The sequence below is a fragment of the Streptomyces sp. NPDC059499 genome (genome assembly GCF_042749285.1).
Classification (GTDB): Bacteria; Actinomycetota; Actinomycetes; order Streptomycetales; family Streptomycetaceae; genus Streptomyces.
Genome location: NZ_JBHYTT010000020.1, coordinates 54872 through 154605 on the forward strand (window position 1 = coordinate 54872; position 99734 = coordinate 154605).

The 99734-nt window shown below is 70.5% G+C and carries 96 protein-coding genes and 1 pseudogene (1 of these 97 cut by a window edge); 33 read left to right on the plus strand and 64 right to left on the minus strand.

Annotated features, from left to right (window positions below):
- From ACFW9O_RS32355 to ACFW9O_RS32415, 13 genes are all read right to left on the minus strand, one after another.
- On the minus strand, positions 1–1594 hold the 5' portion of the coding sequence (locus ACFW9O_RS32355; protein WP_384614292.1) for an MFS transporter. Its footprint begins 59 nt before the window's first position; 1594 of the gene's 1653 nt are visible here — the first part of the coding sequence; the start codon lies at positions 1592–1594; its stop codon lies beyond the left edge, outside the window.
- Between the two features lie 204 nt (positions 1595–1798).
- The gene (locus ACFW9O_RS32360) at positions 1799–2467 is read right to left on the minus strand and encodes a lytic polysaccharide monooxygenase (protein ID WP_384614294.1); all 669 of its coding nucleotides are present in this window, start codon (positions 2465–2467) and stop codon (positions 1799–1801) included.
- Between the two features lie 116 nt (positions 2468–2583).
- Positions 2584–2739 carry a DUF6131 family protein gene (locus tag ACFW9O_RS32365; RefSeq protein WP_384614296.1) on the minus strand — a complete coding sequence of 52 codons (156 nt, stop codon included), beginning with the start codon at positions 2737–2739 and terminating at the stop codon, positions 2584–2586.
- 123 nt (positions 2740–2862) lie between these two features.
- Positions 2863–3141 (minus strand): gas vesicle protein K, encoded by a 279-nt coding sequence (locus ACFW9O_RS32370; protein ID WP_351177399.1) that lies wholly within the window; start codon positions 3139–3141, stop codon positions 2863–2865.
- The gene (locus ACFW9O_RS32375; RefSeq protein ID WP_384614297.1) at positions 3138–3365 is read right to left on the minus strand and encodes a gas vesicle protein; all 228 of its coding nucleotides are present in this window, start codon (positions 3363–3365) and stop codon (positions 3138–3140) included. The genes ACFW9O_RS32370 and ACFW9O_RS32375 overlap by 4 nt, the downstream gene beginning before the upstream one ends.
- Before the next feature lie 3 nt (positions 3366–3368).
- The gene (locus ACFW9O_RS32380; protein WP_384614299.1) at positions 3369–4205 is read right to left on the minus strand and encodes a GvpL/GvpF family gas vesicle protein; all 837 of its coding nucleotides are present in this window, start codon (positions 4203–4205) and stop codon (positions 3369–3371) included.
- A 27-nt stretch (positions 4206–4232) separates the two neighbouring features.
- Positions 4233–4568 (minus strand): gas vesicle protein, encoded by a 336-nt coding sequence (locus ACFW9O_RS32385; RefSeq protein ID WP_384614420.1) that lies wholly within the window; start codon positions 4566–4568, stop codon positions 4233–4235.
- Positions 4569–4578: 10 nt separating this feature from the next.
- A complete protein-coding gene (locus ACFW9O_RS32390; RefSeq protein WP_384614301.1) occupies positions 4579–5676 on the minus strand; it encodes an SRPBCC family protein in 1098 nt (365 codons plus the stop codon).
- Positions 5677–5682: 6 nt separating this feature from the next.
- On the minus strand, positions 5683–6720 hold the full coding sequence (locus ACFW9O_RS32395; protein ID WP_384614302.1) for a histone protein: 1038 nt from the start codon (positions 6718–6720) through the stop codon (positions 5683–5685).
- 7 nt (positions 6721–6727) lie between these two features.
- A complete protein-coding gene (locus tag ACFW9O_RS32400; protein ID WP_384614304.1) occupies positions 6728–6982 on the minus strand; it encodes a gas vesicle protein GvpG in 255 nt (84 codons plus the stop codon).
- A 1-nt stretch (position 6983) separates the two neighbouring features.
- Positions 6984–7733, minus strand: a complete 750-nt coding sequence (locus ACFW9O_RS32405) for a GvpL/GvpF family gas vesicle protein (RefSeq protein WP_384614421.1) — start codon at positions 7731–7733, stop codon at positions 6984–6986.
- Between the two features lie 2 nt (positions 7734–7735).
- On the minus strand, positions 7736–8191 hold the full coding sequence (gene gvpJ, locus ACFW9O_RS32410) for a gas vesicle protein GvpJ (protein ID WP_384614306.1): 456 nt from the start codon (positions 8189–8191) through the stop codon (positions 7736–7738).
- 33 nt (positions 8192–8224) lie between these two features.
- Positions 8225–8545 (minus strand): gas vesicle protein, encoded by a 321-nt coding sequence (locus ACFW9O_RS32415; protein ID WP_351177420.1) that lies wholly within the window; start codon positions 8543–8545, stop codon positions 8225–8227.
- Positions 8546–8674: 129 nt separating this feature from the next.
- On the opposite strand from ACFW9O_RS32415, the gene ACFW9O_RS32420 reads away from it, so the two are divergent.
- Both ACFW9O_RS32420 and ACFW9O_RS32425 read left to right on the plus strand, forming a co-directional pair.
- On the plus strand, positions 8675–9118 hold the full coding sequence (locus ACFW9O_RS32420; RefSeq protein WP_384614307.1) for a hypothetical protein: 444 nt from the start codon (positions 8675–8677) through the stop codon (positions 9116–9118).
- A 2-nt stretch (positions 9119–9120) separates the two neighbouring features.
- A complete protein-coding gene (locus ACFW9O_RS32425; protein WP_384614308.1) occupies positions 9121–10140 on the plus strand; it encodes a PHP domain-containing protein in 1020 nt (339 codons plus the stop codon).
- 8 nt (positions 10141–10148) lie between these two features.
- Here the strand turns inward: ACFW9O_RS32425 and ACFW9O_RS32430 are convergent, their stop codons facing one another.
- The gene (locus tag ACFW9O_RS32430) at positions 10149–11510 is read right to left on the minus strand and encodes a PP2C family protein-serine/threonine phosphatase (protein ID WP_384614310.1); all 1362 of its coding nucleotides are present in this window, start codon (positions 11508–11510) and stop codon (positions 10149–10151) included.
- Between the two features lie 159 nt (positions 11511–11669).
- Between ACFW9O_RS32430 and ACFW9O_RS32435 the strand changes: the two genes are divergently transcribed.
- From ACFW9O_RS32435 to ACFW9O_RS32450, 4 genes are all read left to right on the plus strand, one after another.
- Positions 11670–12632 carry an iron-containing redox enzyme family protein gene (locus ACFW9O_RS32435; protein ID WP_384614311.1) on the plus strand — a complete coding sequence of 321 codons (963 nt, stop codon included), beginning with the start codon at positions 11670–11672 and terminating at the stop codon, positions 12630–12632.
- 82 nt (positions 12633–12714) lie between these two features.
- Positions 12715–13401, plus strand: a complete 687-nt coding sequence (locus tag ACFW9O_RS32440) for a HemK2/MTQ2 family protein methyltransferase (protein WP_384614313.1) — start codon at positions 12715–12717, stop codon at positions 13399–13401.
- Positions 13385–13615, plus strand: a complete 231-nt coding sequence (locus ACFW9O_RS32445) for a CDGSH iron-sulfur domain-containing protein (protein ID WP_384614315.1) — start codon at positions 13385–13387, stop codon at positions 13613–13615. The genes ACFW9O_RS32440 and ACFW9O_RS32445 overlap by 17 nt, the downstream gene beginning before the upstream one ends.
- Before the next feature lie 198 nt (positions 13616–13813).
- A complete protein-coding gene (locus ACFW9O_RS32450) occupies positions 13814–14251 on the plus strand; it encodes an SRPBCC family protein (protein ID WP_384614317.1) in 438 nt (145 codons plus the stop codon).
- Positions 14252–14293: 42 nt separating this feature from the next.
- Here the strand turns inward: ACFW9O_RS32450 and ACFW9O_RS32455 are convergent, their stop codons facing one another.
- On the minus strand, positions 14294–15532 hold the full coding sequence (locus ACFW9O_RS32455) for an aromatic acid exporter family protein (protein ID WP_384614319.1): 1239 nt from the start codon (positions 15530–15532) through the stop codon (positions 14294–14296).
- 126 nt (positions 15533–15658) lie between these two features.
- On the opposite strand from ACFW9O_RS32455, the gene ACFW9O_RS32460 reads away from it, so the two are divergent.
- On the plus strand, positions 15659–15877 hold the full coding sequence (locus ACFW9O_RS32460) for a DUF6480 family protein (protein ID WP_351177442.1): 219 nt from the start codon (positions 15659–15661) through the stop codon (positions 15875–15877).
- On the plus strand, positions 15874–16515 hold the full coding sequence (locus ACFW9O_RS32465; protein ID WP_384614320.1) for an endonuclease: 642 nt from the start codon (positions 15874–15876) through the stop codon (positions 16513–16515). The genes ACFW9O_RS32460 and ACFW9O_RS32465 overlap by 4 nt, the downstream gene beginning before the upstream one ends.
- 21 nt (positions 16516–16536) lie before the next feature.
- Here the strand turns inward: ACFW9O_RS32465 and ACFW9O_RS32470 are convergent, their stop codons facing one another.
- The 7 genes from ACFW9O_RS32470 to ACFW9O_RS32500 form a co-directional block, all read right to left on the minus strand.
- Positions 16537–17286, minus strand: a complete 750-nt coding sequence (locus ACFW9O_RS32470; protein ID WP_384614321.1) for a hypothetical protein — start codon at positions 17284–17286, stop codon at positions 16537–16539.
- Between the two features lie 80 nt (positions 17287–17366).
- Positions 17367–17561 carry a hypothetical protein gene (locus ACFW9O_RS32475; protein WP_329204393.1) on the minus strand — a complete coding sequence of 65 codons (195 nt, stop codon included), beginning with the start codon at positions 17559–17561 and terminating at the stop codon, positions 17367–17369.
- Between the two features lie 137 nt (positions 17562–17698).
- Entirely contained in the window at positions 17699–18592 is an 894-nt protein-coding gene (locus ACFW9O_RS32480) for a phosphatidylinositol-specific phospholipase C/glycerophosphodiester phosphodiesterase family protein (RefSeq protein WP_384614323.1), read from the minus strand.
- Between the two features lie 234 nt (positions 18593–18826).
- Entirely contained in the window at positions 18827–19948 is a 1122-nt protein-coding gene (locus ACFW9O_RS32485; protein ID WP_351180147.1) for an acyl-CoA dehydrogenase family protein, read from the minus strand.
- Positions 19945–21132, minus strand: coding sequence for an acyl-CoA dehydrogenase family protein (locus ACFW9O_RS32490; RefSeq protein ID WP_384614325.1), 1188 nt, complete (start codon positions 21130–21132; stop codon positions 19945–19947). The genes ACFW9O_RS32485 and ACFW9O_RS32490 overlap by 4 nt, the downstream gene beginning before the upstream one ends.
- Complete coding sequence (locus tag ACFW9O_RS32495; protein ID WP_351180141.1) at positions 21129–22097, minus strand: NADPH:quinone oxidoreductase family protein; 969 nt, start codon at positions 22095–22097, stop codon at positions 21129–21131. The genes ACFW9O_RS32490 and ACFW9O_RS32495 overlap by 4 nt, the downstream gene beginning before the upstream one ends.
- Before the next feature lie 102 nt (positions 22098–22199).
- Positions 22200–22799 carry an XRE family transcriptional regulator gene (locus ACFW9O_RS32500; protein ID WP_351180138.1) on the minus strand — a complete coding sequence of 200 codons (600 nt, stop codon included), beginning with the start codon at positions 22797–22799 and terminating at the stop codon, positions 22200–22202.
- Between the two features lie 295 nt (positions 22800–23094).
- On the opposite strand from ACFW9O_RS32500, the gene ACFW9O_RS32505 reads away from it, so the two are divergent.
- The gene (locus ACFW9O_RS32505) at positions 23095–23667 is read left to right on the plus strand and encodes a rhodanese-like domain-containing protein (RefSeq protein WP_384614327.1); all 573 of its coding nucleotides are present in this window, start codon (positions 23095–23097) and stop codon (positions 23665–23667) included.
- A gap of 15 nt (positions 23668–23682) precedes the next feature.
- Here the strand turns inward: ACFW9O_RS32505 and ACFW9O_RS32510 are convergent, their stop codons facing one another.
- Complete coding sequence (locus ACFW9O_RS32510; protein ID WP_384614329.1) at positions 23683–24978, minus strand: alpha/beta fold hydrolase; 1296 nt, start codon at positions 24976–24978, stop codon at positions 23683–23685.
- Between the two features lie 294 nt (positions 24979–25272).
- On the opposite strand from ACFW9O_RS32510, the gene ACFW9O_RS32515 reads away from it, so the two are divergent.
- Entirely contained in the window at positions 25273–26097 is an 825-nt protein-coding gene (locus ACFW9O_RS32515) for an aldo/keto reductase (protein ID WP_384614330.1), read from the plus strand.
- A 271-nt stretch (positions 26098–26368) separates the two neighbouring features.
- On the opposite strand, the gene ACFW9O_RS32520 is transcribed toward ACFW9O_RS32515, so the two are convergent.
- Positions 26369–26644, minus strand: a complete 276-nt coding sequence (locus ACFW9O_RS32520; protein ID WP_384614331.1) for a DUF2087 domain-containing protein — start codon at positions 26642–26644, stop codon at positions 26369–26371.
- 251 nt (positions 26645–26895) lie between these two features.
- Here ACFW9O_RS32520 and ACFW9O_RS32525 point away from each other — a divergent pair, with 251 nt between their 5' ends.
- From ACFW9O_RS32525 to ACFW9O_RS32535, 3 genes are all read left to right on the plus strand, one after another.
- Positions 26896–27870, plus strand: coding sequence for an acetylxylan esterase (locus ACFW9O_RS32525; protein WP_384614333.1), 975 nt, complete (start codon positions 26896–26898; stop codon positions 27868–27870).
- Between the two features lie 123 nt (positions 27871–27993).
- Positions 27994–29148 (plus strand): Gfo/Idh/MocA family protein, encoded by a 1155-nt coding sequence (locus ACFW9O_RS32530; RefSeq protein WP_384614335.1) that lies wholly within the window; start codon positions 27994–27996, stop codon positions 29146–29148.
- A complete protein-coding gene (locus ACFW9O_RS32535) occupies positions 29145–30074 on the plus strand; it encodes a PmoA family protein (protein WP_384614336.1) in 930 nt (309 codons plus the stop codon). Before ACFW9O_RS32530 ends, ACFW9O_RS32535 begins: the two co-directional genes overlap by 4 nt.
- A gap of 37 nt (positions 30075–30111) precedes the next feature.
- On the opposite strand, the gene ACFW9O_RS32540 is transcribed toward ACFW9O_RS32535, so the two are convergent.
- Positions 30112–30555 carry a nitroreductase family deazaflavin-dependent oxidoreductase gene (locus ACFW9O_RS32540; protein ID WP_384614338.1) on the minus strand — a complete coding sequence of 148 codons (444 nt, stop codon included), beginning with the start codon at positions 30553–30555 and terminating at the stop codon, positions 30112–30114.
- A 302-nt stretch (positions 30556–30857) separates the two neighbouring features.
- On the opposite strand from ACFW9O_RS32540, the gene ACFW9O_RS32545 reads away from it, so the two are divergent.
- Positions 30858–32219 carry an FAD-dependent oxidoreductase gene (locus ACFW9O_RS32545; RefSeq protein WP_351180111.1) on the plus strand — a complete coding sequence of 454 codons (1362 nt, stop codon included), beginning with the start codon at positions 30858–30860 and terminating at the stop codon, positions 32217–32219.
- Between the two features lie 168 nt (positions 32220–32387).
- Positions 32388–33008 (plus strand): L-threonylcarbamoyladenylate synthase, encoded by a 621-nt coding sequence (locus tag ACFW9O_RS32550; RefSeq protein WP_384614340.1) that lies wholly within the window; start codon positions 32388–32390, stop codon positions 33006–33008.
- 15 nt (positions 33009–33023) lie between these two features.
- On the opposite strand, the gene ACFW9O_RS32555 is transcribed toward ACFW9O_RS32550, so the two are convergent.
- The gene (locus ACFW9O_RS32555; protein WP_384614342.1) at positions 33024–34076 is read right to left on the minus strand and encodes an MsnO8 family LLM class oxidoreductase; all 1053 of its coding nucleotides are present in this window, start codon (positions 34074–34076) and stop codon (positions 33024–33026) included.
- A 204-nt stretch (positions 34077–34280) separates the two neighbouring features.
- Between ACFW9O_RS32555 and ACFW9O_RS32560 the strand changes: the two genes are divergently transcribed.
- The gene (locus ACFW9O_RS32560) at positions 34281–35735 is read left to right on the plus strand and encodes a basic amino acid/polyamine antiporter (protein ID WP_384614344.1); all 1455 of its coding nucleotides are present in this window, start codon (positions 34281–34283) and stop codon (positions 35733–35735) included.
- A 70-nt stretch (positions 35736–35805) separates the two neighbouring features.
- Entirely contained in the window at positions 35806–37071 is a 1266-nt protein-coding gene (locus ACFW9O_RS32565) for an arginine deiminase (protein ID WP_384614346.1), read from the plus strand.
- 90 nt (positions 37072–37161) lie between these two features.
- On the opposite strand, the gene ACFW9O_RS32570 is transcribed toward ACFW9O_RS32565, so the two are convergent.
- The 11 genes from ACFW9O_RS32570 to ACFW9O_RS32620 are packed head-to-tail and all read right to left on the minus strand — an operon-like array spanning position 37162 to position 47198.
- Positions 37162–38178 (minus strand): Rieske 2Fe-2S domain-containing protein, encoded by a 1017-nt coding sequence (locus ACFW9O_RS32570; protein ID WP_384614348.1) that lies wholly within the window; start codon positions 38176–38178, stop codon positions 37162–37164.
- A 2-nt stretch (positions 38179–38180) separates the two neighbouring features.
- Positions 38181–38405: a recombinase-like helix-turn-helix domain-containing protein gene (locus ACFW9O_RS32575; protein ID WP_351182283.1), complete on the minus strand. Its 225-nt coding sequence runs from the start codon at positions 38403–38405 to the stop codon at positions 38181–38183.
- Between the two features lie 29 nt (positions 38406–38434).
- On the minus strand, positions 38435–39373 hold the full coding sequence (locus ACFW9O_RS32580) for a PDR/VanB family oxidoreductase (RefSeq protein WP_384614350.1): 939 nt from the start codon (positions 39371–39373) through the stop codon (positions 38435–38437).
- Between the two features lie 38 nt (positions 39374–39411).
- Complete coding sequence (locus ACFW9O_RS32585) at positions 39412–41037, minus strand: thiamine pyrophosphate-binding protein (protein ID WP_384614352.1); 1626 nt, start codon at positions 41035–41037, stop codon at positions 39412–39414.
- 9 nt (positions 41038–41046) lie between these two features.
- Positions 41047–41835, minus strand: coding sequence for an SDR family oxidoreductase (locus tag ACFW9O_RS32590; protein ID WP_384614354.1), 789 nt, complete (start codon positions 41833–41835; stop codon positions 41047–41049).
- A gap of 19 nt (positions 41836–41854) precedes the next feature.
- Positions 41855–42610 (minus strand): SDR family oxidoreductase, encoded by a 756-nt coding sequence (locus tag ACFW9O_RS32595; protein ID WP_384614356.1) that lies wholly within the window; start codon positions 42608–42610, stop codon positions 41855–41857.
- Complete coding sequence (locus ACFW9O_RS32600) at positions 42603–43124, minus strand: cupin domain-containing protein (protein ID WP_053930186.1); 522 nt, start codon at positions 43122–43124, stop codon at positions 42603–42605. The genes ACFW9O_RS32595 and ACFW9O_RS32600 overlap by 8 nt, the downstream gene beginning before the upstream one ends.
- Positions 43125–43135: 11 nt before the next feature.
- Positions 43136–43936, minus strand: a complete 801-nt coding sequence (locus tag ACFW9O_RS32605) for an alpha/beta fold hydrolase (RefSeq protein ID WP_384614358.1) — start codon at positions 43934–43936, stop codon at positions 43136–43138.
- Positions 43933–44730, minus strand: a complete 798-nt coding sequence (locus tag ACFW9O_RS32610; RefSeq protein ID WP_384614360.1) for an aspartate dehydrogenase domain-containing protein — start codon at positions 44728–44730, stop codon at positions 43933–43935. The genes ACFW9O_RS32605 and ACFW9O_RS32610 overlap by 4 nt, the downstream gene beginning before the upstream one ends.
- Complete coding sequence (locus ACFW9O_RS32615; protein WP_351181257.1) at positions 44727–45671, minus strand: VOC family protein; 945 nt, start codon at positions 45669–45671, stop codon at positions 44727–44729. Before ACFW9O_RS32615 ends, ACFW9O_RS32610 begins: the two co-directional genes overlap by 4 nt.
- Before the next feature lie 42 nt (positions 45672–45713).
- Entirely contained in the window at positions 45714–47198 is a 1485-nt protein-coding gene (locus tag ACFW9O_RS32620) for an aldehyde dehydrogenase (RefSeq protein ID WP_351181260.1), read from the minus strand.
- A gap of 291 nt (positions 47199–47489) precedes the next feature.
- Between ACFW9O_RS32620 and ACFW9O_RS32625 the strand changes: the two genes are divergently transcribed.
- A complete protein-coding gene (locus tag ACFW9O_RS32625; RefSeq protein ID WP_384614362.1) occupies positions 47490–48854 on the plus strand; it encodes an MFS transporter in 1365 nt (454 codons plus the stop codon).
- A 45-nt stretch (positions 48855–48899) separates the two neighbouring features.
- On the opposite strand, the gene ACFW9O_RS32630 is transcribed toward ACFW9O_RS32625, so the two are convergent.
- Together ACFW9O_RS32630 and ACFW9O_RS32635 are read right to left on the minus strand one after the other, a co-directional pair.
- Positions 48900–50105, minus strand: coding sequence for a TetR family transcriptional regulator (locus ACFW9O_RS32630; RefSeq protein ID WP_384614364.1), 1206 nt, complete (start codon positions 50103–50105; stop codon positions 48900–48902).
- A gap of 48 nt (positions 50106–50153) precedes the next feature.
- A complete protein-coding gene (locus ACFW9O_RS32635) occupies positions 50154–51245 on the minus strand; it encodes an XdhC family protein (protein ID WP_384614366.1) in 1092 nt (363 codons plus the stop codon).
- A gap of 156 nt (positions 51246–51401) precedes the next feature.
- Between ACFW9O_RS32635 and ACFW9O_RS32640 the strand changes: the two genes are divergently transcribed.
- From ACFW9O_RS32640 to ACFW9O_RS32660, 5 genes are all read left to right on the plus strand, one after another.
- On the plus strand, positions 51402–52271 hold the full coding sequence (locus ACFW9O_RS32640) for an FAD binding domain-containing protein (protein ID WP_384614368.1): 870 nt from the start codon (positions 51402–51404) through the stop codon (positions 52269–52271).
- Entirely contained in the window at positions 52271–52807 is a 537-nt protein-coding gene (locus ACFW9O_RS32645; RefSeq protein WP_384614370.1) for a (2Fe-2S)-binding protein, read from the plus strand. The genes ACFW9O_RS32640 and ACFW9O_RS32645 overlap by 1 nt, the downstream gene beginning before the upstream one ends.
- Positions 52808–52812: 5 nt before the next feature.
- Positions 52813–55200 carry a xanthine dehydrogenase family protein molybdopterin-binding subunit gene (locus tag ACFW9O_RS32650; RefSeq protein WP_384614371.1) on the plus strand — a complete coding sequence of 796 codons (2388 nt, stop codon included), beginning with the start codon at positions 52813–52815 and terminating at the stop codon, positions 55198–55200.
- A 116-nt stretch (positions 55201–55316) separates the two neighbouring features.
- Positions 55317–55946 carry an SRPBCC family protein gene (locus ACFW9O_RS32655; RefSeq protein ID WP_384614373.1) on the plus strand — a complete coding sequence of 210 codons (630 nt, stop codon included), beginning with the start codon at positions 55317–55319 and terminating at the stop codon, positions 55944–55946.
- A gap of 99 nt (positions 55947–56045) precedes the next feature.
- A complete protein-coding gene (locus tag ACFW9O_RS32660) occupies positions 56046–56585 on the plus strand; it encodes a MarR family winged helix-turn-helix transcriptional regulator (RefSeq protein WP_384614375.1) in 540 nt (179 codons plus the stop codon).
- A gap of 18 nt (positions 56586–56603) precedes the next feature.
- On the opposite strand, the gene ACFW9O_RS32665 is transcribed toward ACFW9O_RS32660, so the two are convergent.
- The 4 genes from ACFW9O_RS32665 to ACFW9O_RS32680 form a co-directional block, all read right to left on the minus strand.
- Positions 56604–57443 (minus strand): alpha/beta fold hydrolase, encoded by an 840-nt coding sequence (locus ACFW9O_RS32665; RefSeq protein WP_384614377.1) that lies wholly within the window; start codon positions 57441–57443, stop codon positions 56604–56606.
- Between the two features lie 90 nt (positions 57444–57533).
- Positions 57534–57761, minus strand: coding sequence for a hypothetical protein (locus tag ACFW9O_RS32670; protein ID WP_384614379.1), 228 nt, complete (start codon positions 57759–57761; stop codon positions 57534–57536).
- Positions 57758–59338: an amidohydrolase gene (locus tag ACFW9O_RS32675; protein ID WP_384614381.1), complete on the minus strand. Its 1581-nt coding sequence runs from the start codon at positions 59336–59338 to the stop codon at positions 57758–57760. Before ACFW9O_RS32675 ends, ACFW9O_RS32670 begins: the two co-directional genes overlap by 4 nt.
- A 202-nt stretch (positions 59339–59540) precedes the next feature.
- A complete protein-coding gene (locus tag ACFW9O_RS32680) occupies positions 59541–60485 on the minus strand; it encodes an NADP-dependent oxidoreductase (protein WP_384614422.1) in 945 nt (314 codons plus the stop codon).
- Between the two features lie 114 nt (positions 60486–60599).
- Between ACFW9O_RS32680 and ACFW9O_RS32685 the strand changes: the two genes are divergently transcribed.
- Complete coding sequence (locus tag ACFW9O_RS32685) at positions 60600–61559, plus strand: GlxA family transcriptional regulator (protein ID WP_384614382.1); 960 nt, start codon at positions 60600–60602, stop codon at positions 61557–61559.
- Here the strand turns inward: ACFW9O_RS32685 and ACFW9O_RS32690 are convergent.
- Complete coding sequence (locus tag ACFW9O_RS32690) at positions 61517–62641, minus strand: saccharopine dehydrogenase family protein (RefSeq protein ID WP_384614384.1); 1125 nt, start codon at positions 62639–62641, stop codon at positions 61517–61519. The two genes, ACFW9O_RS32685 and ACFW9O_RS32690, sit on opposite strands and share 43 nt — an antisense overlap.
- A 108-nt stretch (positions 62642–62749) precedes the next feature.
- On the opposite strand from ACFW9O_RS32690, the gene ACFW9O_RS32695 reads away from it, so the two are divergent.
- Positions 62750–63709, plus strand: a complete 960-nt coding sequence (locus tag ACFW9O_RS32695; RefSeq protein WP_384614386.1) for a helix-turn-helix domain-containing protein — start codon at positions 62750–62752, stop codon at positions 63707–63709.
- A 12-nt stretch (positions 63710–63721) separates the two neighbouring features.
- Here the strand turns inward: ACFW9O_RS32695 and ACFW9O_RS32700 are convergent, their stop codons facing one another.
- The 6 genes from ACFW9O_RS32700 to ACFW9O_RS32725 form a co-directional block, all read right to left on the minus strand.
- Positions 63722–64900 carry a GDSL-type esterase/lipase family protein gene (locus tag ACFW9O_RS32700; RefSeq protein WP_384614388.1) on the minus strand — a complete coding sequence of 393 codons (1179 nt, stop codon included), beginning with the start codon at positions 64898–64900 and terminating at the stop codon, positions 63722–63724.
- Between the two features lie 48 nt (positions 64901–64948).
- The gene (locus tag ACFW9O_RS32705; protein WP_351179717.1) at positions 64949–65518 is read right to left on the minus strand and encodes a TetR-like C-terminal domain-containing protein; all 570 of its coding nucleotides are present in this window, start codon (positions 65516–65518) and stop codon (positions 64949–64951) included.
- 196 nt (positions 65519–65714) lie between these two features.
- On the minus strand, positions 65715–66428 hold the full coding sequence (locus tag ACFW9O_RS32710) for a class II aldolase/adducin family protein (protein WP_384614389.1): 714 nt from the start codon (positions 66426–66428) through the stop codon (positions 65715–65717).
- A complete protein-coding gene (locus ACFW9O_RS32715; protein WP_384614391.1) occupies positions 66425–67477 on the minus strand; it encodes an ABC transporter substrate-binding protein in 1053 nt (350 codons plus the stop codon). Before ACFW9O_RS32715 ends, ACFW9O_RS32710 begins: the two co-directional genes overlap by 4 nt.
- Complete coding sequence (locus tag ACFW9O_RS32720) at positions 67474–68709, minus strand: LLM class flavin-dependent oxidoreductase (RefSeq protein WP_384614393.1); 1236 nt, start codon at positions 68707–68709, stop codon at positions 67474–67476. The genes ACFW9O_RS32715 and ACFW9O_RS32720 overlap by 4 nt, the downstream gene beginning before the upstream one ends.
- Positions 68706–70322: a GMC family oxidoreductase gene (locus ACFW9O_RS32725; RefSeq protein WP_384614395.1), complete on the minus strand. Its 1617-nt coding sequence runs from the start codon at positions 70320–70322 to the stop codon at positions 68706–68708. Before ACFW9O_RS32725 ends, ACFW9O_RS32720 begins: the two co-directional genes overlap by 4 nt.
- 190 nt (positions 70323–70512) lie before the next feature.
- On the opposite strand from ACFW9O_RS32725, the gene ACFW9O_RS32730 reads away from it, so the two are divergent.
- From ACFW9O_RS32730 to rfbB, 4 genes are all read left to right on the plus strand, one after another.
- Entirely contained in the window at positions 70513–71319 is an 807-nt protein-coding gene (locus ACFW9O_RS32730) for an IclR family transcriptional regulator (protein ID WP_384614397.1), read from the plus strand.
- 147 nt (positions 71320–71466) lie between these two features.
- Positions 71467–72024 (plus strand): NAD(P)H-dependent oxidoreductase, encoded by a 558-nt coding sequence (locus ACFW9O_RS32735; RefSeq protein ID WP_351179733.1) that lies wholly within the window; start codon positions 71467–71469, stop codon positions 72022–72024.
- Positions 72025–72197: 173 nt separating this feature from the next.
- Positions 72198–73265: a glucose-1-phosphate thymidylyltransferase gene (locus tag ACFW9O_RS32740; protein WP_351179736.1), complete on the plus strand. Its 1068-nt coding sequence runs from the start codon at positions 72198–72200 to the stop codon at positions 73263–73265.
- Complete coding sequence (gene rfbB, locus ACFW9O_RS32745) at positions 73262–74248, plus strand: dTDP-glucose 4,6-dehydratase (RefSeq protein ID WP_384614398.1); 987 nt, start codon at positions 73262–73264, stop codon at positions 74246–74248. Before ACFW9O_RS32740 ends, rfbB begins: the two co-directional genes overlap by 4 nt.
- A 69-nt stretch (positions 74249–74317) precedes the next feature.
- Here the strand turns inward: rfbB and ACFW9O_RS32750 are convergent, their stop codons facing one another.
- The 9 genes from ACFW9O_RS32750 to ACFW9O_RS32790 form a co-directional block, all read right to left on the minus strand.
- Positions 74318–75292, minus strand: a complete 975-nt coding sequence (locus tag ACFW9O_RS32750) for an ABC transporter permease (protein WP_351178971.1) — start codon at positions 75290–75292, stop codon at positions 74318–74320.
- Positions 75293–75296: 4 nt separating this feature from the next.
- A complete protein-coding gene (locus ACFW9O_RS32755) occupies positions 75297–76328 on the minus strand; it encodes an LLM class flavin-dependent oxidoreductase (protein ID WP_351178974.1) in 1032 nt (343 codons plus the stop codon).
- Positions 76325–77509, minus strand: coding sequence for a macrolide family glycosyltransferase (locus ACFW9O_RS32760; RefSeq protein WP_384614401.1), 1185 nt, complete (start codon positions 77507–77509; stop codon positions 76325–76327). Before ACFW9O_RS32760 ends, ACFW9O_RS32755 begins: the two co-directional genes overlap by 4 nt.
- A gap of 17 nt (positions 77510–77526) precedes the next feature.
- The gene (locus ACFW9O_RS32765) at positions 77527–77943 is read right to left on the minus strand and encodes a PPOX class F420-dependent oxidoreductase (protein WP_329204448.1); all 417 of its coding nucleotides are present in this window, start codon (positions 77941–77943) and stop codon (positions 77527–77529) included.
- A gap of 40 nt (positions 77944–77983) precedes the next feature.
- Entirely contained in the window at positions 77984–79600 is a 1617-nt protein-coding gene (locus tag ACFW9O_RS32770; RefSeq protein WP_384614402.1) for an ABC transporter substrate-binding protein, read from the minus strand.
- A gap of 88 nt (positions 79601–79688) precedes the next feature.
- Positions 79689–81413: a dipeptide ABC transporter ATP-binding protein gene (locus ACFW9O_RS32775; protein ID WP_384614403.1), complete on the minus strand. Its 1725-nt coding sequence runs from the start codon at positions 81411–81413 to the stop codon at positions 79689–79691.
- Positions 81413–82378, minus strand: coding sequence for an ABC transporter permease (locus tag ACFW9O_RS32780; protein ID WP_384614405.1), 966 nt, complete (start codon positions 82376–82378; stop codon positions 81413–81415). The genes ACFW9O_RS32775 and ACFW9O_RS32780 overlap by 1 nt, the downstream gene beginning before the upstream one ends.
- Before the next feature lie 205 nt (positions 82379–82583).
- Complete coding sequence (rfbH, locus tag ACFW9O_RS32785; protein WP_384614407.1) at positions 82584–83954, minus strand: lipopolysaccharide biosynthesis protein RfbH; 1371 nt, start codon at positions 83952–83954, stop codon at positions 82584–82586.
- Positions 83954–84961, minus strand: a complete 1008-nt coding sequence (locus ACFW9O_RS32790) for a Gfo/Idh/MocA family protein (protein ID WP_384614409.1) — start codon at positions 84959–84961, stop codon at positions 83954–83956. Before ACFW9O_RS32790 ends, rfbH begins: the two co-directional genes overlap by 1 nt.
- A gap of 103 nt (positions 84962–85064) precedes the next feature.
- On the opposite strand from ACFW9O_RS32790, the gene ACFW9O_RS32795 reads away from it, so the two are divergent.
- Positions 85065–86678 (plus strand): NDP-hexose 2,3-dehydratase family protein, encoded by a 1614-nt coding sequence (locus ACFW9O_RS32795; protein ID WP_384614411.1) that lies wholly within the window; start codon positions 85065–85067, stop codon positions 86676–86678.
- 73 nt (positions 86679–86751) lie between these two features.
- Here the strand turns inward: ACFW9O_RS32795 and ACFW9O_RS32800 are convergent, their stop codons facing one another.
- Entirely contained in the window at positions 86752–88659 is a 1908-nt protein-coding gene (locus ACFW9O_RS32800; protein ID WP_384614412.1) for a multicopper oxidase family protein, read from the minus strand.
- 258 nt (positions 88660–88917) lie between these two features.
- On the opposite strand from ACFW9O_RS32800, the pseudogene ACFW9O_RS32805 reads away from it, so the two are divergent.
- From ACFW9O_RS32805 to ACFW9O_RS32815, 3 genes and pseudogenes are all read left to right on the plus strand, one after another.
- Positions 88918–89565: pseudogene (locus tag ACFW9O_RS32805) on the plus strand (ATP-binding protein); the annotation flags it as partial.
- Between the two features lie 2088 nt (positions 89566–91653).
- Positions 91654–91875, plus strand: a complete 222-nt coding sequence (locus ACFW9O_RS32810) for a helix-turn-helix transcriptional regulator (protein WP_384614424.1) — start codon at positions 91654–91656, stop codon at positions 91873–91875.
- Positions 91876–91880: 5 nt separating this feature from the next.
- Positions 91881–93221: a 3-deoxy-7-phosphoheptulonate synthase gene (locus ACFW9O_RS32815; protein ID WP_384614413.1), complete on the plus strand. Its 1341-nt coding sequence runs from the start codon at positions 91881–91883 to the stop codon at positions 93219–93221.
- A 23-nt stretch (positions 93222–93244) separates the two neighbouring features.
- Here ACFW9O_RS32815 and ACFW9O_RS32820 read toward each other — a convergent pair whose 3' ends face one another.
- The 4 genes from ACFW9O_RS32820 to ACFW9O_RS32835 form a co-directional block, all read right to left on the minus strand.
- Entirely contained in the window at positions 93245–94903 is a 1659-nt protein-coding gene (locus ACFW9O_RS32820) for a bifunctional 3-(3-hydroxy-phenyl)propionate/3-hydroxycinnamic acid hydroxylase (protein ID WP_384614415.1), read from the minus strand.
- Positions 94900–95685, minus strand: a complete 786-nt coding sequence (locus tag ACFW9O_RS32825; RefSeq protein ID WP_384614416.1) for an arylamine N-acetyltransferase — start codon at positions 95683–95685, stop codon at positions 94900–94902. Before ACFW9O_RS32825 ends, ACFW9O_RS32820 begins: the two co-directional genes overlap by 4 nt.
- A gap of 5 nt (positions 95686–95690) precedes the next feature.
- Entirely contained in the window at positions 95691–98807 is a 3117-nt protein-coding gene (locus ACFW9O_RS32830; RefSeq protein ID WP_384614417.1) for a type I polyketide synthase, read from the minus strand.
- Between the two features lie 27 nt (positions 98808–98834).
- Positions 98835–99734: beta-ketoacyl reductase (locus ACFW9O_RS32835; protein ID WP_384614418.1), on the minus strand; the 900-nt coding region annotated here is incomplete at its 5' end.

A 99734-nucleotide genomic window follows, 5' to 3' on the forward strand; every position in this document is an offset into this window, starting at 1 on the left:
CACTGTCCGGCCGGTCCTCCCCCGGAGCCGCCTCCTCGCCGCCCGTCTCGCCACCCGGCACCATCGCTCCACCGCGCAGGCGTTCCAGGTCCGAGGTGCGTACCTGAATGACGAACAGGGCGATCAGTGCGGCGACGACGGCCATGACAGCGGCGACGACGAACGCGCTGGAGACTCCTGAGGCCAGCACCTCGTTGCCCCAAGGGGCCGGGAGTTCTCCCGTCCTGCGGAACTCCAGCTGCTGGGCCGGCGTCGACTCGGCCAGGAAGCTCGGCACCTGGTCGGTGGCCTCGTTGCGGCTGGCCGTACCGAAGACCGTGACCAGGATGGACAGCCCCAGCGAACCGCCCACCTGCTGGGTTGCGTTGAGGACGCCGGACGCGGCTCCCGCCTCCCGCGGGGCGACTCCGGAGACGGCCATCAGCGTCAGCGAAACGAACTGCATGCCCATGCCGAAGCCGAAGACCAGCATCGGGCCCAGGATGCTCCCCAGGTAGCTGCTGTGGATGTCGGTGAACGTCAGCCAGCCAAGTCCCAGTGCCGCCAGGATCGCACCCACCACCATGAAGGGCTTCGGCCCCCATTTGGGCAGCAGCTGCGAGGCGATCCCCGCACTGATGGCGATGACCACGCTGATGGGGAGGAAGGCGAGTCCCGCCTGCAGCGGACTGAAGTCCAGGATGTTCTGCACGAAGAGCGTCAGGAAGAAGAACATGCCGAACATCGCCGCCGCCAGGCTCAGCATCATTCCGTAGGTGCCGGCCCGATTGCGGTCGCGGAACATCTTCAAGGGGGTGATGGGCTGCTTCGACCGGCTCTCGACGGTGAGGAACAGGCCCAGGAACACCAGGGCCGCGAGGAACGAACCGATGGTCAGGCTGTCGCTCCAGCCGTCCTCCGAGGCACGGATGAAGCCGTAGACGAGGAGCACCATTCCGATGGTGGAGGTGAGCGCGCCGAGGACGTCGAAGTGACCCGGATGGCGTTCGGACTCCCTGATGTAGCGGGGCGTCGCAAGGGCGATCAGCAGCCCGATGGGCACATTGACGAAGAAGACCCATCGCCAGTCGAGCCACTCCACCAGGATGCCGCCCGCCAGCAGCCCGATCGCACTGCCGCCCGCGGAGACCGCGGCGAACACACCGAACGCCCTGTTCCGTTCGGGACCCTCGCGGAAGGTCGTGGTGATGAGGGAGAGGGCGGTCGGGGAGGCGATCGCGCCGCCGACGCCCTGCAGCGCACGTGCTGCGAGCAACTGCCAGGAATCCTGGGAGAGTCCACCGAGCAGCGAGGCGAACACGAAGAGGAGGACGCCGAAGATGAAGACTCTCCGGCGTCCGAGGATGTCGCCCAGCCGGCCGCCGAGCAGGAGCAGCCCGCCGAAGGTCAGCGTGTAGGCGTTGATGACCCAGGAGAGGCTCTCGGTCGAGAAGCCCAGCGAGGTCTGGATGTGCGGAAGTGCGATGTTGACGATGGTGATGTCGAGAACCACCATCAGCTGGCACGAGGCGATGACGAACAGCGCCATCCCCTTGCCGCGGCCCCGCTCCGGGGATTCGGCAAGTGTCGAGGTCTTCGCCGGTGATTCCGTCATAGCCGTACTGCGATTCAAGCTGTTCGGGCGATGAGTGAACGGAAACGTTCACCAATCGACCGTAGGCCGAACGGGCGTTCCTCGCCAATCGAACCCACCGGCCCCTCTCGGCTGCCGTCGGACAGGCTGCGCGGACCCCGCCGGACATGGCGGGATCCGCGCGATGTCCCACCGGACAGGGGGATCCGGCGGGACAGGCGTGCGTCAGACGAAGTTCACGTCACTGCACAGGAAGTACGTCTGGTCCATGTGCGAGGCCTGCCAGATCGTGTAGACCACGTGCCGGCCACTGAGGCCGGAGGTGCTCACCGGGATCTCGTAGTTCTGGCTGGGGCCGTAGCTGCCAGTCTCCGCCACCAGCTGGAGGTCGCCCCACGTCAGCGACTGGGCGGCGGGGTCGAAGCCCTGTTCGGTGACGTAGACCTTGAAGTAGTCGGCGCCGTGGCTGGCCTGGTCGTACAGCTTCACGGTGAAGTCGCTGCCGATGTCCGTGGTCTTCCAGGCACCCACCGTGTCGAGCGAGTTGTAGCGGCCGCTCTCGGTCCGGCCGCCGCTGCACAGCTGCCCGTCGGGCACCACTGCCGGGAAGTTGCCGGCGGAGCCGTTGCGGTACAGCCCGTTCCAGTTCCACATGGCGTTCGGGTCCGCCTGCCACGCCTGCCAGCACATGGGGTCTTCCTGCGCCATGGCGGGGTTCTGGAAGTCGCTGCCCCAGCGCAGCCAGCAACCGTAGTTGCGGGAGGCCGGGTCTATCACGGAGCCGTGGGCGTTCGCCGTCCCGGTCCAGGGGAGCAGGCAGAGCAGCGCGGCAACGAACACGCCGCCCAGGCGAAGCACCCAGGAGCCTAACTTGAAGTGATCATGACAATTCATGCTCGATCTCCACCTTCGGGAGTGGGGGGACACACCGGCGTGGGAGCGCTCCCGCGCCACTTGGGCTGTGCCCGGCCGCGCACGGTTCAAACCCGGCCGGACACTATGCCGGGAGCTCACCAGTAGTGCTTACGGCCGCCGACCGCATGACCCACGGACCCCAGGAGCCACAGGACGAGCCCGATGACCAGCAGGATGATGCCGACGGTCCACAAAAAGCCCAGCCCGGTCGCCAGGCCGAGGATGAGGAGAATTGCTCCGATAATGATCATCGCTTCCTCCGATCATGCGGCTTTCATCTCGAAGTGGAAGCACTTTTGAGCATATGCCTGTAATGCGGTAATAACGTAATGCTCACCTCAAGATTTCGTCGGATGTGCCGGGTCCGAGACCCGTCAGCTACGCGGCAGCAGCGTCCCCAGCGGCCCCAGATCGAGATTGAGGTCCTCGGGCCGTACGCCGTGCTGATCGCACAATTCGGTCATGCGCTGGTCGAGCAGCATGAGCGTGGTGCCGATCTCGTCGACCTGTTGGTCGGTGAGGTCCCCCTGATCGATGCGGCGAATGGCCTGCCTCTCCATCAGCTGCCTCAGTAGTTCCACCACGGTCAGCACGAGAGCAACGAGGTCGTGCCCCAGCTGGTCCGAATCCACGTCCACCCGGGAGGCGGTCACAGCGGACCCCCGTCCGCCCACGGAGAGGGGATCCGCTCGTTGACGGACGACAGCAGGGCGTGGAGCGAAAGCCGTACGAGCGGGACGTCCGCGATCGCGATCACCAGGTCTCCGCTGATCACCACACCGGTCGCGAGCACCCGGTCCAGCAGGTCGACGAGCGGCACGCCGATGGGGCCGGTCAGCGGCTCGGGAGTGTTCCAGGGCACGACGTCGTGGGTCATCCGCTACACCTCGCCGACGAAGGAGTAGGGAACCCAGGGCCCCGACAGCTCGATCTGCGCGCCGGTACTGTCCTGGAGCATCCTGGCCAATGTCTTCAGCTCGCCCGACCGGCGTTCCGCGACGAGATACGTGGCGTTGAGAACCTGCACCCGGTGGTCGCCGGCCAGTTCGGGGCTGTGCGGCCGCAGCCTGCGGGCCGCCGCCGCCACCTTCTGGAATTCCGTGTCCACCGTTTCCGCCATACGGAGAGCCTCTTCCTGTCGCTGTTCGCGCCGGGCCTGCATTCCTCGTTTGCGGTCCAGATAGGCAAGGCCCGCTCCCGGGGCCGGACGCGCCCGGTCGGTGGTCACGGCCGGACGGCGCGGAGTGCTGCTCACCTTCTCCGCGGGGTGTTCGGTGTCCTGCGTGGGACGTTCCGCCGCGTAGACCTTGACCCCCCATTCCGAGTGGTCCGCGGTTCGGGCGAGCGCGGCACGGAATCGCCCGGCCTCACCGGTGAGCGCCAGCCGGGCCCGCTCCTCGTCGTGGTAGAGGGTGGCCAGCGGCAGCGGAACGGTGGGGCAGGCCGCCGCGGCAGCCGTCACGACGTGGTGGTGCGCCCGTGCGTAACGTTCGAGTTCGCGCGTGTCGGACAGGCGCGCCTGCCAGGCTTCGTCGGCGAAATCAGCTGCGCGGACGGTCTGGACGACGGCCGTCAGATCCCCGAACGGCATCGTGCGAACGGGCACGCCCGTTGCGACGCCCGGCAGATCCGCGACCGCGGCCGGACCCGGGGCCCCGCACACAGCGAATACATAGATGGCGTTGCCGTCCGAAGAATCGGCTCCCGACTCCGTCATGTGCCTCGGTTCTCCTTGCTCACTTGCTCATCGCCCGGCCGCTGCGCCGTTCCCCGCCGGCAGTTCGTCCGCCTTGGACTCGAGTGCCTCCAGGCGTTCGCGGAGTTCACGGTTCTCGTCCTGGAGCGCGTTACGGGCGGCGTGCGAGCTCAGTGCCGGATCCGTTTCCCACCAGTCGATGCCTGCCTTCTTCGCGGTGTCCACGGACGCCACGAACAGGCGGAGCCGGATGGTGAGCAGCTCGATGTCGAGCAGGTCGATCTTGATGTCGCCGGCGATGACGATGCCCTTGTCGAGTACGCGTTCGAGGATGTCGGCAAGGTTGGTCGTCTGGGGTCCGGGAACCTGGTACCCGCCCTGCATGAGGTCCGCGTCAGTCACGGCTGCGCCTCCGGCCTCGGTGCTTCTTGGGCGCGGGGGCCTCCTCCTCGGGCTCCTCTTCTTCCTCTTCTTCCTCTTCTTCCTCGGGCTCCTCGTCCTCCTCCTCGGGCTCCTCTTCCTCCTCGTCCTCCCACTCACCGTCTCCCTCGTCGTCGTACTCCTCCTCCTCGGGCTCCTCGTCCTCCTCCTCGTCCTCGGGCTCTTCCTCCTCGTCCTCGCCCTCCTCTTCGTCGCCCTCCTCGGGCTCTTCCTCCTCGGACTCCTCTTCCTCTCGTTCCACCGCGTCTTCGTGGCTCTCCACAACTTCGCCGTCGCGGATCTCACCGCGCCAGCCCTCGGGCTCTTCCTCGGTGAGCGTGACGTACCGCTGGAAGTGCTTGAAGTCCAGCCTCATACGGCGTCCCTGGGCACGCCACAGGTTGCCTGTCTTCTCGAAGAACCCCGAGGGGTAGTACTCGACGACCAGGACGATCCGCGTCAGCTTCGGAGCGATTTCGTGGAAGCTGACAGCGCCTCGGGTCGTGCCTTTCGCGCCCTCGGAGGTCCAGACGATCCGCTCGTCGGGCACCTGCTCCTGGACGGTCGCCTTGAAGCTGCGGGAGGACGGGCCGACCTTGACCTTCCAGTCGCTGGTCACCTCGTCACTCGTCGAGACGTCGCGCACGCCCTTGGCGAAGCTGCTGAACTTGTCGTACTGCGTCCAGTAGTCATATGCGTCCCGCAGGGACACACCCACATCGAGGACCTCGATGATGCTCGTGATCTTGCTGCCGCTGGACTTGCGCTTGCTCTTTCCTCCGCCGAAGGCTTGCTTCGCCTTGTCCACGACGTTGTCCTTGACACCTTTGGCCTTCTCCGAAACGAACGCCTTCACCGGCGATTCGCCCTGCAGGACACGGGAGCCGATCGAGGGAAGGGAGCCCCCGTTCTCCGCGATGTCCGACAGCTGCCCTGTGACGTCGGTCAGTTTCCCGCCGGCCTTCTCCGCAAGTTTCTCCACCTGCGCGCTGAGAAAGCTCGTCGCCTCGTCGCGGAGCCGGTCGATGCCCGACTCCGCGGCCTCCGGTTCGTCTCTGTCCGTCCTGGCCATGACTGGCTACCTCCGCCGTTCGGTGCGCTTGGACGCGGCTCGCTTTGATGACGTGGCCTTCTTGGCCGGGGCCTTCTTGGCCGGGGCCTTCTTGGCAGGTGCGGACTTCTTGGCCGGGGACTTCTTGGCCGTGGACTTCTTCGCGGGAGCCGACTTCTTCGCAGCCTTCGTCCCCGAAGTTGACTTCTTGCTCGCGGAGGCCTTCTTGGCCGTCGCCTTCTTCGCCGGAGCGGCCTTCTTGGCGGCCGACTTCTTCGCGGGAACCGACTTCTTCGCGGGAACCGACTTCTTCGCGGGAACCGACTTCTTCGCCGCGGCCTTCTTCGCCTGAGCCTTCTTCGCAGCCGCTTTCTTCGCCGGAACCGCCTTCTTCGAGGGCGTCCGCTTGGCGGGAGCCTTCTTCGCCGGAGCAGCCTTCTTTGCCGGAGCCTTCTTCGCCGCCGACTTCTTGGCGGGAGCCTGCTTCGACGGCCGCCGAGAGCCGCGGGACCTGCTCGGCTTCGGCTCCTCAGGCTCCTCCTCTTCCTCTTCCTCTTCGGCGTCCTCGTCCTCGAACTCCTCCGGCTCCTCCTCGAACTCCTCTTCGTCCTCGTCCTCTTCGTCCTCGTACTCGCCTTCGGGTTCTTCCTCTTCGTCCTCGTACTCCGCGTCGGGCTCTTCCTCTTCGTACTCGTCCTCGTACTCGACGTCCTCGTCCGGCTCCTCCTCGTACTCTTCCTCTTCCTCACCTCGGTCCGTGAGCCGGGCGGTGCGGTCACTGAGCGCATCAGCAAGCGAGTTCATGCCGCGGTCCGCGGCGGCCGTCAGGGCCTTTCGGCCCGACTCCAGGACCTCGCCCTTCAACTGCTCCTGCAGTTCCGCGAATTGAGGCATCTCCCCCAATCTGCGCATCCCTTCGGCGGCGAGCTGGCGTGGTTCCAGACCGAAACGCCTGCCGGCCAGGTAAGTCGCGATGGAGATCGCCAGCCGGCCCTTCTTGGTACGGCCGAGCACATATCCGCCGACCACCGCGGCCGCCAGAGTCACCTTGGTCTGGTCTTCCATGAGTCAGTCACCTTCGATCGTTCTGCACGGAGCGGGCCCGAGCGACGTGCAGCCGTTCGAGCAGTTCTTCCTCTTCCCGTTCGAATTCCTCCAGGCTGACGTTGCCGTCCTCCAGCTCCTGGTTCAGCGCCGCCAGTTGGGCCCGGAGCACACCGGGGTCGTGCATCTCGCGGTCGGCCTGTTCGTTCACCTTCTCGGCCACCCAGATCACTCCGCGGACCGGTGCGAGAGGGAGAAGGAGAATCCCGCTGATCAGTCCCATCTCAGCCCCCCGCCACCGGTGTCCGGGCCTGCCGGGAAGGGACGAAGCTGTAACAGGGCAGTGGTCCGGCGATCCGTAGTTCGACGAGCTCGCGGTGGGTGTTCGCGAACGTCTGTGCCTCTGCGCGGAAGCGGTCGCTGGCGCTCCGGTCGACAAGGAACGACACGTTCAACGCGCACCCGTGGACCTCCGGCCCAGCTGCCACCGCACGGGCCATGGGCGTCAACGTGCGCACGATCTTCTTGCCGGCGTCCGCGGCCCTGCGCGAAAGGGCGGTGGCGATCGCCTCCCCCAGCCGGACACTCGCCTCGTAGCCGGGGCGTCGGCGCACTTCCTCCCGGAGCCGCCGTACCTGGTTCTCCTCGGCCACGACCGCAGCGAGTGCGTCCTGGGCCGGAAGGGCCTTGAGGTTGATCTCGACACCGTCGGTGAGGTGCCGCAGGGAGGCGAGATGGGCTTCGCGTGATGCGCCCAGTTCCCTGCGCACCGTGTCCTCGTCCGCCGCGACCATTCCGAAGCGCATGGGGAGCACGGGGCCGATGTCGGCGAGTCCCATCAGCAGGTCCTGATGGGCCATGAGGTCCCGGCGCCGTGCGCGGAGCTGCGGCGGCGCATCGCTCACCACAGCGGTGACCGGTCCTTCGCCGATCAGCCGCAGCGCGGCGGGCGGGCCACCCACACCGACGGCCTTTCGCGGGAGCGATCCGCCCGTCGGGACGATTGCGTAGACGTAGACGCCGGTCGGTGTCACGCTCATGCCTCCGCGCGTCGTCGTTGGCTCCCGCTACGGGCGGGCGCCCGGCGCTTCCTGGGCCGCTCGTGCTGCTCTTCCTCGTCGTCCGAATCGTCGTCGTCACCACCGCCCACCGCCTTGCGGACGCTGTCTCCGACGGACTCCGCGGCCTTGCGCACCTTGCGCTTGCCGACGGACTTGGCAGCGCCCATGCCGAACAGCTCCGGGACGGTCCTGCTGCCCGAGTCGCGTTCCAGGTCAAGGCGGTTGCACGCCTCGGCGAAGCGCAGATACGTGTCCACGCTCGCGATCACGATGCGTGCGTCTATCTTGAGGATCTCGATGCCGACCAGCGAGACCCGGACGAACACATCGATGACCATCCCCCGGTCGAGGATGAGTTCCAGAACGTCGTAGAGGGTTCCGGCACGCGGCGGGCACGGCGCGACTTCGTCGGCGTACATGGTGGTGGTCATGGAGTTTCCTTCCGGCTGATGGGGCAACACAGGTCACTCGTCGGCGGCGCCCCGTCGGTACCGGCGGACCCTGCTGTACTCCAGGAGCTCGCCGTCCTCGTCCAGCTGCACCTCGTAGGAGGCGAGCAGGCTCGTCGTGTCGGGGATGCGTTCGACCTCCAGCACATCCACCACGACGCACCATCCGTCCTCGCTCCGCCGCACCGCGGACACCCCCTCCGCGGGATGGCCGATGAGCCGTTCCAGGCTTTGACAGGCGACACGTGCGGCATGCTCGGGGCCTCGCCGGGACGAGGTGCGCGAGGCTGTCGCCTTCTTCGCGTGCCCGGTGCGGGTGCGCTGTTTCTCTGCCATGGGATCCAGTCTCATGACAGCGGGGCTCCGCGCATCTCGGGCGGCGGGCAGGACGGGAGGGCCCCGGCCCTCACCCCTTCGGCCCGTCGGCAGAACGAAGTCGGCGGGAAGGGGTGCACAGTCGTAGTCATGCGTGAGACACCTGAGGAGAGCGGGCCCTCTGCCGGTCACGAGCGCCCGCCGGGGATCGGCGACACCACCGTGGAGGCGCTCGGGGCTCTGAGCGAGGCACTGGAGACGGTGGAGCGGGCCCGGGGCCATCTCTACGGGTTCCATCAGCTGACGGGCGGCGCCGACCTGACCCTGGACCGCGCGGTGGAGCTGCTGCGCAAGGCGGGTCACACGGAGCATGCCGACCTGGTGGAGCGGGAGATCCTGGGCCGCAACGTCATCCCGGGCAGCTGGACCTACCAGGTCGTCGAGGCGTACAACACGACGTACTACCGGCCGTTCGTGGAGGTCGAGGCCCGCGTGAGGCAGGACCTCGTGGCAGGGCGGCAGCATCTGTACGAGGCGGAGATGAAGGAAGCCCGGCGTACCCACGGGCACCCCGACCATTCCGCCGGGCGCTGACCGTGGAGGCGTCCACGGCCCTGCGCCGGATCGCGTTCCTGTTGGAGCGGTCCCAGGCGGCCACGTACCGGGTGAAGGCCTTCCGCACGGCTGCCGACGCGGTCACGGCCATGGGCGGCGACGAGCTCGCGAACCGGGTGGCGCAAGGCTCCCTCGAGTCGGTGCGGGGAATCGGCCCGCGGACGGCGGAAGTGATCCGGGAGTCGCTGGCCGGTGCGACACCCGGGTACCTGGAACGGCTGGAGGAAGAAGCCTCGGAGCCGCTCGCCCAGGGAGGTGAAGCGTTGCTGGCCGAGCTGCGCGGCGACTGCCATACGCACTCCGACTGGTCCGACGGTGGGAGTCCGATCGCTGAGATGGGCAGGACGGCTGCGGAACTCGGTCACGAGTGGTCCGTGCTCACCGACCACTCCCCCCGGCTGACCGTGGCAAACGGGCTGTCCCCGGAACGGCTTCGCCGGCAGCTGGACGTGGTGGCGGAGCTGAACGAACAATGGGCACCCTTCCGTCTGCTCACCGGAATCGAGTGCGACATCCTGCTGGACGGCTCCCTCGACCAGGAACCCGAGCTCCTGGAACGTGTCGACGTGGTCGTCGTCTCGGTTCATTCGAAGCTGCGCATGGACGCGGCCGCGATGACCAAGCGGCTCCTCGCGGCCGTACGCAATCCTCACGCGGACGTGCTGGGGCACTGCACGGGGCGTCTCCTGGGCAAACGGACCCGCCCGGAGTCGGAGTTCGACGCGGACGAGGTCTTCGCGGCGTGCGCGCAAGCGGGGACGGCCGTCGAGATCAACTGCCGGCCAGAACGACTCGATCCGCCACGCCCCCTGCTCAGGCGTGCGGTCACCGCGGGAGTCCTCTTCTCCATCGACACGGACGCCCACGCACCGGGCCAGCTGGACTGGCAGATCCACGGATGTGCGCGGGCGGAGGAGTGCGGGGTCCCGGCCGACCGTGTCATCACCTCATGGACGGCGGACCGGCTGTTGGAGTGGACCCGGGGGAAGGCGGACGGCTGACCGCCCCGTCATTCCGCGGTGGCGGCGCCCGCAGCGGGCGCGGCACCGACACGGACCGCGATCAGGGCCACGTCATCCGTACCGGCGGCCGCGAGTCCGTTGAGCAGCTCGTCGCAGAAGGTCTCCAGCGGCTCGCGCGCGAGTGCCGCGGCGTGCTGACGCAGTCGGGCCAGGCCCCGGTCCAGCACCTCGTCACGGCGCTCGACGAGGCCGTCGGTGTAGAAGAGGAGGGTCGAGTTCGCCGGAAGCACTGCCTTGTCGTCCGGCCGGTGCTCGTCCGGGTCGACGCCCAGCATCATGCTCCTGCCGCCGTCGAGGAAGCGGGTCTCACCGTCCCAGGTCACCAGGAGCGGCGCGGGGTGGCCGGCCACGGCGTAGTGCAGCTGCCAGGGACCGTCGGGGTCCGGTTTCTCGACCAGGGCGTAGATGCACGTCAGCGTCTGGTGGGGGTAGAGGATGTGGGTGGCGGCGTCCAGTCGCGCAAGGATCTTGCCGGGTGGCTCCTTGCGGTCGCAGGCGATGCCCCGCAGCATGTTGCGCATCTGGCTCATGGTCACCGCGGCACGCAGGTCGTGGCCGGCCACATCTCCGATGATCAGCGCGGTGGCGCCCTCGGGCATCAGGAACGCGTCGTACCAGTCGCCACCGACCCGCGCCGCCGCGACTGCCGCCTGGTAGCGGGCGGCGAGCTCCACGGGCCCCTCGGCCGGCAGGTCAGGCAGGAGAGAGCGTTGCAGGCGTTCGGCGGTGTGCTGAGCCTCGAAGTGCAGGCGCGAGTTGTCGACGGCCAGGGCGACCCGGTGGGCAAGGTCCTCGACGAGGGAGAGCCCGTCCTCGTCCAGCGGGGCCTCGCTCGTGGTCCGTACGAGCGTGATCACGCCCAGGACCTGACGGCGCGCCCGCAGGGGAGCGATGACCGCGGTGTCGGCTGTCATGCGGTCGAAGAGTTCGAGTTCGCGCGCGTGCAGTGCGTCGGCTGCCCGGTGCGGCGGGAGGAAGTCCGTCAGGAGCGTCGGTCCGGCCCCCTGCAGAGCCCGTGCCACCGCTGCCACGGAACCCTCGGTCGGCGGAAGGAGCCCCTCGTAGAGCCCTGGCGAGAGCCGGTCGGCGTCGCGGTGCTCGACGACGATCCTGCGCAGTCGGCCCCGCCGGTCCACCAGGTCGACGGCGCACCAGTCGGCGAGCCCGGGTACCAGGGTGTGGCACAGCCGGCGCAGGCCGGTCTCCTCGTCCAGGGTGCTGGCCAGCGCCTCCGCCGCGTTGATCAGCAGCGTCAGCCGGTCCAGCGCGTACTGGACCTTTCGGTCCACCTCGTACGCGTCGCCACCGTCTGTCGGATCGCCGTGGTGACGATCCCGGTCAGCGCACATGCGCTCTCCTTCGAGCGGGCCGGGTGTTCCCGCACCTTCACCGATTGTCCGCCTGGCCGACGGGCCCGGCACGCGCCGGAAGGCCGCGGCGGGACCTCCGGCGTACAGTCGATCATGGTGCCTGTGTGGTTTCCGTGGATGACAGGGCAGGAGGTGCCCATGTCCGACCAACGCACTGGACCCTGTCTTCCGCGAACCCGTGGCCCGGTGTCGGCGGGTGTCGTCGGCTTTCTGCGCGGTGACACGCCGCTGCCGGATCCCGGCTCCGCCGGGGACACCGACCCGTACGGCGACGATCTGCATCTGGCCCTCTACGTCTGTTACGAGCTGCACTACCGGGGCTTCGTCGGCGTGCGACCGGAGCTGGAGTGGGATCCGGGTCTGCTCACCGTCCGCGCCGAGCTGGAGGACCGTTTCCTCACGGCGCTGCGCCGTGACGCCGCGGGAACGGCCGAACTCGACGACGTACTGGCCTGCCTGCTGGTGGAACCGGTCCACGGGACCGGGCTCTCGTGGTTCCTGCAGGACCGGGGCGAACTGCGCCACATGCGGGCCTACGCGGTACAGCGCTCCCTCTACCACCTCAAGGAGGCCGACCCCCACGCCTGGGTGCTGCCACGACTGAGCGGACGGGCCAAGGCAGGCATGGCGGCGATCGAGTACGACGAGTTCGGAGGCGGACGCGCTGATCGCGTTCACGCACAGCTCTTCGCCGACCTGATGACTGATCTGGGTCTCGACAGCACCTACGGCCGCTACCTCGACGACGGCTGCGCGGAGATGCTGGCTCTGGTGAACCTGATGTCTCTCTTCGGCCTGCACCGGCGGCTGCGCGGGGCGCTGGTGGGGCATTTCGCCGCTGTCGAGATCACCTCCTCACCCGCCTCCCGCCGTCTGGCCCGTGCCATGAAACGAACGGGCGCGGGACCGGCGGCAGAGTTCTTCTACACGGAACATGTCGAGGCCGACGCGGTCCACGAGCAAGTGGTGCGCCGTGACGTCATCGGCGGGCTGCTCGACGACGAACCGGAGCTGGCCGCCGACATCGCCTTCGGCGTCACCGCGACCTCCTGGCTGGAGGACCGGCTCGGGGAGCGACTGCTCGCGGACTGGCAGACCTGATCCAGCCGCTCACACCGTCCCGTTCGCACGGACTCATGGAGTCGGATCCACCGAGTCGATTCACGGAGGCAAGGAGTCCTGGATGTCCGCAGAACTGACCGAGAAGCCGGCCCGTGCGTCCCGGCTGCTGACACTCCCCGGTGTGTACGCGCCGCAGCACGACACCCGCCTCCTCATGGCGGCGCTGGAGCAGGAGGAGATCGGCCCGGGCGCCGATGTCCTGGACCTCGGCACGGGAAGCGGTGCGCTCGCCCTGCACGCGGCACAGCTGGGGGCGCGGGTGACCGCAGTGGACATCGCGTGGCGGGCGGTGGTGACCGCACGACTGAACGCGTTGCTGCACCGTCGGCGCATCACCGTACAGCGGAGCGATCTCCTGTCCGCACTGCCCGGCAGGTCCTACGACCTGGTGATCTGCAATCCGCCGTACGTCCCGTCCCCCATCGGCCGACTGTCCGGCCACGGTTCCGCGCGGGCGTGGGACGCCGGTATCGACGGACGCGCGGTCCTCGACCGTGTCTGCGCCGCGGCTCCGGCAGCACTGCGTCCCGGAGGCCGCCTGCTGATGGTCCACTCCGGCCTGTGCGACAGCGACGCGACCCTGCGCCGCCTGGCGGACGCCGGCCTGCACGCGCGTGTGAGCGACCGCGCCCGCGTACCCCTCGGGCCCGTGCTGCGGTCCCGACTCCGCTGGCTGAGGGAGTCGGGCCTGCTGGGCCGGACCGACACGACAGAGGAACTGGTGGTCATCCGTGCCGAACACCCCTGAGCGTCCCCGCAGGATCTCGGTCGACGACGAAGGCCCCCTGCTCGTCGAAGGACCCGTGGAAGTCACGTGTGCCGACGGCCGGGTGGCCGTGTCGAACCGGTTCGTCGTCGCCATCTGCACCTGCCGGCGCAGCCGGATGTACCCGTGGTGCGACACCAGCCACCGGCACCGCACGAGCCGCGACACGGATGGGCCCGCCCCCGGGCCACGGTGAGGACAGCCTGACGAGGGAGCGACCTGCTGCACGGACGACACAGGCATCCGAGCCCGTTTCACCCGTACGGCGCATTGACGACGCCGCCGAGGCGGCTTCCCGGACCCCGCCTCGCCGAGCGAAAGGCCGGACCGGGCCGACCGTCCTACGCTGAGAGTGCGCGTGGACCCGTCGCACCGCCAGAAGCCGGAGGATCTCATGGCTGTACGGCACAAACTGATCAGGAGGAGCGCGGACGCGGTCTGGGCCGTCCTGTCCGACGGGGAGCGCTACGACCGGTGGGTGGTCGGCACGTCCGACTCCCGTCCCGCGAAGGGCCGGTGGCCGGAAGTCGGTTCCACCATCGCGTACCGGGTCAGGATCGGACCCTTCGCGCTCGACAACGAGACGGTCGTGCGCCGATGTGAACCGCCACGGACGCTGGAACTCGAGATTGACAGCGGGTGTCTGGGTACGGCGAGGGTCGCGTTCGATGTCCGTCCGTGGGGCGACGACACCCTGCTGATCGTCGATGAGCATCCGCTGCGGGGCGCAGGTGCCGCGCTGCACAACGTCGCCGTCGACGCGGTGATCCAGCTGCGCCACCGGGCCATGCTCGACCGGCTGGCCAAGGTCTGCGAAGACGGGGAGGCCTGACACCGTTCCGCAGCCGCGATGGTCGGAGCCGACTCATCGCCCTCAGACCTCTGCCCGTGACCTGGTCTGCGTCGCCCCGCGCAGCCGGCGCAGCACCGACTGGATACGGGGGTGACGCGCGTGCATCTCCGCCGAGTGGCGGTCGAGCTCCTCACCGAGGCGTTCCGTGCGCTTGCCGATGTCGAGTTCGTCGAGGATGCGGTCCACCTCGGCGAGCAGGGCCCCGTGCAGCTGCCACTGTCTGGGATATTCCTGAACGTCCTCGAGCAGCAGGTCCGCCACCCGGTCGCGTGTCGCGCGACTGCGGCCGAGTGCCTCGGCGAGGCGCTCCTCGGCCTCCTCCCCGCTGGCCGCGATCGGTGTCGTGATCATCACCGCGAAGCCCTCGATCGCGTCCGACATGTGTCCGAACAACTCACGCAGGGATACGGCCACGTCCTCGGGGAAGAGCGACTCGTCCGTGCGCGCCTTGGCCAGGTCGGTCAGGGTGCGGGTCAGCACACGGAGCACCACGGCGCAGATCTCCAGTGTGTCGAGTCCGGTGCGCAGCACCACCCGGTAAAGCATCCCCTGCCGTACCCGGGGATTGAGCATCAGGCTCTCCTCGGCCTGCCGCAGCGAGGCGTCCACCTCCACGATGTCGTGGTCCAGCCTGCGTGCTTGGTGCAGGCGTGCGGCGGCCTCCGGCACTGGGTGGTTACCGCCGATCTCCTCGCCCAGAGCCCGGAACATGCTCCCCATCCGCTCGCCCAGACCGCCGATGGAGACGCCCGCCGTCTCGACCCAGACGGGCGGTGCGAACAGGAGGTTGAACAGGAGTCCGACCCCTGCGCCGATGAGCGTCTCGAACACCCGCTCCCAGGCGGTGTCGGCGACCTGCGCGACGCCGAGGACGAGCATCGCGCTGATGGCCACCTCGGGCACGAACTCGTTCACTCTGACAAAGCGCCCGATCAGCAGCGAAGTGAAGATCGTCAGCCCCAGGCTCCACCAGCTCAGCCCCACCAGGGAACTGAAACCGCTGGCGATCAGCACTCCCACGACGACCGAGTTCACCCGTCGGATCCCGGTGGTGAGCGTGGCATAGAGGGTGACCTGGACCACGAGGAGAGCCGTGAGAGGAGCGGTCAGGGGCGCTGGATGGGGCTCGGGCAGCGCCCATTGGGCCACGGCGAAGGCGATGACCGCCGCAGCGGTGGACCGCAGCAGCTGCGCCGCGGCAGGCTCGGTGGTGCGCTGCACGAGTTTGATGACGGGCGCGGGCGCGGATACTCCAGGCATTCCTTGACGGTGCCCCGAACCGGGGTGCCGCAGCGCTTCGGAGGGCAGGCAGACTCCGTACGGAGGTACCCGCGCCCCTCCAGGACCCGCGATGCGGGGCGGGCACTGCGGGGGGATCGTGGAGGTATGGCTATCTCACACACTCCCCCGGTCTCGCTGTCGTCCGCGCGCACCCGCGTGCCCCCGGGCGAAACACCTCCGGGTGAAGGGTGCATCAGCGAGGCACACGTCGAACGTGCGGACGGCGGCATCTGGGAGCATCCGGCTTTCTGGGCCGCGGTGGTGCTGCTCGGCTCGGCCGTCGTCGCCGGATACTTCATCGCGCGCATCTTCGGTTTCACATGAGTGCGCGCGAGACGCTGGACGCGTTGCTGGAGCGGCACGGTACGACGTACGCGGACGAGGCCGGTATCCGGCTGCGCGACACCCCTCAGCCCCTGTACCAGCTCCTCGTGCTGAGCGACCTGCTGAGCGCCCGCATTCGCGCCTCTGTGGCGGTGGCCGCGGCCCGGGCGCTGTACGCGAAGGGGATGCGCACCCCGCGGCGGATGGCCGACGCGACCTGGCAGCAGCGCGTCGACGCGTTGGGCGAGGGCGGGTACCGCCGGTACGACGAGCGTACGGCTACCCAGCTGGGGGACGGTGCCGAGCTGCTGCTGACCGCGCACGGCGGAGATCTGCGTCGCCTCCGCCGGGACGCCGATGGTGACACGGACGCACTCCTCACCATGCTGCAGCGCTTTCCCGGCGTGGGTCCCACGGGAGCGGACATCTTCGTGTGGGAGGTGCAGACGGTGTGGCCGGAGACGGCCCCCTACCTCGACGCGAAGGCGCTGCGGGGCGCCGAGCGGCTGGGCCTGCCCGGCTCGCCGGCCGGGCTGACACGGCTGGCGAAGGGGCGGGATCCCGCGGTGCTCGCTGCGGCTCTGGTGCGGACCGCTCTGGACAAGGACGCCGTGGCCCCGGTCCGGACCGCGGCCTGAGCACGCCGGGGCGTCAGCAGGTCAGCGAGGTGGGCGCGGCTTGCCGGGCTTGGTCGAGCGGCCGTCCAGGAGCGCGCGTCTGATCTGGGCAGCGGTCTCCCTCGCGTGGGCGGAGGTCGCCGTGCGGTCGGCCACGGAGGTGACGAACCGGTGGGTGGGGCGCAGGCACTGTCCGCACGGCGTGTCGGTGGTGACCAGGTAGCCGTCCTCGCACTGCGGGTTCGTGCAGTGGCCCGGGCTCAGCAGCGCCTCGGCGACCTCCTGCGCGGTCCAGCGGCGTCGGCCGTCCTCGTCCTTCTCGTGGAGGGCGTGCGCCCAGCGGACGTTCCACCGGCGCTCGAGGCGGTCCAGGAGCTGGTCGGCGGTCCGCCGGCCTAGTTCCCGATGGATCAGTTCGTGGACGGACTGCGGGGTGCGGTGGCCGAGTGCCTGGACAAGCGGTTGCGGAAGTGCCTGCAGGATGTAGTTCACCGGGTCGGCGCCGGCCCGCTCGCGCCACTTGCGGCACACGCAGGGGCCGGTGAGGGGCAGCTGTCGCTGGCACCGGCCGCACATGCCGCGGCACTCGGCGCAGAGCCCTTCGTCGAGCCCGTCCAGGTGGGGGGCGGGAGCACGGCCGCAGTCGCGGCAGCAGGCGGCGCAGAGTCCGCAGAGGCGTTCGTCGCCCAGCTTCGTCGTCCACTGCCTCTGCTGGCAGCGGCAGCAGAGGGCCGTGTTGCAGTACTCGTGGTGGGCGGCGCCCGACTGCCGTCCGGGTGGCGGAAAGGACATTGCTGCGTTCCCTCACTGGTCCGGTGCGGCGTTCTGCCACGATCAGCCGCCATTGTCCCGCACCCGGACGGTGCGTGGGGTCAGGGCTTCAGACCGCTGACGACGTTCGCCGTGGCGGCGATCCCCTCGTGGATGGTGGGCGCCATGCTCGTACCTGCGAGAAAGAAGCCGAGCAGGGCGCAGACGATCGCGTGCGAGACCTTGAGTCCGCCGTTGCGCAGGAAGATCACTGCCAGGATCAGCAGGAGCAGCACCAGTGAGATCGAAATGGCCATCGCCAACCTCCTCCGCCGCGCCGGAATTGCGGCATTCGGCCGCCAGTGTGGCGCAGCGGAGGGGCCATCCGGCGGACTGGCGTGTCCGCCGAACGGGTGTTGACGCACGGTGATCGGAGCCGCTTGCCGCGAAGCGGTCAGCGGCCGGTGCGGCCGTCCCGGTCACGGTGGCGGAGAAAGGCTTCGAGCCCCACCAGGTCGTCGGTGTTCAGATGGTCGACGCCGGCGGCGAGGAGCTCCGTCCACACGGCGTCGCGCTCCGGCCCCGCCACGTCGGGTGTGGCCCAGAACCGGATCCGCTGACCGTTCGCACGGGCGGCGGAGACGAGGGTGCGCAGCCTGTCCCGTTCGGCGGCGGGGAAGGGGCCGGTGCCCAGCCAGCTGAAGCTCTGGGTCCAGTTGCTGCTGATGAGCGGGATGAAGGAGGCGGGGGCGGCGGTCCCCAGATCGTCGAGCCGGCCGTCGTAGAAGGCGTAGCGGGTGCGCTGTGCCTCCATCGGTACGCGAGCGGCGCGGTCGCCCGAGATGACGGGCGTCACCGCACCGGCGTGGATCCTGCCGTGGCTGAAGCGGGTGAGGATCCGGCGGTGGCGCCGGAGCACCGCGTCGAGTGCGAGGTAGGTGGCGGCACCGTCGGTCTTGATGTCGATCAGCAGCTGCAGTGGGGGGCGGTGTCCGGCGTACACCGACCCGTGGTTCGCCCTGACCCGGGCCGCCAGAGGGTCGAGGTAGAGCGAGGTGAGGGTGCGGGTGGGATCGAGGCCGGCCACCTCGTGGGCGACGAGGAGTTCGCCGTCGACGAGGAAGATGTCCGCCTCGACACTGGTGAAGCCGTGTGCGAGCGCGTCGTGGAGGGGACGCGGGTGCAGGTAGTCGTTGTGCGCGTGGGCGTGGGCCAGGGGGCGCGGGCCGTGGGGGCGGCCGGCGGGGACGGCCGGCGCCGCGGTTGCCGACTGGGCGGGGATGAAGGCGCCTGCTGCGGCGGTGGCCAGGGCTGTGGTGACGACTCTGCGGCGGGTCAGGTGTGCCATGGGGTCTCCCTGAAGCGTTGAGCGGGCAGAGCGGGCGGGTGGACGCGACGAGTATGGAGCCGGGAGCGACTCGAAAGGCAGGTACCTGCCAAGAGTTGGACCCGTCGTCGTCCGCCCGTCGACTGCGCTGCGTCTGCTGTTCCCGGGGAATCGGGGCAGCTGGGACCGGGCATGCCAGGAGCGGGGGTACGTGAGCACGTACCCCCGCTCCTGGCGTGATCCTGACGAAGTCCCCTACGGTGCGGCCAGCTCCACCAGCTCGGCGACGGCCTCGCGGTGGCGCCCCGCCGTGCCGTACGCGATCGAGTCGGCCTTGGCCCTCTTCAGGTAGAGGTGCGCCGGGTGCTCCCAGGTCATCCCGATCCCGCCGTGCAGCTGGACGCATTCCTCCGCCGCGTGCACCGCGACCTTGGAGCAGTAGGCCTGGGCCACGGCCACCGCGAGCGGTGCGTCCGGGCTGCCGGCCGCCAGCGCGTCCGCGGCGTTGCGTGCCGCCGCGCGTGCGGAGACGACCTCCAGCCAGAGCTGGGCCATCCGGTGCTTGAGCGACTGGAACGAGCCCACCGGCCGGTTGAACTGGTGCCGTTCGCGGGTGTGGCGGACCGTTTCGGTCAGGCACCACTCGGCGATGCCGAGCTGCTCGGAGGCAAGCAGTCCGGCTCCGGACAGCAGCCCCCTCTCCACGGCGAGGGCGGCGGGCCCGGCCCCGGCCAGCCGGGTACCGGCAGCCCCGGCGAGGGTGACCGTGGCGAGTGGACGGGTGAGGTCGAGCGGAACGAGCGACTCGACGGTGACGCCGTCCCCGGCCCTGTCGACGGCGTACAGCCCGTCGGCGGTGGGCACCAGCAGCACATCGGCCGCCACCGCCTCGGCGACAGCGGTCACCGTCCGGTCGAGGGTGCCGGTCATCGCCGCGGCAGCATCGGCGGCGGGCGTGGCGAACGGCAGGGCGAGGACGGCGACCTTGCGGCCCGCCGCGAGGTCGCCGAGCAGTTCACCCACCGGGCCGTCCTGCGTGTCGAGCGCGAGGAGGATTTCCGTGGCGACAACGGCGCTGGTCAGATAAGGGGCGGGGGCGACGCTGCGGCCGAGCTCCTCCAGGACCACGGCGGCCTCGCGGTGGGAGGCCCCCTGTCCGCCGAGCTTCTCGGGCACCAGCAGTCCCGCCGCCCCGATGCCGGCGGCGAGCGATTCCCACAGCCGCAGGTCGTACGGCGTGTCGGACTCGATGCCGGCGATGACCGTCGGCGCGTCGGCCCGGTCGGCGAGCAGCGAGCGCACCGCCGACCTCAGGTCCTCCTCGGTCTCCGAGTAGAGCAGGTCGGGAGCGTGGGCTGCTTCGGTCTGTGCGGTCATCGGGAGAGATCCTTCCAGGCGACGTCCTTGTCGTTGCGCGGTTCGACGGGCAGACCGAGGACGCGCTCGGCGACGATGTTGAGCAGGACCTCGCTCGTGCCGCCCTCGATGGAGTTGCCCTTGGAGCGCAGATAGCGGTAACCGGCGTCGCGTCCGGTGAAGTCGACGAGCTCGGGGCGGCGCATGGTCCAGTCGCTGTACAACAGGCCCTCGTCGCTGAGCAGTTCGACCTCCAGGCCGCTGATCTCCTGGTTGAGGCGGGCGAAGGCCAGCTTCATGCCGGATCCTTCGGGGCCCGGCTGCCCGGCGACGAGCTGCTGGCGCAGCCGCTCACCGGTGAGCCTGGCGACCTCGGCCTCGACCCAGAGCGTGAGCAGTCGCTGGTGGAGATCGTGGGTGCGCAGTTCGGGGCGTTCGCGCCAGGTCCTCGCGACCGTGCCGATCATGCCGCCCTCGCGCGGGATACGGGCCCCGCCGATCGAGACACGCTCGTTCATCAGGGTGGTCTGGGCGACCTTCCAGCCGTCGCCCACCGCGCCGAGGCGCCTGCTGTCCGGGATGCGCACCCCGGTGAGGAAGACCTCGTTGAACTCCGCCTCGCCGGTGATCTGGCGCAGCGGCCGCACCTCGACACCGGGGTCGGTCATGTCGCAGAGGAAGTAGCTGATGCCCCGGTGCTTGGGAACGTCCGGGTCGGTGCGGGCGATGAGGATCGCCCAGCGGGCCACATGGGCGCTGGACGTCCAGACCTTCTGCCCGTCGACCACCCAGTCCTCGCCGTCACGGACGGCGCGCGTGCCGAGGGCCGCCAGGTCCGACCCGGCGCCCGGCTCGCTGAAGAGCTGGCACCACACCTCCTCGCCGACCCACAGGGGGCGCAGGAAGCGCTGCTTCTGCTCGTCGGTGCCGTAGCCGAGGATCGTCGGCGCCGCCATTCCGAGGCCGATGCCGATGCGCCGCGGATCGTTGTCGGGGGCGTCCGCGGCGGCGAGTTCGGCGTCGACGACGGGCTGCAGGGAGCGTGACGCGTCGAGTCCGCCGAGGCCGACGGGGTAGTGCACCCACGCGAGACCGGCGTCGAAGCGCGCCTTGAGGAACTCGGTGCGGTCCGTCGTGGCCGGCGGATGGGCGGCGAGCAGTTCCTGCGTGCGCCGACGGATCTCTGCTGCGTCGATGGTGGTCATCGGGAACCTCCTGCCGGCAGGACTACGATGCGGCCGGTGCTCGTGCCGTCGGCGACACGCTGGACGCCGCGCGCGGCCTCGGCCATCGGGAGCCGCTCACTGACCAGGGGTTTGACGACGCCCTGTGCGGCCAGCTTGGTGAGTTCGTCGTGACAGGCGCGGACCGCGGCCGGGTCCTTGGTGTTGTACAGGCCCCAGTGGAGCCCGACGATCGAGTAGTTCTTCACCAGGGCGTGGTTGAGGCCCGGGGTGGGGATGGAGCCGCTCGCGAAGCCCACGACGACGACACGGCCTTCGAAGGCGATGCACTTCACGGACTTGGCGTAGGCGTCGCCGCCCACGGGGTCGTAGACGACATCCGCGCCGCGTCCCGCGGTGGCTTCCTTCACCGCGGCGACGATGTCCTCGCTCCGGCGGTCGATGACCAGGTCACAGCCGAGTCCGCGGGCGATCTCGGCCTTCTCCGGTCCGCCGACGACTCCGATGACCGTGGCGCCGGCCGCCTTGCCGAGCTGGACGGCGGCGCTGCCGACGCCACCGGCCGCCGCGTGCACGAGCAGCGTCTCGCCCGCCTGCAGACGCGCGCGGCGGTGGAGTCCGAACCAGCCGGTCTGGTACCCGATGTGCAGTGCGGCCGCCTCGGCGTCGTCCAGGGCGTCGGGGGCGGGCAGCAGGGCGGCCTCGTCCGCGACGACGTAGTCGGCGAAGCCGCCGTTCGGGAGCGCGGGGGTGGCGAGCACACGGCGCCCGTCCTCCGTCTCGCCGCAGATCTCCACACCCGGGGTGAACGGCAGCGGGGGCCGCACCTGGTACTGGCCGCGGCAGAGCAGCGCGTCGGGGAAGTTGATGTTCGCCGCGCGCACCTCGAGCAGCACCTGCCCCGGTCCGGGACTGGGCCGGTCCGTCTCTTCGAGCTCCATCACCTCGCTCGGCTCGCCGTTCCGGTGCACTCGCCATGCCTGCATGAGGGGCCTCCACAACACTGTCGGCATTACCACTGCTCCGGCGCATACTAAGCGGTTGCTTGCCCGTCTGGGAACACCTGGCACCGGTCGGCGACAGCTCCTTCACGCCCGCTTCGGCCGCGCCCTGACATGCATGCGCTCGCCCTGCGGCCCGAACAGGCTGAGGAACTCGACCGGCTCGTCGCCCACGGGTCCGAACCAGTGCGGCAACCGGGTGTCGAACTCCGCCGCCTCTCCGGGCACCAGGACCAGGTCGTGCTCGGCGAGCTTGAGCCGCAGCCGCCCGTTGAGCACATAGAGCCACTCGTATCCCTCGTGGGTGCGCTGCTCGGGCTCCTCCGTGCAGGGTGCCTCCTGAATGACCTTGTACGCCTGGAGACCGCCCGGCCGGCCGGTCAGCGGCAGGGAGGTCTTCGAGCCGTGCACGATGGGCTTCGCCCTGACCCGCGGGTCGCCCACGGGCGGCGCCCCGACGAGATCGTCGAGCGGCACCTCGTGGGCGCGGGCGATGGGAAGCAGCAGCTCGAGGCTGGGGCGCCGACCCCCGGATTCCAGCCGCGACAGGGTGGAAACGGAGATCCCGGTGGCCTCGGAGAGCGCGGCGAGGGTCACTCCCCGGTCCTTGCGGAGCCGGCGCAGCCGGGGGCCCACTCCGGTGAGCACGGCATCGAGTTCGGGGTCGTCCTGACTCTGTTCCTTCATGACCCCATTGCAGAATCAGCAAACGGCTTTGTCAATCGGCCGCGACGTCCGTCCCCGCCGGGAAGACGGGGCCGCCCTCCCGCGTTACACCGTGAGGGCCGTCCACGGACGGCCGCGACCTCGTGCATTCCGGGAACGGATCGGGGCAGGGTGAGGGAGGGGTGCCGCTTGCCCGACCGAACCAGGTCCGGTCGGGCCGCCTCTGCCTCCGATACCCCGGTGGGTATTCTGGCGCGGGGTGGGTGAGACCCCGCCGCTCCCCGCGCCCCGGTGAACGAACGAAAGGAACCCGCTCGTGACCAGTCCCGCTTCCCTCTCCCCGGCCCAGGCCGCAGCCCGGCTGGAGGAGTTCACCGTCATCGACGTGCGGGCGCCCGGTGAGTACGCCTCGGGGCATGTCCCCGGCGCCCTGAACATTCCGCTCGACCGGCTCGGCGAAGCGGTACCCGCGCTCAAGGCCGCCTCGGCCCGCGGCTCCCTGCTGATGGTGTGCGCATCGGGTGCCCGCTCCACGCAGGCGTGCGAGGTCCTCGCCCGGGCCGACATCGAAGCCGTCACGCTGACCGGCGGCACCTCCGCCTGGGCGGGCGACGGGCACGGTCTTGACCGTCCGGAGGGCGGCCGGGCCATCTGGCCGATGGAGCGCCAGGTGCGGCTCGCCGCCGGTTCCCTGGTGGTGGCCGGTCTGCTCGCGGGCAGGCGTTTCCCTGCGGCGCGCTGGCTGTCGGCGGGCATCGGTTCCGGTCTCGTCTTCTCCGCGGTGACCAACACCTGCGGCATGGCGGCGGCGCTTGCGAAGCTCCCGCACAACCGCGCGCCTCGCACGTCGGCCGACCTGGACGCGACCCTGGACGCCCTGCAGCACTGACCCGCCCGCGCCGGGTTACCGGTCGCTCTCGCCCCTGACGAGTGCGAGCAGCCGGTCCAGTACGCGTGGTCCTCCCGCCCGCAGGCCGTCGTGCTCGAACTCACTGGTCACCCAGGTACGGAGGCCGCGGATCGCGGCGGCCGTGCGCAGCGCGTGCTCCGTGTCCACGTACATGTCGTCGTGGTAGACCGCCGCGGCGGTCGGCACCTCGTTGGCCGCGAGCCGCTCGGGGTCGTACAGGACGGGCCAGTCGGTCCGGGCCGCGAGCAGTTCGGCGGTCTCGCGCAGGGGGCGCAGCGCGGGATCGACCTCGAAGTGCCAGGGGTGGATACTCTCGCCCGTGAAGATCACGGGGCCGTCGCCCACCGTCGCGGCGTCGAACTGCGGGAACTCGCCGCGGACGCGTTCGGCGGCCCAGTCGGTCGGCCGGGCGCCCTGCCCGTAGATCGCCTCGTGCATCACGGCGTACAACGGGTGGCCCGCGAACGACGTGGACGTCCGCATGGCCTCCTGGAAGGTGTCGGAGAGTTCGATGCCGTGCGGGCCGCCGACGAAGGCGTTCTCCAGGAGGTGGTGGAGCTGGTGACTGCCGTTCCCGCCGCCCAGCAGGATGCCGAGGGACTGGAATCCTTCGGGTGTCAGGCGGTGCCCGCCGCTCGTGGGGCGGTGCTCGGAGAGGTACGCGGCGATCGCGCGGGCGCGGTCGATGTCCTGCGGGTAGCGGGCGTAGTGAGCCGCGACCTTCCGCTCGATCCGCGGATACGCGGCCCGGTAGACGTCATCGGCATGGGCGTCCAGAGAGGGCAGCCCGCCGGTGATCAGGACGGCCTCGAGCCCTTCAGGGGCGGCGGACAGATACCGGACGGCGCAGAAGCCGCCGAAGGACTGGCCCAGAACTGTCCAGGGTGCACCGCCGGTGAGCCGGGGGCGGATGAGCTCGCAGTCCCGGACGATGCTGTCGGAGCGGAAGTGCGCCAGGTAGTCGGCCTGCTCGCGCGGCCCCCCGCGCAACGGGAGAGTCTGCCGGTTGGCCGGGGTGGAGAGTCCCGTACCGCGCTGGTCGAGGAGCAGCACGCGGAACTCCCTCACTGCCCGCCCCAACCACGCCTCCGTGCCGATGAACCTGCGGGCGCCGAAGCCGGGACCGCCCTCCAGGTACACCAGCCAGGGCAGGTCCGCGTCCGACTTGCCCGCCGCCACGACCTCCCGGCCGAAGATCTCGATGGTCTCGCCGCCGGGGTCGTCGTGGTCGAGAGGGACCGTGAACCGACGGTCGGTGAGGACGAGGCCGGGGTGGCGATAGCTGTTCAAGGGTGCTCCTGGATCCGGTGTTTCCCGGACAGTTCAGCACATGACCCCGGCACGGACGGCCCCGGGCCGCGTGCGCCGCGTCGCGGCGGCACCTGTCGTGCGTTCGGGACGCCAGGACGTCTTCCAGCTTGCCCGCGTTTGCCATTAACCCGCGCATGCAATTATTGTTAACGCTCGTAGTCATCGTACGCGGATCGACACGGCCCGGCGCATGCGCAGCGCCGCACAGTCCGGTGCGGTACCCGTCGATGCGGTACCCGCCCGGCACGGTCCGGCACCTCAGGAAGGTCTCCCATGTCCACGGTCCCCACCGTCACCCTCAACAACGGCATCACGATTCCGCAGCTCGGCTTCGGTGTCTTCCAGGTTCCCGATGACGAGACCACCGCAGCGGTGTCCGCCGCGCTCGACGCGGGCTACCGCTCGATCGACACCGCCGCCGTGTACGGCAACGAGGCCGGCGTGGGCCGCGCCCTGGCCGACTCCGGGATCCCGCGTGAGGAACTGTTCGTCACCACGAAGCTCTGGAACGCCGACCAGGGGTACGACTCGGCGCTCGCCGCATTCGACGCGAGCCTGGCCGAGCTGGGCCTCGACTACGTGGACCTCTACCTCATCCACTGGCCCACGCCCGCCCGCGATCTCTACTCGGACAGCTGGCGTGCCCTGGAGAAGCTGCTGGCCGACGGCCGGATCCGGGCGGCCGGAGTCTCCAACTTCCAGCCCGCCCACCTGCGCCGGCTGATCGACGCCGGCTCCCTCGTCCCGGCCGTGAACCAGATCGAACTCCACCCGGGCCTCCAGCAGGAGGAACTGCGCACCCTGCACGCCGAGCACGGCATCGCCACCGAGGCGTGGAGCCCCTTGGCGCAGGGCGCGCTGCTGGACGACAGCGCGCTGGTCGCGATCGCCGAGCGCCACGGGAAGTCGCCCGCCCAGGTGGTCCTGCGCTGGCACCTCCAGCTCGGCAACGTCGTGATCCCCAAGTCCGTCACACCCGCCCGGATCCGGGAGAACATCGACGTCTTCGACTTCACGCTCTCGTCCGCGGACATGGAAGCGATCGCCGGTCTCGACCGGGGCATGCGCACGGGCCCGGACCCCGACACCCTCAACTGAAGCCCGGAACCGGCCCGTCAGTCGAGCAGAGCCCGCAGCAAGGCGCGGAACACTCGCCCCAACACCCCGAGGGCACCCATCTCCACAGCGGTCTCACCGATGTCCGCAGCCGCCTCAGCCCGGTCCGCCCGGTGTTCCGCGGACCGGCATCTGCGGCAGGTCCCGTCACTCAGCCGGCAATGTCTCCCACACCGGGCGCACGTGCCCGAACGTCTCCCCATGGGGTGATCATCTCACCTGACGGGCCGCCGGCCGCGGTCCGGTACGGCCCTCAGCAGCCCCGCCGGTAGCTGCTGCCGTCCTTCGGACGGACCAGCAGCCCGGCGACCACCAGATAGCGGCGCAGGGCCGAGCAGTCCTCGTGCACGGTGAGGAGCGCATCGTTGACCTCGCGCTCGGTGTAGGCGCGGTCGCGCTCGAACAGCGTGTCGGCGAGATGGACCAGCAGCTGTTCGCGGCGGGCCACCTTCCGGGGGATCGCCGTCAGGCGACCGTGCGAGAAGAGCGCTGCCACCTGGTGCGAACTGCGGTTTTCGGTATCGGGCATGGCGGCAGCGTGGCAGGCGCCGGCCGGCCGGGCAACGCGATTTCCGCGTCGACGGCCGGCCGGCGCCTGTGTCCGCGGCACCCGCGAGCCGCTCCCCCGCCCCCGTGGGCCATGCACTCGGTGCCGTTCCACGTGGCGAAACCCGGGGTCGCACCGGGCCGGCTGTGGGCAGAAGAAGTTCTCTTGACTGACGCCCAGCCAGTCGTACGGTGTGATCATCCCTATCGACTTTGCGACAAAGGCGGTTCCGCATGGCCCTGTTCGATCTGCCCCTCGACGAACTGCGCACCTACAACAGCGGGTCGCAGGAGCCGGCCGACTTCGACGCCTTCTGGTCGGCCACCCTCGAGGAGGCCAGGACCCACGACCTCGACGCCAGATTCGAGCTGCGTACCGACACCGGCCTCACCACGGTCGATGTGTACGACGTGACGTTCGCCGGTTTCGGCGGCCATCCGGTCCGAGGTTGGCTCGTCATGCCGGCGGGCACCACTCGACCGCTGCCCGTGGTCGTGGAGTTCATCGGCTACGGGGGCGGGCGCGGGCTGCCGCATTCGTACCTGCTCTGGGCGTCGGCCGGCATGGCCCACTTCGTGATGGACACCCGGGGTCAGGGCAGCGGCTGGGCCCCGGGCGACACCGCCGACCCCGTGGGGAGCGGGCCTTCGCTGCCGGGGTTCATGACCCGGGGCATCGAGGACCGGGACGCGTACTACTACCGGCGGCTGATCACGGACGCGGTACGTGCCGTGGAGGCGGCCCGCTCGCACCCGCTGACGGACGCGGCCCGCACCGCCGCGATCGGCGCGAGCCAGGGCGGCGGGCTCGCCCTCGCGGTCGGCGGGCTGATACCCGACCTGGCGGCCGTCGCACCCGACGTCCCGTTCCTCTGCGACTTCCCCCGTGCGATCAGCCTGACCGACAGGCTCCCCTACCGTGAGATCGGCAACTACCTCAAGACGCACCGGGGGCGCGCCGAACAGGCGAGGGCCACGCTCGCCTACTTCGACGGGGTGCACTTCGCGGCCCGCGGCCGGGCCCCCGCACTGTTCTCGGTCGCGCTCGAGGACCAGACCTGCCCGCCGTCCACGGTCTTCGCCGCCTTCAACGCGTACGCCCACCCGGACAAGGAGATCGAGGTGTACGACTTCAACGACCACGAGGGCGGCGGACCGTTCCAGCAGGCGGTGCAACTCAAGCGGCTGCCTCGGCTGCTGAAGGCCTGACCTCCGCGTACGCGGCGCCGGGCACTTGACCCGGCTCGCGTGCGGAGCCTAGGTTTCCCTGGAGAGAAAGCGCTTGCTATCGGGCGCTCGCCATCCGACAGGTGATCTTCCAGGGGGTACGTCATGCCCAGCCGTCCTTCCCACCGGGGACCGGTCCGGGTCGCGATCGTCGGCACGGGCGCGATCGCGCGGGGCAGTCATCTGCCCGCGCTGACCGCGCTCGCCGCCGAGCAGCCGCTGGAGATCGTCGCCGCGGTCGATGTCGATGCGGCGTCGGCAGAGGCGTTCTGCGCGGATGCAGGCATCCCCCACGCGTACACGGACCTGTCCGCCATGCTGGCCGAACAGCGGCCCGACCTGGTCACGCTCTGCACCCCGCCCCGGTTCCACCGCGATCAGACCGTCGCCGCCCTTCGCGCCGGGGCCTGGGTGTGGTGCGAGAAGCCGCCCTGTCCCTCGCTGGAGGACTTCGACGCGATCGAGGCAGCCGAGGGCCCCGAGGACGGCGGGCCGTTCGCGGCGATCGTCTTCCAGCACCGATTCGGTTCGGGTTCCCGCCATGTGCGGAAGCTGCTGGCCGAACAGGCGATGGGCAGGGCCCTGGTGGCCCACTGCCAGACGACCTGGTACCGCGACGAGGCGTACTACGCCGTTCCCTGGCGCGGGAGTTGGAGCAGCGAGGGCGGCGGCCCCGCCATGGGGCACGGCATCCACCAGATGGATCTCCTGCTCGATCTGCTCGGCCCGTGGACGGAGATCCGCGCGATGGCGGGACGGCTGGTGCACGACGTCGAGACGGAGGACGTCTCCACCGCACTCGTCCGCTTCGACAGCGGGGCGATGGCCACGGTCGTGAACAGCGTGCTCAGCCCGGACGAGGTCAGCCGGATCCGCATCGACTGCGAGCGCGCCACGGTCGAGCTCACCCATCTGTACGGGCATCGCAACGCGGACTGGCGGATCACGCCGGCACCGGGGGTCTCTCCCGCGCTGGCGGCCAACTGGCAGGACTTCGGAGCCGATGTCCCCAGCTCGCACGAGGCGCAGCTGCGCGGGCTGCTGGAGGACCTGCGGGCCGGGCGCAGGCCCCGCAGCAGCGGCGCGGACGGCCGCAAGAGTCTGGAGCTTGTCACAGCCCTCTACAAGGCCGCCTTCACCGGGGCCACGGTCCGGGCCGGCGAGACAGGCCCCGGCGATCCCTTCTACGGCGCCCTGCATGGCGACGCTCCCGGCTGGGCCCCCCGGCCCACGACAGAATCTGTGGAGGTCACGGCATGACGAAGACCGTGGAGCTCGTCCACGCGCACGGCGACCACCTCGCCGTGTCCGTCGCCGGCAGCGGGGTCGAACTGCTGCGGTACGTGTACCGGGCCGAGGCCCCCTGGGAGGCCCCGAAGCCGTACATCCACCCCCTGCGGACGCTGTCCGGCCGGGTGGTGACCGACTACCGCCCCAACGACCACCGCTGGCACAAGGGTCTGCAGATGACCGCCTCGCATCTGTCGGGCCAGAATCTGTGGGGCGGCAACACCTATGTGCACGGTGAGGGTTATCTCGCCCTGCCGGAGCGCGTCGGCTCGATGGCGCACCGCGGATTCGACGAGGTGTCGGCGTACGACGGCGGGGCCCGCATCACCGAGCGGCTGACCTGGCATCCGCACAGCGGAGAGGTCTGGGCGGAGGAGGTCCGTCGCATCGAGGTGCACGATGTCGACGCGGCGACCGGGAGCTGGGCGCTGACGTGGTCGTCCTCGGTCACCAATCGGCGCGAGGAGCCGCTGCGCCTCGGCAGCCCGACGACGCACGGCCGTCCTGCCGCGGGGTACACCGGGCTGTTCTGGCGGGGGCCGCGCGCCTTCCGCGACGGGCGGATCCTGGCACCGGACGCCGAGGGCCCCGAGCTCATGGGGAAGCAGGCCGACTGGCTCGCCTACACCGGTGAGCACGACGGGGCGGACGGCCATGCCACGCTCGTCTTCGTCCACTCCCCCGAGAACGACCACACCGGGGCGGGCGGAGCTCATCCGGCGCACTGGTTCGTGCGGAACACACCCTTCGCCGCCGTGGCCCCGTCGTTCGCCTTCCATGACGAACTGGTCCTGGCTCCCGGTGGGACGCTGACCCGCCGCTACCGGGTACTGGTCGCGGACGGCGCCTGGGACCGCGACCGGATCGCCGCACAGGTCGGGGCACTGTCCTGGTAGGCGTCCGGCCGCCGGGAGTTCTTCCCCGGCAAGGCCGCTACCGCCCGCCGGCCGGCGCCAGGACGAACACGGGGATCTCGCGGTCGGTCTTGGTCTGGTAGTCGGCGTAGTCGGGGAAGGCATCCACGGCGCGGCCCCACCACAGGGCCTTCTCGGCACCGGTGACCTCGCGGGCGACCATGTCCTGCCGCACGGTGCCGTCCCGCAGCTCCACACGGGGATCGGCGACCACGTTGTGGTACCAGACGGGGTGCTCGGGGGCGCCACCGAGCGAGGCGACCGCGGCGTAGTGGCCGTCGTGCTCCACCCGCATGAGGGGTGTCTTGCGGATCTTGCCGCTCTTGGCACCGCGCGTGGTCAGGAGGATGACGGGCTTGCCGCGCAACGTCGTCCCCTGCGTGCCGCCCGAGCTCTCGATGAGTTCGACCTGCTCACGCACCCACGGCGTCGGACTCGGCTCGTACTCGCCCTCGATCGGCATGACACGTGCTCCTCTCGTCGAAGTCCTGCGTCGTTCACCCCTCACGCTTCCCCGGAAGGTCCGGGGCACTCGGGGACACCGGCGGACGGGTCGCGTCCAGGTGCTTCCACGGGGCTCACGAGGTATCCGCTCACTTAATCGCACACCTTTGATGTCTATATACACATCTATATCCGAATTGCACACTTGCCCCGCTCCAGGGTCGCTCAGGCGCAGGGCATACCGTGGGGCGGAGCGTAGTAAGCCAAGCCTTACTCCGCCGCACCCTGCCCCTGACCACCCGCCCAAAGGAACAACACTCCATGACACGCCCCGTCCGCGTCGCCATCGTCGGAGCCGGTCCTGCCGGAATCTACGCAGCGGACGCGCTGCTCAAATCCGAGGCCGCCCAGGACCCGGGTGTATCGATCGACCTGTTCGAGCGCATGCCCGCCCCCTTCGGCCTGATCCGATACGGCGTGGCCCCGGACCACCCGCGGATCAAGGGCATCGTGAAGGCCCTGCACCAGGTCCTGGACAAGCCGCAGCTGCGGCTGTTCGGCAACGTCGACTACCCCAACGACATCGGCCTGGACGACCTGCGGACCTTCTACGACGCGGTGATCTTCTCCACGGGCGCCGACGCCGACCGAGCCCTGGACATACCGGGGATCGACCTCGACGGTTCCTACGGCGCCGCCGACTTCGTCGCCTGGTACGACGGGCACCCCGAGGTGCCGCGCACCTGGCCCCTGGAGGCCGAGAAGGTCGCCGTGCTGGGCGTGGGCAACGTGGCCCTCGACGTGGCGCGCATGCTCGCCAAGACGGCGGACGAGCTGCTCCCGACGGAGATCCCCGCGAACGTGTACGAGGGTCTCAAGGCGAACAAGGCGCTCGAGGTGCACGTCTTCGGGCGCCGGGGTCCGGCCCAGGCCAAGTTCAGCCCGATGGAGCTGCGCGAGCTGGACCACTCCCCCAACATCGAGGTCATCGTCAACCCCGAGGACATCGACTACGACGACGGCTCGATCGCGACCCGGCGGGAGAACAAGCAGGCCAACATGGTCGCCTCCACGCTGGAGAACTGGGCGATCCGGGACGCGGGCGACCGTCCGCACAAGCTGTTCCTGCACTTCTTCGAGTCCCCGGTGGAGGTCCTGGGCGAGGACGGCCGCGTCGCCGCCCTGCGTACCGAGCGGACCGAACTGGACGGCACCGGCAACGTCCGGGGCACCGGCCGCTTCACCGAGTGGGACGTGCAGAGCGTCTACCGCGCGGTCGGCTACTACTCGGAGGAGCTGCCGAAGCTGCCCTTCGACGTGGCCTCCGGTACCGTCCCGCACGCCGCGGGACGGGTGCTGAGCGGCGAGGAGCCGATGTCCTCGGTGTACGTCACCGGGTGGATCAAGCGCGGTCCGATCGGCCTGATCGGGCACACCAAGGGCGACGCCAACGAGACGGTCGCCTGCCTCCTGGAGGACCACACCGCAGGACGGCTGCCCGCCCCCGAGCAGCCCGAGCCTGACGCGGTCGTCGAATTCCTCGAGCAGCGCGGGGTCCGCTACACCACCCGCGAGGGCTGGCACCGCCTCGACGCCCATGAGCAGGCGCTCGGGGCGGAACAGGGCCGCGAGCGGATCAAGGTCGTCGAGCGCGCCGCCATGCTGGACGCGTCCGGCGCCTGACGGCGAGGGCCTCTCGTCCGGATCGGCCCGGCACGATCCGGACGAGACGCCATGGCAGCGCGCCCCCGGAGCTCCTCGGCGAGCTCCGGGGGCGCGGTGCTGTCAGGTCGCTCCGGCCGGTACCGACCGCTGCCGAACGGGACCGCCCCGAGCCCTTAGACTCGGCGAATGGCGAAGTATTTCGACGTACACCCCGAAAACCCTCAGCGACGCACCGTCAGCAGCGTGGCGGACAGCATCAGGTCAGGTGCGCTCGTCGCGTACCCGACGGACTCCTGCTACGCCCTGGGATGCCAGTTGGGCAGTCGTGACGGCATCGGGCGGATCCGGTCGATCCGGAATCTCGACGATCGCCACCACTTCACCCTGGTGTGCCAGAACTTCGCACAGCTGGGGCAGTTCGTGCAGATCGACAACGACGTCTTCCGGGCCATCAAGGCCGCGACGCCCGGCAGTTACACCTTCATCCTCCCCGCCACCAAAGAGGTGCCGCGGCAGTTGCTGCACCCGAAGAAGAAGACGGTCGGCGTCCGGATCCCCGACCACGCCGTCGCGCAGGCGCTCCTCGCCGAACTCGGTGAGCCGCTGCTCTCCAGCACGCTGCTCCTGCCCGACGAGGAGGAGCCGATGACCCAGGGCTGGGAGATCAAGGAACGCCTCGAGCACGTGGTCGACGTCGTGCTCGACTCCGGCGACTGCGGAACCGAGCCGACCACGGTCATCGACTTCTCGAGCGGCGAACTCGAGATCGTACGCCGCGGAGCGGGTGATACCGCGCGGTTCGAGTAGCCGTCGACACCACGGTCACTCCGCACTGCCGGCGGTCCCGCCGGCAGGCGTGGTGCCCGGCCCGCTCAGCCCCGCCGTCCGCGCGAGCCGTCGCAGCGAGTCCTCGAGCGCCTCACGGTCGTACGTGCTCGTGGTGACCAGCACCTCGTCCGCGCCCGTGTCCTTGATGACCAGTTCGAGTTCGGCCGCGACCGTCTCCTCCGTGCCCGCGAGATGGCCGCGCAGTCCGCTCTCGAACAGCCCTCGCTCCTTCCCGGTCATCGCCAGGCGCTCGATCCGCTCGGCCGGGGCGAGCGGCGGGAACGTGCCGTGGGTGCGCGCGTACGCCATGGACCAGGCCTCGGGGACCAGGAGCCGCCGGGCCTCCTCGGCCGTCCCGGCGACGGCGATCGTCCCCGCCACGACCACATAGGGTTCCCGGGCCCAGGCGGAGGGCCGGAACTCCCTTCGGTAGACGTCGACCGCCTGCAGCAGCTTCTCCCGGCCGCGCAGATCGCCCACCACCAGCGGAAGCCCGGCCGCGGCGGCGATCGACGCGCCCTCGCCTGTCGCGAGGACGTACGGGGGTATGCGCAGCCCCTCGGCGGGCCGGGCGTGGACCTGAGGATGGGCCTGTTGGGTGCCGTCCAGCCAGCCGAGGAGCTCGGAGAGCTGCCCCGCGAAGTCGTCGGCGTCCATCTTGTCCCGGCCGAGCGCCCTGCGGATGCCGTCGGTGAAGCCCACCGAGCGCCCGAGACCCATGTCGATCCGCCCCGGGAACAGTGAGGCGAGCACGCCGAACTGCTCGGCGACGACGAACGGCTGGTGGTTGGGGAGCATCACCCCGCCCGTGCCCACACGGATGACGGAGGTGGCGGCCGCGACGGCGGCGGCCAGCACCGTCGGCGCGGATCCGGCCACGCCCGGCACGCTGTGGTGCTCCGAAACCCAGAAGCGGTGGAACCCGAGAGATTCGACCACTCCGGCCAGCCGGACGGTGTCGCGCAGCGCCTGCGGACCGTCGTGTCCCTCCCGGGTGCGGGAGCGGTCCAGGAACGAGAAGCGGGTCGCCACGATCGAAGGGCTCACGCATGATTCAACGCTCGCGGCCCAGCAGGATTCCCGTGCAGCGAAACCGACCCGGCCCCGGCTTCCGGGCCACCCGGCAGACGCAAAGTCCATTTTGTCGCTAAAGTCCGTAACGCCTTCAACGGCATCGAGCGGCTGGGCGACGGGTGCCGGGTGGCTCTTCCGTCCGCCGGTTCTCGTACCTGTCTCGCACGAGGGGAAGACATGCCAAGCTCCGCCACCGGGACCGATGCCGTCCAGGGCTCCGGCACCGCGGTCAAGATGACGCTGCTCACGCTGACCATGATGGTGGTCGGTTCGATGGTCGGCGCCGGAGTGTTCTCCCTGCCGTCCCGCTTCGCGCAGGAGACCGGGGTCGCCGGGGCGCTGATCGCCTGGGCCATCGCGGGTACGGGCATGCTGATGCTCGCGTTCGTCTTCCAGACGCTCGCCGTGCGCCGGCCGGATCTCGACGCCGGTGTCTATGCCTACGCCAAGGCCGGGTTCGGCGAGTACCTCGGCTTCTTCTCGGCCTTCGGCTACTGGGCCAGTGCCTGCGTCGGTAACGTGACCTACTGGGTCCTGATCATGTCGACGATCGGTGCCGTCTGGCCCGCGCTCGGCGACGGCGACACCGTGCTCGCCATCGTGCTGTCGACATTCGGCCTGTGGGCCTTCTACCTGTTGATCCGCCGGGGCGTGAAGGAGGCCGCCGCGATCAACAGGGTGGTCACCGTGGCCAAGGTGGTCCCGATCATCGTCTTCGTCGCCATCGCGCTGTTCTGCCTCGACACGAGCGTCTTCGCCGACAACTTCGCCGGCGCGGACTACGCGGGCTCCCTGTTCAACCAGGTGCGCGGCACCATGCTGGCCACGGTGTTCGTCTTCCTCGGTGTGGAGGGCGCCAGCGTCTACTCACGGCACGCCAAGCGCCGCGAGGACATCGGACGGGCCACGGTGCTGGGCTTCCTCAGCGTCTTCGCCGTCTTCGCCTCGGTCACGATCGTGTCGTACGGCATCCTGCCCATGGCCGAGATCGCCGAACTCCGCCAGCCGTCCATGGCCGCCGTGCTGGAGGCGGCTGTCGGGACCTGGGGCATGGTCTTCGTGAGCGTCGGGCTGATCATCTCCGTGCTCGGCGCCTATCTCGCCTGGACGCTCATGGCGGCGGAGGTGCTCTTCGTGGCCGCCAAGGACGACGACATGCCGCGCTTCCTGCGCCGCTCGAACTCCGCCGACGTGCCCGTGCCCGCACTGCTGATGACCACCGCCCTGTCCCAGGTGGTCCTCGTCATCACCCTGTTCTCGGACGACGCGTTCAACTTCGCACTCGACCTGACCAGTTCCCTGTCCCTGATCCCGTTCCTGATGGCGGCGATGTTCGCCGTGAAGATCATGGTGCGGCCCGATGAGCTGACAGCCGGAACAGGCCGCGGGCGTGACCTCGTCGTCAGCGTCGTGGCGACGCTCTACACCGCGTTCCTGCTGTTCGCGGCAGGCATGAAGTTCGTGCTGGTCTCCTTCATCATCTACGCCCCGGCCACGATCCTGTTCGCCATGGCCCGGCGGGAGCAGCAGCGGCAGGTGTTCTCTCCGGCCGAACTCGTCATCTTCGCCGTCTCCATCGCCGGAGCCGCCATGGGAGTGATCGCCCTGGCCGCGGGCTGGATCAGCCTCTGACGGCCCGTCCGCAACCCGTTCGTCCCGCTCCGGAGCAGGCACACCAGCACACGACCGAATGGACGCACCCATGACGAACACCACCGACACCGGCGCAGCTCCCGTGCACGGCGTGCACTCCGAGGTGGGCAGACTGCGCAAGGTGCTGGTCTGCGCACCCGGCCTCGCACACCGCCGGCTCACCCCCAGCAACGCCGGTGACCTGCTCTTCGACGATGTGATGTGGGTGGACAACGCACAGCGCGACCACGCCGACTTCGTGAGCGAGCTCCAGCGGGGCGGCGTCGAGGTCGTGGAGCTGCACGACCTGCTGGCCGCGACCCTGACGGTGCCGGGGGCCATGTCGTGGCTCCTCGACCGCAAGATCACCGCCAACGAGGTCGGTCTGGGGCTCATCGAAGGCACCCGCGCCTTCCTGGAGTCCCTGCAGCCCCGGCAGCTCGCCGAGTACCTGATCGGGGGCCTGGCCACCGCCGACCTGCCGGAGGACTACCGCTCCGCCTACCTCGGCCTGGCCCGCGAGTCGACCGGGGCGCGCGAGTACCTCATGCCGCCGCTGCCGAACACCCTCTACACCCGCGACACCACGTGCTGGCTGTACGGAGGGGTCACGCTCAATCCGCTGTACTGGCCCGCCCGCCATGACGAGACTCTGCTGATGAAGACGGTCTACCGCTTCCACCCGGACTTCGCCGGCGACACGGTCTGGTGGGGCGATCCCGAACTCGACTGGGGCAGCGCCACGTTCGAGGGCGGGGACATCATGCCCGTCGGCAACGGGGTCGTCCTCATGGGCATGAGCGAACGGACCTCCCGGCAGTCCATCACCCAGGTCGCCGCTGCTCTGTTCGAGAACGGCGCCGCGGAACACGTCGTGGTGGCGGGGATGCCGAAGCTGAGGTCGGCGATGCACCTGGACACCGTCTTCACCTTCGCCGACCGCGACATCGTCACCCTCTATCCGAAGATCATGGACGCGGTGCACACGTTCTCCCTCCGCCCCGCCGACACGTCACCGGGCGTGGAGGTCACCGACGAGGGATCGAGTCCGTTCGTCGATGTGGTGGCCCGGAGCCTGGGCCTGCCGGCTCTACGGGTGATCGAGACGGGCGGTGACGTGTACGCCTCCGAGCGCCAGCAGTGGGACAGCGGGAACAACGCCGTCGCCCTCGAACCGGGGGTCGTCTTCACCTACGACCGCAACACCCAGACCAATGACCTGCTGCGCGCGGCGGGGGTCGAGGTCATCCCGATCGTCGGTGCCGAGCTCGGCCGCGGTCGCGGGGGTGGCCACTGCATGACCTGTCCCCTCATCCGCGAGCCCGTCGACTACTGACGGACCCGGCCCTGGCAGCAGCGGGCCGGGCGCCGGGTCCGGGATCATCCCCGCCCGTCCCGCCCGGCACCGGCCGCTGTCGCGGCGCCTTCAGGCGCCCGCCGACGACTGGGCCTCGGCCGCCGCACGGTACAGCCGGCGCAGCCGCACCACGCCCAGGTCGTGCTGGTACAGGTTCTCCTGCTGGTCGGCGTCGGCCGGCATGGCCTCCAGCATGACGCGGTCCTGCTCCAGCACGTCCCAGTGGCGCTTCTCGATCAGCGTCCGGTAGAGGAAGCGCCAGGACGCGCGCTGCCAGTCCTCGACCCGGCGGTAGCGCCAGAAGAAGACACCGCTGCGCCGCTCGTCCACCGGGCAGACCATGCCGACGATCCCGAACGGTCCGCCGGGTCCGGCCGACGGCGGGTACGGGATGGACAGGTCGACCCAGTCCACGCCGGTGCGGCAGAGCTCCACCCAGTCGAAGTTGACGCCGCGCTGGTCGGTCTTCTCGAAGAAGTAGCCGCGCCCTGTCTCCCGGATGCGGAACTTGGCCGTCGTGTCACCGTCGAACATCGTGTGCGAGTCGTGGTGGAGGAAGGCCCCGTGCATCGGGTCGAGCAGGTTCTCGACGGCGTAGCGCCACGGCGATTCCCACTCGGCGTAGCACAGGAACGCGTCCACCTCGGGGTCCGTCAGCGGTTCCGGGAGCGTCAGTTCGGCCGGCTCCGGGTGCTCCTCGTCGCCGAAGTAGGCGAGGATCGCGCCCGCGACCTCGCGCACCGGCAGCGAGGTGACCAGCTTCTTGCCCTCCAGGCTGCAGCCCGGCAGCCCGGGGACGGAGGAGACCGTCCCGTCGGACCGGACCTCGACACCGTGGTACCAGCAGGCGACCCGGTCGCCGAGGTGCTTGCCGAGCGACAGGGGTGCGCCGCGGTGCGGACAGCGGTCGGCGAGCATGGACAGGGCACCGTCGGAGCGGCGGAACAGCAGCCACTGCTCGCCGAGCGCGGTCACCTTGCGCATCGCACCGGGGGCGACGAAGTGCGAGGGGACGACGGGGTGCCACTGGTTGCGCAGGCCGGTGGCGTAGATGTGGTCCGCCGTGGCGGAGGACGTCAGCGTCATGGTCAGGCTCCCAGTCGGTTCATCTCGGCACGGAAGGATTCCTCGGTCCACGGCGTGCCGTCGCCCGCGTGGACCTGGCGGGCGTTGAGTCCGCGCACCACGTCGGCCAGCTCGTGGCCCTCCTTGGTGAAGACCTCCTCGAGGGTCGCGGCGAGCTTGTACTCGTACGGGGTCGGCTCGTGCGTACGGGACTGGTGGACGTCGAGGTACGGCCAGGTGTCGGTCACGGTGTCTCCTGAAAGTGCGGGGGAAGGTGTCACAGGTCGAGGACGAGCCGGCTCGGTGAGGCGCACCGCGAGACGCAGATCATCATCGTGGCGCAGGTGGCACGTTCGGCCTCGCTGAGCAGGAAGTCGCGGTGGTCGGGGGTACCCTCGATCACCCGGGTCTCGCACGACCCGCAGATGCCGTCGCGGCACGAGTTCGGTGCGTCGATCCCGGCAGCCTCGGCGGCGTCGAGGATCGAGGTGCCGGCGCCGACGGTGAGGGTGACGCCCGAGGTGCGGCACTCGACCTCGAACTCCTCGTCGTCACCCGTGCGTTCCACGGTCGGCGCGGCGAAGCGCTCCAGGCGCAACCGGTCCTCGGGGCAGCGTGCCTCGACGGCCACGAGCAGGGGCTCGGGACCGCAGGAGTACACCAGCGTGCCCTCGGGCAGTTCGGCGAGCGCGGCATCCAGGTCGATGTGCCCGAGTTCGTCCTGCGGGACGAGCGTGACGTCACCGCCGAGCGCGGCGAGTTCCGAGGTGAACGCCATCGACGCCCGCCCCCGTCCTCCGTAGACCATCCGCCAGGCGGAACCCCTGCGGGCGGCCTCCCTGGCCATCGCCAGCAGCGGAGTGATCCCGATGCCTCCGGCGACGAACAGGTAGGCGTCGGCCTCCTCCAGCGCGAAGTGGTTGCGCGGTTCGGAGACCGTGACTGGCTGCCCGGGGCGCAGCTGTGTGTGCACGAACCGCGAACCACCCCGCGAGGCGGGCTCGTTGAGCACGCCGATGCGGTAGGAGTCCGGCACGTTCGGGTCGCCGCACAGGCTGTACTGGCGTACCTGGCCACCGACATGGACGTCGAGGTGCGCGCCCGGCGTCCAGGCGGGCAGGGGTTTGCCGTCGGGGTGGGTCAGTTCGACGGAGAGTACGCCCTCCGCCTCCCAGGTCATTCGATGGACGACCAGCTGCAGGGAATGCTCGCTCATGGCCTGTTGCCTCCTTACCGGCAGTACGCGCGACCGGGCTACTGGCCCGGGATCCTCACGGGTGGGGTGAACGGGACCTTCATCGGTCCGAGTGCGGTCAGATCGACCTCGACGAGCGTCGGCCCGCCGGAGGCGATGGCCTCCCCGAGCACCGGGCCGGCGTGCTCCTCGGCTGCGATCCGCAGGTACGGCAACCCGCATGCGCGGGCCAGCAGTTCGAAGTCGGGAGTGGCCAGGTCCACTCCGGAGCGGCGCTCGCTGTAGCGGTCCTGCATGTTGCGCAGAACTCCGTAACCGCCGTCGTTGAAGACGATCAGGGTCAGCCGGGGCCGTTCCTGGGCGAGGGTGAGGAGTTCGCCGAGGTGGACGGCGAGCCCGCCGTCGCCGGCGATGACGACCGTGGGTGCGTCGGGCCGCGCGAGCGCCGCACCGATGCCCATGCCGAGTCCCTGTCCGATGCCGCCGCCGCGCGGGAAGACGTTGTCGCGCGGGTCGTACATCTCCAGCAGCCGGTTGCCCCAGCTGCTGGAGGGGATCGTGACGTCGCGTGCCACGACCGCCTCGCGGGGCAGCGCTGCGCGGATCGCGTCGCAGATCGCGGCCTGGGGCCCGATGTTGTCGTGCAGGAGGGCCCGCACCTCGGTGCGCACGGCGCCGACACGGTCCGTCCAGCCGCTCTCCGCGGGCCGGGCGTGCGGCAGCAGGGCGGTCAGGGCGGCGGCGGCATCACCGTGCAGCGCGTGGGTGGCGGGGTACACGCGGCCCAGCGCGTCCTTGTCGATGTCGATCTGGATGTGCGCCCCGGGAAGTCCCAGCGTGTAGTCGGCCGTCTCGTTCGAGCGGAAGTGCGTGCCGATGGTGAGCAGCACGTCCGCGTCGGCGAGCAGGGCGCGGACCGCGGGGGTGGTGGCGAAGTTGCCGATGACCTGCTCGTGGTCCTCGGGTACGGCGCCGCGCCCGGAGTTCGAGGTCAGCAGTCCCGCTCCGGTCGCCTCCAGCAGTCCGGCGAGCTCGCCGCCTGCGGTTGCCGCGCCGCCGCCCGCCCAGACCAGCGGGCGTCGGGCGGATGCCAGAAGGGCGCCGGCGGCGGCCAGTTCGCTCTCGGCGGGAGCCGGTACGACGGCTGCGGGGAGCTCCTCGGGCTCGTCGGTCTGCGCCGCGAACTGGAGGTCGATCGGCCACTCCACACTCGCCGGTCCGCCCGGCGCGGTGAGCGCCGCGCGGGCCGCCTCGCGCAGGATGCGGCCCGCCTGCTCGGCGTCCGGCACACTCGCGGCGTGGACGGAGACCGCCCTCAGCATGCCGAGCTGGTCCTTGGTCTCGTGGATGAATCCGCGGCCGCTGCCGAGGAATTCGCTCTCCACCTGGCCGGTGATGTGCAGGACGGAACTGCCCGCGCTGAGTGATTCGATCAGCGATCCTGCCGCGTTGCCGGCTCCCGTGCCGGTGGAGGTCAGTGCGCAGCCGAGCGTGCCTCGGGCGCGTCCGTAGGCGTCGGCGGCGTTCACGGCGGACGCTTCGTGCCGCACGGGCACGAAACGCAGTTCGCGGTCGACGGCCTCGACGAGCGGCAGGTTGTGCACGCTGACGATGCCGAAGACGGTGTCGATCCCGAGTTCCCGAAGGACGGCGACGAGGAGATCGCCTCCGTTGTCGTAACGCATGGTGTCTCCTCAGAGGATGGAGCGGCCGACGCCGCCGCAGACGTCGATGCTGGTGCCGGTGATGTACGAGGCGAGGGGCGAGAGCAGGGTGACAACCGCGTACGCGACCTCTTCGGCCCGGCCGAGCCGGCCGAGGGCTATGCCCCGGTCGGCGGCGAGTTCCGCCTGCCACTCCTCGTACGTCCTGCCGGAGTCCGAGGCGGCGTAGCGCCGCGTCCACTGACCGGTGTCGACGAGACCGAGGCATACGGAGTTGACCCGGATGCCCTCGGCGGCGAGTTCGACCGACAGGGACTTGGAGAGGTTGAGGATGCCCGCCCGGGCGGCGCTCGTCGTGATCAGCCGGGGCTCGGGCTGCTTGGCGAGGACCGCGTTGATGTTGACGACACTCGCCGCGGCGGAGGCGGCGAGGTGCGGGCGCGCGGCCTGCAGGGGGTTGAGCACCCCGGCGAACTTCAGCTCCAGCTCGTCGCGCCAGTCCTCGGCGGTGGAGTCGTCGAGCCCCTTCATCCGGGACTGTCCGGCGTTGTTGACGAGTCCGTCGATGCCGCCGAACTCCTCGGCTGTGCGGCGGACGAAGTCGCGCACGGCGTCGGCGTCGCGGACGTCGCAGACTCCGGTCAGGAGGCGGTCGTGTCCGGTGCCGAGGTCGGCGGCCACCTTGGCGAGCCGGTCGGCGTCACGGCCGCAGGTGGCGACGCGGGCTCCCTCGTCGAGGAGGGCGCGGACCGTGGCCAGGCCGACGCCCGAGCTGCCGCCTGTGACCACAATGGTGCGGTCGGCGAGTCCCAGATCCATAACTCGTGTCTCCTGCAGTTCAGTTCATGGTGAATCCGCCGTTGACGGCGATCACCTGTCCGGTCAGGTAGCGGGATTCCTCGCCGAGCAGGAAGGAGACGATCCCGGTGAGGTCGTCCGGCTGCTGCGGCCGGGAGATGGCCCGGTTCATGCGGTAGAGGTCGTGCCGTTCGGCGGGCACGGTCGCCGTCGCCTCGCACTCGGTGAGTCCGGGGGCGACCGCGTTCACGGTGATCCCCTTGTCGCCGAGTTCGCGTGCCATCGCCCGGGTGAGTGCGATGACCGCACCCTTGGAGGCGATGTAGTGCGCGAGGCGGGGGGATCCGTACAGCACGGCGTCCGAGGCGATGTTGACGATCCTGGCCGGGTTCGCGAAGAGCGGGTACAGGGCCTTCGCCACCAGCCAGGGGCTGCGGGCGTTGACCGCCATCAGCCGGTCCCACACCTCGATGTCGATGTCCTGGAACTCCTTGCCGCCCACACCGTTGGCGAGGGCCGCGTTGTTGACCAGGCCGTACACGGGGCCGATCTCGCGCACGGCGGCGGCCAGCGCGGCCACCGAGGCGGGGTCGGCGACGTCGCAGCGTACGAAGCGGGCGTCGATGCCCTCCGCGCGGAGTTCGGCGACGGCGTGCTCGCCCCGTTCCCGTTCCAGTTCGGCGACGACGACCCGGAAGCCGTCGGTGCCGGCCCGGCGGGCCATGGCCAGTCCCAGGCCACGGCCCGCACCGGTGACGACGACAGTGCGTGCGTCGGCCGGGGGCTGGTCAGCCACGGGTCACGCCGTGCATCGGCGAGTACTCGGGGTAGGTCGGCACCTGCGGCTTCTGCGTGCCGATGACGACGCAGAACAGGGCGTCGGTGTCGCCCTCGTTCTTGAGCGAACGGGTCACTCCGGCGGGGACCACGATCATGTCGCGGTAGCCGAGGGTGCGGTACTCGGCCTCGTCGGGCCCGCGGTGGATGCCGACCTTGACCTCGCCCTCCAGGACGAAGAAGGCCTCTTCGACGTCGTGGTGGGTGTGGGCCGGGCCCTCGGCGCCGGGCGGCAGCAGCATGTTGGAGAAGGTGAACCCGCCGGACGGGAGGATCCGGCTGTCGCTCTCGTGGTTGCCGGTGGCACCCGAGCCGACGTAGCGGATCTGGCCGCGGCGGAACTGCGCGCCGGCCTTCTCCTGGAAGGACAGGGTGTCGAAGTCGGCCACCCGGGAGGCCTTGGTGGCGATGAGGGAGTCGGTGTACGCCGAGAGGTCGTCGCCGTTGTCGTACGCGTCGGTGGTCAGAGGCATGGTGGAGGCTCCTATTCGGGGATGGATGCGGTGATGCGGAGGTGGGAGAGCACCCAGGCGTTGAAGTGGCCCGGCTGCTCCTGGTTGGCCAGGTGACCGGCGTCCTTGACGATCACGTAGGCGGTCCTGTGGATGGCTCCGGCGATGAACTGGCTCGCTTCGATGCCGGTGACCCGGTCCTGCTCGCCGCACAGCACGAGGGTGGGGGCGGCGATCGAGGGGAGTTCGGCGCGCAGGTCGGCGGCGGCCATGGACTCGGCGGCGTACCCGTATCCCGGCAGCCGTACCGAGGCGGCCATCGTGTCCACGACCCGGCGCACGAGTTCGTCGGGAGCGTCCGCGGACACCAGCCGCGGTCCGCGTCCCTCGGCGAAGGCGCGCGGGCCGAGCTCGGCGAGCTCGGTGGCCCGGGCCCGCATGCCCTTCGCCTTCGCCTCGTCCGTGCCGGAGCCCGCGCTGGAGTCGGCGACGATCAGTGAGGCGACGAGCTCGGGGTGGCGGGCGGCGAGCCGTAGCGCGATCACACCACCCCAGGACACTCCGAGGACGTGCGCGGTCGAGGCGCGCTCACGGATGAGAGCGGCTGCCGCGTCCGCGTAGTCGTCCAGGCCGAGCGGGGCCTGCGGGTCGGGCGACTTGGCGTAGCCGGGGGCGTCCCAGGCCACGACCCTTACGTACGAGGAGAGTTCGGCGAGCTGAGGGGCGAACGCCGCCGACGACGAGCCGATCCCGTGGAGGCACAGCAGGAGGGGGCCCCGGTCACCGGCTTCCTCGACGTGGACGTCGAAGGTGACGTCGACTGGGGCGTTCACAGGATCTGGCCCGTTTGTCCGGCGAGCGCGGCGAGGCTGCGCAGGACCGCGTACGGCACCACCTGGCTGGTGGCCGGATTGCCCGGGTCGGGCAGGTGGGCGACCTCGAAGCGGTACGCCCCGTGTGCGCCGGACGCCTCGATCACATGGCGGGTGTGGTGCGCCGCCGGGTCGGCGACGACCTGGACCCGCACAGTGTCCAGGTCGCCGACGGCCAGGGCGACGGACGCTGCCACGTTCGTCGATTTGGGGAACTTGACCGGGATCTCGCGGGCGGTGCCCGTCATGACCACGACCGGTCCGGTCGCCGACCGCATCCGGGCCAGCAACTCTTCGTCCATCCAGGGCTGTTCGAGGGTGGAGGGCAGCTTGGTGGTGGTGAGGCGCACCTCGTCGAGCGGACCCAGGGAGCGGGCCGCCTGAAGCAGGTCGAGACCGCCGACGGCACCGCCGGTGAAGTACACCCGGCCGGGTCCCGCCGCGAGGAGGCGCTTCGCGAGGTCCTCGTCGGTCAGCGCTCCGGTGGAGGCGATCAGCAGATCGGTGCCGGACTCCAGCACCCGCTCGCCCCACTCCCGTACGACGCCCTGGCCGGCGGCCTCGACGATCAGGTCGCAGGTCCCCAGGGCCTCCTCGAAGGTGGCCTGCGGCGCCGGTGCGGTTTCGCCGAGCGGGCGGTTGTCGACGACGCACACCAGCTCGGCGCCGCCCACCCGGCCTTCGGCGAGGGCGGTGCCGACGACACGGCCGATCGCGCCCCAGCCGACGATGCCGACCTTGCGTACGGTGCTCATGCGGTGGCCTCCTGGGCGTCGAGGGGAGCGAGCGGGCCGGGGTCCGGCGCGCCCGCCATGTGGCAGCGGATCTCCTTGGACGGCGGTCCCGCCGTCCCCCACAGGTCCGACAGGTCGGGCACCCGGCGCCACACCCGGGCGATCCAGGCGTCCTCGACGATCTGGGCGACCTCGGAGGTGTACTCGCAGACCAGCCCGGACGGGTCGGTGAAGTAGGAGAAGGTGTTGTTCCCGGGGCCGTGCCGGCCGGGACCCCACTGGGGGGTGATGCCGTGGTGGCGGAGCCGGCCGAGGCCGCGCATGAAGTGGTCGACCGAGGTCATCTCGTACGCCACGTGGTTGAGCGAGGTCCACTCGGCCTGGTTGAAGGCGATGCAGTGGTGGTCCGCGTTGCAGCGCAGGAACGCCATCTGGTGCTCGGACCAGTCGGAGACGCGCAGTCCCAGGACCTCGCAGTAGAAGGTGACGGCTGCGTCGATGTCGGTGGTGTTGAGCACGGCGTGCGTCACCCCGACGGGCACGGCACCGTCCCGGCCGCGCGGGACGACGGCCTCGACCTGGGCGCTGATCTCGATGAGACGCCCCTCGGGGTCGGTGAACCGCAGCCCGTAGCCGCCGCCCGCCTGATGCAGCGGACCGGGCCCGAAGACGGGGACGATGCCGCGTGCGTCGAGGCGCCGCGCGGCCTCGTCGACCTCGGCGGGGGTCGCGACGGCGAACGAGAGGCGGCCGAGGCCGACCTTCTCCCGCTCGGCCAGGTGGAGGACGTGGTGCTCGTCGCCGGTGCCGCGCAGCCAGCGGGCGCCGGTGTCGGACTCGACGGTCTCCAGGCCCCAGACCTCTTCGTAGAAGTCGGCGGTCTCGGTGAAGGCCGGGGTGTGCAGCTCGACGTAGCGCAGTGAGCGGAGCCGGGCGATCGGGCCGGGGGGTGGTTGGTGCATCAGTCTCTCCAGACGGGCGGGCGGGCGTCGGTGCGTGCCGGGTCAGCCGGCCCAGGGAAGCGGGTGGCCGGAGGTGCCCCAGTACAGGGACTTCTGGCGCTGGTAGGCGCGGATCGCGTCGCGGCCCTTCTCCGTTCCGAGGCCGCTGTCCTTCCATCCGCTGAACGGGGTGGAGGCGCTGAACTGCTTGTACGTGTTGATCCAGACCGTGCCGGCCTCGATCCGGCGGGCGAGCTGCCAGGCGGCTCGCAGGTCTCGGGTCCAGATTCCGCAGGCCAGCCCGTAGATGGAGTCGTTGGCCTGGCGGACCAGGTCGTCCTCGTCGTCGTAGGGCAGGGCGACCAGGACGGGCCCGAAGATCTCCTCCTGGCAGGTGCGCGAGGTGTTGGGCAGTCCGTCCAGGACCGTCGGCAGGTAGTAGGCGCCGTCCTGGTACCGCTCGCCCTCGGGCGCCGCGCCTCCGCACAGGACCCGGGCGCCCTCGGAGCGGGCGAGGTCCACATAGGCGGCGACGGAGTCGCGGTGGCTGTGGTGGACCAGGGGGCCGACCTGGGTGCCCGGTTCGGTACCGGGTCCGACGCGCAGCTTGCGGACGCGCTCGACCAGTTCGCCGACGAAGGAGTCGTAGATCTCCCGGGCCACGAAGAGCCGGGAGCCGGCGATGCAGGACTGCCCGCTGGAGGAGAAGATCCCGAACATCACGCCAGCCAGGGCCTGCTCGATGTCGGCGTCGGCGCGCACGATCGTCGGCGACTTGCCGCCGAGCTCCAGGGAGACGGGGATGAGCTTCCGGGCGGCGAGCGTGGCGATGGACCGGCCGGTCTCCGTACCGCCGGTGAAACCGATGCGGGCGACGAGGGGGTGGCGCACGACGGCGTCACCGACCACCCGGCCGCTGCCCGGGAGTACCGACAGCAGGGCGGTGGGCAGGCGGAACTCTTCGAGTGCCTGGGTGATCAGGCGGCCGAGGGCGAGGGAGACGAGGGGCGTCCAGGCAGCCGGCTTGAGCAGGACCGCGTTCCCTGCGGCGAGCGCGGGCGCGATCTTCTGCGCGTCGCTGGCGACAGGAGAGTTCCAGGGGTTGATCGCGCCGACGACTCCCAGCGGCTCGTACGCGCTCATCGTGACGTACGGGCCGCGGGAGGGCGTGACCGAGTCCTCGGCGCTCTCCAGGGCTGCCGCGATGTAGCGGAAGGTGCCTGCCGCGCTGAGCGCGAGGGCGCGGGTCTCGGTGAGGGTCTTGCCGGTGTCGGCGGTCTGCAGTGCGGCAAGGTCGTCCGCCGCCTGCTCGGTCAGCTCGGCGATGCGGTGCAGCAGCCGGGCGCGCTCGTGGGCGAGCAGGTCCCGCCAGGCCGGGTCCGCGACCGCCTTCGCAGCGGCTTCGGCCGCTTCGTCGACCTCGTCGGCCGACGCGGTGTGGACGGTGGCGAGGACGCGGCCGGTCGCCGGGTCGACGGTGTCGAGCAGCTCGCCCGCTCCGCGTCGCCACTGGCCCGCGATCAGGATGTCGGTGGGGATGTGCGGCACGGGTGTACCTCCGGGCGGGGGGCGGGCAAGGGCTGGGCTGCGAGTGGGGAGCACGGGGTGCGTTCCACCACCCGGAACCGTCGAAGTGCTAGAAATCTAAGCGCTTAACTATTCTTCCGCAAGGGCCCAGGGCGAAATCGTTGCCTTCCATGCCTTGAGCACGCCCTCCACGGCATCGATGATGAACACCAAGTTGCCGGAAGCAAGATTCCTAAGCTCTTAACCATTGACCGCTTAGATACTTGAACCTACTGTCTCCGCAACTGCTCTGCCCGCGGAAGGAACCCCTCCATGACGACTGTGGCCGGCAAGCCAGCCCTCGGCTCCATAGCCGCGAGACTCGAACGACTGCCGCAATCACGCTGGCACGTCAAAGTCCGCTTCCTGATCGGCGCCGTCACGTTCTTCGAGGCGTTCGACCAGTTGTTGGCCGCCTCCGCACTGCCCGTCCTGATGAAGGAATGGAACCTGACCACCGGCCAGGCCACCTTCGCCGTGACCTCCGCCTCGATCGGCATGCTCCTCGGCGCCATCGCCGCGGGCTGGCTCGGAGACCGGATCGGCCGAGTGCGCACCGTCGCCCTGGGCGTCGCGATCACCGGTCTTGCCAGCCTCGCCGTCGCGTTCTCGGGCAGCATCGAGACCTTCTCGCTCTTCCGGTTCGTCCAGGGTCTCGGAATCGGCGGTGTCGTGCCCGTCGCGGCCACGTACATCAACGAGATCGCCCGCTCCGACAAGCGGGGCCGCTTCGTCCTGCTGTACGAGATGATCTTCCCTGCCGGACTGGCGGCCGCCACCCTGGTCGCCGTGTGGGTGGTCCCCAACTTCGGCTGGCGCGCGATGTTCCTCCTCGGCACTCTCCCGGTGCTGATCGCCGCCGTACTTCCGCGCCACGTGGCCGAGTCCCCGCGCTGGCTGCTGGCCCGTGGACGTACGCAGGAGGCGGAGGAGGCCATCGCCCGCATCGAGGCCGAGGTCGTCCGCGCCACGGCCGAGCCGCTGCCCGCACCCGCCGCCGACGTACAGGAAGAGGTCTCCCAGGGCCGCCTGCGCGACCTGTTCCAGGGTCGCTACCTGCGGCGCACAGCGGTCCTGTCGGGCCTGTGGTTCGTCGCCTACTACGTGAACCACGGCATCTCGGTCTGGCTGCCGTCGCTCTACACGAAGCAGTTCGACCTGGACCTGACCACCGCGCTCGTCTTCACTCTGGTCAGTAACATCACCGGTCTGCTCGGCACGTTCATCATGGCCATGCTGGTCGACCGCATCGGCCGAAGGCCCGCCCTGATCGGCGCGCTCGTCGGCACCGTGCTCTCGCTGGGCGTGCTCGCCGTACTCGGCGCGACCTCGGGCACCCAGGTCGCCGTCTTCGCCTCGTGCACGACGTTCTTCCTCTACGCGATCAACGCGGGGCTCTACCTGTACTCCCCCGAGCTCTACCCGACGGCCAACCGGGCCAAGGGGGCGGCGTTCGGCGGCCTGTGGAACCGGCTCGGCGTCATTCTCGGCCCGATAACCGTGGGCGCGATCATCGGAGCCGGCGGCAGCCTGGGCCTCGTCTTCGCACAGCTCGCCGCAGTGGCCGCGGTGGGCGCGGGCATCGCCTGGTTCGCCATCGAGACCAAGGGCCGGACACTGGAGGAGCTCAACTCCTGACGCTTCCGGAAGTCCGGGTGAGGGGCCGGTGTCCCGGAGCAGTGATCACTGCTCCGGGACACCGGCCCCGAGCGTGTGCCCCAGCGCGCCGAGAAGCCCCGACAGGCGGCGCCGGTCTGCCGGTACGAGCCCGGCGAGCAGCTCGTGCTCCTGGGCGGACCGTGCGGCAGAGACCCGGTCGGACAGCGCGATACCCTCCGGGGTGAGGCACAGCCGGACGATCCGGCGGTCATCGGTGTCGCGCTCCCGCCGGATCAGGCCGACCGCCTCGAGACGGTCCGCGTGCTGGGTGAGGCCGCCCGCGCGGACGGCGCCTGCGGCCGCCACCTCGCCCATCGTCCGGCGGTAGGGCTCGCCCGCGTCGCGCAGCGTGGCCAGGACCTCGTAGGCGGGCAGACTGATGCCGTACGCGCGGACGGTCCTGCCGACGAGCTCCTGATGACGCCGGGCGCACTCGCTCAGCCTGTCGAACAGGGACGGGGCGGAGTCGTCCGCGCCGGGGGGCGTCGGCGAGGGCTGCCGGGTTTCCGGCTTCCCGGAGCGGGTGGACGCGGCCTCGCCCGGACCCTGGGTGCGGCGTTCCGGGCCGCGGGCGGGACGGACGGCGTCACCGAAGGCGGTGGTGAGCACGTCCGTCAGCGCCGGGGCGAGGTCCTCGGTCGGGACGGACACCGCCGGATCGTGCGCGAAGACGTAGCGTTCCATGATCACGCCGAAGAGGACGCTGCGGATCATGGCGATGCGCACCTCCGCCTCGGCCGTGTCGCCGAGCAGCCGCGCGAGGGGTTCGCCGACCTGCTTGTCCAGGATCGTGCGCAGCAGTTCGGCACTGGGCGGGTGGCTGACCGCCGAGCGGATCAGCGCCGGCCAGGGGTCGTCAGCCGGCAGCCGGTCCCAGCGGTCCAGGTAGGCCTGGGCAAGGGCTGCCGGCAGATCGCCCGCGGCGTCGGCCCCGAGCACATCGCCGGTGACACCCGCTCCGCTCCCGACCGCCTCGCGGAACAGACCGTCCTTGGTGCCGAAGTACGCCATCACCAGGCCCGGCGTCACCCCCGCATCGGCCGCGATGGCCCGGACGCCGACACCCTTGTAGCCGTGCGCGCCGAACAGTCGGCGAGCGGCATCGAGGACCGCGCGGCGATTGCCTTCCGGGTCGTGGGAGCCGGGGCGGCGCGGCGCGGCCGCTGACTGCCCGGCATCGGGGGCGGGACTTCCGGCCGCTCGTCGGCGGCCCTTGCTCTCTGGATCCACATCCCTCACATTAAACGAGTGTTCATAAAAACAGTCGTTCAAAAATCGTCACACTATGTGTACGGGACCGGAACGGGAGGTGAGCGGCAGTCCACTGCCGCCACGCCGGACCGCGATGATCTCGGCCATGATCGACACGGCGGTCTCCTCGGGTCCCCGGCCGCCGAGATCCAGGCCGATCGGCGACCGCAGCCGTGCGATGTCCGCCTCGGTGGCGCCGGCCGCACGCAGCCGTTCGAGCCGGTCCTGATGCGTACGGCGGCTGCCCATGGCGCCCACGTATCCGGCGCGGCTGCGCAGCGCGAGCGCGAGAACCGGTACGTCGAAGCGGTGGTCGTGGGTCAGCACGATCACCGCGGCCCCCGGGCCGACCAGGTGCTCCTGGGTGCGGAACCAGCGCTCGGGCCGGTCGGTCACCACCTCGTCGGCGCCGGGAAAGCGCTCGGGCGCCGCGAAGGCGGGCCGGGCGTCGCAGACCGTCACGCGGTGTCCGAGCGCTGCGCCGATCCCTGCCAGGGGCCGGGCGAACTCGGCCGCACCGAAGATCAGCAGCCGCGGCCGCGGCGCGAACGACTGCACCAGCAGCCCCCTCTCCGGCACGCAGGCAGCGCCGTCGGCCGCAGCGTTTCCGCTGGTCACGAGTCCACTCGCGGCCCGTCCCAGCATGCCCTCGGCGGCCAGGACCGCAGCTCGGTCCGCATCCGGGTCACCCAGGGAACCGGTCACCGTCCCCCCGCCGACGGCCAGTCCGCCGCCGTCGAGGGGGGTGACCAGGGCGACCGGCACACCGGCCGCCAGATCGGCGGCGACACGACCGAGCGGCACCTCGGGCCCCACCTCGCGGATCAGCACCTCGATGGTGCCGCCACAGGTCAGACCGACCGCGAAGGCGTCGTCGTCGCCGACCCCCCAGCGCTCGACGGTCGGCGCGGCGCCCGCGAGCACCTCCTCGGCGATCGCGCAGACGGCGGCTTCGACGCAGCCGCCGGAGACGCTGCCGACGATACGGCCGTCCTCGGACACCAGCATCGACGCGCCCGGCGCGTGCGGCGCCGAGCCCCAGGTCCGCAGGACGGTCGCCATGGCGAAGCGGGTGCCGGAGCGCTGCCAGGCGACTGCCTGGTCGATGACGTGCCGCATGTCGCTCACCTCGGACTAGGAATCTCGAACGGGGAAATCTCGGACAGCCTCTTGCCAAGAAGAAACTTTAGTGTAAATCATTTTAGGTACTAGATAGATCTGTACGTGTCGAACGGAACGGCGCGACGACGACCAGAGAGGACCGGTGGCAGCAGGTTGAAACCCTCATCCTTCGACTACACCGCCCCCAGCACCGTCGGTGAGGCGGTCGCCCTCCTCGCCGACGAGGAGCGGGAAGCCAAGGTCGTGGCGGGCGGCCAGTCCCTGATCCCCATGCTGAACATGCGCCTCGCCAGACCCGAGGTGCTCGTCGACATCACTCGCATCCCGGAGCTCGGGCGTCTTCACGTCGACGCGGAGGGCAACCTCCGCATCGGGGCAGCCGTGCGGCAGGCCCGCGCCGCCGCCGACCCCGCGGTACGGGACGGGTGGCCGCTGCTGGCCGCCGCGATCGAGCAGATCGGCCACCCGCAGATCCGCAACCGCGGCACCGTGTGCGGCAGTCTCGCCCACCACGACCCTGCCGCCGAGCTGCCCACCGCGGCCCTCGCGCTGGACGCCCGGTTCGTGATCACCGGGCCGCGCGGAACCCGCACCGTCACCGCCGAGGACTTCTTCGTCGCGACCTTCTCCACCGCCGTCGAGGTGGACGAACTGCTCACCGAGGTCGTCTTCCCTCCGCTCCCGGCGGATCACGGCTGGGCGTTCGAGGAACTGACCCGCAGACACGGCGACTTCGCCACCGTCGGCGTGGCGGTGGTTCTGGGCCGGAGCGCGGGGACGGACACCGTCCGGACCGCCCGTGTGGTCTTCAGCGGCGCGGCCCCCGTCCCCGTACGGCTGGCCGCCGCCGAGGACGCGCTCGTCGGCAGCGATGCCGGCGGGCAGGCCCTCGCCGCCGCGGCCGACGCCGCGCTGGCCGGGCTCGCCCCCTCCGACGACATCCATGCCACCGCCGAGTACCGGCGCGAAGGCGCCGCCCACCTCCTCGTCCGCGCCTGCACCACCGCCTGGGAGCGCTGCTGATGACCCCGTCCGTCCCCACCCCGCTCACGGCCGGTCCGCCGCCGCTCGCCGAGCCCTCCGCCTGGCACGAGATCACCCTCACCGTCAACGGCCGGCCGGTCACCGCCCAGGTCGAGTCCCGGTTGCTCCTCAGTGACTTCCTGCGCGACCGGCTCGGTCTCACCGGCACGCACGTCGGCTGCGAGCACGGGGTCTGCGGAGCCTGCACCGTCCTCGTCGACGACGAACCGGTCCGTACCTGCCTGATTCTGGCCGTGCAGTGCCGGGGCGCCGAGATCCGCACGGTCGAGGGCCTCGCCCCCGGCGACGCGCCTCTCACCCCCGTACAGCGGGCCTTCCACGAGTGCCACGGCATGCAGTGCGGCTTCTGCACGCCCGGGTTCGTGATGACGGCGACCGCCCTCACCGAGCAGTCCGAGCGCCCGGACAAGGAGCAGGTCGCCGACGCACTCAGCGGGCATCTGTGCCGGTGCACCGGCTACCGCAACATCCGACGTGCCGTGTGCCAGGCACTCGACGAGCGATTCGGGGAGTGACCCGCGTGTCCCACGATTCCCACCCGCACCCGCACGGCGACGGCAGCTGGATCGGCCGTTCCGTCCCGCGCGTCGAGGACGACCGGCTGCTGCGCGGCAACGGCCGCTACGTCGACGACATCGCCCTGCCCGGCACCGTCGAGGCCGCGTTCCTGCGCAGTCCGCACGCCCACGCCCGCATCGACTCCGTCGACGTGAGCGCGGCGCTGGCCGCGCCCGGCGTCGTCGCCGTGTGGACCGGCGACGACGTGGCGGACCTTCCGGCGATGCTGAACAAGGAGGAACTGCGCACCCCTCCGGGGCTCGCCGAACTCCTGGACCCGGTCGTCCGCATGACTCCCATGCCGCTGCTCGCCGCCGACAAGGTCCTCTACGTCGGCCAGCCCGTCGCCGTGGTCTTCGCCGAGAACCGCTACCTCGCCGAGGACGCCCTGGAACTCGTCGACGTGCGCTACTCCCCGCTGGCGGTACTCGTCGACCCCGAGCTCGCCCTGACCCCGGACGCCCCGCTGCTGCACGAGGAGCTGCCCGACAACACGGCGGTCACCGTCGCCGCCCGTGTCGGCGACCCGGACGCCGCGTTCGCCCGCGCGCACGCCGTGGTGAGCGAACGGTTCGAGGCCCACCGGTACGTCGCCTCACCGATCGAGACCCGCGCGATCTCCGCCCAGGTGGAGCCGTACAGCGGCCGGCTGAACGTCTGGTCGGGCACCCAGACGCCCCACCGGCTGCGGGACGCGATCGCCCACACCCTGGGACTGGAACCCGCGGCCGTGCACGTCGTCGCGGCCGACGTCGGCGGCGGTTTCGGCCAGAAGGGCATCCTCTACGTCGAGGAGCTCATCGTCCCCCATGCGGCCCGCCGCATCGGCCGCCCCGTGCTGTGGCGCGAGGACCGCAACGAGAACCTCACCGCTTCCTCCCACGCCCGTGAGCAGATCCACCACATCGAACTCGCCGCGGACTCCGAGGGCCTGATCACCGCCGTACGGGACCGGATCACCGTCAACTTCGGCGCCTACAACATGACCGGCCTCGTCGTGCCGTACAACTCGCTCTGCCATCTGCTGGGCCCGTACCGCATCCCCCACGTGGACATCGACGTGGTCGGGGTGCTCACCAACACCACGTTCGCCACGCCCTACCGCGGAGCCGGACGCCCGGAGACGGTCTTCGCCATGGAACGCGCGATGGACAGGCTGGCCGCGGAACTGGGCATCGAACCGGAGGAGTTGCGGGCACGCAATCTCGTCGGGCCCGACGCCATGCCGTACGCGACCGGACTCGTGGACCGCTCGGGCAGACCGCAGACGTACGACTCGGGGGACTATCCCGAGCTGCTGCGCCGCGCCGTGGCCAAGGCCGATGTCGAGGGGGTACGCGCACGGCAGCGCGAAGGTGCCCGGGGCGGCAAGTACGTCGGTATCGGATTCGCCATGTACATCGAGGCAACCGGCCTCGGCCCGTTCGAGACCGCCCGGATCGACGTCGCCCCCAGCGGCAGGGTGCGCCTCGCCATCGGCGCCCCCTCCCAGGGACAGGGGCACCGCACCTCGATGGCACAGATCGCCGCGGACGCCATCGGGGTGCCGTTCGACGTCATCGACGTGGTCGGCGGGGACACGGAGGCCACCCCGTTCGGTGTGGGCACCATCGCCAGCCGGGCCCTGGTCAACGCGGGCAACGCCACCCACCGGGCCGGCCGGCTGGTCCGCGAGAAGATCGTCGAGGCGGCGGCGCGTCGTCTCGGCGTCGACGCGGACGGCCTCGGCCTCAGCGACGGCGTCGTGGCCTCCAAGGAGCCGGGCGGCCCTTGCATCGGTCTGGCGGAGCTGGCCGGGCGGGCCCCGCTGCCCGGCACCCCCGAACCCACCGACGGGCGGTACGGAACCGAGATCAGCGAGACGGTGCACTTCCGCCCACCGGGCTTCGCGGTCTCGGCCGGAGCGCACGCGGCGGTCGTCGAGGTCGACGCGCGTACCGGCGGCATCGAGATCCTGCACTATGTCGTCGTCCACGACGCGGGCAACATCGTCAACCCGATGATCGCGGAGGGTCAGGTCACCGGCGGCATCGCTCAGGGGATCGGCGGCGCCCTGTACGAGGAGATGGTCTACGGCCCCGACGGCCAGCCCCGCACCGGCACGTACATGGACTACCTGGTGCCCACGTCCTCGGAGATACCCGACCTCGACATGGACGAGACCTTCACCCCCAGCCCCATGAACGATCTCGGGGTCAAGGGTCTCGGCGAGGGCGGCGCGATCGCCCCGCAGGCGGTGCTGGCCGGTGCCGTGGAGGACGCGCTGCGCCCCTTCGGTGTGGTCGTACGCCGAGGACCGCTCTCTCCCAGCCGGGTCCGTGACCTGATCCGGACGGCCGAGGGCGCTTGAGCCCGCCCGACCCCCTTCCGCTCCTGAATCCGGCCCGCGGACGAATCCGCGTGACCCCCGCGGCCGGACCTCCCTCATCCCGGCACCGGCCGGCAGCTCCTCCGATTGGACACTCCATGCAGCTCGACCACTCCTTCACCGTCCCGGCGGGTCCCGACGACGCCTGGAAGCTCTTCCTCGACCTCGGCCGGGTCGCACCGTGCATGCCCGGCGCCGTGCTGGACACCCTCGACGGTGACTCGTTCACCGGCCGGGTCAAGGTCAAGGTCGGTGCGGTGCAGATGAGTTACCGCGGCGAGGGCACCGTCAGCCGCGACGGGGCCGCCCGTTCGATGCACCTCGACCTCAGCGGGAGCGAGACCCGGGGCTCGGGTACCGCGTCGGCCACGGTCACCGCGACGCTGGCCGCCGACCCGCTCGGCACCCGGGTGCGCGTACGTACGGACCTCGACATCACCGGCCGTCCCGCGCAGTTCGGCCGGGGCATCATGACCGAGGTCGGCGACCGCATCGTCCAGCAGTTCGCCACCCGTCTCGAAGAGCTGCTGCGGGACTCCGCGGGCTCCGCTTCCGTCACGGCGACCACGGGTGCGGCGCCGTCCGCCCACCTCTCGCCCGAGCCGGAGGCGGTGGACCTGGGAGCGGCGGTGCTGCCCGTGCTGCTCAGGAAGGCGGCCGTACCGACGGCGGCCGTGCTGGTCACCGTCGTCGTGATCCAGCTGCTGAGGCGACGTTCGCGCAGGTGATTCGGGCTGCGCGGCCCCTCCCCCGGTCCGGCCCATCGCCTCAGCGGTAAGATTCTCAGTGCCGTGAGAACCTGGCGGGCGCTGTACGAGGGGATGGGCATGGCTGCATCGAAGCCGGTGGACCGGGACGCCGTCGCGAACGTGATCGAGGACTGGGCGCGCGAACGCCCCGAGCTGGACACCAGTCCGCTCGAGGTCCTCGCGCGCCTCCACCGTTCGTTCCTCCGCTACAGCACCAGGCTCACCGCATCGATCGAGCGTCACGGCCTCTCCGTGGCCGGCTTCGACGTGCTGACCGCTCTGCGTCGGTCCGGAGCTCCCTACCGGCTGACGGCCGGACAGCTCGCGGACACCGGGCTGGTGTCATCGGCGGGAGTGACGTTGCGGATCGACCGCCTGGAGAAGGACGGTCTCATCGTCCGCGAGCGGGACGCCGACGATCGCCGGGTCGTCTACTCCCGTCTGACCGACAAGGGTCTGTCGACGGTGGACACCGTGTTCTCGGAGCACCTCGACAACGAACGCCGGATGCTCAGCGGGCTCTCGCCGTCCGAGTGCCGCCAGCTGGCGCGACTGCTGCGCAAGCTCGAGGTCTCGATCATCCATTCCGACGAGGAGCCGGCCGACGCCACGGCGTGATCAGAGGTGCGGCGTCCGTCATCCAAGGAATGCGGCGGTGGCGGTCACGAACGTGCCGGGATCGTCGAGCCACGGGAAGTGCCCCGCCCCGGGCTGAACGACCAGCTCGGCGTGCGGGAACAGACCGGCGAACTCGGTCACCGCGGGCGGAGGGGAGTTCAGGTCGACCTCTCCTGCCAGCAGGAGGACCGGCGCGGTGAACCGTGCGAGCGCCGCCCGTGTGGTGTCCGGATCGAAGGCGCCCTCGGCGGCGAACGCACCCGCCCCCTCCGCGTTCTTCTGACCGGCCTCCGCGGCCCGGAACGCCCTGGCCGCTTCGTCCCAGCGGCCGTGGAAGAACGGGGCGATGGCTTCGAACGCTTCGGAGGTCGCGTTGCCGGCAACGATGGCTTCCAGGGCGGCGAACGCCTCGGGGAACCACGGCTCGTCCTGGCGGAGCCGTGCCGTCCGGCGCCGGAGTTCCCCCGTGACCGTGATGCCGACGGCCATGACGCTCGGCGCGATCAGCGCGAGCCTGCCGACGCGCTCCGGGTGGCGCTCCGCGTACAGCGCGGCCAGATTGGCGCCGGCCGAGTGTGCGAGGACGTCCACCGTGTCGAGACCCAGGTGGACGCGCAGGGATTCGACGTCGTCGACGAGCCGGTCGCAGCGGTAGGAGGAGACGTCCTCGGGTGCGGCCGACTGCCCGGTTCCGCGCAGGTCCAGCATGATCAGTTGTCGGTGCGCGGCGAGGCCCCCGAGGTTTCCGAGGTACGCGGAGTCCTGCATCGGTCCGCCGGGAAGGCAGAGCACCGGGGCGCCCGCTCCGAAAGCATGGTAGGCAAGCTTGGTCCCGTCGTACGCGGTGAAGACAGTCATGGTCAGGAGACTGCCAGCGGCGTACGGGCGGAGCAAACGGATATCCCGGCGGTCGGCGAACGCGGGCGTGCGGGGCGAGGCGGGCGCACGCTAGGCGCACGCACGGCCCGGGTACTCGTCGTCCTCCGGTGCACCCGCCGCGCGCATTCTGCGCAGGACCTCACGCAGGTCCGAGTCGGCCACCTCGGCAGGCATGTTGAGCTCCCTGTCGAAGACCATGCTCGTCCCGTCCGTGTTCCAGATGACCCACCGGGCGGTGGGCTCCGGCGTCTGCCACAGCCCTGCCCACCGTTCGGGCGCTTCCGTTCGCTCACTCACGGCTTTCCCGTCTCCTTGGTGTCACGGCCGGCCACGTACGTGACCACGACCTCGATGTCTGCGATCCGCGAAGGGTCGACGCGCCTCGGATCGTCCCCGAGCACCACGAGGTCGGCCCGTCTGCCCGGGGTGAGGGTGCCGGCGCTGTCGTCCCACCGGCAGGCGTGGGCACCGGCGACGGTGTAGGCGCGCAGGGCCTCGTCGACGGTGATGCCCTCGTCCGGTCCGATCAACAGGCCGGAGACGGAGGCCCGCTCGACCATGAACTGGATCGCGCGCAGTGGCGACCCGTCCGTCACGGGCCGGTCGGAGCTGCCCACCAGCGTGACGCCGTGGTCGAGGAATCCCCGGCCCCGGTACATCCATGCCGCCCGCTCCTCCCCCATGACGGCCGCGTAGTCGTCGCCGAAGTAGCGCAGGAAGTTGGGCTGGATCACGGCGCTCACCCCGAGACGGGCGAAGCGCGGCAGTTGGTCGGGCCTGATCAGCCCGGCGTGCTCGACGCGGTGGCGCGCGTCCGGCCGGGGTCTCAGCCGTTGCGCCCGCTCCAGCGCGTCCAGCGCCAGGTCGGCGGCACGGTCGCCGATGGCGTGGACGGCGAGCTGCCAGCCGGCGAGGTGGCCGTCCACGATGAGCTCCGTGAGGCGGTCGGGGTCGTCCTGGAGCTGCCCGGTGTGGGTCATGCCCTCGTACGGGGAGGTGAGCGCCGCGGTGCGCGCCATCATGCCGCCGTCGGTGTAGATCTTGAGCGCGCCGAGCGAGAGCCAGTCGTCGCCGAACCCGGTGCGCAGGCCCAGGTCCAGGGCCCGCGGAATGCCGTCGTCGCGGTGCGCGGCGCGTGGCCGCAGGGTGTCTCCCGCGGCCATGAGCTGAACCCTCAGGGGCAGCCGGCCCTGTTCCCGCAGGAGTTGGTACGCCCCGGCTTCGACGGGGCTGTTGCCCAGGAGGCCGCCACCGATGCCCGCCTCCGCGCACGCGGTGATGCCCTCGGCGAGACAGCCGCGGGCCGCGTACTCGATCGCGTCGGCGAGCTCCTCCTGGGAGTACGGCAGGCGCAGTCTCCGGGCGGCGGTCATGGCGCTCTCCGCCAGGAAGCCGTCCTGCTGCGGCACTCCGGCCGGAAGGAGCTCCAGGACCGCGCTGTTGACCACGCAGGCGTGTCCGGAGTCGTGCATCAGGAAGACCTTGCGTCCCTGGCTGACCCGGTCCAGTTCCGCAGCGGTCAGGTGGCGTCCCAGGGCCCGTTGGTCGTACCCGGCGATGTCGACCCAGGCGCCGGGCGCAGGTGTCCGCGAGACGGCCTCCGCCACGACGGCGAGGACATCCTCGACCCGCTCGCACGGGGCGACACTGGGCGTGCTCGCCCTGAGCCCGGTCCATGCCAGGTGTACGTGACTGTCGATGAACCCGGGCAGCACGGTGGCGCCCTGGAGATCGACGACCTCACGTGCGGGGAGGGCGGCCACCTCGTCGTCGAGTCCGACGATCAGGCCGTGCCAGATGCCCAGTTCATGGGCGACGGGGCGGCCCGGGTCCATGGTGAGGATGTGCGCGTTCGTCAGCCTCGTACAGAGCATGGGCAGTCAGTCACCGGTCGTCGCAGGTCCTGGCCATCTCGTCGTCCGTGCCCGGCACTTGGGCAGGGCTGTCCGCCGCTCGGATGGCGGGCGACCGGTCGGAACTTAGGTAACGCTAACCTGATCCGGGCGCCCTGTCGACGGGGTGGACCGGTCGCGCGGCCGTGGCCGGACACCGGTCCGCCACGGCCGCGCCGCCCGGTCAGGCGTCCTGGGGTCCGACGACCAGCACGATCTTGCCGGTGGTCCGGCCGGTCTCTCCGAGGGCGTGGGCCTTCGCCGCCTCGGCGAGCGGGAAGACCGCCTCTGTGTGGGCGCGCAGGGATCCCGCTTCCACGAGGTCCGCGATCGCCTCCATGCCGGCCCGGTCCGCCTCCACGAGGAGGGATTCGACACGTACTCCCAGCTCGGCCGCCCGGGCTGCCTCGCCCGGGTCGGTCCCCGGCAGAAGGGAGACGAGGATGCCGCCGGGGCGCAGGACTCCGAGGGAACGGGCGCGGGTGTCCCCGGACAGCGGGTCGAGGACGATGTCGACGTCCTGGACCACCTCGGCGAAGTCGACACTGCGGTAGTCGATCACCTCGTCCGCGCCGAGCGAGCGCACGAAGTCGTGCTTGGCACCGCTCGCGGTGCCGATGACGTGGGCGCCGCGGGCCTTGGCGATCTGGACGGCGAGGTGGCCGACACCGCCGGCGGCCGCGTGGACGAGGACCCGCTGCCCGGCACGGACCCCTGCGGTGTCGACGAGTGCCTGGTACGCGGTGAGAGCGGCGAGCGGGAGGGCCCCGGCCTGGATGTGGTCGATACCGGCGGGCTTGTGGGCGAAGGCACGCGCCGGCCCGCTCACGTACTCGGCGTGGGAGCCGAGTCCGTACGGGTACGGAAGCATCCCGAAGACCTCGTCACCGGGCTTGAAGAGGGTGACGCCGAAGCCGACGGCCTCGACGGTCCCGGAGACGTCCCAGCCGAGCACGAGCGGCAGCCGGTCGAGGAAGAGGCCGCCCTCCCGGTGCTTCCAGTCGGTGGGGTTGACGCCGGCCGCGCGGACGGCCACCAGAATCTGGCTCGGCCCGGGGACGGGCCGTGGCAGGCGGACCTCCTCGAGGACATCCGGGGTTCCGTAGGTGTTCTGGCTGATGGCGCGCATGGTGGCTGCGGCCGGGACGACGCTGTGCGCTGTGCTGTGACTCATACGTCCAGCATCGCGGCGGCTTCTGTTGAGTACCATGGCATGATTGCCACCTTTCGACAGGATCCTGCCATGGGACGTCCGCACCGCGTCGTCGTGCTCGCACTGGACGGCGTGTACCCGTTCGAGCTGGGTATTCCGAGCCGGATCTTCGGGGCCGCCGGCGGCCGGTACGAGGTCGTGACCTGCACCGTCGACGGACTTCCGGTGCACACCAACTCCGACTTCTCGGTCACCGTCGAGCAGGGACCGGAGGCACTGGCCACGGCCGACACCGTCGTGATCCCGCCCTTCGACACTTCGCGCATCACCCGGGAGGTGGCGCCGCCGGTCGCGGCGGCCCTAGCCTCCGTACCGAAGGGCACGCGTATCGTTTCGATCTGCACAGCCGCCTTCGTCCTCGCCGCGACCGGACTGCTCGACGGCCGGCCGGCCACGACGCACTGGGCCGTGACCCGGCTCTTCCAGGAGTGGTTCCCGCACATCGCGCTCGATCCGGACGTGCTCTTCGTCGACGACGAAGACGTTCTGACGTCGGCGGGAGCGGCCTCAGGAGTGGACGTGTGCCTGCATCTCGTGCGCAAGGACCACGGCACCACCCTCGCCAACCACGTCGCGCGCGCCTGCGTCGTTCCGCCGTGGCGGGACGGCGGGCAGGCGCAGTACATCGAGCAGCCGGTTCCCGGGACGTCCGCGAACAGTACGGCCGCCACCCGCCAGTGGGCGTTGGAGCACCTGTACGAGCCCTTGAGTCTGACCGAACTCGCCGGCCACGCGCGCATGAGCCTGCGCACGTTCGCCCGCCGCTTCGGCGAGGAGGTGGGGATGAGTCCGGGGCGCTGGCTGATCCAGCAGCGGGTCGTGCGGGCACGTCATCTGCTCGAATCGACCGATCTCCCGGTGGACGACATCGCCGCGCAGGTCGGCTTCGGCACCGGCACGTCGTTGCGGCAGCACCTGCACACGGCCATCGGCGTGACTCCGCTCGCCTACCGTCGTACGTTCCGGGGCGTACCGGCCGACGTCCGCTGAGCGGACCGGTCCGCGTCGGCGGGCAGGTCGAGCCGTGTGAGGTGCTCGGGCGTCAGCGCACGCAGGAAGCTCCCGGCGTCGAACGCCTCACCGGCCGCGGCCACGCCCGTTGCCTTGCACCGCCCGTCGAGGATCCGCGCGACCGCTTCCACGACGAGCGGTGCCGTGACGGCGTAGATGTCGCGCCCGCCCGCGACGGCACGGCGTGTCTCCTGGCCGCGGCGGACGACCGCCTCGACGAGGAAGGTCTGTGCGGAGCGTCCGCTGCCGTCCGCGGGGACGGGCGCCGGGGTGTCCTCCGCGCGGATGTCCTGCAACGGCACGAGGTTCATCACCGCGCGCACCTCCGGTGTCCGCACGTGGCGCGGGAGGGTGACCTGCTCGGCCGACGGGAACGCGCTGGCGTCCTGGCTGCCGAGCGGCTCCGGGAAACGCCAAGGGAAGACGTCCGGGGAGTAGCCGAAGGGCTGGAGCCTGCCTCCCGTGTAGGTGAGGTGCTGCCCCGCGTTGCTCTCACCGGTGAGCCGTGTGCCGGGCGTCGGGTGCCAGCTGTCGAGGCCGTAGGCAAGGGTGATTTCGTCCGCGTCCAGCCAGTCACCCAGGGCCGCGGTGGCGAGCAGGTCGCCCAGACCTCCGTAGAAGGCCAGGGACGGCACGAGAACGACGCCGGCTTCCCGGGCCTCGTCGGCGTACGTGTCGAACAGGGCGGCGGTGACGCCCTGTTCGGCGGAGACGTCCAGGTACGGAAGGCCCGCACGGAGCGCCGCCTCGGCCACGGCGGGAGCAGTCGCGAGGAACGGACCGGCGCAGTTGATGACCGCGGCCGCGCCGTCGAGCGCGCGGTCGAGAGAAGCCGCGTCCTCCGTGGTCGCCACGCGTACCGGCGCATCGGGGGCCAGCTCGCGCAGCGCGTCGAGTCCGCTCCGGTTCCGCCCGACGAGGAGTGGTGTCATGCCCCGGCTCAGTAGCTCGGCCACGACGAAGCGGCCGGTGTGTCCGTAGGCGCCGATGACAGCGACCACCGGCAGCGCGGAACGGTCGCCGGCTGACGGTGCGGCAGATACGGAAGAAGTGGGGCTCATCGCTGTCTCCTTGTGTGCGCGGGGCGAAGTGCCCCTCGCACACAGTGTTCCGCGCCCGCCCCGCATGCGACCAGTGGCTGAAATGACGAGGGGCGTACAGTTTCGGACATGCGAAACGTGGTGATGGCCCTCACCGAGGGCAGCATGCTCTTCGAGGCCGCCGCGGCCTGCGAGGTCTTCGGCACGGACCACTCCGACCTGGCCCACCCGTGGTACTCCTTCACCGTCTGCGGGGCTGACGGGGCCAGGGTCGGGAACTGGTTCCGGGCCGAGACCGCCCAGGGGCTGGAGGCCCTGACCGACGCGCACACCGTGGTCGTCCCGGCGTGGCGTGGCGTGGACATGGACCCGCCGGGGGATCTGGTCGACGCCGTCCGCGCCGCCCACGCCGCGGGAGCGCGGATCGTGTCCCTGTGCACGGGCGCCTTCGTCCTGGCCGCGGCGGGACTCCTGGACGGACGCCGCGCCACCACGCACTGGGCCCATACGGACGCGCTCGCCGCGCGGTATCCGCGCGTCAGGGTCGATGCCGGGGTGCTGTTCACCGATGAGGGCGACGTCCTCACCTCGGCGGGGAAGGCCGCCGGCATGGACCTGTGTCTGCACATCGTCCGTTCCGACTACGGGGCGACGGTGGCCAACGCGCTCGCCAGACTCCTCGTCACCCCGCCTCATCGGGACGGCGGCCAGGCGCAGTTCATTCCCGCGCCGGTGACGCACGGCCGCGACCACCCGCTCGCCGACCTGCTTCCGTGGGCGCTGGCCCGGCTCGACCAGCCGCTCACGGTGGAGGACCTGGCCCGGCAGGCCGGGATGAGCAGCCGCAACCTGGCCCGGCACTTCCACGCCGTCACCGGAACGGCACCGTTGCGTTGGCTGCTCAGTCAGCGCGTGCGGCAGGCGCAGGAGTTGCTGGAGTCGAGCGACGCCGGCATCGAGCGGATCGCGGCGCGGACGGGCATGGGGACGGCCGCCACTCTGCGGCGGCATTTCACTCGTGTCACGGGGCTGCCGCCCGAGGCCTACCGGCGGACCTTCGGCTCTCCGGGGCCCGACCGGTCGGGCTGAACAGCAGTCGCTTCAGGCGCGGTTGTCCGCGAAGGCGCCGGTGGCGGCGAAGGCCGCGGCGGCGAAGCGCTCGCCCATGCGACGGTGCGACGCGGCGTCCGGGTGGAGCTGGTCGGGCAGGGGCAGTTCGGCGAAGTCCTCCTCGCCGTAGAGTTCGCGGCCGTCGAGGTAGTGCAGGTTGGGGTCATCGGCGGCCCGTGCGGTGGTGATGCGGACGAGTTCCTGCCGGATGATGTCGAGCGTCAGGCGGGTGGAGTCCTCGGGGTCGCCCATGGCGAGGAAACTCAGCTTCCCTTCACCGATGTTGCTGAAGTCAGGGGCGGCCGGGCCGGGAGTGTCCTCGTGGATCGGGCAGAGGATGGGCGACACGACCAGCAACGGCGTGGTCGGGTGTCCCTCCCGGATGGTGTCGAGGAAGCCGTGCACCGCCGGGCCGAAGGCACGCAGGCGCATCAGGTCGGCGTTGACGAGATTGATGCCGATCTTGACGCTGATCAGGTCCGCGGGGGTGTCCCGCATGGTCCGCGCGGTGAACGGGTCGAGCAGCGCGCTGCCGGCCAGGCCCAGATTGATCAGTTCCACGCCGCCGAGGGACGCGGCGAGTGCGGGCCAGATGCTGGTGGGGCCCGCGGCGTCGGATCCGTGACTGATCGAACTGCCGTGGTGCAGCCACACCTTGCGGCCCCGGTCCGGTGCGGGCTCGATGGGGGCGTCGGTGCGCAGCGCGACCAGTTCGGTGGTCTCGTTGTGCGGCAGCCAGATCTCGACGTCCTTGTCGCCGTCGGGCAGATCGGCGAAGCGGAGGGTGCCTGCCCCGCCTGGCTCGTGCACGACCGAACCGGTGGTCATGTCGATGGTCAGGGTGTTGCCTGAGGCCACACCGGCCCGGCCGGCCAGGCGGCCGTCGACGAGCAGGTCGTACATGCCGTCGGGGCGGGGCGGGGCACCCACGTAGACGCGCTTCGTCGGAACGGTGTCCAGTTCGACGGCGGTGGCCCGGGTGCGGAACACCAGCCGTACGCCGGAGGGCTGGGCCTCCGCCATCGCCAGTTGCCCGTCGGCGCACTGGGCGCGGGCCCAGGCGGGAAGCCGGTGCGGCAGAAGGCCCCGTGCGGTGTGTTCCAGATCGAGGGCGCCGCGGAGGATGTCAGCGGTGACGGGCGTGGTGATCCAGTTGCGCTCGGTGTCCATGTCTCAACCTGTTGATCGAAGCGTTCGGGTGCGTCGGGGCAGGGAGCCTCAGGGTGCGGGCCAGTTCCGCAACAGGGCGTCGAGGGCGTCCATCATCCGGGTCCAGGTCTCCTGGGTGTCCGGGGCGCTGTGGCTGAAGCCTCCGCCCATCTCCAGGCTGACGTAGCCGTGGAAGAAGCTGCCCAGCAGCCGGACCGCGTGGGTCTGGTCGGGTTCCTCCAGGTCGTAGCCCCGGAGGATCGCGCGCGTCATCTGCGCGTGCCTGCTGCCCGCGCTGGCGGCGGCCGCCTCCGGATCGAGCCGCAACTGTGCCGCGGCGTACCTTCCGGGATGCTCATGGGCGTAGTCGCGGTAGACGTTCGCGAGAGCCGCCAGGGCGTCCTTGCCGGCTCGTCCCGCCAAGGCGGCGGCGCCACGGTCGGCGAGCTCCTCCAGGGCGAGCAGCGCGATCCTGGTCCTGAGGTCCTGGGAGTTCTTGAGGTGCGAGTACAGGCTCGCGACCTTGACGTCGAACTGCCGGGCGAGCGCGGAGACGGTCACCTTCTCGAAGCCGACCTCGTCGGCCATTTCCGCTCCGGCCCGGGTCAGACGTTCCGCGGTCAGACCTGCGCGCACCATGCGTTTCCTCCCGTTGGGCAGAACCCATGATGCATTTACCTAATACCTTTAGGCAAATCAGGTAGCTGCAGAACCTGGGAGGCGCGAGGCGGGCTGACCCGGCAGCGGACCGGCGGGGAGGCCCGCGCATCACGATGCGCGGGCCTCCGACCGCCTCACGGGATGCCGTGCCGCTCCCGTGCACCGCCGCGCGCCGTCAGTCCGTGACCGCGTCGAGCTCGGCGATACGTGCCTGGGCCCGGGGACTGTCGGCGCGTCCCATGGCGGTCCACTGCTGGGCCAGGACGCCTGGACCGTAGTTCCTCGATCCGCCGATGCTCGCCGCCAGCGTCTGGGCGCGGGCACCCTCCTCGATGAGCAGGATCGTGCGGGCGAGGTCCAGCAGTCCGCCGCGCCCCCAGATGGTGGCGCCGCCGTTGGCCTCCAGGATTCCCGGTACCTCGGGGTCCTCGTCCAGCACCCGGATGATGAACGCGTCCTCGGCCTCACGACGGTCGAGGTAGACCGGCAGTTCATCGGCGAGCGTGTCGCGCTGGACCGGTACGTAGCGGATGGGCAGCGGACGGTGGGTCTGCCCCCAGGCCGCGAGGTACGGCGTGTGGACGTGCGAGATCGCGTTGAGCCACGGATGAGCCGCGAACACCGCGGCGTAGCGGAGCCCGTCGCCCCACGGACGCAGCGCGTCCGGACCGTTGAGGATGGAGGTCAGCACCACCTCCGGCCTGGCGCCGGGGCGCAGCGGGTCAGGGTGCTTCACCGCGGCGACCAGTTGCTCGCCCGGTGCCCGCACCACGAAGCTCAGCGTCGCACTGGCGGTGGTCGTCCCGGTCTCGCGCAGCACCTTGAACGCCGTCGTCGCCTCGTCGAGCAGCGTGGCCGTGAACGCGTCGACATCGACTCCGGCGCTCATCGGGCGGCCACCAGCGCGTGCGCCGCCCGGAGCGGCTCGTGGGCCACCCACGCGTCCAGCGGGAAGTCGGGCCTGACAAAGGAATGGGACACGAGGAACTCCTTCTGTTGGTCGAGCAGGGTGAGCCGGTCGTCGGACAGCCCGGGGTGCAGACGGCGGTGGAAGTCGCCGCGGTGGGCCGCGGCGACCGCTTCCGGTGTGCCACCGGTCTCGCTGTGCAGGATCCGCAGCAGCTCCTCCCGGTGGCCGGCCGCCCAGTCGGCGGCCCGCAGCGTCTCGGCGAGGAACCGCACGACGAGTTCGGGATGCTCGGCGAGCGTCCGTTCGTGGACGGTGATCGGCCGGGGCGTGCCGTTGTTGACCCGGCTGCGTGGGTCGTCCTCGTCGTCGAGGTCGATTCCGATCACCACGCCCGCCTCGGCGGCGTGGGCGAGTGCGGCGGCCCCTTTGACGTAGACGGCGTCGACGTCGCCGCGCCGGAGGGCCTCGATGCCGGTCCACGGGTGGGGCAGCGCGCCGTTGACCGTCCACTCGGCGTGCGCGTCCCGGGCGTCGGGAACCTCGGTGAACTCCATGGCGTGGAGCCCGAGTCCGGCGATCTCGAGCGCGCCCCTGAAGCCCTGCAGCGCCATCGCCCGCATGATGCCCGCGCCCGGTTCGGCGCCGTGGACCGGCAGCGCGGCGCGCCGTCCGGCGAGGGTTCCGGGGCTGTCGATACCCGATCCGGGGCGGACGAGAATCGCCTGTCGCTCCTCGATCCAGGTCAGGCCGATGAGCCGGGTCGGCGCACCCCGGGCCCGGGCGGCGAGCGCCGGGATGCTGCCTCCTTCTCGGAAGAGACCGGGTAGTTCGTGGTCGAGGTGGTGGCGGGCCAGCTCCGGCGCACCGTCCTGGAGGAGGGTGACCGTGATGCCGTCGCCGGCGAACGCCGCTTCGAGCAGCCCGAGTCGGTGGGCGAGGCCGCTCGCGGTGGGGACGGGGCACCGGGTGAGACGGATCGTGTCGATGGTCGGCGCACCTGCGGCGCCCGGGGTCCGGTGGCCGGTCATCGCGGCCCGGATCCGTGGGCCGCGACTGCGGGCAGGGACTCGGGGCCCCGAGGGGGCGGAAAGTGGGCAAGCAGTTCGTCGTAGCCGTCCGGCTGGAACGGCGGGATCTCGAACTCGTGGTCGGTGTCGAGGAGCGGCAGCACGTCCCTGCCGAAGCGCAGCGCTTCGGACGCGAGCGGCCATCCCGAGAGGATGAAGGACTCCGCGCCGTGCGCGGCGTACTCCTGGATCCGCTCGGCGACCTGGGCAGGTGTGCCGACCAGCCACGTTCCGGCGCCGGGCCCGAAGAAGTCGAAGCCGAACGTGCTCGGCCCGAGCCAGATGTTGGGGTGGACGACCAGGTCCTCGACCTCGGGCAGCCGGCCGGCACGGAGCGCGTCGACACAGCGCCGCACCCGTGGGTCGTCGGTCTCGACCTCCTTGTCCAGCCACCCGGGCCCGAGCTTGTACGCGACGAGTTCCACCGCCTTGTCGTACGAGGTCTGCTCCAGCAGCCACCGGGCGTGGGCCCACGCCTCCTCCTCCGTGTCGCGTACGACGACCTGGAGCCGGGTGCCGTACCCGAGCGTGCGTCCGTGCGTGGCGGCGATCGCCGCGACCTTCCGGAACCTCGCGCCGAGCCGGTCCGGAAGATCGGCGAAACTGAGGTAGAAGTCGACGGTCCTGGCCGCGTGTTCGACTCCTGCCTCGGAGGCTCCCGCGCCCCACAACGGAATGCGGGACTGGACGGCATCCGGGAAGAAGGTGAGCGGGATGTCGAAGGTCCGGCCCGCCAGCCGGATGTGCTTGCCCTCGTAGGGCTCCTTGCTGCTGGTCCAGCGGCGGGAGAAGGCTTCCCAGTACTCGGCGCTGTAGGAGTAGCGCTCGTCGTGCGGAAGGAACATGCCGTATTCGGGCAGCCAGGAGTCGTGCCCGTTGACGACGTTGAAGAGCAGGCGCCCCTCGCTGAAGTTGTCGATGGCCAGCGCGATGTCGACGAGTTTGGCCGGGGAGAGGAGCCCCGGGTACAGGGCCACCAGGAAGCGCATCCGCCGCGTGAGCGGTGTCAACGCCGCGGCGAGGGCGAGCGGCTCGTGCGGGCCGGTCGGCAGCAGGGCGCCGTAGAGCCCCACCCGGTCGATCACTTCGGCGGTCGCCCGCAGCCGGGGCAGGTCGTTGCGCCAGACGCCGTGCTCCTCCCACGGGACGGGTCCGTCGGCCGACTGTAGGTACCAGAGGATCTTCACCGTCATGGCTGCCGCTCCTTCGCCTGCTCGGTGTGGCGGGAGCGCGCGGCGAAGTCCGCGCGCCCGGTGTGCTCCGCGTTCGCGTCCCCGGTGCGCCACGCACGCCGGACGAGCGCTGCGGCGCGTTCGGCGACGAATGCCGTGGGGGCCATGGTGTGACCGCGGTTGAGGACGGGGATCGCGGAGGCGTCGACGACGCGGAGCCCGGTGATGCCCCGGACCCGCAGGTCGGCGTCGAGCACGGCGTCCGGGTCGTCGTCGGGGCCGAACCGGGCGGTTCCGGCCGGATGGAACATGGCCCCGGCCGCACTTCGGATGTGGGCGTCGGTGTCCTCGTCGGCGAGGGAGGGCCCGACGGGCGCTCCCGCGTACGGGGTGAGAGAGGGCGCGGCGAGGAGGCGGCGGGCGAGGCGCACCCCGGCACGCAGCACGGCGAGGTCGTCGCCGTCGGGATCGCTCAGGTAGCCGGGATCGATGAGGGGCTGCGCCAGCGGGTCGGTGCTCGCGAGGCGCACGGTCCCCCTGCTCCGCGGCTGGAGTGCGACCACACCGAACGTCACCCCGGGCCCCTCGCCCCGGGGAGCGTCCCGGCCAGGTGCGAGCACGATCTCGATGTCGGGAGCGGACACTTCGGGGCGGCTGCGCGCGAACACCACCGCTCCCGCCGTGCCGTCGGCCGACCCCTTGCGGTGCGGCTCCTCGGGGTCGGCGGTGTCCGGGGCCTGTACCGCGCCACCGACGCAGATGTGGTCGTGGAGATTGCGCCCGACGCCCGGAAGCTCCGCGACCACGGGAATCCCGAGCTTCTCCAGGTCCTGTGCGGGACCGATGCCCGAGAGCAGCAGGAGCTGCGGAGACCGTACGGCGCCCGCGGCGAGAAGCACCTCCCGCCGTGCGGCCACGGAGACGGGCGGGCCGCCGTCGTGCTGGTAGGTGACACCCGTGGCGCGGCCGTCCTCGACGACGATCCGGGTGACGTGGGCTCCGGTCACGATCCGCAGGTTCGCGCGGGTCCGCGCGGGGGCGAGGAACGCGTCCGCGAAGGTGACGCGATGCCCGTCCCGAACCGTGAGACGCAGGGCGTCGACGCCCTCGGGGCTTTCTGCACCGCTTTCCGCGCGGGGCAGCCCCAGCCCGTGTGCGGCACTGAACAGAGCTTCGGTCAGAGGGTGTTCGGCCACGGAGCGGACCGGCAGCGGGCCCCGGCCGGTCCCCGTGCCGTCGTCCTCCAGCCGGCGGAGGGACGCTCTGGCGTTCTCCCAGGACCAGCCCTCGCCGTAGGCACTCCAGGCGTCGTAGTCCGCTGCGCCGCCGGGCACCCACAACGACGCGTTGATGGCGGACGATCCGCCGAGCGCGCGGCCCGATGGCCAGTGGACGGCCCGTTCGCCGAGTCCGGGCTGCGGCACGGTGTCGTAGGACCAGTCGGCGTCCGAGCCCCACAGCTCGGCGCCCCGTAAGGGGTCACGGGTCTGCGGGGAGTCGGGGAGTTCCGGTCCGGCTTCGAGCAACAGAACGGTGGTGTCGCGGAGTTCGGTGAGCCGGGCGGCCAGGACCGAGCCGGCCACTCCCGCGCCCACAACCAGGAAGTCGTACGCGGGTGGTGGGGCGTCAGGCATGGCGGGAGACCCCGGGGGTCGCTGCCGCGGCCGCTGCGTGTGTCATGCCGTCAGGCTCGGGCAGCCGCGAAGAGCTTGTCAAATAGTGAAGGCACATTTCACATAGCGGCAACCTTTGCCATGATGGGGCCGACGACGGCAGCACTCCCGTCCCCCGTCCACACGGACGGCCCAAGGAACAGGACCTCGCATGGCACGACAGGACACGCCGGAGCCCGCACCCAGCCGCCCGGCGGGCGCCCAGACGGTGGAGCGGGCCTTCGAGGTCCTCCAATGCCTCAGAACGGCCCCGGGACCCGTCGGCGTGTCCGACATAGCGCGGAGCCTCGACCTGAACGTCAGCAGCGTCTACCGGATGACGAGGGCCCTGGAGAAGGCCGGCTTCCTCGAGCAGGATCCGACGACCCGCCGCTACCGGCTCGGCAGCGCCATTGCCGGACTCAACCGCGTACTGATCCACCAGCGCAGGTTCGACCTGGCACGACCCGAGTTGCAGCGGCTCGCCGAGGAGACGTCCGGTTCGGCCACACTCGCACTGCGCGACCGGAACGAGGCCCTGGTCGTCAGCGACCTGCCCGTCGCCGAGGCCACCGGCGACTGGGGCGCCCGGGTCGCCAACTCCGTACCGCTGCACGCGTCCGCGTTCGGCAAGGCCCTCCTCGCCTGGCCGGCCCCCACGGACGCGGAGCTGGACTCGCTCGCCCCCTTCGAACGGTTCACGGAGCGCACGATCACCTCGGCCGAGCGACTGCGCGACGAGCTGGCGGTCACCAGGGAACGCGGCTACGCCCTCTCCAGCAGAGAGCTCTATCCACTGCAGTTGACCGTCGCGGTGCCGATCCTCGACAGGGACGGCGGCAGCTATCTCGCCCTGGGCGTGGGCACCACCTGGAGCCGCGGAGCGGCGGCTCGCACGAGGGCCATGGCCCGCCTGGCCCAGGACAGCGCACACCGGCTGCGCACCCTCCTGGTCCCCGACTCCCCCGGCCGGTGGTGAGCCGCGTCCCGCCTCGCGCCGACCAACTCGCGTAGATGCGGGTTCACTTCAGTCCCGTGAACAGATCCCGAAGGGAGTTGACGTATCACCTCGGCGCCCCACACTCTTGAGTTGATACATCAACTCACATAGGGATGGGGAGCAGTCATGCCCAGAATTGCCGTGATCGTCGGAAGCGTTCGCCCGGGTCGGGTCACCCGCGAGGTGGCCGAGTGGGTCCACACCGTCGCTTCCAAGCGTCCGGAGGCCGAGTACGAGCTGGTCGACATCGCGGACTTCGACCTGCCGGCCTACGACGAGGCGCTGCCGCCGCAGTACGGGCAGTACGAGGGTGCGCACACCAAGCGCTGGGCAGCGAAGATCGCCGAGTTCGACGGCTTCGTCTTCGTCACCCCCGAGTACAACCACAGCGCTCCCGCGGCGCTGAAGAACGCGCTCGACTACATCTACGGCGAGTGGAACAACAAGGCCGCTGGATTCGTCAGCATCGGCGCCGCGGGCGGCGTGCGCGCGGTCGAGCACCTGCGACAGATCGCCTCCGAGCTGCAGATCGCCACCGTGCAGGCGCAGCTCGGGCTGCCCGTCTCGGTCGACTTCCCGAGCTACCCCGCCTTCTCCCCGTCGGAAACCCGCGAGGAGGAGCTGGGCCGGGTGCTCGACCAGCTCGAGAACTGGGCAGGCGCACTGAAGGCAGTGCGCGGCTGACGGTACGGCACACGCCGTTCCGCCACCGCGTCATCGTCCCTCCCGCGCCCGTCGCGGGAGGGAACTCCTTTGCGCGCTTCGCGGGCGGAATCCCCCGGACGAGAGGATCCATAGGGGTTTCGGAAGACCTCTCAGGGGACGCGTCCGGGGGTTATCCGTGAAATATGGGAACCATGAAATCATTGGTACTCGCCGGTGGTTCCGGCACCCGCCTGCGCCCGATCACGCACACCTCGGCAAAACAGCTGGTTCCGGTAGGTAACAAACCAGTTCTCTTCTACGGACTCGAGGCCATCGCCGCCACCGGTATCACCGAGGTGGGCATCGTCGTGGGCGATACGGCGGACGAGATAGAGAAGGCCGTCGGTGACGGTTCGCAATTCGGTATCGAAGTCACCTACATACGGCAGGAAGCCCCCTTGGGCCTCGCCCACGCGGTCCTCATTTCCCGCGACTTCCTCGGCGAGGAGGATTTCCTGATGTACCTGGGCGACAACTTCATCGTCGGCGGCATCACGGACGTCGTCGACTCCTTCCGCAGGGACCGGCCGGACGCCCAGGTTCTGGTCACCCGAGTCCCCGACCCTTCCCGGTTCGGTGTCGCCGAGCTGGATTCCGCCGGGCATGTGGTCAGGCTGGAGGAGAAGCCGCAGCAGCCCCGGAGCGACCTGGCGCTGGTCGGCGTCTATCTGTTCACCCCCGCGGTCCACCGGGCCGTGCGTGCGGTCAAGGCGTCGTGGCGCGGCGAGCTGGAGATCACCGACGCCATCCAGTGGCTCATCGACGAGCGCCTGCGGGTCCGGTCGACGACGATCACCGGTTACTGGAAGGACACCGGGAACGTCGACGACATGCTGGAGGCCAACCGCACCGTGCTGGAGACCCTGGTCCCCGGGATCGAGGGCGAGACGGACGACGCGACCCGGATCATCGGCCGGGTGCGGATCGAGGCCGGCGCCGTGGTCCGGGGATCCCGGATCGTAGGACCGGCCGTCGTGGGTGCGGGAACGGTGGTCGTCGACTCCTACCTCGGGCCGTTCACCTCGGTCTCCGAGAACTGCCACATCGAGGACAGCGAAATAGAGTTCTCGATCGTCCTGGCCGACTCGTCGATCAGAGGCGTGCACCGCGTCGAGGCGTCCCTCATCGGCCGTTCCGTCGAAGTGACCCCGGCACCACGGGTGCGCGCGGCCCACCGGCTGGTGCTCGGCGACTACAGCAAGGTGCAGATCTCCTCATGACCACCAAGATCCTGGTGACGGGTGGCGCCGGATTCATCGGCTCGCACCACGTGCGCACCCTCCTCGGCCCCGAAGGACCGGACGGGGTCACGGTCACGGTGCTGGACGCCCTGACGTACGCCGGCAACACCGCCAACCTCGCCGCGGTCCGGGACCACCCCGGCTTCCGCTTCGTTCACGGTGACATCCGGGACAGCGCACTCGTGGACCGGCTCGTCCCGGAACACGACCAGATCGTGCACTTCGCCGCCGAGTCCCACGTCGACCGTTCGATACTCAGCGCGACCGAGTTCGTCACCACGAACGTCCTGGGGACGCAGACGCTCCTGGACGCCGCGCTGCGCAGCGGCCTGGAGACGTTCGTCCACATCTCCACCGACGAGGTGTACGGCTCGGCCGCCGAGGGCTCCTGGCCCGAGACCGATCCGCTCCTGCCGAACTCACCGTATGCGGCGTCCAAGGCCGCAGCCGAAATGATGGCCCTCGCCTGCCACCGCACGCACGGCCTGGACGTGCGGGTGACGCGCTGCTCCAACAACTTCGGCCCGTTCCACTACCCCGAGAAGCTCATCCCCCTGTTCATCACGAACCTCCTCGACGGACGGCCGGTTCCGCTGTACGGGGACGGACTCCACATCAGGGACTGGCTGCACGTCGACGACCACGTCCAGGGCATCGAGCTGGTCCGCACCAAGGGGAGTCCCGGCTCGGTCTACAACATCGGCGGCGGCACGGAACTCACGAACAAGGATCTGACGGGGCGGCTGCTCGCGGCCTGCGGGGCCGGCTGGGAGCACGTCGAGTACGTCGAGGACCGCAAGGGCCACGACCGGCGGTACTCGGTGGACTGCGGCAGGATCCGCGACGAGCTGGGCTACGTACCGCGCGCCGACTTCGACGGAGCCCTCGCCGAGACCGTGGCCTGGTACCGGGCCAACCGTGCCTGGTGGGAACCGCTGAAGAAGCAGTCGGCGCCGTCATGACCGCAGGCGTCGCGCGCAGGCCCCTGTCCGGGTGGGTGGACAGGGGCCTGCGCGTGCTGCCGGAAGGCCCTAGACGGGGACGCCGGCCGCAGCGGGTACCGGCGGGCGCCGGCGTCGTCCCTCGCGTGCGATGCGCGGGTCGATCACCGGGTAGAGGAGGTCGATCAGCAGGTTGACCACGGCGAACACCGTGGCACCGAGCAGCACCAGGGCCTGCACGACCGGAAGATCCTGCCCGCTGACCGCCTGCGTGGTGAGCCGGCCGAGCCCGTCGCGCGAGAACACCGTCTCGACGACCACGGAACCCGACAGCATTCCACCGACCAGCAGCCCGACCATGGTCAGGGCAGGCAGGACGGCGTTGCGCAGCGCGTGCCGCACGTGCACGACCGACCGTGTCACGCCCTTCGCCCGTGCCGTCTCCACATAGCCCTCCAGGAGTTCCGACTGCAGGCTCTTGCCCAGCAGCTGGGCGATGAGCGCGCCGGCGGGCAGCGCGAGGGTGAGTGCCGGCAGGACCATGCTCTGCGGTCCTTCGTTGCCGATCGCCGGGAAGACGTGCCACCGGAACGAGAACTGCTGCAGGAGCAGCAGACCCACCCAGTACGAGGGCAGCGACACCCCGAGCGGTGGGAGGCTCATCAGCAACTGCTGCAGCCAGCGCCACCGCACCAGCGAGGCGCCGACCGCGAGCGCCGTGCCGAGCAGGAGGCCGAGCCCCAGACCCGCGCCGGTGATCTGCGCGGTCTGGGGCAGGGCCTGACCGATGAGGTGGGAGACCTGTTCCCGGCTCTGGATCGACTGGCCGAGATCGCCCTGCAGGACCGCGCCGAGCCGGCTCACGTACTGCTCGGTCATCGGGCGGTCGAGGCCGAGGTCGGCGCGCATCGCGTCGAGCTCGGCGGGGCTGAGGCTGGAGTTGGGTCCGGCCATCACCGCGACCGGATCGCTGGGCAGCGCGAACAGCACCACGAAGGAGATCGTGAAGGCGGCCCAGATCACGAAGACGGCCTGGCCGGCCCGTGACAGCAGATAGCGCGCCATCGGTTCAGCTGCTCCCGTCCAGTGCCCGGCTCGGGAGCTCGCGTCGGAGCACCGGGGCGATTTCGTCGAAGAAGAGCTCCAGCGTGGCGTCGTACTGTGCGCGGCTGAGGATCTCGCCGTCGACGTGCAGATGGAGGAGCTCGTGGCCGAACTCCTGGTGCTGGCCGATGACTTTGTCGATGATCTGCTGGGGGCTGCCCACGAGGACCGAACTGTGCTCGATCCAGTCCTCGACGGTGTCGTACGGGATCGAACCTCCGTCGAAGGTGCGGTTGACGGCCAGGCGTGCCTCGAAGACGGGACGGTAGGCGGCGACGGCCTCCTGGGAGGTGCGCGCTCCGAAGTAGCCGGCCGTGCCCGCGCCGACGAGGGCCCTGCGGGGGTCGTGCCCGTAGGAGGCGAAGCGTTCCCGGTAGTGGTGGATCAGCTTGGCGTAGCGGTCGAGCGGGCCGCTGCCGTTGGAGGAGAAGACCGGGTCGCCGTGCTGGGCAGCGAAGTCGACCGACCCGGTGCTGCTCCCGCTGCCGTGCCAGATCCGGATGTTCTTCTGGTACGGCCGCGGCAGCGCCTCGGCGTTCTCCAGGGAGCGGCCGAGGCGGCCTTCCCAGGTGACGTCGTCCTCGGTCCACAGCCGCCGGAACAACGCGTAGTTCTCGCGGAGCAGGTCCCACTGGTTCTCCGGGGTGATCCCGAACAGTTTGCTGGACCTGGGGTATGCCCCCTTGGCGACGATGAGGTCGAGCCGGCCGCCGGAGAGGTTGTCGAGCGTGGAGTAGTCCTCGAAGGCCCTCAGCGGGTCGAGCATGCCGAGCGTCGTCACCGCGGTGAAGAGCCGGATCTTCGAGGTCCGCGCGGCGATGTTGCTGAGGAGGACCGGTGGGGAGGACGACACGGCGGGGCGGTCGTGGCGTTCGCCGATCCCGTAGGCGTCGAACCCCCATTCCTCGGCGCGTACCGCGTAGTCGATGAGCTCCTTGAGCTGGAGCTCGTCCGGCTTGTCCTGCCGTGGCAGATGGGGGAGGAGGAGGAATTTCATCGCTGCTCCCGCTTGAGGTGGTTCTCGATCTCGTCGACCGCGAGCGCGGGCCCGCCCGATGCGTGTGTGTGCTCCTGCAGTTCCCGTACGCGCCGGGCGACGGCCTCGTCGCCCGCCACCGAGAGCACGGCCTCGCGCAGCGCCGCCGCATCGAGGTTCTCGGGCCGGACGACGGTGCCGATGCCCAGTTCAGTCACCCGCTCCGCGTAGGGCAGGACGTCGACGCCCTGCGGCACCACCACGACGGGTGTGGCGGTGTGGAGGGCTTCGGAGAGGCTGCCGGTGCCGCCGTGGGTCACGAACGCGGCAGCGTGTTCGAGGACCTTTACGTGGCGTATCCAGCGGTGGACCTCGACATTGGGCGGCAGGGGTGCCAGCTCGGCCGGGTCCAGGCCGTTGCCCACCGAGATCACCACGTGCAGGGGCTGGTCGCGGAAGGCTTCGACGGCGGTCCGGAAGAAGCCGATGTGCTGGTTGTTGACGGTGCCGAGCGAGATCAGCACGGTGGGCAGACCGTCGGCCGGAGGCTGCCAGTCGTCGAGGAAGTCCCGGTCCCCCAGGCTCGGCCCGATGAACACGAAGCGTTCGTCGAAGGTCTCGTGGGCGGGCTGGAACCGCCGGGGCACGAAGACGACGGTGAGCTCGTCCGGGACCCGCCGGGTCCACAGGAACTCCTCGACGCGGTCGGCGATGCCGTATTCGTCGAGGAACGCGGAGATCTCGTCCACCGGGTCGGTGAGGGCGAACTCCGGGGCGAGGGCGAAGATCCGTTCGAAGTACGAGTAGTGCGCGTTGGACACCACACTCGGTGCGAGGTGGACGGCGGGGAGCTGCCAGCTGTGGCGCAGCACGCGGCCGGCCTGGAAGGCCGCCTCGTCGTAGGCGAGGAGGTCCGGACGGTCGTCGCCGTAGTGCGCCTCGACGGCCCGCAGGATGGCGACGTTCTCCCGGAAGAACGCCTCGGTCGGGGTGATGGAGGTGTCGTTGGCCAGGCTCTCCAGCGGATTCACCGAGGTGTAGGTCAGTACGTCGGCGCCGGCCCCGCGCACCTTCTCGGCGAATTCCTCGATCGTCACGTAGGTGACCCGGTGGCCGCGCCGGACCAGTTCGGAGACCAGGGCGAGCTTGGGGAAGAGATGTCCGTTGGACGGTATGTCGATGATCAGTGCTCGTATGGACATGGGAGTCCTCCTTGGCGTCAGGTCCGGGGAAAGGCGATGATCTTCTCGGGCACGACCCGCACGGCGACCCGCACCAGGCCGTCCGGCGGTGCGTGGGTCTCCCCCAGGTACTTGAGGGCCAGTTCGTCGGACAGTTCCTGTGCGCCGTCCTCGGAGAGGTGCGCGATCCCGCGCACCTCCACCGAGCTGTACGGGTTCGCCGCATCGAACACCGAGACGCTGATCCGCGGATCGCGTGCCAGGTTCCTTGCCTTGCCGCGCGCCACAGGGGCCACGAACAGCAGGGTGTCGCCGTCCCGCTTCACCCACACCACCGAGGACTGCGGGCTTCCGTCGGGGTTCACGGTGGCGATGACCGGGAAGTTCCGGCCGTCGAAGAGCGCGCGGGTTCGTTCGTCGAGCGTCACCGGCATGGCGACGATCGCCTCCTTCATCAGTCGTTCGGTACGTGGGCGGGAGCGGGACGGCGGACCGTCAGGAGAGCCAGACGGGCGTCAGCGGGTTCAGCCCGGCGCCCGCGCCCAGCGTGAGTCCGTGGACCTGCTTGCCGGTGGCGACGACGGTCGTCTGCTCGAACACCGGGAGGTAGACGACCTCTTCGACGATGCGCCGCTGGGCCTGGGCCAGGATCTTGTTGCGGGCGGCGGGGTCACCGGTCGCGACCTGCTCCTGGAGCAGCGGCTCGAGCGTCGTGTCGTTGATCCGGTAGTAGTTCGGCGGCGCTCCGGAGAAGGAGGTGCGCAGCACGTCACCGTCGGCCTGGGTGCCGTTGGTCCAGAAGAAGTCGTACTTCTCCTTCTTGAGGCCGTCGAGGATCTGCAGGCCGGTCTGCTGGAGCAGCTTCAGCTCGATGCCGTTCTCGGCGAGCTGGGCCTTGATGAGTTCAAGAGTCTTCTGGCTGGCGGTGTAGCCGGGGAACCAGCCGACGACGAGGCTGAGCTTCTTGCCGCCCTTGGCCCGTACGCCGTCACCGCTGCGGGTCCAGCCGGCGGTGTCCAGCAGCTTGCCCGCTTCGGTGGGGTCGTGCTTCACCACGGAGCCGAGATCGGCGTAACCGGGCGTAGTGGATGCCAGCACGCTGGTCGCGGGCTTGAAGTCCGGGCTCAGTACGGCGTCGCGCACCTCGGTCCGGTCGACCGACAGGGCGACGGCCTTGCGGACGCGGACGTCGTCGAGCGGCTTGCGGGCGGAGATGGGCACCAGCCCCCACACCAGGCCGGGGTTGGGCCGGGTGACGAGTTTCAGCCCGTTGTCGCGTACGGACGCGATGTCGCCCGGAGGTACGTCGCTGACCGCCTGGACCTGCCCGGACTCGAGGCTGCCGGTGCGGACGCCCGCCTCCGGCACCACCTTGAAGACGACCTTGTCGAGGTAGGCGTCTCCGGTGTGCCGGACACTGCCGGGCGACCAGTCGTACCCCTTGCGCTTGGAGAGGGTGACCTGGCCGGGTGCGAAGGTGTCCAGGACGAAGGGGCCGGAGCCGATCACGTTGTCGACACGCTTGTCCCAGGGGAGCTTGAGCGTGGCCGGGGCGACGAGGGACAGTCCGGTCTGGGAGGCCGCGACGAGGAAGGGCGCGTTGGGCTTGCTGAAGGAGACCGTCACCGTCGCCGGGTCGACGACCGAGGCTTTGGTGAACGCGCTGACCGTCGGGGCGATCGAGGGGTTCACCTTCGCCTTGTTGGCGACCAGGTCGTCGAAGTTGGCCTTGACCACCTCGGCTGTCAGCGGGGTGCCGTCGGAGAAGGTGACGCCTTCGCGGAGGTGGAAGGTGAACTCGGTCGCGTCCTTGTTGATCTCCCATGACTTCGCGAGCCACGGCACGATCTTGCCGGTCTCCGGGTCCTGGTTCACGAGCGAGTCGAAGAGCTGCCGGTTGACGTAGACGGCACCGGTGTCGGTGAACGCACGGGGGTTGGCGCTCTGCGGGGACTGCTGGAGAGCGAGGGTGAGGGTCCCGCCCTTCTTCGGTGCACTGTTGGCGGCGTCGCCGGACGAGTCGTCGTCCGTGCCGCCGCAGGCGGTGAGCAGGACGGTCAGGCCGGTGGCCAGGACCAGCGTGGAGCGGAGTCTGCGTGCTCGGGGGTACATGACGGGGTTGTCTCCTCAGGGTGCTTCTCGAAGGGTGCGGGGGGTGGTTCTGCGTCAAAGGGCCGGGCGTGAGCAGGTGGTCCGGTGCTCAGAGGCGTGCGGCGGACGGCTGTCCGGTCTGCCCGAGCTGCTCACGGCCGGGGACGGCGGCCAGCAGAGCCTCGGTGTACGGATGGGCCGGACGTGTGAGGACCTGCTCGGCGGGGCCTTCCTCGACGAGGCGGCCGGCGCGCATGACACCGACCCGGTGGGCGATCTGCCGCACCACGGCCAGGTCGTGGGAGATGAACAGACAGCTGAGTCCGAGCCGGGCCTGGAGCTCGGCGAGCAGGTCGAGGATCTGGGCCTGGACCGAGACGTCCAGAGCGGACACCGGCTCGTCGCAGACCAGCAGGCCCGGGTTGAGCGCGAGGGCCCGAGCGATCGCCACGCGTTGTCGCTGACCGCCCGAGAGTTCGGAGGGCCGGCGCTCCAGGACCGTGGCGGGCAGGGCGACGAGGTCGATGAGTTCGGCGGCCCGCCGGGTGCGCTGCCGGCGCGTCCCCAGTCCGAACGAGGTGAGGGGGTCGGCGACGATCCGGCCCACCGTCAGCCGGGGGTTGAGGGCCGCGTAGGGGTTCTGGTGGACGATCTGCATCCGGCGGCGCAGCGAGCGCAGCTCCCGCCCGCGGTGGGCGGTGACGTCCTCGCCGTCGACGTACACACGGCCCGAGGTCGGGGAGGAGAGCCGCAGCAGCAGCCGTGCCACGGTCGACTTCCCCGATCCGGACTCGCCCACCAGCGCGAACGTCTCGCCGCTCGGGACGGTCAGGCTGACGTCGTCGACGGCGCGCAGGACCGTGCGCTCGCCTGCCGCGCGCGGCAGCCGGTACTCCTTCACCAGGTGCTCGGCGCTGATCTGTACCGCGCCCGTGGGAGCGGCGAAGGCGTCGGAAGCCTGCGGTGCCGGGCCGCCCGGTTCCCGGACGGTGGCCGCGGGGCGTGCCGGGGGTCGGGGGCCTCGGCCCGGGGTCGCGGCGACGAGTGCCTTCGTGTACGGGTGCGTCGGGGCGGACACGATGCTTTCCGGCAGACCGTCCTCGACGATCTCGCCCTGCGCCATGACCAGGACGCGGTCGCTCCGTTCGGCGGCGACCCCGAGGTCGTGCGTGATCAGCAGGACGCTCGTGCCCGCGGCACGGGTCAGCGACTGGATGTGGTCGAGGATCTGGCGCTGCACGATGACGTCGAGCGCGCTGGTCGGCTCGTCGGCGACGATCAGTCGTGGCCGGGCGGCGACGGCGATGGCGATGAGTGCGCGTTGGCGCAGGCCGCCGGAGAGCTCGTGCGGGAACTGCCCGGCGCGCCGGCGTGGATCGGGTACGCCCGCGTCGGCCAGCAGATCGAGTACGGCGGCCCGTGCGCCGCGCCGGTCGGTGATCCCGTGGGTGATCAGCGCCTCGGCCACCTGCCGGCCGATGCGGTGCACGGGGTTCAGCGCGGTGCCGGGGTCCTGGGGGATCAGGGCGATCTCCCGGCCGCGCAGGCCTCGCAGGCGTCGTTCGCCCAGTCGGGTGAGGTCCTGCCCGCCGAAGAGGATGCTGCCGCCACCCACTTCGGCGGCGGGCGGCAGGAGGCCGAGCACGGCGTGTGCCGTCGTGGACTTTCCCGATCCGGACTCGCCGACGACCGCGACGGTCTCGCCCGGGGCGACGGTGAAACTGACGGACCGTACGGCTTCGACGACACTGCGGCGCAGCCGGTAGCGCACGACGAGGTCGCGGACGTCGAGGAGCGGGGCGGGCTCGGAGCCGGGAATCGTTTCGGAGCTCATCAGGCGGCCCTCGGATCGCTGTCGAGGGCGCGCGCCACCCGGTTGGAGGCGACCACGGTCGCCGCGACGGCCAGGCCGGGGAAGGTGGTCAGCCACCAGGCGACCCGTAGGGAGTCACGCCCCTCCGAGACCAGTGCGCCCCACTCCGGTGTCGGCGGCTGCACCCCGTAGCCGAGGAAGCTGAGCGCGGAGACCGCGAGGATCGCGGTGCCGAACTCGAGGGCGGCCAGGGCCCAGACCGGTCCGAGGGTGTTCGGCAGGACGTGCCGCGTCAGGACGCGCGGCCACCGTGCTCCTCCGGAGTGCGCCGCTTCCACGTACAGGCTCTCGCGGACCTTGAGCACTTCGGCGCGCATGATGCGGGCGCAGACGGCGATGCTCGTCAGACCGACCGCGATGGCCGCGTTCCGGGTGCCTGGCCCCAGCGCGACGATCAGCACCAGGGACAGCAGCAGACCGGGTATGGACAGCAGCATGTCCACCAGTCGCATGATCACCATGTCCGTGCTTCCTCTGAGGAATCCGGCCAGGAGGCCGAGCAGTGATCCCGCTGTCAGTCCGATCAGGGTGGCGATCAGGGCGGACAGCAGGGACACTCCGGCCCCGTGCACCAGTCGCGTGAACAGGTCCCGGCCGAGCTGATCGGTCCCCAGCAGATGCTCGGCGGAGGGGCCGAGCAGCCGGTCCGGGGTGTCCACGGCGAGGGGATCCCGCGAGGTGAACAGTTCGGGGGCGAGCGCGGCGGTGATCGCGGCGAGGAGCCAGAGCACGGCCAGTGCCAGTCCCGGCCGGACGGCCGGCAGCCGCCGGATGCCGGTGCGGATCCGTAGCCGGGGCTTCGAGGTCCCGTCGCCGGAACCCTTCGGCGACGCGGCTCGTTCGGCGGGTGGGGTTTCGGGGGTACGAGCCCCGTCGGTACCCGGCCCGGTCACCGCGCCCGGCAGGGAGTCGGGTAGCAATCTCACGGCCTCTCCAGATGTGCGGACTGTCGTTCGCAATACCGCGCCCGGCAGCTCGGAAGGCCGCGCTTGGTGAATCGCAGGAACTCACTGTCGATAAAACTTCGTCGGCGAAACTCTGTCGGGAAATCGGTCTTTCGACCCCCCTGCACCCACCCCTATGCCCGCCCTGACCTCCGGGCGAAAGGTGTCGGCAGTGTTTCGCCGTGTGTCAGCGTCGTCCCGCGGAGAACTCCCGGATCGACGCGGCGACGTAATCGATCATTTCCGAGGTCAGTCCGGGATACACACCGATCCAGAACGTCCGTTCGGTGATGATGTCGCTGTTGCGCAGATCGCCGACCACCCGGAATTCGACATCCTGATAGGCGGGTTGGCGCGCGAGGTTTCCGGAGAACAGCATGCGCGTGCCGATCTTCCGGGATTCCAGGAAGGATATGAGCTCGGCTCGGTCGAAGGGCGCGTCGTCGGTGACCGTCAGGACGAAGCCGAACCAGCTCGGATCGCTGCCGGGAGTCGCCTCCGGCAGGTGGAGCCCTCGAACGCCCTCCAGCCCTTCCCGCAGCCGTTGCCAGTTGCGTCGGCGGGCGGCGCCGAATTCCGGCAGCTTGGCCAGCTGGGTCAGTCCCAGAGCTGCCTGGAGGTCGGTGGTCTTGAGGTTGTAGCCGACGCGCGAGAACGTGTACTTGTGGTCGTACCCCTTGGGGAGCCGGCCCAGTTGGTGACCGAATCTCTTGTGGCAGGTGTCGCTGGCGGCGGGCGGGCACCAGCAGTCGCGCCCCCAGTCGCGCAGGGACTCGATGACCTTGGCGAGGGCCACCCGGTCGGTCACCACGCAGCCGCCCTCACCCATCGTCAGATGGTGGGCCGGATAGAAGCTCGCGGTGGCCACGTCGCCGAAGCTGCCGGTGGGCCTGCCCCGGTAGGAGGAGCCGACGGCGTCGCAGTTGTCCTCGATGAAGTGCAGACCGTGCTCGTCCGCGATCTCCCTGACCTCGGCCACCGGGAAGGGGTTGCCGAGGGCATGGGCGATCATGATGGCCTTGGTACGGGGTCCGACGGCCTCCGCCACCCGCTCCGCGGTGGTGTTGTAGGTCCGCAGCGAGACGTCGATCATCACCGGGATCATGCCGTTCTGCACGATCGGATTGACCGTGGTGGGGAATCCGGCCGCGACCGTGATGACTTCGTCGCCGGGGCGCAGCCGTCGCTTGCCCAGCTCCCGCTGGGTGAGAGCGGTCAGGGCCAGAAGGTTCGCGGAGGAGCCGGAGTTGGTCAGGTGGGCCTTACGGCGGCCCAGCAGTGTCGCGAACTCCCGCTCGAACTGCTGGGCGGCCGGACCTGCGGCGATCCGCATGTTCAGAGCGGCCTCGACCAGAGAGACCCGGTCGTCCTCGTCGAACACCGCACCCGAGGGGAGGATCGGTGTCTCACCGGGCACGAAGCGCCGGCCGGCCTCCTGGTCCCGGTGGAGCTTCCGGACCAGTTCGAGGATGGGACCGTGCTCAGGATGCTCGGCCTGCTGCGTCTGCTGCGCGGGTTCAGGGTGCTCGGTCTCTTGCGTGTGTTCGGCGCCGCTCATCACAACCCCATCGGCTCGCGGTCGGACAGGGAACTCAGGAGTGCCTGCTCCCGTACTCGGTCGACGAGCCGGGCCTGGGAGAGGACGGATTCGCCCTCCAGGCCGGACGGCAGCCCGTCACGTACACGTGCGACGAACGCGGCGACCACGTGGGCGAACTGGTCCTCGGCCGGCAGGGTGAGCTCCTCGACGTGGTCCTGGCGCTCGATGCGAATCACCGGACCGTGGGTGGGGGGCGGCGTGTAGGCCCAGGAGGTGGATATCCGCCCCGCACTGCCCCAGAGGGCGTAGCGCGAACGGTAGGCGTGTTCCATGCCCCAGGTCAGATGGGCGGTCACCCCGTCGCGGTTCGCCAGGAGCGCGGATCCTCCCAGGTCGACCCCGAGCCGGTGGTCCGTGTGGAGGGTGGCCCCGAGGACGTCGAGTTCCTCTCCCAGGTACAGCAGGGCGGTGCGGACGGGGTAGACGCCGATGTCTGTCAGCGCCCCTCCTCCCACGTCGGGCCGGTAGCGTATGTCGTCCTCGCCTTTGGCCGGGAAAGCGAACTCCGCTGTCAGAGTGCGTAGTTCGCCGACGACACCGTCGGCCACGAGTTGCCGTACCCGGGCGTGCTGGGGGTGGCACAGGAACATGAAGCTCTCCAGCAGCGCCAGTCCACGTGACTCGGCGAGCGAGACGAGCGCGGCGGCGTCCTCGGACGTCGCGGCGAGCGGCTTCTCGGACAGTACGTGCTTGCCCGCCAGCAGGGCGCGCTCGATCCATTCGGCGTGCAGGAGGGCGGGCAGCGGTACGTACACCGCGTCGATGTCGTCCCGCGACAGCAACTGGTCGTAACCGGCCACCGGGTCGCCGCCGAAGCGCCGGGTGAAGCGGCGGGCCTTGGCCTCGTCCCTGCTGGCGACGGCCACCAGTTCCACGTCCGGATTCCGCTCGATCGCCGGAAGCATGCGACGCCAGGCGATCCCCGCGCAGCCGACCACACCGATTCTCAGCGGGCCCGGGTTCACTCGGGGATTCGGGGGGCTCCCCCCGGAAGAATTCTGCACTCCACGACCTCCATCGGGCTGACCGGTCGCGCACCGGGGAATTACTCGATTCATTGAATTCGGCATGACGGTAGGCAAGTCCTTCCCGTACCGTCAACCCCCTGACCCGGGCCCCGGAACCCACAAATACCCCCCTATACGGCCCCTGATTATCTGCACCGCATGGTCCGGATATTCGGCACCCCGGCATAGTGGGCGACATTATTGCGTGCGACAGGGAGGCCCGGTGTCCGGAATTGTGTCAACGTTGACGGTGGATCAGAGGAATGCCGAGCGAATCGCCGAATCCGCACTCGCGCTCACAGGGGTCTCCGGCCTTCCGGCTGTACAGGAGTGGTTCGACGAGCGCCGGCGGATCGACGTGGCGCGCGTGCAGCGGATCGCCCTGACGGATCTGGTCAGCTGGCGGACGGATCCGGACACCGGCAACATCGTGCATGACAGCGGCAGGTTCTTCAGCCTGGAAGGGCTCGCCGCCGAGGTGCCGGCGGGCGCGGTCACCTCCTGGACCCAGCCCATCATCCACCAGCCGGAGATCGGAATCCTGGGAATCCTGGCCAAGGAATTCGATGGCGTACTGCATTTTCTCATGCAGGCCAAGAACGAGCCCGGAAATGTCGACGGTGTCGAACTGTCCCCCACGGTGCAGGCCACCCGGAGCAACTACACCCGGGTACACCGGGGCAGCTTCGTACCGTATGTCGAGTACTTCCAGGAGGAAAACCGCAGGAAGGTGCTCGCCGATGTGCTCCAGTCCGAGCAGGGCGCCTGGTTCTATCAGAAGCGCAATCGCAACATCATTGTCGAGACCGACCAGGATGTCGAACTGCTGGAGGGATTTCGGTGGTTGACCCTGGGACAGATCCATCAGTTGCTGGCGGGCGATGCGGTGATCAATATGGATTCCCGTACGGTGCTGTCCTGCCTGCCGTTCTCGGGAACCGGTCTCGCCGATCGCTTCCCGTTCCAGGGGCAGGAATTCCGGCGGTCGGTCCTCCGCTCCAGCAGTGCCGATCTCGCCGGGCTGCACACCATCGGTGAGACGCTGAGCTGGATCACCGAGACCCGTACCCGCCACGAGGTCCGCGCCCGGCGGGTGCCGCTGCGGGAGGTGACCGGGTGGACCCGTGGCCCGGAGGCCGTCGCCCATGACTCCGGTCTCTTCTTCAGAGTCATCGGCATCGACGTCGAGACGGAACGCCGTGAGGTCGCCGGCTGGAGCCAGCCGGTCGTGGAGCCGGTCGGGGTGGGCGTCAACGCCTTCCTCGTGAAGCGGGTGGACGGTGTGCTGCACGCCCTGGTGAACGCCCGTGTCCAGCCCGGCTTCCTGGACGTCATCGAGCTGGCTCCGACCGTGCAGTGCACACCGGACAACTACGACTGGCTGCCGTCCGCCGCGCGCCCGCGGTTCCTCGACGACGTCCTGCGCGCCGGTCCCGACCGGATCCGTTTCGAGAGCCTGCTGTCGGAGGAGGGAGGGCGCTTCTACCACGCGCGCAACCGCTATCTCGTCATCGAGACCGACGCGGACCACGCGCCTGATCCCGGCCCTGACTTCAGGTGGCTGACCCTGCACCAGCTTGTCGGGCTGCTCCGCCACAGCCATTACGTCAACGTCGAGGCCCGCAGTCTGACCGCCTGCCTGCACAGCCTCACGGGCGAGTCCACGGCCGGCTGACACGTCCTCGAACGGCCGACGTGCGGGGAGGCGCTCCGGGAGCGCCTCCCCGCACGCGTGCCGCGGGTCCGGATCAGTGGTGGTGCGCCGAGTGCGGCATTCGGTCGAGGATCTCGCGAGGGGCAACGACGAAGGGCCGCATCATGCCTTCGTCCTCGTGCTCCAGGATGTGGCAGTGGTAGACGAACCGGCCGGTGGCTCCGGTGAACTGACCTGCCACGGAAACGAGTTCGTGCTCCTCGATCCTGATGGTGTCCTTCCAGCCCTTCTCCTCGGCCCCCAGGGCGCCCACCCGGTCGTAGTCCGCGGTCCAGGTCACCACGCCCGTACCCGGCCCGGTGGCACTGGAGACCGTGTAGACATCCCGGTTCAGCGCCTGGAAGCCCAGCAGGTGGACGTGCATCGGGTGCCCGGGGCCGACGAGGTGCAGGAAGTTCCACACTTCCCAGCCGCTGCTCTCGACGAAGAAACCGACCTTGTCGTCGAAGGCGGCGGCCTCCTTGCGGAACGTACGGACTGTGCCGCCCTGGTCCGTGACGTGGACGAGCCGGTCGCCGTCCTGCGCCTGGTAGCCGGATGCCGTCTCGGACAGCTCCCACATCTCGGGGTGGCCGAGCGGGGTGCCGTCCGAGGTGCCGAAGGCTATCCACCGGCTGGTGTGGCCGGCGGGTATCGCGGAGCGGGTCAGCCGGACGAACGACGGCGATGTGGTCGCGGGCAGGCTGAACGGGTCGGCGACGGCCGTGGCGCCTACACGGAACTGCATGACCTCGGGACCGAGCGGGGACGGCCCGTTGCTGTTGGTGTTGACGAGTTGCAGCCGCTTGCCGCGGAAGGCGTCGAAGTCGATGAGGATGTCCGCGCGTTCGGCCGGGGCCAGCGTCACCGCGTCCAGCGTGACGGGGCTGGGCAGCAGCCCCTGGTCGCTGCCGATCTGGACCAGGGCCCCGGTGACCGGTGTCGTGGTGCCGTCCGCGTTCTCCACCTGGAGACGCAGGGTGTACGGGCGGGTGTTGGCCCCGTTGAGCACCCGGAAGCGGTACCACCGCGGGGCCACCTCCAGGTACGGCCAGATGACCCCGTTGACCAGGTTGTACGGGCCGATGAACGGCAGGTTCAGCCGGGTGGGGGAACCGGCCGTGCCGGTGTCGAGATAGCCGGTCCGGTGCAGGAGCCGCCCGGTCGGGACACCCGCGTCGTCGGTGTCCAGATTACGGTCGTTGATCAGAAGCGGGATCTCGTACGCCCCGCCGGGAAGGTGGAGGGCAGCCTCCTCCTCGTCCCGGATCAGCAGGCTGCCGGCCAGCCCGGCGAAGACGTTGAACGCCGTGATGTTCATGGCGTGGTCGTGATACCAGAGGCCCGTGGCGCGCTGGGCGTTCGGGTACTCGGAGAGCTGCGCGTCGCCGGGTGACACACCGTTCTCGGTCCATCCGTCGTTGTTGCCACCGGTGATCGCGCCGTGCACGTGGACGACGGTCCAGGCCGGCAGGGCGGCGACGGACGCGCTGCGGGTGGCGGCGCCCCGGCCGGGGCTCAGGATCGAGTCGAGATCCGTGAACGGCACCTGGATGCCGGTGACCGGGAAGTCTCCGCTGATCTCGTTGAGCCAGGCCACTCTGAGGCGTTGCTCGGTGGACACCTCGATGGTCGGTCCGGGGAATGACCCTTCGTAGGTCCACACCGGGGTCGGCGGAAGCTGGGAGTGGAGCAGGACGGAGGCGGCTTTCTGGCGGATCGTCAGGGACGTGCCGGGGCTCAGGACCGGCGGTATCCGCAGCGAGTCGGCGAACTTGGTGAGGTCGGTGGAGGTGGCCCGTGGGACCCCGGTGGCGACGGGCCCACCGGAGCCGGGTCTCCGTGAGCCTCTCGGATGTGCTTCCGATGGTCCCCGGCTGCTGCTCACCAGCGCCGCTCCCCCGCTCACGGTGGCGACGGCCGCTGCCGCGGATCCGATGACGAACTGACGACGGTTGGGCATGAAGGATGCTCCTCGATGGCTGTCGATGACGGAGCCGATCGTGAGCGCCGGGTGGGTCGAGTTCAATGGAAACAGTGGGTCTTAGGGGGATGCGGACGGCTTCACCCGACATCGGTGACTGCCACCCCATGGGTACCCCCCTGAACATCGGCCGGAATGCCCCAGTAGGCAGTCCGTGGGTGGCCCGTTCCCGGGGAGTAGGCGGTGTCCGACCATCATGGATTCCGGGCAGGGGGAGCGCGCAATGGGGCCTGTTCGATGCCCTGCACCGCACAGACGGTCGATCACGCACACCCGCACGGCCACAACACAGGTGGCCGGGAGCGCGGTCGAGGTCACGCACCCGGCCGGTTACGCCTGCCGCGGGTCGCGGACTCCGTTGATCACGAACATGACGTCCTGGGGGATCGAGTGGTTTCGCTGGTGGAACGAGACGAACACATGCGTCGACTGGACCAGCTGCTCACCGACTGTTTCGCGCACCGTGGCCACACCGTCCTGCTGGAGGGGCCGGTCGCCGGCGGCAAGACCGAACTCCTGCGTGCCTTCGCGGCACACGCGACAGCGTCCGGGGCCCGCTTCCTGAGCGCCAGTTGCTCCGCCGCCGAGCGTGCGCTGCCGTTCGGCGTGGTGAATCAGCTCTTCCGCGGTACGGCCCTGCCCGACGGACCGGCGCACCGGGTGGCCGCACTGCTGGACGGGCTCGCGTCCGGCGGATTCGGCGACGGGGACGCGGCCGATGTGCCGGATCCCTCGGTGGTCCGCGCCTGCCATGAACTCTCCGCCGCGCTGCTCGACCTGGCCGCGGATGTCCCGCTGATGCTCGGTGTGGACGATCTGCGCGATGCCGATGTCCCGTCCCTGCAGTTCCTGCTCCACCTGGTCCGGCGGCTCGGGCAGTCCAGGATCCTTCTCGTCCTGACCGATCACACCACCCCGTGGCCGCTGAACCGCCGGTTCCGCGGCGAGTTGTCCCGGCCGCCGTACGCGCAGCGTCTGCGGCTGGACCCGCTCTCCCGCTCCGGTGCGCTGCGCATGGTCGCCGACGGCCTCGGGGAGGTGACCGCGCGGCGGGTCGGCGAGGAGTTCCTTGCCGCCGCCGGCGGCAACCCGCTGCTGCTGCACGCCCTGATCGAGGACCACCGTCAGCCCGGCGGCGTTCCCAGTGCGCAGGGGTACGGTCTGGCCCTGCTGAGCTGCCTGCAACGTGCCGACCCGGTCATGCTCCGGGCGGCACGGGCGCTGGCGGTACTCGGCCCCGGCGGCTCGACGGCCGAGATCGGCCGGCTCATGTCCGGGGACCTCGGCACGGCCGACCCGGCCGAGGAGGCGCTGCGTGCGCTGAACGCGGCCGAGCTCCTCGACGGGGGCCAGTTCCGCCACTCGGCCGGACGTACGGCCGTGCTGGACGACCTCTCCGCCCACGACCGGTCCGAACTGCACCGGCGTGCCGCCCACCTCCTGTACGAGCGCGGCGCGGGGGCGCTGGACGTCGCCCGCCATCTCATCGAGGCCGGGCACACCCAGGTTCCGTGGGCCGAGGCGGTCCTCTCGGAGGCGGCGGAGCACGCGCTGCTCGACGACCGTCTCGAACTGGCCGCCGACTGCCTGAAGCTGGCCCATCGCTCCAGCACCGACGAGCGGTCCCGGTCGGCGCTGCGGGCGAGGCTGGCCCAGGCCGAGTGGCAGCTCAATCCCTCCTCTGCCGCTCGGCACCTCGCGCCGCTGTCCGCGGCGGTCCGCGCCGACCATCTGAGCCTGTCCGACGGGCTTGTGCTGATCAGGCAACTCCTGTGGCACGGCAGGAACGAGGAGGCGGGCGACGTACTGACACGGCTGCGCGCCCGTGCGGGCAGCGCCAACCCGACGAATCCGGCGGAGGCCGGGGCGCTGCGCGACATGGAGGTGTGGCTGGCCTGGACACAGCCCGCGCTGGCGCGGGGCCGCAGGACGCCGGTCCTGCCGGCCGACCTGCGGCACGGTGTGGTGAGTCCCGGTACGGATCCGCAGTTGCAGGCGGCGGCGGCCCTGTCCGACGCGCTGTCCCGCGGCCGGGCCCAGGACGCCGCCGACCGCGCGGAGCAGGTGCTGCGCGACCTCCCGCTGCACCGGCGGAGCCCCTGGGCGGAGGAGGCCGCACTCGTGGCCGTCCGGGTCCTGATCCAGGTGGACCGCCTGCACGCCGCCGCCGCCTGGTGCGACCAGCTGCTGGCGGCGGCCGAGGCCCGCAACGCCCCGACGCCCCATGCCGTGTTCGCCGCCGCGCGCGCGGAGGTGGCCGTGCAGCAGGGCGACCTCGCCGCCGCCGGACGCCACGCCCGAAACGCCCTCGCCCTGCTCACGCCCCGCTCGTGGGGCATCGCGGTCGGACTGCCGCTGAGCACCCTGATCCTCGCGTCGACCCGCATGGGCGAGCACGAGGAGGCGGCGAGACAGCTCACCCACTCGGTCAGCGACACGATGTTCCACAGCAGGTACGGGCTCCAGTACCTGTACGCGCGCGGTCACCACTACCTCGCCACCAACCACTGCCATGCCGCGCTCGCGGACTTCCTGTCCTGCGGAGAGCTGCTGCGCGACTGGGGGCTGGACACGGCGGGGCTGCTGCCCTGGCGGACGAACGCCGCCGAGGCGTGGCTCCGCCTCGACAACAAGGACCAGGCCAGGCGCCTCATCCACGAGCAGCTGGCACGGCCCGGCGCCGGTACCACGCGCACCCGTGGCCCGGCCCTGCGGCTGCTCGCAGCCGCAGGGCCACCGGGCCGCCGGCTGCCGCTGCTCACCGAGGCCATCGACCTGGCCGAGGCGTCCGGCGACCGGTTCGAGCAGGTCCGTGTGCTGGCCGAGCTCAGCCGCGCCCATCAGGCCAACAACGACAAGCGACGTGCGCGGCTGCTGCTTCGGCAGGCCCTCCATGTGGCGAACATGTGCGAGATGAAGCCACTGGCACAGGAGTTGCTGTCGGTCTCCGCCGACCTGGGCGGCGCCGAGTCGATGGCGGACGGGCTGGAGGGCATCGCCTCGCTCACGGACTCGGAGCGACGGGTCGCCTCCCTGGCCGTCCTGGGCTACACCAACCGGGAGATCGCGGTGAAGCTGTACGTCACCGCGAGCACCGTCGAGCAGCACCTCACACGCGTGTACCGCAAGCTCAAGATCCGACGCCGCAAGGATCTTCCGGCGGATCTCTGGGCCAATCTCCGGAAGACGGGCTGAGGCCGATGACCACGTCCCTGGGGGCCTGCGACACGCCCGCGGCACCAACCGGTGCCCCCGGTTCGGAGCCTTCCACCGCCGTTCCCGGTCCGCCGGGCGACGCCTACGGCCGGCCGGCCGGGGCGCACGATCCGCTGGCCGAGGCCCTGGCCCGGCCGGCCGAGCAGCAGCCGGACTGGCCCGACCGCGACGAACTCCGCAGGGTGAGCGCGGTTCTGGACGGCCTGCCGTCCACTGTCGAGGCCGCGGAGGTCGACCGGCTCGGTGAGCGGCTGGCGCAGGTGGCCCTGGGCAGGGCGTTCCTGGTGCAGGGCGGTGACTGCGCCGAGACGTTCGCCGGGAACACCGACGCGCATGTGCTGGGCAATCTGCGCACACTGCTGTGCGTCGCCGAGGTACTGGCCCTTGCCGCCGGGCTTCCCGTGGTCACCATGGGGCGCGTCGCCGGTCAGTACGCCAAACCCCGGTCGAGCCCCTTCGAGGCGGACGGGCTGCCCTCGTACCGCGGCGACATCGTCAACTCCCTGGCGTCCGACGCCGTGGCGAGGACACCCGATCCCCGCCGGATGCTGCGCGCCCATGCGGCCGCGGGCGCCGCGATGCGCATCGTCCGGGCGGAGGCCGAGGCGTCGGGTACGGAGATCTTCACCAGCCACGAGGCTCTGCTGCTCGACTACGAGCGGGCCCTGGCTCGGCGGTCGGCGGAAGGACCGGGGGGAGAGGACCCGGAGACGGGCCGACCGGCCGTTCACCCGCTCTACGGCCTGTCCGGGCACTTCCTGTGGATCGGGGAGCGGACGCGTCACCTCGACGGGGCGCACATCGCCTTCGCCGAACGGATCGCCAACCCGATCGGTCTGAAGATCGGCCCGTCCGTCACCCCCGAGGAGGTCCGGGAGTACGTGGAGCGGCTGGACCCGCACCGGCGACCCGGCCGGCTCACCCTGATCAGCCGGATGGGAAACGACCGAGTGCGCGACGTCCTGCCGCCGGTCGTGGAGAAGGTGACCGCGTCGGGGCACGAGGTGGTCTGGCAGTGCGACCCCATGCACGGCAACACCCATCTGTCCCCCACCGGATACAAGACCCGCCACTTCGGGCGCATCCTCGACGAGGTGCGCGGCTTCTTCGAGGTGCACCGCGCGCTCGGCACCCATCCCGGCGGCCTCCATCTGGAGCTCACGGGCGACGATGTCACCGAGTGCTTGGGCGGCGCGCAGGAGATCCGTGACGCCCATCTCGGCACGCGCTACGAGACCGCCTGCGATCCCCGGCTCAACGCCCGGCAGTCTCTGGAGCTGGCCCATCATGTGGCGAGGCTGCTCAGTGGCCCGGCCGGGCCATAGGGTCCGGCGGTCGGGCCACCGGGTCAGCCGATGAGCGCTCCGGACCCGAGCCGGGCGAGCAGGTCGTCGACGAGCGGGGCCAGTGCGTCCCGGTCCCGGGCCGCCCCGAAGACGTAGAAGTCGGGTCGTACCAGCAGGGCCACGGCCCCGCCACCGGACCCGGCCCTGGATTCGGCCAAGTAGGGCAGGTAGACGGCGTCCACGTCCACGACGGCGGGCGCCGTCACCCCTGCGGTGGGCGTCCCGGCGGGCAGCAGGTGCACGAGGCGCACACCGATCCGTTCGAGGAGCGCCAGTCGTTCGCCGTCGAGGAGTTCGGCGGGCGGAGCCGTGGTGAGCAGGGCGAAGCCCGGCCCCACCACGGCGTCGAACAGTCCGGTGGCGTCCGCGCGGGCGACGACGGCCTGCCGCACGAGCTCTCCGGCCGGGGCGACGGGGTGTCCGTCACCCTCCCGTCCGTGGAGGAGTCCGGTGGTCAACGCCTGGACGGCGGACCGCGGCTGCCCGGTGCCGATGCCCCGTTCGCGTACGGCGATCATCACCGTGTCCCGGTCCCGCGCGGCTGCCGGATCGGTCTCGCAGATGACCCGGCCCAGATCCATGGACATCTTCAGCGCGTGCCGGACGTGCTCGCGCCGCTCGCTCGTGTACGTGTCGAGCAGCCGCTCGTCGGCCCGGCCGCCCAGGACCAGATCGAGTTTCCAGGCCAGATTGGCGGCGTCCCGGAACCCCGAGCACATGCCCTGTCCGGCGAACGGAGGCATGAGGTGGGCGGCGTCCCCGGCGAGCAGCACCCGGCCCGCCCTCCACTCGTCCGCGTAGCGCGCCTGGAAGGTGTAGACGGTATGGCGCTCCAGGGTGGCACGGTCGCGGTCGATCCCGAACAGGCCGAGCAGACGCCAGGCGTTTGCCCTGCTGCCGAAGTCCTCGGCGGGCTCGTCGGGCAGGCGCATGAACTCCCAGCGCCGGTGCCCGGGCCCGGCGGACACCTCGGTGCGTGGCCGGGCCGGGTCGCAGATCTGCAGGTTGTTGGGCACGAACTCGCGCGGTTCGTGCAGCTTCACGTCGCAGGTGAGCCAGTCGTTGAAGAACCCGAAGTCGGTCGCCGTGGCGCCGATGGCCTGGCGTACGAAGCTGTTGGCACCGTCACAGCCCACGACCCACCGAGCGGACAGCTGCCGGTCGTGGGGTGGTGCCTCCTGCGGTCCCTCCACGGTGATCTCCACGCGCGTGCCGTGGTCCTCGAGACCGACCACCCGATGCCCGCGCAGCACGCGCAGATTGGGGAGCTCCTCGCCCCGCGCGGCCAGAGCGGCTTCCAGGCCCGGTTGGTACATGGAGGTCGAGTCGGGCCAGCCGGAGTGCCCGGAGGCGTCGACGTCGACGTGGAAGAGCGTCTGCCCGGCGGCGTTGCGCCAGACGTAGTCCCGCGAGGGCTCTCCCAGTTCGCCCATCGAGTCGCCGACGCCGGCCGCGGCCAGGATCCTGGCGGACTCGCCGTCGAAGGAGACGGCCCGCGGCATCGGATAGGGCGTGGGCCAGCGCTCCACCACGGTGACCTGCCAGCCGCGTGCGGCCAGCAACAATGCGGTGACCTGCCCGACCGGGCCGTATCCGACCACGATGACGTCGGTGGAGGGGGTCCCCGTGCGGGGAGGGGCGGAGGGGTCCGCGGTGGTCACTGTTCCGCCCTTTGCGTCCGGAGGATGTCGGCCAGGACTCGCGCGTGGTCGGCCGGATCGATCACGCCCCGGATCCGGTCGTGTCCGCCGTCAACTGTCAGCAGCCGCTTGCCGATGAGGATCTGCTGCCCGTTGTCGAAGGCACGCCCGCGTACGACCGTCCCCGCACCCGCCAGCCGGCGGGCGAAGTGCTCCAGCTCGGCGGACGGCACCAGCCACTCCTCCAGCTTCCTGGGCTTGGGCTCGAACCGGTACACGGCTTGCCAGTCCCCGACCTGCCCCTTGCGCTGCACCACGTGATAGCCGTCGCGCACGACGATCCTGTACTGATTGCCGTACTGGCGACTGATCTCGTCCGTCACCACGGGCAGCGGTTCGAGGTAGGACGGGCCTACGAACCCGACATCGACGAGCAGGAGTCTGCCGTCGAGCCTGACGTAGTTGAACACATGCTCGAGGTCGGGTCCGAAGGAGTCGTCGACCTGACGGATGCCGGCGGCGAGCACCCCCGCCTCGAAGCCCAGCTTCAGGAGCAGGAGCCGGAACAGACCGTTGAGCTCGTAGCACACACCTCCGCGCCCGCCGAGGACGATCTCGTCGAAGACGGCATCCGCGTCGATGTCCACGCCCGCCCACAGTGCCGCGCCCCGGGCCGTGTTGAGGGAGCTGTCGTAGGGAAGAGCGACCAGATGCCGCTTGTGGAGATCCCGCAGAGTCTCCCACGTGGGGTCGGCCGGTCCTTCGTAGGCCAGGGCCTTCAGATAGGTCTCGACTTCGAACACGGCTATCAACCCTTCTCGTTCAGCAACGCGTGCAGGTGGCGGGCGAGTTCGGTCGGCGTGGGATGGTCGAAGATCAGCATCGCGGGGAGTTCCAGGCCGGTGACGTCGGCCAAGCGGTTCCGGAACTGCACGGCGGTCAGCGAGATGAAGCCGACCTCGAAGAAGACGCTGCCCGACTCCACGGACTCGGGGGTTTCGTGACCCAGGACAGTGGCGGCTTCGGCACGCACGAGGTCCAGGAGCAGCTGCTCCTGTTCGTCCTGGGACAGCTCGGCCAGCTTGTGCGCCAGTGCCGATCCGGGGATCTCGTCGTCGGTGACGGGGACGGATGGTGCTGACGGGACGAGGTCACCGGTCACGGTGTGACGTGCTCCTTGGGTTGACTCCAGCCAGTAGTGCTGGTGCTGGAAGGCGTACGTGGGCAACTCGACTCGGGGCGAACGCGGTTCGCCGAGAGCGGGGGTCCAGTCGACCGGTATCCCACGGACGTAGAGTTCGGCGGCGGAGAGCAGGAGGCGGTCCGGTCCTCCGTCGTCGCGGCGGAGTGTGCCAGTGACGACGCTGGGCGCCTGAGGACTCGCGTCCAAGGTCTCCTGAATGCTGTGCGCCAGGACCGGATGGGCGCTCACTTCGATGAACGCCCGGTAGTCATCGGCTGCCAGGGCTGTGGTGGCGTCGGCGAAGCGCACCGTCTGCCGCAGGTTCCGGAACCAGTAACCACCGTCCAGCTCGGTGCCCTCCACCCAACGGCCGTCCACCGAGGAGTACATGGGAATGGTCGCGGTCCGGGGCTTCAACCCGGCAAGTACCTCGGCCAGCTCGGCCTCGATCAACTCCACATGAGAGGTATGCGACGCGTAGTCCACCGGCACCCGACGAACCCGGACACCCTCCGCCTCGTACTCGGCAACCAACCGGTCCAACGCCACCGGATCCCCCGCCACCACCACCGACGACGGACCATTGACCGCAGCCAACTCCACACCCTCACCCAGCCGCACCTCCCCCACCGGAAGAGCAACCGACACCATCCCGCCACGACCGGCCAGACCACCCGCAATCGCACGACTACGCAACACCACCACCCGCGCCGCGTCCTCCAACGACAACACACCCGCCACACACGCCGCCGCGATCTCCCCCTGCGAATGCCCCACCACCGCATCCGCCCGCACCCCGAACGACCCCCACACCCGCGCCAACGCCACCATCACCGCAAACGACACCGGCTGCACCACATCCACCCGATCCAACGACGCAGCACCCTCCACCCCCCGCACCACATCCAGCACCGACCACCCACTCACCGCCCCCAACACACCACTCACCTCAACCAGCGCACCCGCAAACACCGGCGAAGAATCAAGGAGGTCGCGACCCATCCCCACCCACTGCGAACCCTGCCCCGGAAACACGAACACCGACCGACCCGACACATCCGCCACACCCGACACCACACCAGACCCCACACCACCCCCAGCCACCACCGACACACCAGCCAACGCACCGGCCCAACCCCCGGCGGCCACCACCGCACGATGGGACAGCTGGGCGCGCGAGGTGGCGAGCGCCCGTCCGACACCCTCGATATCCACCTCGGGGCGTTCCCGCACGAACGATTCCAGGCGTTCCGCCTGGCCCCGCAGCCCCTGCGCCGAGGCGCCGGAAATCACCCACGGCACCACAGCAGGCTCCGGATCACTCACACCGGACGACACCCCGCCCTCAGAAGCAACCGGGGCCTGCTCCACAATCACGTGCGCGTTCGTCCCACTCACACCGAACGCCGACACACCCGCCCTGCGCGGACGATCCACCTCCGGCCACGACCTGGACTCCGTCAACAGCTCCACAGCCCCCGACGACCAGTCCACCTTCGACGACGGCTCATCCACATGCAGCGTCCTCGGCAACACACCATGCCGAATCGCCTGCACCATCTTGATGACACCCGCCACACCCGCCGCAGCCTGCGCATGACCGATGTTCGACTTCAACGAACCGAGCCAGATGGGCTGTTCACGAGGCCGGTCCTGACCGTAGGTCGCCAGCAGCGCCTGCGCCTCGATCGGGTCACCCAGCGTCGTCCCGGTGCCATGGCCCTCCACCGCGTCGACCTCCGTGGCAGACAATCGGGCGTTCGCCAGCGCCCGCCGGATCACTCTCTGCTGGGAGGGTCCGTTCGGCGCGGTGAGTCCGTTGGAAGCGCCGTCCTGGTTGACGGCCGACCCTCGTACCACCGCGAGGACCTCATGGCCCAGCCGCCGCGCGTCCGACAACCGCTCCAGCAGGAGCACGGCGACACCTTCGGACCAGCCCGTTCCGTCGGCCGCGTCGGCGAACGCCTTGCACCGGCCGTCGCGCGCCAGCCCCCGCTGCCGGGAGAACTCGACGAACGGTGACGGATTCGCCATGACAGCGACCCCGCCGGCCAGCGCCAGCGAGCAGTCACCGCTGCGGAGTGCCTGCGCGGCGAGATGTACAGCGACGAGTGAGGACGAGCACGCCGTGTCCACCGTGACGGCGGGGCCCTCCAGACCCAGGGCGTACGACACCCGCCCCGAGGCCACGCTTCCCGAGTTCCCGGTGCCGAGGAAGCCTTCCAGTCCTTCGGGCACCTCGCCGAGACCGGTCGCGTAGTCGTGGTACATGAGCCCGGAGAAGACGCCGACGCTGCTGCCGCGCAGGGAGGTCGGGTCGATGCCCGCGCGCTCGAACACCTCCCACGACACCTCCAGCAGCAGCCGCTGCTGCGGATCCATCGCCAGCGCCTCACGCGGCGAAATACCGAACAGCGAAGCGTCGAAGGAGCCTGCGTCGTGCAGGAAGCCTCCTTCGCTGACGTAGGACGTACCGGGGCGGTCGGGGTCCGGGTCGAAGAGGTCGTCCAGGTTCCAGCCCCGATCGGACGGGAACGGGGTGACGCCGTCGCGTCCGTCGGCCACGAGCTGCCACAGGTCGTCCGGCGTGGAGATCCCGCCCGGCAGTCGGCAGCCCATGCCCACGATCGCGATCGGTTCCGTGACAGCGGAGGCGAGTTGGTCGTTCTCGCGCAGCAACCGCTCGTTGTCGGTGAGGGCCGCGCGCAAGGCTTCGACGAGTTTGTCAGTGGACGTGGTCATGGGAACCTTCCGAAGTCCGAAGTGCGGTCACTGCCTGCCGCCGAGCGCTCGTTCGACGAGGTCGTCGATGTCCATCGCTGCGATGGCTTCGGCCGTGGTCCCGGCGTCACGCGCGTCGCCGGCGACCGTGCCGCTGCCGGCCGACTGCGAGGACGCCAGCGCCTCCACCGCCTCAAGTACGCCGATTTCGCGGAGTGTGGCGAGGGGCACCGTGGCAAGCGCCCGCCGGATGTCGGCCTCGGAGGCATCGGCTCCGATCAGGTGGTCGCGGGCGTCGGCGGTGGCGTCCGCCAAGCCGAGGGCATCGGCTGAGGGCACGAGTGCGGTCTGGAGATGGTGCGCGAGTGCGGTCGGGTTGGGGTGGTCGAAGACAAGCGTCACCGGGAGTCGTACGCCAGTGACCCCGGTAAGCCGATTGCGCAGCTCGACCGAGGCGAGCGAGTCGAATCCGATGTCTTTGAATGCCTGTACGGCGCCGATCGCGTCCTTGGTGGCGTGACCGAGTACGGTGGCCGACGCACTCCGGACGAGTTCGAGCAGCTCATGGATCCGGTCGCGCTCGGAGAGCGTTGCCAGGCGCTGGGCAAAGGATTCCTGGCTCGTCCCGTCTGTGGGCGCCGCCGCGGCGGTCCTCCTCGGGGCTCGTACGAGTCCGCGCAGGAGCGGTGCCAATTCTCCGGCAGCCGCCTGCTTGCGCAGCGCGGCGAAGTCGAGCTTCGTCGGCACCAGCAAAGGCTCGTCGGATCGCAGTGCACGGTCGAGCAGCGCGAGCCCCTCGGCCGAGGACAGTCCCACCAGTCCGCTGCGGGCGAGCCGTGCGCGACCGGTGTCGTCCAGGTGTCCGGTCATGCCGCTCGCCTGGGACCACAGTCCCCACGCCAGTGATACGGCAGGCAGACCCTGTTCCCTGCGCGTACGAGCCAGCCC

Bases quoted from the DNA above. Each gene is read 5' to 3' on its own strand.
- ACFW9O_RS32690 (WP_384614384.1), bottom strand. From the start codon at position 62,641: ATGAGCCCCACTTCTTCCGTATCTGCCGCACCGTCAGCCGGCGACCGT.
- ACFW9O_RS32550 (WP_384614340.1), top strand. From the start codon at position 32,388: ATGGCGAAGTATTTCGACGTACACCCCGAAAACCCTCAGCGACGCACC.
- ACFW9O_RS32470 (WP_384614321.1), bottom strand. From the start codon at position 17,286: ATGTCCTTTCCGCCACCCGGACGGCAGTCGGGCGCCGCCCACCACGAG.
- ACFW9O_RS32610 (WP_384614360.1), bottom strand. From the start codon at position 44,730: ATGAGCACCGTACGCAAGGTCGGCATCGTCGGCTGGGGCGCGATCGGC.
- ACFW9O_RS32735 (WP_351179733.1), top strand. From the start codon at position 71,467: ATGCCCAGAATTGCCGTGATCGTCGGAAGCGTTCGCCCGGGTCGGGTC.
- ACFW9O_RS32450 (WP_384614317.1), top strand. From the start codon at position 13,814: ATGGCTGTACGGCACAAACTGATCAGGAGGAGCGCGGACGCGGTCTGG.
- ACFW9O_RS32710 (WP_384614389.1), bottom strand. From the start codon at position 66,428: ATGAGCGCCGGAGTCGATGTCGACGCGTTCACGGCCACGCTGCTCGAC.
- ACFW9O_RS32430 (WP_384614310.1), bottom strand. From the start codon at position 11,510: ATGTGCGCTGACCGGGATCGTCACCACGGCGATCCGACAGACGGTGGC.
- ACFW9O_RS32585 (WP_384614352.1), bottom strand. From the start codon at position 41,037: ATGCGTTACGACAACGGAGGCGATCTCCTCGTCGCCGTCCTTCGGGAA.
- ACFW9O_RS32530 (WP_384614335.1), top strand. From the start codon at position 27,994: ATGCCCAGCCGTCCTTCCCACCGGGGACCGGTCCGGGTCGCGATCGTC.
- ACFW9O_RS32815 (WP_384614413.1), top strand. From the start codon at position 91,881: ATGACCACGTCCCTGGGGGCCTGCGACACGCCCGCGGCACCAACCGGT.
- ACFW9O_RS32570 (WP_384614348.1), bottom strand. From the start codon at position 38,178: ATGACGCTGACGTCCTCCGCCACGGCGGACCACATCTACGCCACCGGC.
- ACFW9O_RS32830 (WP_384614417.1), bottom strand. From the start codon at position 98,807: ATGACCACGTCCACTGACAAACTCGTCGAAGCCTTGCGCGCGGCCCTC.
- ACFW9O_RS32615 (WP_351181257.1), bottom strand. From the start codon at position 45,671: ATGCACCAACCACCCCCCGGCCCGATCGCCCGGCTCCGCTCACTGCGC.
- ACFW9O_RS32695 (WP_384614386.1), top strand. From the start codon at position 62,750: ATGCGAAACGTGGTGATGGCCCTCACCGAGGGCAGCATGCTCTTCGAG.
- ACFW9O_RS32520 (WP_384614331.1), bottom strand. From the start codon at position 26,644: ATGCCCGATACCGAAAACCGCAGTTCGCACCAGGTGGCAGCGCTCTTC.
- ACFW9O_RS32525 (WP_384614333.1), top strand. From the start codon at position 26,896: ATGGCCCTGTTCGATCTGCCCCTCGACGAACTGCGCACCTACAACAGC.
- ACFW9O_RS32625 (WP_384614362.1), top strand. From the start codon at position 47,490: ATGACGACTGTGGCCGGCAAGCCAGCCCTCGGCTCCATAGCCGCGAGA.
- gvpJ (WP_384614306.1), bottom strand. From the start codon at position 8,191: ATGACCACCACCATGTACGCCGACGAAGTCGCGCCGTGCCCGCCGCGT.
- rfbH (WP_384614407.1), bottom strand. From the start codon at position 83,954: ATGAGCGGCGCCGAACACACGCAAGAGACCGAGCACCCTGAACCCGCG.
- ACFW9O_RS32720 (WP_384614393.1), bottom strand. From the start codon at position 68,709: ATGACGGTGAAGATCCTCTGGTACCTACAGTCGGCCGACGGACCCGTC.
- ACFW9O_RS32390 (WP_384614301.1), bottom strand. From the start codon at position 5,676: ATGGCCAGGACGGACAGAGACGAACCGGAGGCCGCGGAGTCGGGCATC.
- ACFW9O_RS32480 (WP_384614323.1), bottom strand. From the start codon at position 18,592: ATGGCACACCTGACCCGCCGCAGAGTCGTCACCACAGCCCTGGCCACC.
- ACFW9O_RS32560 (WP_384614344.1), top strand. From the start codon at position 34,281: ATGCCAAGCTCCGCCACCGGGACCGATGCCGTCCAGGGCTCCGGCACC.
- ACFW9O_RS32385 (WP_384614420.1), bottom strand. From the start codon at position 4,568: ATGCAGGGCGGGTACCAGGTTCCCGGACCCCAGACGACCAACCTTGCC.
- ACFW9O_RS32565 (WP_384614346.1), top strand. From the start codon at position 35,806: ATGACGAACACCACCGACACCGGCGCAGCTCCCGTGCACGGCGTGCAC.
- ACFW9O_RS32600 (WP_053930186.1), bottom strand. From the start codon at position 43,124: ATGCCTCTGACCACCGACGCGTACGACAACGGCGACGACCTCTCGGCG.
- ACFW9O_RS32515 (WP_384614330.1), top strand. From the start codon at position 25,273: ATGTCCACGGTCCCCACCGTCACCCTCAACAACGGCATCACGATTCCG.
- ACFW9O_RS32420 (WP_384614307.1), top strand. From the start codon at position 8,675: ATGCGTGAGACACCTGAGGAGAGCGGGCCCTCTGCCGGTCACGAGCGC.
- ACFW9O_RS32665 (WP_384614377.1), bottom strand. From the start codon at position 57,443: ATGACTGTCTTCACCGCGTACGACGGGACCAAGCTTGCCTACCATGCT.
- ACFW9O_RS32760 (WP_384614401.1), bottom strand. From the start codon at position 77,509: ATGTCCATACGAGCACTGATCATCGACATACCGTCCAACGGACATCTC.
- ACFW9O_RS32500 (WP_351180138.1), bottom strand. From the start codon at position 22,799: ATGAAGGAACAGAGTCAGGACGACCCCGAACTCGATGCCGTGCTCACC.
- ACFW9O_RS32435 (WP_384614311.1), top strand. From the start codon at position 11,670: ATGTCCGACCAACGCACTGGACCCTGTCTTCCGCGAACCCGTGGCCCG.
- ACFW9O_RS32800 (WP_384614412.1), bottom strand. From the start codon at position 88,659: ATGCCCAACCGTCGTCAGTTCGTCATCGGATCCGCGGCAGCGGCCGTC.
- ACFW9O_RS32635 (WP_384614366.1), bottom strand. From the start codon at position 51,245: ATGCGGCACGTCATCGACCAGGCAGTCGCCTGGCAGCGCTCCGGCACC.
- ACFW9O_RS32590 (WP_384614354.1), bottom strand. From the start codon at position 41,835: ATGGATCTGGGACTCGCCGACCGCACCATTGTGGTCACAGGCGGCAGC.
- ACFW9O_RS32730 (WP_384614397.1), top strand. From the start codon at position 70,513: ATGGCACGACAGGACACGCCGGAGCCCGCACCCAGCCGCCCGGCGGGC.
- ACFW9O_RS32660 (WP_384614375.1), top strand. From the start codon at position 56,046: ATGGCTGCATCGAAGCCGGTGGACCGGGACGCCGTCGCGAACGTGATC.
- ACFW9O_RS32645 (WP_384614370.1), top strand. From the start codon at position 52,271: ATGACCCCGTCCGTCCCCACCCCGCTCACGGCCGGTCCGCCGCCGCTC.
- ACFW9O_RS32765 (WP_329204448.1), bottom strand. From the start codon at position 77,943: ATGAAGGAGGCGATCGTCGCCATGCCGGTGACGCTCGACGAACGAACC.
- ACFW9O_RS32705 (WP_351179717.1), bottom strand. From the start codon at position 65,518: ATGGTGCGCGCAGGTCTGACCGCGGAACGTCTGACCCGGGCCGGAGCG.
- ACFW9O_RS32700 (WP_384614388.1), bottom strand. From the start codon at position 64,900: ATGGACACCGAGCGCAACTGGATCACCACGCCCGTCACCGCTGACATC.
- ACFW9O_RS32465 (WP_384614320.1), top strand. From the start codon at position 15,874: ATGAGTGCGCGCGAGACGCTGGACGCGTTGCTGGAGCGGCACGGTACG.
- ACFW9O_RS32380 (WP_384614299.1), bottom strand. From the start codon at position 4,205: ATGACGGAGTCGGGAGCCGATTCTTCGGACGGCAACGCCATCTATGTA.
- ACFW9O_RS32580 (WP_384614350.1), bottom strand. From the start codon at position 39,373: ATGAGCGAGCATTCCCTGCAGCTGGTCGTCCATCGAATGACCTGGGAG.
- ACFW9O_RS32750 (WP_351178971.1), bottom strand. From the start codon at position 75,292: ATGGCGCGCTATCTGCTGTCACGGGCCGGCCAGGCCGTCTTCGTGATC.
- ACFW9O_RS32455 (WP_384614319.1), bottom strand. From the start codon at position 15,532: ATGCCTGGAGTATCCGCGCCCGCGCCCGTCATCAAACTCGTGCAGCGC.
- ACFW9O_RS32400 (WP_384614304.1), bottom strand. From the start codon at position 6,982: ATGGGACTGATCAGCGGGATTCTCCTTCTCCCTCTCGCACCGGTCCGC.
- ACFW9O_RS32655 (WP_384614373.1), top strand. From the start codon at position 55,317: ATGCAGCTCGACCACTCCTTCACCGTCCCGGCGGGTCCCGACGACGCC.
- ACFW9O_RS32685 (WP_384614382.1), top strand. From the start codon at position 60,600: ATGGGACGTCCGCACCGCGTCGTCGTGCTCGCACTGGACGGCGTGTAC.
- ACFW9O_RS32440 (WP_384614313.1), top strand. From the start codon at position 12,715: ATGTCCGCAGAACTGACCGAGAAGCCGGCCCGTGCGTCCCGGCTGCTG.
- ACFW9O_RS32395 (WP_384614302.1), bottom strand. From the start codon at position 6,720: ATGGAAGACCAGACCAAGGTGACTCTGGCGGCCGCGGTGGTCGGCGGA.
- ACFW9O_RS32365 (WP_384614296.1), bottom strand. From the start codon at position 2,739: ATGATCATTATCGGAGCAATTCTCCTCATCCTCGGCCTGGCGACCGGG.
- ACFW9O_RS32495 (WP_351180141.1), bottom strand. From the start codon at position 22,097: ATGCAGGCATGGCGAGTGCACCGGAACGGCGAGCCGAGCGAGGTGATG.
- ACFW9O_RS32740 (WP_351179736.1), top strand. From the start codon at position 72,198: ATGAAATCATTGGTACTCGCCGGTGGTTCCGGCACCCGCCTGCGCCCG.
- ACFW9O_RS32680 (WP_384614422.1), bottom strand. From the start codon at position 60,485: ATGCGCGCCATCAGCCAGAACACCTACGGAACCCCGGATGTCCTCGAG.
- ACFW9O_RS32675 (WP_384614381.1), bottom strand. From the start codon at position 59,338: ATGCTCTGTACGAGGCTGACGAACGCGCACATCCTCACCATGGACCCG.
- ACFW9O_RS32795 (WP_384614411.1), top strand. From the start codon at position 85,065: ATGACGGTAGGCAAGTCCTTCCCGTACCGTCAACCCCCTGACCCGGGC.
- ACFW9O_RS32360 (WP_384614294.1), bottom strand. From the start codon at position 2,467: ATGAATTGTCATGATCACTTCAAGTTAGGCTCCTGGGTGCTTCGCCTG.
- ACFW9O_RS32810 (WP_384614424.1), top strand. From the start codon at position 91,654: ATGGCGGACGGGCTGGAGGGCATCGCCTCGCTCACGGACTCGGAGCGA.
- ACFW9O_RS32535 (WP_384614336.1), top strand. From the start codon at position 29,145: ATGACGAAGACCGTGGAGCTCGTCCACGCGCACGGCGACCACCTCGCC.
- ACFW9O_RS32475 (WP_329204393.1), bottom strand. From the start codon at position 17,561: ATGGCCATTTCGATCTCACTGGTGCTGCTCCTGCTGATCCTGGCAGTG.
- ACFW9O_RS32725 (WP_384614395.1), bottom strand. From the start codon at position 70,322: ATGCCTGACGCCCCACCACCCGCGTACGACTTCCTGGTTGTGGGCGCG.
- ACFW9O_RS32490 (WP_384614325.1), bottom strand. From the start codon at position 21,132: ATGACCACCATCGACGCAGCAGAGATCCGTCGGCGCACGCAGGAACTG.
- rfbB (WP_384614398.1), top strand. From the start codon at position 73,262: ATGACCACCAAGATCCTGGTGACGGGTGGCGCCGGATTCATCGGCTCG.
- ACFW9O_RS32715 (WP_384614391.1), bottom strand. From the start codon at position 67,477: ATGACCGGCCACCGGACCCCGGGCGCCGCAGGTGCGCCGACCATCGAC.
- ACFW9O_RS32775 (WP_384614403.1), bottom strand. From the start codon at position 81,413: ATGAGCTCCGAAACGATTCCCGGCTCCGAGCCCGCCCCGCTCCTCGAC.
- ACFW9O_RS32460 (WP_351177442.1), top strand. From the start codon at position 15,659: ATGGCTATCTCACACACTCCCCCGGTCTCGCTGTCGTCCGCGCGCACC.
- ACFW9O_RS32545 (WP_351180111.1), top strand. From the start codon at position 30,858: ATGACACGCCCCGTCCGCGTCGCCATCGTCGGAGCCGGTCCTGCCGGA.
- ACFW9O_RS32540 (WP_384614338.1), bottom strand. From the start codon at position 30,555: ATGCCGATCGAGGGCGAGTACGAGCCGAGTCCGACGCCGTGGGTGCGT.
- ACFW9O_RS32770 (WP_384614402.1), bottom strand. From the start codon at position 79,600: ATGTACCCCCGAGCACGCAGACTCCGCTCCACGCTGGTCCTGGCCACC.
- ACFW9O_RS32415 (WP_351177420.1), bottom strand. From the start codon at position 8,545: ATGGCAGAGAAACAGCGCACCCGCACCGGGCACGCGAAGAAGGCGACA.
- ACFW9O_RS32755 (WP_351178974.1), bottom strand. From the start codon at position 76,328: ATGAAATTCCTCCTCCTCCCCCATCTGCCACGGCAGGACAAGCCGGAC.
- ACFW9O_RS32485 (WP_351180147.1), bottom strand. From the start codon at position 19,948: ATGACCGCACAGACCGAAGCAGCCCACGCTCCCGACCTGCTCTACTCG.
- ACFW9O_RS32375 (WP_384614297.1), bottom strand. From the start codon at position 3,365: ATGACCCACGACGTCGTGCCCTGGAACACTCCCGAGCCGCTGACCGGC.